At 58.5% G+C, this 113,525-nt stretch carries 107 protein-coding genes, 5 tRNA genes and 2 pseudogenes (2 of these 114 cut by a window edge); 64 read left to right on the top strand and 50 right to left on the bottom strand.

Annotated features, from left to right (window positions below; translation table 11 throughout):
- Positions 1-104: the 5' portion of an SDR family oxidoreductase gene (locus HCK03_RS05150; RefSeq protein ID WP_167691222.1), read on the bottom strand. It extends 1,006 nt beyond the left edge of the window; 104 of the gene's 1,110 nt are visible here — the first part of the coding sequence; its start codon is at positions 102-104; its stop codon lies off the left edge, out of view.
- Between the two features lie 481 nt (positions 105-585).
- Between HCK03_RS05150 and queE the strand changes: the two genes are divergently transcribed.
- Positions 586-1,257, top strand: a complete 672-nt coding sequence (gene queE / locus HCK03_RS05155) for a 7-carboxy-7-deazaguanine synthase QueE (protein ID WP_041147731.1) — start codon at positions 586-588, stop codon at positions 1,255-1,257.
- 79 nt (positions 1,258-1,336) lie between these two features.
- Here queE and queD read toward each other — a convergent pair whose 3' ends face one another.
- The gene (queD, locus tag HCK03_RS05160; RefSeq protein WP_041146961.1) at positions 1,337-1,699 is read right to left on the bottom strand and encodes a 6-carboxytetrahydropterin synthase QueD; all 363 of its coding nucleotides are present in this window, start codon (positions 1,697-1,699) and stop codon (positions 1,337-1,339) included.
- 319 nt (positions 1,700-2,018) lie between these two features.
- Here queD and cysJ point away from each other — a divergent pair, with 319 nt between their 5' ends.
- The 3 genes from cysJ to cysH all read left to right on the top strand — a co-directional run bounded on the left by cysJ (position 2,019) and on the right by cysH (position 6,343).
- Complete coding sequence (gene cysJ / locus HCK03_RS05165; RefSeq protein ID WP_148251017.1) at positions 2,019-3,818, top strand: NADPH-dependent assimilatory sulfite reductase flavoprotein subunit; 1,800 nt, start codon at positions 2,019-2,021, stop codon at positions 3,816-3,818.
- Positions 3,818-5,530: an assimilatory sulfite reductase (NADPH) hemoprotein subunit gene (gene cysI / locus HCK03_RS05170; RefSeq protein WP_115192022.1), complete on the top strand. Its 1,713-nt coding sequence runs from the start codon at positions 3,818-3,820 to the stop codon at positions 5,528-5,530. Before cysJ ends, cysI begins: the two co-directional genes overlap by 1 nt.
- A gap of 78 nt (positions 5,531-5,608) precedes the next feature.
- Complete coding sequence (gene cysH, locus HCK03_RS05175) at positions 5,609-6,343, top strand: phosphoadenosine phosphosulfate reductase (protein ID WP_041146958.1); 735 nt, start codon at positions 5,609-5,611, stop codon at positions 6,341-6,343.
- 117 nt (positions 6,344-6,460) lie between these two features.
- On the opposite strand, the gene HCK03_RS05180 is transcribed toward cysH, so the two are convergent.
- A complete protein-coding gene (locus tag HCK03_RS05180) occupies positions 6,461-7,504 on the bottom strand; it encodes an aminopeptidase (protein WP_167691223.1) in 1,044 nt (347 codons plus the stop codon).
- 247 nt (positions 7,505-7,751) lie between these two features.
- Between HCK03_RS05180 and cysG the strand changes: the two genes are divergently transcribed.
- The 13 genes from cysG (at position 7,752) to rpoS (ending at position 18,982) form a co-directional block, all read left to right on the top strand.
- Positions 7,752-9,158 carry a siroheme synthase CysG gene (gene cysG, locus HCK03_RS05185; RefSeq protein ID WP_167692393.1) on the top strand — a complete coding sequence of 469 codons (1,407 nt, stop codon included), beginning with the start codon at positions 7,752-7,754 and terminating at the stop codon, positions 9,156-9,158.
- Between the two features lie 32 nt (positions 9,159-9,190).
- Positions 9,191-10,099, top strand: a complete 909-nt coding sequence (gene cysD / locus HCK03_RS05190; RefSeq protein WP_041146949.1) for a sulfate adenylyltransferase subunit CysD — start codon at positions 9,191-9,193, stop codon at positions 10,097-10,099.
- Positions 10,100-10,108: 9 nt separating this feature from the next.
- On the top strand, positions 10,109-11,536 hold the full coding sequence (gene cysN, locus HCK03_RS05195) for a sulfate adenylyltransferase subunit CysN (RefSeq protein ID WP_167691224.1): 1,428 nt from the start codon (positions 10,109-10,111) through the stop codon (positions 11,534-11,536).
- Positions 11,536-12,141, top strand: a complete 606-nt coding sequence (gene cysC, locus HCK03_RS05200; RefSeq protein ID WP_041146947.1) for an adenylyl-sulfate kinase — start codon at positions 11,536-11,538, stop codon at positions 12,139-12,141. The genes cysN and cysC overlap by 1 nt, the downstream gene beginning before the upstream one ends.
- Positions 12,142-12,189: 48 nt before the next feature.
- On the top strand, positions 12,190-12,516 hold the full coding sequence (locus HCK03_RS05205; protein ID WP_041146946.1) for a DUF3561 family protein: 327 nt from the start codon (positions 12,190-12,192) through the stop codon (positions 12,514-12,516).
- A gap of 140 nt (positions 12,517-12,656) precedes the next feature.
- Positions 12,657-12,968 carry a cell division protein FtsB gene (gene ftsB, locus HCK03_RS05210; protein WP_045857570.1) on the top strand — a complete coding sequence of 104 codons (312 nt, stop codon included), beginning with the start codon at positions 12,657-12,659 and terminating at the stop codon, positions 12,966-12,968.
- A 19-nt stretch (positions 12,969-12,987) separates the two neighbouring features.
- Complete coding sequence (ispD, locus tag HCK03_RS05215; RefSeq protein WP_115192025.1) at positions 12,988-13,698, top strand: 2-C-methyl-D-erythritol 4-phosphate cytidylyltransferase; 711 nt, start codon at positions 12,988-12,990, stop codon at positions 13,696-13,698.
- Positions 13,698-14,177, top strand: a complete 480-nt coding sequence (gene ispF / locus HCK03_RS05220; protein WP_041146943.1) for a 2-C-methyl-D-erythritol 2,4-cyclodiphosphate synthase — start codon at positions 13,698-13,700, stop codon at positions 14,175-14,177. Before ispD ends, ispF begins: the two co-directional genes overlap by 1 nt.
- Positions 14,174-15,223, top strand: coding sequence for a tRNA pseudouridine(13) synthase TruD (gene truD / locus HCK03_RS05225; protein ID WP_041146942.1), 1,050 nt, complete (start codon positions 14,174-14,176; stop codon positions 15,221-15,223). Before ispF ends, truD begins: the two co-directional genes overlap by 4 nt.
- The gene (gene surE / locus HCK03_RS05230) at positions 15,204-15,965 is read left to right on the top strand and encodes a 5'/3'-nucleotidase SurE (RefSeq protein WP_041146941.1); all 762 of its coding nucleotides are present in this window, start codon (positions 15,204-15,206) and stop codon (positions 15,963-15,965) included. The genes truD and surE overlap by 20 nt, the downstream gene beginning before the upstream one ends.
- Positions 15,959-16,585, top strand: a complete 627-nt coding sequence (locus HCK03_RS05235) for a protein-L-isoaspartate(D-aspartate) O-methyltransferase (protein WP_041146940.1) — start codon at positions 15,959-15,961, stop codon at positions 16,583-16,585. Before surE ends, HCK03_RS05235 begins: the two co-directional genes overlap by 7 nt.
- A gap of 124 nt (positions 16,586-16,709) precedes the next feature.
- Complete coding sequence (gene nlpD / locus HCK03_RS05240) at positions 16,710-17,837, top strand: murein hydrolase activator NlpD (protein ID WP_041146939.1); 1,128 nt, start codon at positions 16,710-16,712, stop codon at positions 17,835-17,837.
- A 152-nt stretch (positions 17,838-17,989) separates the two neighbouring features.
- On the top strand, positions 17,990-18,982 hold the full coding sequence (gene rpoS, locus HCK03_RS05245) for an RNA polymerase sigma factor RpoS (RefSeq protein WP_004866938.1): 993 nt from the start codon (positions 17,990-17,992) through the stop codon (positions 18,980-18,982).
- A gap of 65 nt (positions 18,983-19,047) precedes the next feature.
- Here the strand turns inward: rpoS and HCK03_RS05250 are convergent, their stop codons facing one another.
- Both HCK03_RS05250 and HCK03_RS05255 read right to left on the bottom strand, forming a co-directional pair.
- Positions 19,048-19,425, bottom strand: a complete 378-nt coding sequence (locus HCK03_RS05250; RefSeq protein WP_123552074.1) for a DUF4440 domain-containing protein — start codon at positions 19,423-19,425, stop codon at positions 19,048-19,050.
- Positions 19,422-20,636: an MFS transporter gene (locus tag HCK03_RS05255; protein WP_167691225.1), complete on the bottom strand. Its 1,215-nt coding sequence runs from the start codon at positions 20,634-20,636 to the stop codon at positions 19,422-19,424. The genes HCK03_RS05250 and HCK03_RS05255 overlap by 4 nt, the downstream gene beginning before the upstream one ends.
- 109 nt (positions 20,637-20,745) lie before the next feature.
- Here HCK03_RS05255 and HCK03_RS05260 point away from each other — a divergent pair, with 109 nt between their 5' ends.
- Positions 20,746-21,633 (top strand): LysR family transcriptional regulator, encoded by an 888-nt coding sequence (locus HCK03_RS05260; RefSeq protein ID WP_167691226.1) that lies wholly within the window; start codon positions 20,746-20,748, stop codon positions 21,631-21,633.
- An 84-nt stretch (positions 21,634-21,717) separates the two neighbouring features.
- Here the strand turns inward: HCK03_RS05260 and mutS are convergent, their stop codons facing one another.
- Entirely contained in the window at positions 21,718-24,285 is a 2,568-nt protein-coding gene (gene mutS, locus HCK03_RS05265) for a DNA mismatch repair protein MutS (protein WP_167691227.1), read from the bottom strand.
- Positions 24,286-24,889: 604 nt separating this feature from the next.
- Here mutS and HCK03_RS05270 point away from each other — a divergent pair.
- Positions 24,890-25,060: a hypothetical protein gene (locus HCK03_RS05270; protein ID WP_162829812.1), complete on the top strand. Its 171-nt coding sequence runs from the start codon at positions 24,890-24,892 to the stop codon at positions 25,058-25,060.
- Here HCK03_RS05270 and HCK03_RS05275 read toward each other — a convergent pair.
- Positions 25,057-25,674 (bottom strand): Fic/DOC family protein, encoded by a 618-nt coding sequence (locus HCK03_RS05275; protein ID WP_123552078.1) that lies wholly within the window; start codon positions 25,672-25,674, stop codon positions 25,057-25,059. The two genes, HCK03_RS05270 and HCK03_RS05275, sit on opposite strands and share 4 nt — an antisense overlap.
- Before the next feature lie 400 nt (positions 25,675-26,074).
- Here HCK03_RS05275 and HCK03_RS05280 point away from each other — a divergent pair, with 400 nt between their 5' ends.
- The 3 genes from HCK03_RS05280 to HCK03_RS05290 all read left to right on the top strand — a co-directional run bounded on the left by HCK03_RS05280 (position 26,075) and on the right by HCK03_RS05290 (position 28,437).
- A complete protein-coding gene (locus tag HCK03_RS05280) occupies positions 26,075-26,236 on the top strand; it encodes a hypothetical protein (protein ID WP_167691228.1) in 162 nt (53 codons plus the stop codon).
- Between the two features lie 81 nt (positions 26,237-26,317).
- Positions 26,318-28,141: an ABC transporter ATP-binding protein gene (locus HCK03_RS05285; protein WP_167691229.1), complete on the top strand. Its 1,824-nt coding sequence runs from the start codon at positions 26,318-26,320 to the stop codon at positions 28,139-28,141.
- On the top strand, positions 28,138-28,437 hold the full coding sequence (locus HCK03_RS05290; protein WP_167691230.1) for a hypothetical protein: 300 nt from the start codon (positions 28,138-28,140) through the stop codon (positions 28,435-28,437). The genes HCK03_RS05285 and HCK03_RS05290 overlap by 4 nt, the downstream gene beginning before the upstream one ends.
- Before the next feature lie 75 nt (positions 28,438-28,512).
- Here the strand turns inward: HCK03_RS05290 and HCK03_RS05295 are convergent.
- Both HCK03_RS05295 and HCK03_RS05300 read right to left on the bottom strand, forming a co-directional pair.
- Positions 28,513-29,394: pseudogene (locus HCK03_RS05295) on the bottom strand (IS3 family transposase).
- Positions 29,395-29,672: 278 nt separating this feature from the next.
- Positions 29,673-31,931, bottom strand: a complete 2,259-nt coding sequence (locus HCK03_RS05300; RefSeq protein WP_167691231.1) for an FAD-dependent oxidoreductase — start codon at positions 31,929-31,931, stop codon at positions 29,673-29,675.
- Between the two features lie 63 nt (positions 31,932-31,994).
- On the opposite strand from HCK03_RS05300, the gene HCK03_RS05305 reads away from it, so the two are divergent.
- Entirely contained in the window at positions 31,995-32,690 is a 696-nt protein-coding gene (locus HCK03_RS05305; RefSeq protein ID WP_123552080.1) for an IclR family transcriptional regulator domain-containing protein, read from the top strand.
- Here the strand turns inward: HCK03_RS05305 and HCK03_RS05310 are convergent.
- The 6 genes from HCK03_RS05310 to HCK03_RS05335 form a co-directional block, all read right to left on the bottom strand.
- Positions 32,659-33,996 (bottom strand): MFS transporter, encoded by a 1,338-nt coding sequence (locus HCK03_RS05310; protein ID WP_167691232.1) that lies wholly within the window; start codon positions 33,994-33,996, stop codon positions 32,659-32,661. The genes HCK03_RS05305 and HCK03_RS05310 overlap by 32 nt on opposite strands.
- A gap of 431 nt (positions 33,997-34,427) precedes the next feature.
- Positions 34,428-35,207, bottom strand: coding sequence for a heme ABC transporter ATP-binding protein (locus HCK03_RS05315; RefSeq protein WP_143966552.1), 780 nt, complete (start codon positions 35,205-35,207; stop codon positions 34,428-34,430).
- Complete coding sequence (locus HCK03_RS05320; protein WP_041146927.1) at positions 35,200-36,195, bottom strand: FecCD family ABC transporter permease; 996 nt, start codon at positions 36,193-36,195, stop codon at positions 35,200-35,202. The genes HCK03_RS05315 and HCK03_RS05320 overlap by 8 nt, the downstream gene beginning before the upstream one ends.
- Complete coding sequence (locus HCK03_RS05325) at positions 36,195-37,013, bottom strand: heme/hemin ABC transporter substrate-binding protein (protein WP_115192035.1); 819 nt, start codon at positions 37,011-37,013, stop codon at positions 36,195-36,197. Before HCK03_RS05325 ends, HCK03_RS05320 begins: the two co-directional genes overlap by 1 nt.
- The gene (locus tag HCK03_RS05330) at positions 37,010-38,050 is read right to left on the bottom strand and encodes a hemin-degrading factor (protein ID WP_167691233.1); all 1,041 of its coding nucleotides are present in this window, start codon (positions 38,048-38,050) and stop codon (positions 37,010-37,012) included. The genes HCK03_RS05325 and HCK03_RS05330 overlap by 4 nt, the downstream gene beginning before the upstream one ends.
- A 72-nt stretch (positions 38,051-38,122) precedes the next feature.
- Positions 38,123-40,495 (bottom strand): TonB-dependent receptor domain-containing protein, encoded by a 2,373-nt coding sequence (locus HCK03_RS05335; RefSeq protein WP_123552086.1) that lies wholly within the window; start codon positions 40,493-40,495, stop codon positions 38,123-38,125.
- Positions 40,496-40,736: 241 nt separating this feature from the next.
- Between HCK03_RS05335 and HCK03_RS05340 the strand changes: the two genes are divergently transcribed.
- Both HCK03_RS05340 and HCK03_RS05345 read left to right on the top strand, forming a co-directional pair.
- Positions 40,737-41,018, top strand: coding sequence for an Rdx family protein (locus HCK03_RS05340; protein ID WP_041146923.1), 282 nt, complete (start codon positions 40,737-40,739; stop codon positions 41,016-41,018).
- A gap of 76 nt (positions 41,019-41,094) precedes the next feature.
- Positions 41,095-41,439, top strand: a complete 345-nt coding sequence (locus HCK03_RS05345; protein WP_123552087.1) for a nitrous oxide-stimulated promoter family protein — start codon at positions 41,095-41,097, stop codon at positions 41,437-41,439.
- An 18-nt stretch (positions 41,440-41,457) separates the two neighbouring features.
- Here HCK03_RS05345 and sitD read toward each other — a convergent pair whose 3' ends face one another.
- The 9 genes from sitD to HCK03_RS05390 form a co-directional block, all read right to left on the bottom strand.
- A complete protein-coding gene (sitD, locus tag HCK03_RS05350; protein WP_167691234.1) occupies positions 41,458-42,312 on the bottom strand; it encodes an iron/manganese ABC transporter permease subunit SitD in 855 nt (284 codons plus the stop codon).
- Positions 42,306-43,154 carry an iron/manganese ABC transporter permease subunit SitC gene (sitC, locus tag HCK03_RS05355; RefSeq protein WP_167691235.1) on the bottom strand — a complete coding sequence of 283 codons (849 nt, stop codon included), beginning with the start codon at positions 43,152-43,154 and terminating at the stop codon, positions 42,306-42,308. Before sitC ends, sitD begins: the two co-directional genes overlap by 7 nt.
- Positions 43,151-43,972: a manganese/iron ABC transporter ATP-binding protein gene (locus HCK03_RS05360; RefSeq protein WP_134527412.1), complete on the bottom strand. Its 822-nt coding sequence runs from the start codon at positions 43,970-43,972 to the stop codon at positions 43,151-43,153. Before HCK03_RS05360 ends, sitC begins: the two co-directional genes overlap by 4 nt.
- Positions 43,969-44,886: a metal ABC transporter substrate-binding protein gene (locus HCK03_RS05365; protein WP_135184066.1), complete on the bottom strand. Its 918-nt coding sequence runs from the start codon at positions 44,884-44,886 to the stop codon at positions 43,969-43,971. Before HCK03_RS05365 ends, HCK03_RS05360 begins: the two co-directional genes overlap by 4 nt.
- A 252-nt stretch (positions 44,887-45,138) precedes the next feature.
- Positions 45,139-46,101 carry a LacI family DNA-binding transcriptional regulator gene (locus HCK03_RS05370; protein WP_115192042.1) on the bottom strand — a complete coding sequence of 321 codons (963 nt, stop codon included), beginning with the start codon at positions 46,099-46,101 and terminating at the stop codon, positions 45,139-45,141.
- Positions 46,102-46,157: 56 nt separating this feature from the next.
- Complete coding sequence (locus tag HCK03_RS05375; RefSeq protein ID WP_115192043.1) at positions 46,158-47,072, bottom strand: ROK family protein; 915 nt, start codon at positions 47,070-47,072, stop codon at positions 46,158-46,160.
- An 88-nt stretch (positions 47,073-47,160) separates the two neighbouring features.
- Positions 47,161-47,475, bottom strand: a complete 315-nt coding sequence (locus HCK03_RS05380) for a PTS lactose/cellobiose transporter subunit IIA (protein WP_167691236.1) — start codon at positions 47,473-47,475, stop codon at positions 47,161-47,163.
- 23 nt (positions 47,476-47,498) lie between these two features.
- On the bottom strand, positions 47,499-48,821 hold the full coding sequence (locus HCK03_RS05385) for a PTS sugar transporter subunit IIC (protein WP_115192044.1): 1,323 nt from the start codon (positions 48,819-48,821) through the stop codon (positions 47,499-47,501).
- A gap of 10 nt (positions 48,822-48,831) precedes the next feature.
- On the bottom strand, positions 48,832-49,146 hold the full coding sequence (locus HCK03_RS05390) for a PTS sugar transporter subunit IIB (RefSeq protein ID WP_041146913.1): 315 nt from the start codon (positions 49,144-49,146) through the stop codon (positions 48,832-48,834).
- Between the two features lie 174 nt (positions 49,147-49,320).
- Between HCK03_RS05390 and HCK03_RS05395 the strand changes: the two genes are divergently transcribed.
- From HCK03_RS05395 to HCK03_RS05410, 4 genes are all read left to right on the top strand, one after another.
- Positions 49,321-50,592: a PTS sugar transporter subunit IIC gene (locus tag HCK03_RS05395; protein WP_041146912.1), complete on the top strand. Its 1,272-nt coding sequence runs from the start codon at positions 49,321-49,323 to the stop codon at positions 50,590-50,592.
- A gap of 228 nt (positions 50,593-50,820) precedes the next feature.
- A complete protein-coding gene (locus HCK03_RS05400; protein WP_041146911.1) occupies positions 50,821-52,158 on the top strand; it encodes a maltoporin in 1,338 nt (445 codons plus the stop codon).
- 11 nt (positions 52,159-52,169) lie between these two features.
- Positions 52,170-54,365, top strand: coding sequence for a CBM35 domain-containing protein (locus HCK03_RS05405; RefSeq protein ID WP_407692378.1), 2,196 nt, complete (start codon positions 52,170-52,172; stop codon positions 54,363-54,365).
- Positions 54,366-54,419: 54 nt separating this feature from the next.
- Positions 54,420-55,820 (top strand): glycoside hydrolase family 1 protein, encoded by a 1,401-nt coding sequence (locus HCK03_RS05410; protein WP_167691237.1) that lies wholly within the window; start codon positions 54,420-54,422, stop codon positions 55,818-55,820.
- 59 nt (positions 55,821-55,879) lie between these two features.
- On the opposite strand, the gene HCK03_RS05415 is transcribed toward HCK03_RS05410, so the two are convergent.
- From HCK03_RS05415 to hypA, 8 genes and pseudogenes are all read right to left on the bottom strand, one after another.
- Positions 55,880-56,827 (bottom strand): alpha/beta hydrolase, encoded by a 948-nt coding sequence (locus HCK03_RS05415; protein ID WP_123552096.1) that lies wholly within the window; start codon positions 56,825-56,827, stop codon positions 55,880-55,882.
- A 125-nt stretch (positions 56,828-56,952) separates the two neighbouring features.
- Positions 56,953-57,157: pseudogene (locus HCK03_RS05420) on the bottom strand (TOBE domain-containing protein); the annotation flags it as partial.
- A 37-nt stretch (positions 57,158-57,194) separates the two neighbouring features.
- The gene (gene flhA / locus HCK03_RS05425; RefSeq protein WP_115192047.1) at positions 57,195-59,267 is read right to left on the bottom strand and encodes a formate hydrogenlyase transcriptional activator FlhA; all 2,073 of its coding nucleotides are present in this window, start codon (positions 59,265-59,267) and stop codon (positions 57,195-57,197) included.
- Positions 59,268-59,498: 231 nt separating this feature from the next.
- A complete protein-coding gene (gene hypE / locus HCK03_RS05430) occupies positions 59,499-60,509 on the bottom strand; it encodes a hydrogenase expression/formation protein HypE (protein ID WP_167691238.1) in 1,011 nt (336 codons plus the stop codon).
- Positions 60,506-61,627: a hydrogenase formation protein HypD gene (gene hypD / locus HCK03_RS05435; RefSeq protein ID WP_167691239.1), complete on the bottom strand. Its 1,122-nt coding sequence runs from the start codon at positions 61,625-61,627 to the stop codon at positions 60,506-60,508. The genes hypE and hypD overlap by 4 nt, the downstream gene beginning before the upstream one ends.
- Positions 61,627-61,899 carry a HypC/HybG/HupF family hydrogenase formation chaperone gene (locus tag HCK03_RS05440; RefSeq protein ID WP_167691240.1) on the bottom strand — a complete coding sequence of 91 codons (273 nt, stop codon included), beginning with the start codon at positions 61,897-61,899 and terminating at the stop codon, positions 61,627-61,629. Before HCK03_RS05440 ends, hypD begins: the two co-directional genes overlap by 1 nt.
- Complete coding sequence (gene hypB / locus HCK03_RS05445; protein WP_167691241.1) at positions 61,890-62,762, bottom strand: hydrogenase nickel incorporation protein HypB; 873 nt, start codon at positions 62,760-62,762, stop codon at positions 61,890-61,892. Before hypB ends, HCK03_RS05440 begins: the two co-directional genes overlap by 10 nt.
- An 87-nt stretch (positions 62,763-62,849) precedes the next feature.
- Entirely contained in the window at positions 62,850-63,200 is a 351-nt protein-coding gene (hypA, locus tag HCK03_RS05450; RefSeq protein ID WP_041146902.1) for a hydrogenase maturation nickel metallochaperone HypA, read from the bottom strand.
- A gap of 214 nt (positions 63,201-63,414) precedes the next feature.
- Here hypA and hycA point away from each other — a divergent pair, with 214 nt between their 5' ends.
- The 9 genes from hycA to hycI all read left to right on the top strand — a co-directional run bounded on the left by hycA (position 63,415) and on the right by hycI (position 71,236).
- On the top strand, positions 63,415-63,864 hold the full coding sequence (gene hycA / locus HCK03_RS05455; RefSeq protein WP_041146901.1) for a formate hydrogenlyase regulator HycA: 450 nt from the start codon (positions 63,415-63,417) through the stop codon (positions 63,862-63,864).
- An 82-nt stretch (positions 63,865-63,946) separates the two neighbouring features.
- Positions 63,947-64,555 carry a 4Fe-4S dicluster domain-containing protein gene (locus HCK03_RS05460; protein ID WP_123552101.1) on the top strand — a complete coding sequence of 203 codons (609 nt, stop codon included), beginning with the start codon at positions 63,947-63,949 and terminating at the stop codon, positions 64,553-64,555.
- On the top strand, positions 64,552-66,378 hold the full coding sequence (gene hycC / locus HCK03_RS05465) for a formate hydrogenlyase subunit 3 (RefSeq protein WP_167691242.1): 1,827 nt from the start codon (positions 64,552-64,554) through the stop codon (positions 66,376-66,378). Before HCK03_RS05460 ends, hycC begins: the two co-directional genes overlap by 4 nt.
- Before the next feature lie 2 nt (positions 66,379-66,380).
- Positions 66,381-67,304: a respiratory chain complex I subunit 1 family protein gene (locus HCK03_RS05470; RefSeq protein WP_167691243.1), complete on the top strand. Its 924-nt coding sequence runs from the start codon at positions 66,381-66,383 to the stop codon at positions 67,302-67,304.
- An 18-nt stretch (positions 67,305-67,322) separates the two neighbouring features.
- A complete protein-coding gene (gene hycE, locus HCK03_RS05475) occupies positions 67,323-69,032 on the top strand; it encodes a formate hydrogenlyase subunit HycE (RefSeq protein ID WP_045857645.1) in 1,710 nt (569 codons plus the stop codon).
- Positions 69,033-69,041: 9 nt separating this feature from the next.
- The gene (locus HCK03_RS05480) at positions 69,042-69,584 is read left to right on the top strand and encodes a formate hydrogenlyase complex iron-sulfur subunit (protein WP_076946039.1); all 543 of its coding nucleotides are present in this window, start codon (positions 69,042-69,044) and stop codon (positions 69,582-69,584) included.
- A complete protein-coding gene (locus tag HCK03_RS05485; protein ID WP_041146895.1) occupies positions 69,584-70,351 on the top strand; it encodes an NADH-quinone oxidoreductase subunit B family protein in 768 nt (255 codons plus the stop codon). The genes HCK03_RS05480 and HCK03_RS05485 overlap by 1 nt, the downstream gene beginning before the upstream one ends.
- Positions 70,348-70,758 (top strand): formate hydrogenlyase maturation HycH family protein, encoded by a 411-nt coding sequence (locus HCK03_RS05490; protein ID WP_041146894.1) that lies wholly within the window; start codon positions 70,348-70,350, stop codon positions 70,756-70,758. The genes HCK03_RS05485 and HCK03_RS05490 overlap by 4 nt, the downstream gene beginning before the upstream one ends.
- Positions 70,751-71,236, top strand: coding sequence for a hydrogenase maturation peptidase HycI (hycI, locus tag HCK03_RS05495; protein ID WP_167691244.1), 486 nt, complete (start codon positions 70,751-70,753; stop codon positions 71,234-71,236). Before HCK03_RS05490 ends, hycI begins: the two co-directional genes overlap by 8 nt.
- Positions 71,237-71,498: 262 nt before the next feature.
- Here hycI and HCK03_RS05500 read toward each other — a convergent pair whose 3' ends face one another.
- Positions 71,499-72,923: a 6-phospho-beta-glucosidase gene (locus HCK03_RS05500; RefSeq protein WP_076946041.1), complete on the bottom strand. Its 1,425-nt coding sequence runs from the start codon at positions 72,921-72,923 to the stop codon at positions 71,499-71,501.
- A 27-nt stretch (positions 72,924-72,950) separates the two neighbouring features.
- On the bottom strand, positions 72,951-74,393 hold the full coding sequence (gene ascF, locus HCK03_RS05505; RefSeq protein ID WP_041146891.1) for a PTS cellobiose/arbutin/salicin transporter subunit IIBC: 1,443 nt from the start codon (positions 74,391-74,393) through the stop codon (positions 72,951-72,953).
- Positions 74,394-74,658: 265 nt separating this feature from the next.
- Here ascF and HCK03_RS05510 point away from each other — a divergent pair, with 265 nt between their 5' ends.
- From HCK03_RS05510 to HCK03_RS05525, 4 genes are all read left to right on the top strand, one after another.
- Positions 74,659-75,672, top strand: coding sequence for a LacI family DNA-binding transcriptional regulator (locus HCK03_RS05510; RefSeq protein WP_041146889.1), 1,014 nt, complete (start codon positions 74,659-74,661; stop codon positions 75,670-75,672).
- Positions 75,673-75,806: 134 nt separating this feature from the next.
- Entirely contained in the window at positions 75,807-76,334 is a 528-nt protein-coding gene (gene hydN, locus HCK03_RS05515; protein ID WP_041146888.1) for an electron transport protein HydN, read from the top strand.
- A 12-nt stretch (positions 76,335-76,346) separates the two neighbouring features.
- Positions 76,347-78,581: a carbamoyltransferase HypF gene (hypF, locus tag HCK03_RS05520; RefSeq protein ID WP_167691245.1), complete on the top strand. Its 2,235-nt coding sequence runs from the start codon at positions 76,347-76,349 to the stop codon at positions 78,579-78,581.
- A complete protein-coding gene (locus HCK03_RS05525; protein ID WP_167691246.1) occupies positions 78,578-79,591 on the top strand; it encodes a HoxN/HupN/NixA family nickel/cobalt transporter in 1,014 nt (337 codons plus the stop codon). Before hypF ends, HCK03_RS05525 begins: the two co-directional genes overlap by 4 nt.
- Before the next feature lie 49 nt (positions 79,592-79,640).
- Here HCK03_RS05525 and HCK03_RS05530 read toward each other — a convergent pair whose 3' ends face one another.
- From HCK03_RS05530 to norV, 6 genes are all read right to left on the bottom strand, one after another.
- Positions 79,641-80,102, bottom strand: a complete 462-nt coding sequence (locus HCK03_RS05530; protein WP_167691247.1) for a SymE family type I addiction module toxin — start codon at positions 80,100-80,102, stop codon at positions 79,641-79,643.
- Between the two features lie 560 nt (positions 80,103-80,662).
- The gene (locus HCK03_RS05535) at positions 80,663-81,529 is read right to left on the bottom strand and encodes a hypothetical protein (protein WP_167691248.1); all 867 of its coding nucleotides are present in this window, start codon (positions 81,527-81,529) and stop codon (positions 80,663-80,665) included.
- A gap of 216 nt (positions 81,530-81,745) precedes the next feature.
- A complete protein-coding gene (locus tag HCK03_RS05540; protein ID WP_167691249.1) occupies positions 81,746-82,705 on the bottom strand; it encodes a hypothetical protein in 960 nt (319 codons plus the stop codon).
- A 426-nt stretch (positions 82,706-83,131) separates the two neighbouring features.
- Complete coding sequence (locus tag HCK03_RS26255) at positions 83,132-83,356, bottom strand: hypothetical protein (protein WP_123552111.1); 225 nt, start codon at positions 83,354-83,356, stop codon at positions 83,132-83,134.
- A gap of 603 nt (positions 83,357-83,959) precedes the next feature.
- Positions 83,960-85,093: an NADH:flavorubredoxin reductase NorW gene (norW, locus tag HCK03_RS05545; RefSeq protein ID WP_076946050.1), complete on the bottom strand. Its 1,134-nt coding sequence runs from the start codon at positions 85,091-85,093 to the stop codon at positions 83,960-83,962.
- Positions 85,090-86,535, bottom strand: coding sequence for an anaerobic nitric oxide reductase flavorubredoxin (gene norV / locus HCK03_RS05550; RefSeq protein ID WP_167691250.1), 1,446 nt, complete (start codon positions 86,533-86,535; stop codon positions 85,090-85,092). Before norV ends, norW begins: the two co-directional genes overlap by 4 nt.
- 186 nt (positions 86,536-86,721) lie before the next feature.
- Here norV and norR point away from each other — a divergent pair, with 186 nt between their 5' ends.
- Positions 86,722-88,266 carry a nitric oxide reductase transcriptional regulator NorR gene (norR, locus tag HCK03_RS05555; protein ID WP_167691251.1) on the top strand — a complete coding sequence of 515 codons (1,545 nt, stop codon included), beginning with the start codon at positions 86,722-86,724 and terminating at the stop codon, positions 88,264-88,266.
- On the opposite strand, the gene gutQ is transcribed toward norR, so the two are convergent.
- The 7 genes from gutQ to srlA all read right to left on the bottom strand — a co-directional run bounded on the left by gutQ (position 88,229) and on the right by srlA (position 93,152).
- Positions 88,229-89,194 carry an arabinose-5-phosphate isomerase GutQ gene (gene gutQ / locus HCK03_RS05560; protein ID WP_041146878.1) on the bottom strand — a complete coding sequence of 322 codons (966 nt, stop codon included), beginning with the start codon at positions 89,192-89,194 and terminating at the stop codon, positions 88,229-88,231. The genes norR and gutQ overlap by 38 nt on opposite strands.
- The gene (gene srlR, locus HCK03_RS05565; protein ID WP_076946053.1) at positions 89,187-89,960 is read right to left on the bottom strand and encodes a glucitol operon DNA-binding transcriptional repressor SrlR; all 774 of its coding nucleotides are present in this window, start codon (positions 89,958-89,960) and stop codon (positions 89,187-89,189) included. Before srlR ends, gutQ begins: the two co-directional genes overlap by 8 nt.
- Before the next feature lie 68 nt (positions 89,961-90,028).
- On the bottom strand, positions 90,029-90,388 hold the full coding sequence (gutM, locus tag HCK03_RS05570; protein ID WP_115192060.1) for a transcriptional regulator GutM: 360 nt from the start codon (positions 90,386-90,388) through the stop codon (positions 90,029-90,031).
- 65 nt (positions 90,389-90,453) lie between these two features.
- Positions 90,454-91,233 carry a sorbitol-6-phosphate dehydrogenase gene (srlD, locus tag HCK03_RS05575; protein WP_041146875.1) on the bottom strand — a complete coding sequence of 260 codons (780 nt, stop codon included), beginning with the start codon at positions 91,231-91,233 and terminating at the stop codon, positions 90,454-90,456.
- Positions 91,234-91,250: 17 nt separating this feature from the next.
- On the bottom strand, positions 91,251-91,613 hold the full coding sequence (srlB, locus tag HCK03_RS05580; RefSeq protein WP_041146874.1) for a PTS glucitol/sorbitol transporter subunit IIA: 363 nt from the start codon (positions 91,611-91,613) through the stop codon (positions 91,251-91,253).
- A gap of 13 nt (positions 91,614-91,626) precedes the next feature.
- On the bottom strand, positions 91,627-92,592 hold the full coding sequence (srlE, locus tag HCK03_RS05585; protein WP_041146873.1) for a PTS glucitol/sorbitol transporter subunit IIB: 966 nt from the start codon (positions 92,590-92,592) through the stop codon (positions 91,627-91,629).
- The gene (gene srlA, locus HCK03_RS05590; RefSeq protein ID WP_041146872.1) at positions 92,589-93,152 is read right to left on the bottom strand and encodes a PTS glucitol/sorbitol transporter subunit IIC; all 564 of its coding nucleotides are present in this window, start codon (positions 93,150-93,152) and stop codon (positions 92,589-92,591) included. The genes srlE and srlA overlap by 4 nt, the downstream gene beginning before the upstream one ends.
- Positions 93,153-93,243: 91 nt before the next feature.
- On the opposite strand from srlA, the gene HCK03_RS26475 reads away from it, so the two are divergent.
- The 21 genes from HCK03_RS26475 to HCK03_RS05690 all read left to right on the top strand — a co-directional run bounded on the left by HCK03_RS26475 (position 93,244) and on the right by HCK03_RS05690 (position 109,024).
- Positions 93,244-93,375, top strand: coding sequence for a hypothetical protein (locus HCK03_RS26475; protein WP_266096257.1), 132 nt, complete (start codon positions 93,244-93,246; stop codon positions 93,373-93,375).
- 74 nt (positions 93,376-93,449) lie between these two features.
- Positions 93,450-94,526 carry a lytic murein transglycosylase B gene (gene mltB, locus HCK03_RS05595; RefSeq protein WP_041146871.1) on the top strand — a complete coding sequence of 359 codons (1,077 nt, stop codon included), beginning with the start codon at positions 93,450-93,452 and terminating at the stop codon, positions 94,524-94,526.
- Between the two features lie 203 nt (positions 94,527-94,729).
- On the top strand, positions 94,730-95,440 hold the full coding sequence (locus HCK03_RS05600) for a metal ABC transporter ATP-binding protein (protein ID WP_167691252.1): 711 nt from the start codon (positions 94,730-94,732) through the stop codon (positions 95,438-95,440).
- Complete coding sequence (locus HCK03_RS05605) at positions 95,437-96,300, top strand: metal ABC transporter permease (RefSeq protein WP_041146869.1); 864 nt, start codon at positions 95,437-95,439, stop codon at positions 96,298-96,300. Before HCK03_RS05600 ends, HCK03_RS05605 begins: the two co-directional genes overlap by 4 nt.
- A gap of 7 nt (positions 96,301-96,307) precedes the next feature.
- Complete coding sequence (locus tag HCK03_RS05610) at positions 96,308-97,189, top strand: metal ABC transporter substrate-binding protein (protein ID WP_167691253.1); 882 nt, start codon at positions 96,308-96,310, stop codon at positions 97,187-97,189.
- A gap of 136 nt (positions 97,190-97,325) precedes the next feature.
- On the top strand, positions 97,326-97,823 hold the full coding sequence (gene pncC, locus HCK03_RS05615) for a nicotinamide-nucleotide amidase (RefSeq protein WP_041146867.1): 498 nt from the start codon (positions 97,326-97,328) through the stop codon (positions 97,821-97,823).
- 80 nt (positions 97,824-97,903) lie between these two features.
- Complete coding sequence (gene recA / locus HCK03_RS05620) at positions 97,904-98,962, top strand: recombinase RecA (RefSeq protein WP_167691254.1); 1,059 nt, start codon at positions 97,904-97,906, stop codon at positions 98,960-98,962.
- A gap of 135 nt (positions 98,963-99,097) precedes the next feature.
- Positions 99,098-99,598 (top strand): recombination regulator RecX, encoded by a 501-nt coding sequence (gene recX, locus HCK03_RS05625; RefSeq protein WP_041147727.1) that lies wholly within the window; start codon positions 99,098-99,100, stop codon positions 99,596-99,598.
- Between the two features lie 253 nt (positions 99,599-99,851).
- The gene (gene alaS / locus HCK03_RS05630; RefSeq protein ID WP_167691255.1) at positions 99,852-102,479 is read left to right on the top strand and encodes an alanine--tRNA ligase; all 2,628 of its coding nucleotides are present in this window, start codon (positions 99,852-99,854) and stop codon (positions 102,477-102,479) included.
- Between the two features lie 238 nt (positions 102,480-102,717).
- Positions 102,718-102,903: a carbon storage regulator CsrA gene (csrA, locus tag HCK03_RS05635; RefSeq protein ID WP_000906486.1), complete on the top strand. Its 186-nt coding sequence runs from the start codon at positions 102,718-102,720 to the stop codon at positions 102,901-102,903.
- Between the two features lie 324 nt (positions 102,904-103,227).
- A tRNA-Ser gene (locus tag HCK03_RS05640) sits at positions 103,228-103,320 on the top strand.
- Between the two features lie 3 nt (positions 103,321-103,323).
- Positions 103,324-103,400 (top strand) — tRNA-Arg (locus HCK03_RS05645).
- 192 nt (positions 103,401-103,592) lie between these two features.
- A tRNA-Arg gene (locus HCK03_RS05650) sits at positions 103,593-103,669 on the top strand.
- A 95-nt stretch (positions 103,670-103,764) separates the two neighbouring features.
- Positions 103,765-103,841, top strand: a tRNA-Arg gene (locus HCK03_RS05655).
- Between the two features lie 225 nt (positions 103,842-104,066).
- Positions 104,067-104,143, top strand: a tRNA-Arg gene (locus tag HCK03_RS05660).
- Positions 104,144-104,421: 278 nt separating this feature from the next.
- Entirely contained in the window at positions 104,422-104,736 is a 315-nt protein-coding gene (locus HCK03_RS05665) for a BON domain-containing protein (RefSeq protein ID WP_041146864.1), read from the top strand.
- Positions 104,737-104,862: 126 nt separating this feature from the next.
- Positions 104,863-105,429: a fructose-1-phosphate/6-phosphogluconate phosphatase gene (gene yqaB, locus HCK03_RS05670; protein ID WP_076946062.1), complete on the top strand. Its 567-nt coding sequence runs from the start codon at positions 104,863-104,865 to the stop codon at positions 105,427-105,429.
- A complete protein-coding gene (locus HCK03_RS05675; RefSeq protein WP_041146862.1) occupies positions 105,426-105,854 on the top strand; it encodes a YqaA family protein in 429 nt (142 codons plus the stop codon). The genes yqaB and HCK03_RS05675 overlap by 4 nt, the downstream gene beginning before the upstream one ends.
- A gap of 115 nt (positions 105,855-105,969) precedes the next feature.
- On the top strand, positions 105,970-107,526 hold the full coding sequence (gshA, locus tag HCK03_RS05680) for a glutamate--cysteine ligase (protein WP_115192067.1): 1,557 nt from the start codon (positions 105,970-105,972) through the stop codon (positions 107,524-107,526).
- Positions 107,527-107,689: 163 nt separating this feature from the next.
- Positions 107,690-108,205, top strand: coding sequence for an S-ribosylhomocysteine lyase (gene luxS, locus HCK03_RS05685; protein ID WP_071844968.1), 516 nt, complete (start codon positions 107,690-107,692; stop codon positions 108,203-108,205).
- Positions 108,206-108,256: 51 nt separating this feature from the next.
- Complete coding sequence (locus HCK03_RS05690; protein WP_167691256.1) at positions 108,257-109,024, top strand: AraC family transcriptional regulator; 768 nt, start codon at positions 108,257-108,259, stop codon at positions 109,022-109,024.
- Here the strand turns inward: HCK03_RS05690 and leuA are convergent.
- The 3 genes from leuA to emrA all read right to left on the bottom strand — a co-directional run.
- Positions 109,003-110,679 carry a 2-isopropylmalate synthase gene (gene leuA, locus HCK03_RS05695; protein ID WP_167691257.1) on the bottom strand — a complete coding sequence of 559 codons (1,677 nt, stop codon included), beginning with the start codon at positions 110,677-110,679 and terminating at the stop codon, positions 109,003-109,005. The two genes, HCK03_RS05690 and leuA, sit on opposite strands and share 22 nt — an antisense overlap.
- A 147-nt stretch (positions 110,680-110,826) precedes the next feature.
- Complete coding sequence (gene emrB, locus HCK03_RS05700; RefSeq protein WP_143966572.1) at positions 110,827-112,365, bottom strand: multidrug efflux MFS transporter permease subunit EmrB; 1,539 nt, start codon at positions 112,363-112,365, stop codon at positions 110,827-110,829.
- A gap of 15 nt (positions 112,366-112,380) precedes the next feature.
- Positions 112,381-113,525, bottom strand: the 3' portion of a protein-coding gene (emrA, locus tag HCK03_RS05705; protein ID WP_167691258.1) for a multidrug efflux MFS transporter periplasmic adaptor subunit EmrA. Its footprint extends 28 nt past the window's final position; only the last 1,145 of its 1,173 coding nucleotides appear in the window; its start codon lies beyond the right edge, outside the window; the stop codon is at positions 112,381-112,383.

Below are 113,525 nucleotides of genomic sequence, written 5' to 3' on the forward strand. Positions count from 1 at the left end.
CGAACTAAAAGCAGCAGATTAACCCCATTTTTTTGATTCAGGATATTCTCTAGAACTGCTCCACCCAGAAATCCGGTAACGCCTGTTATTAATAATGTATTCATGGATACAGTCTCATCATGGTTAGTCGAGTGGATTCTAGGCGGGCTAAACTAAACGGCGGGTAAATGGCAAATGGGCCATTTAGGCCATTCCTTAAGACGGTATTAAGGTTATGAACGGGCGCGGATTGGATTCGACATCAGGCTATTTATAAAGATTCGATCTTTCATGTATCAGTTTGTACATGTATGATTTTAATGATTATTTTATTTAACGATCGGTTTTTTAAATTTTTATAAAATGTAATGCTTAAAACATTTGGTTACATCAAAGGCGTGAATCTAAAAAATAAAATGAATTATTACCCGGCGGCGGAAAGTTTATAAATCTGGCGGCGTGAAGAGGAACAATAACCGCAGTTTTATCTTCTGATGGTTGGCCTTAGGGCTGGGTGGAGTGAAGCGCACGCCATCGCAGCTGAGGACAAGACCTGGGCGTGCAAATCTGCGATAATGATCGTTTAGAACCTAAACAGAGATGATTATGCAGTACCCGATTAACGAGATGTTCCAGACCTTGCAAGGCGAGGGTTACTTTACCGGCGTGCCCGCCATTTTTATTCGCCTGCAGGGATGCCCGGTTGGTTGCGCCTGGTGCGATACCAAACATACCTGGGACAAACTTGCCGATCGGGAAGTGTCGCTGTTTAGCATTCTGGCGAAAACCAAAGAGAGCGACAAATGGGGCCCGGCCAGCGGCGAAGATCTGCTGGCGATCATTGGCCGCCAGGGGTGGACCGCTCGTCATGTGGTGATCACCGGCGGTGAGCCCTGCATCCACGATCTCACCCCGTTGACGACCCTGCTTGAGCATAACGGCTTCAGCTGCCAGATTGAAACCAGCGGCACCCATGAAGTGCGCTGCAGCCCGCGTGCCTGGGTGACGGTTTCCCCTAAGGTCAACATGCGCGGCGGTTACGACGTGCTGTCGCAGGCGCTGCTGCGCGCGGATGAAATCAAGCATCCGGTGGGTCGCGTGCGCGATATCGAAGCGCTGGATGAACTGCTGGAAACGCTGACCGACGACAAGCCGCGGATTATCGCTCTGCAGCCTATCAGCCAGAAAGAGGATGCGACGCGTCTCTGTATCGAGACCTGCATCGCCCGCAACTGGCGGCTGTCGATGCAAACGCATAAGTACCTGAATATTGCCTGATAAAAAGGCCCGGTAGCGCAATGCTGACCGGGCCTCTGCGTTCTGCTAGCCGGGAAATGAAGTTTAGCCCGGCAAACCCTCACTCGCCGCGATAGATGCAGCCCGCCGTGCAGGTCTCTTTAATCATCACCGCGCTCAGCAGCGGCACTACGGGCTTAACCTGTTGCCAAATCCAGCGCGACAGCACTTCGCTGGTCGGGTTTTCCAGCCCAGGAATATCGTTCAGATAGTAGTGATCCAGACGATCGTAGGTCGGCTTGAAGGCGGCCTTCAGCTCGGAAAAATCCATGATCCAACCCGTATGCGGATCGACTTCGCCGGTAATCTCCAGACGCACCATAAAAGAGTGACCGTGCAGGCGACCGCACTTATGACCTTCCGGTACGTGGGGCAGGTGGTGGGCGGCTTCGAAGATAAAATCTTTAAACAGGGTGGTGGACATCTTTTACTCTCAATAAGACAAAAAAACCGCCGTAGGGTACCGGAAAGTACATTTTTTAGCATTAACTAAAACGGCCCTGAGCGGAAAATCGCCACATTCACCGAACTGATGCATATTATCTCTTTATATTTCATGTGGTTATTTAATCGATTTTGTTGTTAATAACTATAGGTAAAACAGGTTAGTCCATTTGGTTATTTGTTATTTCCATCCCTTCTTTAATTGTTACTATCTGCGCCGTTAACCTTACATTCTCTTCTGTTTTTGCCGCGCTGACAGGGTGCGAATAACAGCTTTGCTTACTGGAACATAACGACGCATGACGACACAGGTCCCATCTTCCAATTTGCTCCCGCTCAACCCGGAGCAAATGGCGCGCCTGCAGGCGGCCACGACAGACTTCACACCGACCCAGCTTGCCTGGGTTTCCGGCTATTTTTGGGGCGTGCTGAATCAGCATTCCGGCGCGGTGGCTGCCGCTCCGGCCCAGGCTGCGGAAGTCCCAAGCATTACGCTGCTTTCCGCCTCGCAAACCGGCAACGCCCGCCGCGTGGCCGAAGCGCTGCGTGACGACCTTCAGGCAGCGCAGCTGAACGTCAAGCTGGTTAACGCAGGCGACTATAAATTCAAACAAATAGCCTCCGAAAAACTGCTGATCGTCGTGACCTCAACCCAGGGTGAAGGTGAGCCGCCGGAAGAGGCCGTTGCGCTGCATAAATTCCTGCTCTCGAAAAAAGCGCCGAAGCTCGAAGGCACCGCCTTTGCGGTCTTTGGTCTGGGCGATACCTCCTACGAATTCTTCTGCCAGTCGGGTAAAGACTTCGACAGCAGGCTGGCCGAGCTGGGCGGGGAGCGTCTGCTCGATCGCGTTGACTCCGACGTTGAATATCAGGGTGCTGCGGCCGAATGGCGCACCCGCGTGGTCGAGGTGCTGAAAGCCCGTGCGCCGGCGGCGACGCCGGCTCAGCTGGCGACAAGCGGCGCGGTCAATGACATTCATACCAGCCCCTATACCAAAGAAGCGCCGCTGACCGCGACGCTTTCGGTAAACCAAAAAATCACCGGCCGTGATTCAGAAAAAGACGTGCGCCACGTTGAAATCGATCTTGGCGACTCCGGCCTGCGCTATCAGCCCGGCGATGCGCTGGGCGTCTGGTATCAGAACGATCCGGCGCTGGTCAACGAGCTGGCCGAACTGCTGTGGCTGAAGGGCGACGAGCCGGTTAGCGTAGACGGTAAGACGCTGCCGCTGGCCGAAGCGCTGACGTGGCACTTTGAGCTGACGGTGAACACCGCCAACATCGTGGAGAACTATGCCACCCTAACGCGCAGCGAAACGCTGCTGCCGCTGGTGGGCGATAAAGCGCAGCTGCAGCACTACGCGGCCACCACGCCGATCGTCGATATGGTGCGCTTCTCTCCGGCACAGCTGGATGCCCAGGCGCTGATTGACCTGCTGCGCCCGCTAACGCCGCGCCTGTACTCGATTGCCTCGTCGCAGGCGGAAACGGAAAACGAAGTTCACGTGACCGTTGGCGTGGTGCGCTATGATATTGAAGGCCGCGCGCGCGCCGGTGGCGCTTCCAGCTTCCTCGCCGATCGCGTGGAAGAAGATGGCGAAGTCCGCGTCTTTATCGAACACAATGATAACTTCCGCCTGCCTGCGAACCCGCAGACGCCGGTCATCATGATTGGCCCGGGTACCGGCATTGCGCCATTCCGCGCATTTATGCAGCAGCGCGCGGCGGAAGGCGCCGAGGGCAAGAACTGGCTGTTCTTCGGCAACCCGCACTTTACGGAAGATTTCCTTTACCAGGTCGAATGGCAAAGCTACGTCAAAGAGGGCGTACTGAGCCGCATCGATCTGGCCTGGTCCCGCGATCAACAACAAAAAGTCTACGTTCAGGACAGACTGCGCGAGCAGGGGGCCGAACTGTGGCGCTGGATTAATGACGGTGCCCATATTTATGTCTGCGGCGACGCCAATCGCATGGCGAAAGACGTTGAGCGGACGCTGCTGGAAGTGATTGCCGAATTCGGCGCGATGGACGCCGAAGCGGCGGACGAATTTTTAAGTGAGCTGCGCGTTGAGCGCCGTTATCAGCGAGATGTCTACTAATGAGCGAAAAACATCCAGGACCGCTGGTGGTCGAAGGTAAACTGACCGACGCCGAGCGTATGAAGGTAGAGAGCAACTACCTGCGCGGCACCATCGCAGAAGACTTAAACGACCCCCTCACCGGCGGCTTTAGGGGCGATAACTTCCTGCTGATCCGCTTTCACGGCATGTATCAGCAGGATGACCGCGATATCCGCGCCGAACGCGCGGCGCAGAAGCTGGAGCCGCGTCACGCGATGCTGCTCCGCTGCCGCCTGCCGGGCGGAGTGATCACCACTAAACAGTGGCAGGCGATTGATAAGTTTGCCGCCGATAACACCATCTACGGCAGCATTCGTCTGACCAACCGTCAGACCTTCCAGTTCCACGGCATTCTGAAGAAGAACGTCAAACCGGTGCACCAGATGCTGCACTCGGTGGGGCTGGACGCGCTGGCGACGGCCAACGATATGAACCGTAACGTGCTGTGCACCTCTAACCCGAACGAGTCTCAGCTGCATGCTGAAGCCTACGAGTGGGCGAAAAAGATCTCCGAGCACCTGCTGCCGCGCACCCGCGCCTACGCGGAGATCTGGCTCGATCAGAAGAAGGTGGCCACCACCGACGAAGAGCCGATCCTTGGCCAGACCTATCTGCCGCGTAAGTTCAAAACCACCGTGGTTATCCCGCCGCAGAACGATATCGATCTGCACGCCAACGATATGAACTTCGTGGCGATTGCCGAAAACGGCAAGCTGGTGGGCTTTAACCTGCTGGTCGGCGGCGGTCTGTCCATTGAGCACGGCAACAAGAAAACCTATGCGCGCACCGCCAGCGAATTCGGCTACCTGCCGCTTGAGCACACTCTGGCCGTGGCGGAAGCGGTGGTCACGACCCAGCGCGATTGGGGTAACCGTACCGACCGCAAAAATGCGAAAACGAAATACACCCTGGAACGCGTTGGTGTTGAGACCTTTAAAGCCGAAGTTGAGCGCCGTGCCGGCATTAAGTTCGAGCCGATCCGCGCCTATGAGTTTACCGGTCGCGGCGATCGGATTGGCTGGGTAAAAGGTATCGATAATAACTGGTACCTGACGCTGTTTATTGAAAACGGTCGTATCCTTGATTATCCGGGGCGTCCGCTGAAAACGGGTCTGCTGAAGATTGCTAAGATCCATAAAGGCGAGTTCCGCATCACGGCCAACCAAAACCTGATCGTTGCCGGGGTGCCGGAAGATCAGAAGGCGAAGATCGAGAAGCTGGCTCGCGATCACGGGTTGATGAATAACGTCACCCCGCAGCGTGAAAACTCGATGGCCTGCGTCTCCTTCCCGACCTGCCCGCTGGCGATGGCCGAGGCGGAACGCTTCCTGCCGTCATTTATTGATAAGGTGGACGGCGTGATGAGCAAGCACGGGGTGGGCGAGGAGCATATCGTCACCCGCGTGACCGGCTGCCCGAACGGCTGCGGCCGCGCTCTGCTGGCGGAAGTTGGCCTGATCGGTAAAGCGCCGGGCCGCTATAACCTGCACCTTGGCGGCAACCGCAGCGGAACGCGTATTCCGCGCATGTATCGCGAAAATATTACCGAGTCGGAAATTCTCGACTCGATTGATGAACTGGTCGGGCGCTGGGCGAAAGAGCGCGAAGCGGGTGAAGGCTTCGGCGACTTTACGGTGCGTGCGGGTATCGTGCGCCCGGTGCTCGATCCAGCCCGTGATTTCTGGGAATAAAGGTCTTTATCCACGCCTGACGATCCCCTCTCCGTTGACGGGAAGGGGATAAGGTGAAGGGAAAATAACGAGGTAACTATGTCCGTACTCGATCTCAACGCGCTAAATGAACTGCCGAAAGTTGAACGCGTACTGCAGCTGGCAGAAACCAACGCTCAGCTGGAGAAGCTCAGCGCCGAAGAACGCGTGGCGTGGGCGCTGGAAAACCTGCCCGGCGACTACGCACTCTCTTCAAGCTTTGGTATTCAGGCGGCGGTTAGCCTGCATCTGGTTAACCAGATCCGTCCGGATATTCCGGTGATCCTCACCGATACTGGCTACCTGTTCCCGGAAACCTATCAGTTTATCGATGAGCTAACCGACAAGCTGCAGCTGAACCTGAAGGTTTACCGGGCGCAGACCAGCCCGGCCTGGCAGGAAGCCCGCTACGGCAAGCTGTGGGAGCAGGGCGTTGACGGCATTGAGAAATACAATGACATCAACAAGGTTGAGCCGATGAACCGCGCCCTGCAGGAGCTAAACACTCGTACCTGGTTTGCCGGCCTGCGCCGCGAGCAGTCAGGTAGCCGGGCAACGCTGCCGGTGCTGGCGATTCAGCGCGGGGTATTTAAGGTGCTGCCGATTATCGACTGGGATAACCGCACCGTTTATCAGTACCTGCAGAAGCACGGCCTGAAATACCATCCGCTGTGGGATCAGGGTTACCTTTCTGTGGGGGATACCCACACCACCCGCAAATGGGAGCCGGGGATGGCGGAAGAAGAGACGCGCTTCTTCGGCCTGAAGCGCGAGTGCGGGCTGCACGAGGGGTAGGTCTCTATCGCCTTTGTTTTAAAGACGTTTGCTTTAAACACATTGAGTTTTAAAAAAAGCCCTCGCGCTTAACGCTGAGGGCTTTTTCGTGCAACCGGCTGACCAGCAAAACACCGGCTAGCCGCGCTTATCGGCCTTCGCCAGCTCTTTCACCAGCGGCAGCATCACCTTGACGACGTCGCGGCTGCGGCGTTCGATGCGGCCGGGCAGCGCTTTGTCGATATGCTGCTGATTATCCAGCTGTACGCTGTGCCAGCTGGAGCCGTCAGGGAAGGCGGGTGATTTTGCCCGCTGCTGGAAACCATCTTTCTTACCAAGCGACCAGTTGGTGGCCTCCACCGACAGCACCGGGATCCCGGCGCTATCAAAAATACTGGCGTCGTTACAGCAGCCGGTGCCCTGCGGATAGTCGCGGTTCAGCCCCGGGTTGCTGAAGGCGGCAACGCCTTTGCTACGGGCGATGGCCAGCGCCCGGTCGCGGGTGAGCTTGCGAATCGATGCCGGCGTGCTGCGACCGCTATTAAAATAGAGCTTGTCGCCGACCACCAGATTATCGAGGTTGATCACCAGCAGGGTGTTTTTCTTCTCCGCGTCGCTCATCCGCTGCAGCAGATTCTGTGCTCCGAGGCGACCCTCCTCTTCACCGCTGGACGCGATAAAGCGAATGCCGTAGTGGGTAGGCACGTTCTTGAGGCGCTCGGCGAGCTCCAGCATCACGCCAATGCCAAGGGCGTTGTCGTCGATCCCCTGCAGGGTCAGGCCGCCGAGGTTCTTTTCCACGTCGCTATCGCTCATTGGGGCGTAGGTATCGAGGTGCGCCATGATGATTATCTGCTGGCGCGCCTTGCCCTCGTGGGCCGCAATTACCGTGCTGCCGGTAACGTTTTGCCAGTTCTGCCGCTGGTTTTTGGTGGTGTAGATATAGCGGGTATGAAAGCTGCGGATATCGCTCTGGTAGCCCATCTGCGCGAACTGCTGACGCAGGTAGTCCGCCGACAGCATCTCTGCTGGCGATCCGGTCATTCTTCCGGGGAAAACGGTGGCGATATGACGAGCCTGCGTATTAGCGGTTTCGCCCATAGCGCTAAAAGCCGGGGCGGAGAAGACAAAACCTGCGCCAAGCGCCAGTGGAAGCAGGCGGCGGCACAACGCGGAAAACATAAGAGGGTCCTTACGGGAACATAACAATTTGACCCGCTTAGTATGAAACTGTGACCGAGGTTAAACAATTTCATTTGCTCTTAAATAGCGGAAAAGTCGCATGTTAAGCACTTTTTGATCTTAGCTTTCCCAGGCCGTTATTCCTTTGAGTAACAACTCATTCCATTTCGTAATTTCATTTGCTCTAAGTGGCACCCTATAGTCGCACTATGACTGATTGTAAGTGAGCTGTTACATCGTGGACTATTTGCCCTTATTTGCCGAATTAAAAGCGCGGCCGGTGCTGGTTATCGGCGGCGGCGAGATTGCCGCGCGCAAGATAATGTTTCTGCGTCGGGCGGGGGCGAAGGTGCAGGTTGTGGCCGCTGAGCTGTCCGATGAGCTTGCTGAACAGGTCGAACGCCAGGAGATCGCGTGGCGCGCGCAGGAGTTTCAGGAACAGCAGATCGATGACGTTTTCCTGGTGATTGCCGCCACCGAAGACGACGCGCTGAACCAGCGGGTTTCTGCCGCGGCGAACGCCCGCTTTCGCCTGGTTAACGTGGTGGATAACCAGCCGCTTTGCTCGGTGGTCTTCCCCTCCATTGTCGATCGCTCGCCGCTGCTGGTGGCGATTTTTTCCGGCGGATCGGCGCCGGTACTGTCGCGGCTGATCCGCGAAAAAATTGAAGCCCTGCTGCCGACCAACCTCGGACGCGTTGCCGAAGCGGCAAGCTACTGGCGGCATCATATTAAAACGCATCTCACCACCACCGCGGCGCGACGTCGTTTCTGGGAGCGCGTTTTCAACGGCCGCTTTGCCAGCCTGATGATTGCCGGAAATAAAGCCGCTGCGGATAAGGCGCTGGAAGATGAGCTTCATCAGCCGGAAAAGCGGTCGGGTGAAATCATACTTGTTGGCGCCGGACCGGGTGATGCCGGACTCCTTACCCTGCGCGGCCTGCAGGCGGTGCAGCGGGCGGACGTGGTGTTTTACGACCATCTGGTGACGCCGGAGATCCGCGAGCTGGTACGCCGTGATGCGGAGATGATCTGCGTTGGTAAACGCGCCAGCGAGCATTCGGTGCCGCAGCATGAGACGAATCGGATGCTGGTCGAGGCGGCGAAAGAGGGCAAAACGGTGGTGCGCCTGAAGGGCGGCGATCCGTTTATTTTCGGCCGCGGCGGCGAGGAGCTGCAGGCGGCAGCGGCGGCGGGGATCTCCTTTCAGGTTGTCCCCGGCGTAACCGCAGCAGCGGGCGCGACAGCGTACGCCGGGATCCCGCTGACCCACCGCGATTACGCGCAGAGCGTGACCTTTGTTACCGGCCACTACAAGGCGGACAGCGCGGCGCTCGACTGGGCGCTACTGGCGCAGAGTCGGCAAACGCTGGCTATCTACATGGGCACGATGAAGGCGGCAGAGATTAGCGCGCAGCTGATGGCGCACGGGCGCGACAGAAACACGCCGGTGGCGGTTATCTCCCGCGGTACGCGCGCCGATCAGCAAACGACGATCGGCACGTTAGAACAACTGGAACACCTGGCGAAAGATGCCCCAATGCCGGCGCTGCTGGTGGTGGGTGAAGTGGTGCAGCTCCATCAGCAGCTCGCCTGGTTTCAACACACAACGAACGCAGAGGGCTTTGACTCTTCTGTGGTCAATCTGGCTTAGGCCCGGTGCAACAGGCCTTATAAGGAACGGTAATGGACCAAAAACGACTCACTCACCTGCGACAACTGGAGGCGGAAAGCATCCATATCATTCGCGAGGTGGCCGCCGAATTTTCAAATCCGGTGATGATGTACTCCATCGGCAAAGATTCCAGCGTGATGCTGCACCTGGCGCGTAAAGCGTTTTATCCGGGAACCCTGCCGTTCCCGCTGCTGCACGTTGATACCGGCTGGAAATTCCGTGAGATGTACGAGTTCCGTGACCGTACCGCGAAGGCCTACGGCTGCGAGCTGCTGGTGCACAAAAACCCGGAAGGGGTGGCGATGGGCATCAACCCGTTTGTCCACGGCAGCGCCAAGCATACCGATATCATGAAGACCGAAGGTCTCAAGCAGGCGCTGAACAAATACGGCTTCGACGCCGCGTTCGGCGGCGCCCGCCGCGATGAAGAAAAGTCTCGCGCCAAAGAGCGTATCTACTCGTTCCGCGACCGCTTCCACCGCTGGGATCCGAAAAACCAGCGCCCGGAGCTGTGGCACAACTACAACGGCCAGATTAACAAAGGTGAAAGCATCCGCGTCTTCCCGCTCTCTAACTGGACCGAGCTGGATATCTGGCAGTACATCTATCTGGAAAATATCGAAATCGTGCCGCTGTACCTGGCGGCAGAGCGCCCGGTTCTCGAGCGTGACGGCATGCTGATGATGATCGATGACGACCGCATCGACCTGCAGCCGGGCGAGGTTATCAAACAGCAGATGGTGCGTTTTCGTACCCTCGGCTGCTGGCCGCTGACCGGCGCGGTGGAGTCCAACGCGCAAACGCTGCCGGAAATTATTGAAGAGATGCTGGTTTCCACGACCAGCGAACGTCAGGGTCGCATGATTGACCGCGATCAGGCAGGCTCGATGGAGCTGAAGAAACGTCAGGGGTATTTCTAAGGAGCCGCCATGAATACGACAATTGCACAACAAATTGCTGATGAAGGCGGCGTTGAAGCCTACCTGCACGCGCAGCAGAACAAAAGCCTGCTGCGTTTCCTGACCTGCGGCAGCGTCGATGACGGCAAAAGCACGCTGATTGGCCGCCTGCTGCACGATACCCGCCAGATCTATGAAGATCAGCTCTCATCGCTGCATAACGATAGCAAGCGTCACGGAACCCAGGGCGAGAAGCTGGATCTGGCGCTGCTGGTGGATGGCCTGCAGGCGGAGCGCGAGCAGGGCATCACTATCGACGTGGCCTACCGCTATTTCTCTACCGAAAAGCGCAAGTTTATTATTGCCGATACGCCGGGGCACGAGCAGTACACCCGCAATATGGCGACCGGCGCCTCGACCTGCGATCTGGCGATCCTGCTGATTGACGCGCGCAAAGGCGTGCTGGATCAGACCCGTCGTCACAGCTTTATTTCGACGCTGCTGGGGATTAAAAACCTGGTGGTGGCGGTGAATAAGATGGACCTCGTGGCGTTCAGCGAAGAGCGCTTCAATCAGATTCGCGAAGAGTATCTGACCTTTGCCGGGCAGCTGCCTGGCGACCTCGATATTCGCTTCGTGCCGCTTTCCGCGCTGGAAGGGGACAACGTTGCCAGCCAGAGCGACAAGATGGGCTGGTACAGCGGTCCTACGCTGCTGGAAGTGCTGGAAACCGTAGAGATCCATCATCCGGTCGAAAGCCAGCCGCTGCGTTTCCCGGTGCAGTTTGTTAACCGTCCCAACCTCGATTTCCGCGGCTTCTCCGGTACCGTAGCCTCCGGCAAAGTAACGGTCGGCCAGCGTCTGAAGGTGCTGCCGTCGGGCGTGGAATCCAGCGTCGCGCGCATCGTGACCTTTGACGGTGACCTGCTGGAAGCCGGTGCCGGGGAAGCGATCACCATCGTGCTGAAGGATGAGATTGATATCAGCCGTGGCGACCTGCTGGTCGATGCGCAGGTATCCCTGCCGGCCGTGCAGAGCGCCAGCATTGACGTGGTGTGGATGGCTGAACAGGCGCTCTCTCCGGGCCAGAGCTTTGATATCAAAATTGCCGGCAAGAAAACCCGCTCCCGCGTGGACGGCATTCGCTACCAGGTTGATATTAACAATCTGACCCAGCGGGAGGTGGAATCGCTGCCGCTCAACGGCATCGGCCTCGTGGATTTGACCTTTGACGAGCCGCTGGTGCTGGACAAATACCAGAACAACCCGGTGACCGGGGGGCTTATTTTTATCGACCGCCTGTCGAACGTGACCGTCGGCGCCGGCATGGTGCGCGAACCGCAGGAGCACGCTCAGGCGTCCGCTTCGTCGTTCAGCGCGTTTGAGCTGGAGCTGAACCAGCTTATCCGTAAGCATTTCCCGCACTGGGACGCTCGCGATCTGCTGGGAGGCAAGTAATGGCGCAGCATGACGAAAACGTCGTCTGGCATGCCCATCCGGTCACTCAGCAGCAGCGCGAGCAGCGCCACGGCCATCGCGGCGTGGTGCTGTGGTTTACCGGGCTCTCCGGCTCCGGTAAATCGACCGTTGCCGGCGCGCTGGAGGAGGCGCTCCAGCAGGCCGGCGTCAGCACCTATCTGCTGGATGGCGACAACGTTCGCCACGGCCTGTGCAGCGATTTGGGCTTTAGCGACGACGATCGCAAAGAGAACATCCGCCGCGTGGGTGAAGTGGCTAAGCTGATGGTTGAGGCCGGGCTGGTTGTTCTGACGGCCTTTATCTCCCCGCACCGCGCCGAGCGGCAGATGGTGCGCGAGCGGCTGGGGGAAGGGCGCTTTATCGAAGTGTTCGTCGATACGCCGCTGGCCATCTGCGAGGCGCGAGATCCGAAAGGGCTGTACAAGAAGGCGCGCGCGGGCGAATTACGCAATTTCACCGGGATTGACTCCGTGTATGAAGCACCGGAAAAGGCGGAAATTCATCTGGATGGTGAACAATTGGTAACAAATTTGGTGCACCAACTATTAGACCTGCTCAGACAGCGAGATATTATCAGATCCTGAAACGGTGGCGGCACTGAGATGCTGGTCGCCCGGTGAACAGGATTCGATATGCGTAATACCCAGAACCTCAGTATGATTCGTTCAGAACCACCTCCGGTGGCGAATGACGAGACCACCTGGTCTTTGTCAGGCGCCGCCGTGGGATTTATCTCGTGGCTGCTGGCTCTGGGTATTCCCTTCCTCATCTATGGCAGCAACACGCTGTTTTTCCTTCTCTACACCTGGCCGTTCTTCCTCGCACTGATGCCGGTCGCCGTGGTGGTCGGTATTGCGCTGCATTCGCTGTTGAATGGTAAACTCCTCTATAGCTCTTGCGCGACGATTTTGACTATCGGACTGATGTTCGGCCTGCTGTTTCTCTGGCTGCTGGGATAGTCCTTTTGGTGTATGAATCAAGCCTGGGTATCGACGACAAAAATGTGGTACAGTCCCCGCGTTACGCGGCATCGTCCGCGCGTCGGAGTAAAACGCTCGGGCGAGTTATCGGATGATGATGCCGTTTTTCAGGGGGCAGGATGGGTAAATTAACGCTGCTATTATTGGCTTTGCTGGTCTGGCTACAGTACTCGCTGTGGTTCGGCAAAAATGGTCTGCATGACTATAGTCGGGTTAATGACGATGTCTCCGCTCAGCAGGACACTAACGGTAAATTAAAAGCGCGCAACGATCAGCTGTTTGCGGAAATCGACGACCTCAACGGCGGTCAGGAAGCTATCGAAGAACGCGCGCGCAACGAGCTAAGTATGACCCGCCCGGGTGAAACGTTTTATCGTCTGGTCCCGGATGCGTCTAAACGCAATCAGGGTTCGGCGCAGAATAATCGATAAATAAGCCCAGGATTACGACATGGCAGCCACTTTTCCGGGCGTTTGCGCCGTGGTGCCGGCGGCCGGTTTTGGCCGTCGTATGCAAACGGAATGCCCGAAACAATATCTCTCAATCGGTAACAAAACGATTCTCGAGCACGCGGTCGCCGCGCTGCTGACCAACGCCTGCGTCCAGCGCGTGGTGATTGCCGTCAGCCCCGGCGATGTCCGCTTTAGCCAGCTGCCGCTGGCTTCCCACCCGCAGATTACCGTCGTTGACGGCGGCAGCGAACGCGCCGACTCCGTTCTTGCTGGCCTGCAGGCGCTGCCCGATGCGCAGTGGGTGCTGGTGCATGACGCCGCGCGCCCGTGCCTGCATCAGGACGATCTCACCCGCCTGCTGGCGCTGCGCGAAACCAGCCGCGTTGGCGGCATCCTGGCGGCACCGGTTCGCGATACCATGAAGCGCGCTGAACCCGGCAAGGTCGCCATTGCCCATACCGTCGATCGCAACGACCTGTGGCATGCGCTGACGCCGCAGTTTTTCCCGCGTGAATTACTCTTTAACTGCCTGACGCGTGCGCTCAACGAAGGCGCAACCATCACCGACGAAGCGTCGGCGCTGGAGTACTGCGGCTTCCATCCCGAACTGGTAGCCGGACGCGCTGATAATATTAAAGTGACGCGCCCGGAAGACCTGGCGCTGGCAGAATTTTACCTTACCCGTTCCCGACACCAGGAGAAGGCTTAATGCGAATTGGACATGGTTTTGACGTACACGCTTTTGGCGGTGAAGGCCCAATCATTATTGGCGGGGTGCGCGTTCCTTACGAGAAAGGGCTGCTGGCCCACTCCGATGGTGACGTTGCGCTGCATGCGCTAACCGATGCCCTGCTGGGCGCGGCGGCGCTGGGGGACATCGGTAAGCTGTTCCCTGACACCGATCCGGCCTTCAAAGGCGCCGACAGCCGCGCGCTGCTGCGCGAAGCCTGGCGCCGGATTCAGGCGAAAGGCTATACCCTCGGCAACGTCGACGTCACCATCATTGCCCAGGCGCCGAAAATGCTGCCGCATATTCCGCAGATGCGCGTTTTCATCGCCGAAGATCTTGGCTGCCATATGGACGACGTCAACGTGAAGGCGACGACCACCGAAAAGCTCGGCTTTACCGGGCGCGGCGAAGGCATTGCCTGTGAAGCGGTGGCGCTGCTGCGTAAGGCGGCGCAATGATCGCCTTCAACGAACTCACCTGGCTGCACGGTAAACCGCAGGGGCAGGGGCTGCTGAAAGCCAGCCCGGAAGACTTTGTGGTGGTAGAAGACCTCGGCTTTGAGCCCGATGGCGAGGGCGAGCACGTGCTGGTGCGGATCCTCAAAAAGGAGTGCAACACGCGCTTTGTTGCGGACGCGCTGGCAAAATTCCTTAAAATCCATGCCCGGGAAGTCAGCTTTGCCGGGCAGAAGGACAAGCACGCGGTAACCGAACAGTGGCTCTGCGCCCGGGTGCCGGGTAAAGAGATGCCTGACCTCAGCAAGTTTCAGCTCGAAGGCTGCCAGGTGCTGGAGTACGCGCGCCATAAGCGCAAGCTGCGCCTTGGGGCGCTGAAGGGCAACCAGTTCACCCTGATCCTGCGCGAAGTCAGCCACCGCGATGATGTCGAGCAGCGCCTGCAGGCCATCGCTGCCGGCGGCGTGCCGAACTATTTTGGCGCGCAGCGCTTTGGGATTGGCGGCAGCAACCTGCTGGGCGCGCTGCGCTGGGCAGAGAGCGGAGCCCCGGTACGCGATCGAAATAAACGCAGTTTTTGGCTCTCGGCGGCGCGTAGCGGCTTGTTTAATCAGCAGGTCAGTATTAGATTAAAAAAAACAGAATTTAATCAGGTTGTTGATGGCGATGCGCTACAATTAGCGGGGCGCGGCAGCTGGTTTGTCGCTGCGCCTGAAGAGCTGGCGGAACTGCAGGGGCGGGTTGATAACCGCGAGCTGCTGATTACCGCTGCGCTGCCGGGTAGCGGCGACTGGGGCAGCCAACGTGATGCGCTGGCCGCCGAGCAGGCGGCGGTGGCCGAAGAGACGCAGCTCCAGGCGCTGCTGGTGCGTGAAAAAGTAGAGGCGGCACGCCGGGCGATGCTGCTCTATCCGCAGCAGATGCGCTGGAACTGGTGGGATGACGTCACCGTTGAACTGCGTTTCTGGCTGCCAGCGGGCAGCTTCGCCACCAGCGTGGTAAGGGAACTTATCAATACAACGGGTGACTATGCGAATATTGCTGAGTAACGATGACGGGATTCATGCGCCGGGCATTCAGACCCTGGCTAAGGCCTTACGGGAATTCGCTGAGGTCCAGGTTGTCGCACCCGATCGTAACCGCAGCGGCGCATCGAACTCCCTGACGCTGGAGTCTTCATTACGTACCTTCACCTTTGACAATGGCGATATCGCCGTCCAGATGGGCACGCCCACGGACTGCGTCTATCTCGGCGTTAACGCCCTGATGCGCCCTCGTCCGGATATCGTGGTCTCCGGTATCAACGCCGGGCCGAATCTTGGCGATGACGTTATCTACTCCGGTACCGTTGCTGCCGCGATGGAAGGCCGGCACCTTGGCTTTCCGGCGCTGGCCGTTTCGCTAAACGGCCATCAGCATTACGCCACCGCGGCGGCCATCACCTGCACCATTCTGCGCGCGCTCAGCCGCGAGCCGCTGCGCACCGGGCGCATTCTCAATATCAACGTCCCCGATCTGCCCCTTGAGCAGATTAAAGGCATCCGCGTGACCCGCTGCGGCAGCCGCCATCCGGCCGATCAGGTTATCCCGCAAAAAGATCCGCGCGGCAATACCCTGTACTGGATTGGCCCGCCGGGCGAGAAGCACGATGCCGGGCCCGATACCGACTTTGCGGCGGTAGATGAAGGCTACGTTTCGGTGACGCCGCTGCACGTTGATTTAACCGCCCACCAGGCCCATGAAGTGGTCACCGACTGGCTCGATCGCGTCGGAGTAGACAGCCAATGGTAAGCAAACGTGTTGAAAGCCTGCTGAATCAGCTCCGCACTCAGGGCATCGTTGACGAGCGCGTGCTCGAAGCGATTTCGCTGGTGCCGCGGGAAAAGTTTGTCGATGAGGCCTTCGAACATAAGGCGTGGGAAAACACCGCGCTGCCGATTGGTCAGGGGCAAACCATTTCGCAGCCCTATATGGTGGCGCGGATGACGGAGCTTCTGACGCTGACGCCGGAGTCACGGGTGCTGGAAATTGGCACCGGCTCGGGCTATCAGACGGCGATCCTGGCGCAGCTGGTGCATCACGTCTGTTCGGTCGAGCGTATTAAGAGCCTGCAGTGGCAGGCGAGGCGCCGCCTCAAACAACTTGATTTACATAATGTTTCAACCCGTCATGGCGATGGATGGCAGGGTTGGAAAGCGCGAGCACCTTTTGATGCGATTATCGTCACCGCCGCGCCGCCGGAAATTCCGCCGGCCCTGCTGGCGCAGCTGGATGAAGGTGGCGTGCTGGTTTTACCGGTAGGTGAAGAGCATCAGTTTCTGAAACGGATCCGTCGTCGCGGTAATGAGTTTGTTATTGATACCGTCGAAGCCGTTCGCTTCGTTCCCCTGGTACAAGGGGAGCTGGCGTGAGACCCGGATTATTCCAGGTTTTTTTTGCCTGATTTTAGGCGTAGGGTGGACACATTTTCAGTGTCCTGGCCGGGCGTTGCCCGGTAAGCAAGATATTGGTAGTTAACCTATTCCTGGGGGATAAATGAGCGCGGGAAGCCCAAAATTTACCTTAAGCCGTATTGCGGCACTATCGCTGGTTTCGCTGTGGCTGGCAGGCTGTACAAACACGAATAATCCGCCTGCACCGGTCAGTTCGGCGGGAGGAGCTTCCTCCTCCGGGACCAGCTCCGGGATGCTGATTACCCCGCCGGCTAAAACGGGATCCACCGCCGTGCCTCAGGCGCAGCCGGTTCAGACCCAGCCGACCCAAATTCAGCCGATGGCTCAGCAGCCGGTAGCCCAGCAGCCGGTGCAGACCATGAACGGCAAGATCGTTTATAACCGTAAATATGGCGATATTCCGAAAGGCAGCTATACCGGCGGCAGCAGCTACACCGTCAAACGCGGCGACACGCTGTTCTATATTGCCTGGGTGACAGGCAACGATTTCCGCGACCTTGCTGAGCGCAATAATATCCCGGCACCGTACGGCCTGAACGTCGGCCAGACGCTGCAGGTCGGCAACTCCGCGGGCCAGCCAATCACCGGCGATAACGCCGTTGCTCAGGCCAGCGCTCAGGCAAGCGGAGGTGCGACGGCGGCCGCACATCCTGCACAAAAATCAACCGCAGTGGTTGCGTCGCAACCAACTATTACGTATTCTGAATCCTCAGGTGAACAGAATGCTACTAAGATGTTGCCGAATAATAAGCCAGCAACGACAGTCGTTGCGCCGGTTACGGCTCCAGCTATCAGCAGCAACCAACCGACTGCAAGCAGCACGTCAACCAGTTCGCCGATCTCTTCATGGCGCTGGCCGACTGATGGCAAGGTTATCGAGAACTTTAGCGGCGCCGAGGGCGGTAATAAAGGCATCGACATTGCAGGCAGTAAAGGACAGGCTATCGTCGCGACCGCTGATGGACGCGTCGTCTATGCCGGTAACGCACTGCGCGGTTACGGTAATCTTATTATCATCAAACACAACGATGATTACCTGAGTGCCTACGCTCATAACGATACCATGCTGGTCCGGGAGCAACAGGAAATTAAAGCGGGGCAGAAAATCGCTACCATGGGTAGCACCGGAACCAGCTCGACAAGATTACATTTTGAAATTCGTTACAAGGGGAAATCCGTCAACCCGCTGCAGTATTTACCGCAGCGATAATTTGGCGAAGTACGCATAAGCATAACGTCAGTTAAAAGGCGCCGGGGCGGTGAATGCCGCTCTGCATTGGGGCTAAAAACCTGTCCTGGCGACGTTTGAATGATATTTAGCGAAGGTGCTTTGCTCAGGGATCACGGGTAGGAGCCATCTTTATGAGTCAGAATACGCTGAAAGTTCATGATTTAAATGAAGACGCGGAATTTGATGAGAACGGAGTTGAGGTTTTCGACGAGAAAGCCTTAGTAGAAGAGGAACCCAGTGATAGCGATCTGGCCGAGGAGGATCTCCTGTCGCAAGGCGCAACGCAACGCGTGCTTGATGCGACACAGCTCTATCTTGGTGAGATTGGTTATTCCCCGCTGCTGACGGCTGAAGAAGAGGTCTACTTCGCCCGACGCGCGTTGCGTGGTGATGTCGCTTCACGCCGTCGGATGATAGAAAGTAACCTGCGTCTGGTGGTAAAAATTGCCCGTCGTTACAGCAATCGTGGTCTGGCGCTGCTGGATCTGATTGAAGAGGGCAATTTGGGGCTGATCCGCGCGGTTGAAAAGTTTGACCCGGAACGTGGGTTCCGTTTTTCTACTTATGCAACCTGGTGGATTCGTCAAACGATTGAACGGGCGATTATGAACCAAACCCGTACCATTCGTTTACCTATCCATATTGTTAAAGAGCTGAACGTCTATCTGCGTACCGCGCGCGAGTTGTCCCATAAGCTGGACCACGAGCCGAGTGCGGAAGAGATTGCCGAACAGCTGGATAAGCCGGTTGATGACGTTAGCCGTATGCTGCGTCTGAACGAGCGCATCACCTCGGTGGATACGCCGCTGGGCGGTGATTCGGAAAAAGCGCTGCTGGATATTCTGGCCGATGAAAAAGATAACGGCCCGGAAGACACCACGCAGGACGATGATATGAAACAAAGCATCGTCAAATGGCTGTTCGAACTGAACGCCAAGCAGCGTGAAGTCCTGGCGCGTCGTTTTGGCCTGCTGGGCTACGAAGCCGCTACGCTTGAAGATGTAGGTCGTGAAATTGGCCTGACCCGCGAACGCGTGCGTCAGATCCAGGTTGAAGGCCTGCGCCGCCTGCGGGAAATCCTGCAGGGTCAGGGGCTGAACATCGAAGCGCTATTCCGCGAATAAGACATTTTTCTTAAAAAAGGCCCGATCCTTCGATTGGGCCTTTTCCTTTTTTAGCCAGCCTTACTCTACCCCTGCCAGGTCTCCTGCAGGTGGCGCCACAAAATCCGCTCATCTTCCTGCCTGAACACCACCGTTGACCAGCGCACCGTCGGCGTCTGTCCGGGAAGGGTCTGCGTTTCGCGATAGAGAACCGCCGCGCCGTCGTGCCAGCGGGCAAGCTCCGTGAGGCTATCAATGGCGATGGTCAGGCCCGCGCGGCTGCCGCCGGCCTGCTGGAAAAAGTGGCTGACCGTTGGATGGTCCATCCGGGCACCGCCGGTGGCGACCAGCGTAAAATCGGGGGTAAAGCGCGCCATTAACGCCTCCGCGCTCCCTTCCTTGCGGCCTAACCAGTTTTCAATGACCACGTGGGCATCAATAACTTCCTCAAAATATGCGCTCATTTCTTCTCCATTTTGCTATGCAGGCGCAGGACCAGCGCCCGGTTGTCGAATCGCAGGCAGCTCAGCAGGGGGATAAGTGTTACCCCGGCCGCGGTAATAAACACCCCGCGCCATGCCAGCACGGTGGGGTAGTGGTGCAACAGGATGCTGAGCAGCGTCGCCAGCAGCGCCGCGCCGGCTAAAAAGCTGAGCTGGCGGTTGATATTCCACAGCGCGCTGGCGTCCGGCAGGTGGTGATTGGCTATATTCAAAAAGGCGCTGCTTTGCGCCGTGCTGCTGCACAGGCTGCCGCCCGCACCCATCAGCGTGAAGGCGCTTATCAGGGCGATTGCCGGGGTCTGCGGGCCTACGCCGATCAGCAGCAGGATCCCCGCCGCCTGGAGCAGGCATCCGCTGATAATAAACGGCCGGGGGCCGAAGCGGTTGTAGTATCTGCCGGTCAGGGCGATCGCCACAAACGATGCCAGCGACCAAGGCAGCATCAGCGACCCGACGGCGGAGGGCGACATGCCGGTGAGGGTTTGCAGGTAAAACAGGCCGACGACGTTGATGCCAATAAACGTGCCGGGAACGCAGAGGTAAATCAGCATCGCGAAGCGCAGCAGCGGGTCGGCCAGCAGCGGCAGGTGTAAAAAGCGCCTCGGACGCGTCGCCTTCGCCTCTTTCTCAAGCCAGCAGGCGGCCAGGACAAGCGTCAGAAAAGCGACGGGCAGGCTGGCAAAGAAGACCCAGCGCCAGCTGAAGGTCTGCACCAGCAGCCCGCCAAGCGCCGGAGAGCAGGCGGGCGCCAGCAGCCCGACCAGCATCACCGCGGCGGAGAGCTTTGCCCGCTCGTGGCTCTGAAAGTACTGCCAGGTCATCGCCTGACCAACGGGAATTAATAGCCCGCCGCCCATCCCCTGCAGCGCGCGCCAGAAAATCAGCGCGCTTAGCGAATCCGCCATTCCGGCTCCCAGCGCCGCCGCGCTGAACAGCAGCAGCGACAGCAGAAAAACGCGGCGGGCGCCAAATCGCTGTGCAAGCCAGGCGCTGAAGGGGATCACCAGCGTGAGCCCGGCGATATAGCCGTTGCTGACCCAGGTCAGTTCGCCGACGGAAGCGTTAAGCGCCCGGCTCATGTCGGGAAAGGCAACGCTGGCGATGAACATATTGATTAAGTCGAGAAAAAAACTGAGCAGAAAAACGGTGGCAACCTTGCTGCGATACGTCATGGCGATCTCCGGTAAAGAAGGTCGCTACTCTAAACCCCGACGTCGCGGGGATAAACGCGGCGAAGCGGGATATACTGTCTGATAATTTTTGACAATAAGCTGAATTAGCATGCTGAATCTGCAACGTATGGCGATGTTTGTGGCGGTGGTGGACTGCGGAAGTTTTACCGCGGCGGCGGTCGCCCTGGCCCAGACCAAGGCGGTGGTGAGCTTTAACGTGCGGCAGCTGGAGAGCGAGCTTGGCGTGACGCTGCTTTTACGCTCCACGCGACGGCTGACCCTGACGGACGCGGGGAAGGTGTTCTATCAGCGCGGCGTCGGGCTGCTGAAGGCGGCGGAAAATCTCCAGGATGAGGTGCGGGCCAGCCACGCCGGGTTGAGCGGCGAGCTGCGCATCACCACCACCCCGGAGTACGGGACGCGGGCGATCGTTCCCGCTTTGGCCGAATTTAGCCAGCTGCATCCGGCGCTGCGCGTGCGCCACGTTTCATCTTCGCACCACGCCGATTTAATCTCCGAACGCTTTGATGTCGCCATTCGCCTCGGAACGCTGGCGGACTCGCGCTACCGTGCGGCGCTGATCTCGCGTTTCGCGATCCTGCCCGTTGCCGCACCCGCGTGGCTTGCGCAGCATCCGCTGGCAACCCTTGAAGAGCTGGCCCAGGCCGAGTGGATTATTCACGAGCGCCTGCAAACCCCGCTGCGCTGGCAGCTCAGCGGTCGGGATCGCAAGGCTATCGGCTTTGAAATTAAAAAGACCCCGCGCCTGTCGGCGGATAGCGCCAACGCGCTGATGGCCTTCGCCCTGGCCGGCAGCGGCGTGGCGCTGCTGCCTGAGTGGCTGGTGGCCTCCTCATTGGCTCAGGGGCGTTTGGTCCATCTGCTGCCGGAGCTAAGCTTTCCGCCGCAGGGGGTCTATGCGGTCTATCCGGATGCGCGGCACGTGCCGACCAGAGTGCGGGCGTTCATCGATTTTTTACGTCAGCGGGTGGGATAACATGCCGGTTTCTTCGGCCATTTCTGCGGTTCACTCCCGGGCGAAGCGCTGCCGCCCGGGAGTGACGTTCAGAGGATAAGAGGATTAGGCCAGGCTTTTCAGCCGATAGATCCACTCCAGCGCCTGGCGCGGCGTCAGCGTATCGGGGTCAAGATGCTCCAGCGCTTCGAGAGCCGGGGAGGTCTCCTCCGGCGCCGACAGCAGCGACATCTGCGTGCCGTCAACCTGGGTCGCCGCGGCGTTGGGCGAAATGCTCTCCAGCTCGCGCAGCTTCTGGCGCGCGCGCTTGATCACCTCTTTCGGTACCCCCGCCAGCGCCGCGACCGCCAGGCCGTAGCTTTTGCTCGCCGCGCCGTCCTGAACGCTGTGCATAAAGGCGATGGTATCGCCGTGCTCCAGCGCGTCCAGATGGACGTTAGCTACCCCTTCCATTTTCTCCGGCAACTGGGTGAGCTCGAAGTAGTGGGTGGCAAACAGAGTCAGCGCCTTTATCTTATTCGCCAGGCTCTCGGCGCAGGCCCACGCCAGCGACAGGCCGTCGTAGGTTGAGGTGCCGCGGCCAATTTCGTCCATCAGCACCAGGCTGTGCTCGGTGGCGTTATGCAGAATATTGGCGGTTTCGGTCATCTCGACCATAAAGGTTGAGCGCCCGCTTGCCAGATCGTCCGCCGCGCCGACGCGCGTAAAGATGCGGTCAATGGGTCCGATGTCGACCTTCTCCGCCGGAACGTAGCTGCCGATCCAGGCCAGCAGCGCAATCAGCGCGGTCTGGCGCATATAGGTACTTTTACCGCCCATATTCGGACCGGTAATAATCAGCATCCGCCGCTGCGGAGAGAGGGTGAGCGGGTTGGCGATAAACGGCTCTTTTAGCACCTGTTCGACCACCGGGTGGCGGCCTTCGACAATGCGGATGCCCGGCTTATCGCTAAAGGTCGGGCAGCAGTAGTTGAGGGTTTCGGCGCGCTCGGCGAGGTTAATCAGCACGTCCAGCTCCGCCAGCGCGCTCGCGCTCTGCAGCAGGTCGGCGAGATGCGGCAGCAGCATATCAAACAGGCGGTCGTAGAGCTGTTTCTCCAGCGCCAGCGCCTTGCCCTTCGAGGTCAGCACCTTGTCTTCATACTCCTTGAGCTCAGGAATAATGTAGCGCTCGGCGTTTTTTAGCGTCTGGCGACGGACGTAGTGAATCGGCGCGTGCTGGCTCTGGCCGCGGCTGATCTGGATGTAGTAGCCGTGAACCGCGTTGTAGCCCACTTTAAGCGTATCCAGCCCCAGCCGTTCGCGTTCGCGAATCTCGAGCTTATCGAGGTAGTCCGTGGCGCCATCGGCCAGCGCGCGCCACTCGTCGAGCTCTTCGTTATAGCCCGGGGCAATCACGCCGCCGTCGCGCACCAGCACCGGAGGCGCGTCGATAATGGCCTTTTCCAGCAGCTCGCGCAGCTCGGCGAACTCGCCCATTTTATCGCGCAGCTGCTGCACCGGAGCGCAGGGGACCTCGGCCAGCATGTCGCGCAGCGCCGGCAGCTGTTGGAAGGCATGGCGCATGCGGGCTAAATCGCGCGGCCGCGCGGTGCGCAGCGCCAGGCGCGCCAGAATACGTTCGAGATCGCCGACCTGACGCAGCACCGGCTGCAGTTCGCTATAGCGCTCCTGCAGGGCGCCGATGGTCTGCTGGCGCTCGATCAGCACCGCGCTGTTGCGGATTGGCATATGCAGCCAGCGCTTAAGCATCCGGCTTCCCATCGGGGTGACGGTGCAGTCGAGTACCGAGGCGAGGGTATTGTCGGTGCCGCCGGCCAGGTTCTGGGTGATCTCAAGGTTACGGCGGGTGGCGGCATCCATGATGATGCTGTCCTGCTCGCGCTCCATGGTAATCGAGCGGATATGCGGCAGGGAGGTGCGCTGGGTATCCTTGACGTACTGCAGCAGGCAGCCCGCCGCGCACAGGCCGCGCGGGGCGTTCTCAACCCCGAAGCCCACCAGGTCGCGGGTGCCGAACTGTAAATTCAGCTGCTGGCGCGCGGTGTCGATTTCAAACTCCCACAGCGGACGGCGGCGCAGGCCGCGGCGGCCTTCAATCAGCGCCGCTTCGGCAAAATCTTCGGCATATAGCAGCTCTGCCGGGTTAGTGCGCTGCAGCTCTGCCGCCATGGTTTCGCGATCGGCCGGCTCGCTGAGGCGAAAACGCCCGGAGCTGATATCCAGCGTCGCATAGCCAAAGCCTTTGCTGTCCTGCCAGATGGCGGCCAGCAGGTTATCCTGACGCTCCTGCAGCAGGGCTTCATCGCTGATGGTGCCGGGCGTGACGATGCGCACGACCTTCCGTTCGACCGGCCCCTTGGTGGTGGCCGGATCGCCAATCTGCTCGCAAATCGCCACCGACTCGCCCTGATTCACCAGCTTCGCGAGGTAGTTTTCCACCGCATGGTGGGGGATCCCGGCCATCGGGATCGGCTCGCCCGCCGAAGCGCCGCGTTTGGTCAACGAGATATCAAGCAGCTGCGAGGCGCGCTTAGCGTCGTCATAGAACAGCTCGTAAAAGTCGCCCATGCGGTAGAACAGCAGGATTTCCGGATGCTGCGCTTTCAGCTTCAGATACTGCTGCATCATCGGAGTGTGGTCTGATAGATCCTTGTCAATAGACTCTTTCATTTTGATTTTACTCGTTTTTTAAGTCTTTGAGTGCTCATGTGGCCCCAAGTGAAACCCACGTAAACTCATATAAATCTCAAAATTTGTATACCAGAAGTATTCTGACTACTATCTGGTATACACACTTAAACTGCTGGTATACATTTATGAAATAACACTAAATCAGTCGTTTATAATCAATAAGTTATCTATCGACGTGAAACCTGATCTCGACCAGCAAGGACGTGTTATCTACTTACCTAGTCCTGAACGAAAGCCGTATCTTATCACTGACAACCCTAGAGATTCACCCTGGGTTCTGGTGTCAAAATCAGTACAACAGCAAAACCAATCATTACGATAAAATGCGTTACCAATGCGGTAGGGCAGCCATTCAACATTACCTATAAAGATGTGGCAACCGGTAAACGTTGGCAGCCAGACGTGATGCGCCGAAAGCTGCTGTCACACATGCTACAGGCCTGGAAACTCAGGCTGTCTATATCCTTTATGCATTACTGAAAGGACTTAGTATTGGACGGGCTTGATGTGAATTCACATAGAAAATTTGGTATAATGTTTGTGCAATGATTTTCAGCCCAGATCCAGCTTTTCAGGAGTAACTATGAGCAACAACAAAAAAACTCAGGCAAGCTACGCTAAGCCATCTCGTGCTGACATCGTTCGCTCAGTGGCAACCTCTACGGCTGTTGAAACAGGGCAGTCCTCAGAGAAGATCGAAGCTTCCCTTGAAGCAACGCGCAAAAAATTCGCTCATTTACGTCTTGCGGTTTAGCCCCTTCTTAATGCTTCTCTGACCCAGTGTCTCATCGGCTCGTAGTCCATTGATACGCCTGCATGGATAGCCGAGATATACTGGGTTTTGTTCTGTTCCCAGCTTAGATAATCCAGCGGTTTGTACCCACCCTGAACGGCCATTACGTCGGCTAACAGTCGCGACAGGCGCCCGTTTCCCTCTCTGAAGGGATGGATAAGTATCAGCTCGACATGGGTAATGGCGATAGCGGTGATGAGTTGTTCTTCGTCCATGCCGCTACACGGCGTGTATTGAGCCAGATACCTGGTGTCGAATTCGTTCAGCAGTTTTGGCAACTGCGCTGAAGGGGCAAACATAAAGCCACCTTTGCTGATGTTTACTGCTCTTTCTTGTCCAGCCCACTCATAGATGTTACCTAACCAGCGGCGATGCCAGCTTTTTAACAAGGCTACGTTGAGTTGTCCTTCCGGGAAATGTTCTTCAAAAACCGCCTGGTAGAGTTGTTCTAGCAGGACAAGTTCAGCCCCATCTATCTCTTCAGAAGCAGCGATCCCCAGCTTATTAGCCAAAACTTGTTCGCCAGAGTCTTTCTCATACTGGCCTTCACTACCGGATACATGGTATCGGCTCATGGAGATGCCCTGTGTTATTAGAAGGATGGGAAAACAGAGGGAGTATAATGCTGGATGAGTACAACAAACAATATTCTTAAAATAAGATAGTTACAAAAGTATAGGTTAAAATGTAGTTTTTATTCCATTCGGTATCACATTCATAATCACCTGCTAAATAATATCACCCGGAATACCTGTATAGCACAGGACTATATATTTTTTATGGGAAAATTGTTCAGTGATATGAAGGCCGGATAAAACTCTTTGTATTAACATGATCTCGAACCATTTAAATCGATAATGAAAAAAAACAGCGCAATCATTTAATAAGATCCTAAAAGTTGATCGGGGTCATTTTTCGGTGATTGTTTTATGGCGTAGTGTATAAAAAAGACAATGGTATGTTCAACAATGAAAATTGGAAGACGTTAAAAAAGAAACTGCCAACGTAGAACAGCATGTTGAAATGGTTAAGTTTATATCAACAAGTGAAGATGAACAGGAAGGAAACTTTGAGTTTCTTTGCTGCCGTGGTGGATACGGTATGGGCGGCGGCGGCGGCATCGGTGGAAGATGGTAAGTAACACGGCCTATTAGTTATTGAGATTTAATTTGATGGCAACTCAGGTTGCCATCTTTATTTCTCTATTAAGGACAATTTATGCTTGGGTATTTTTTCGGTTTTTTTGAGGGGTTACTTAATCCATTCCAGGACAGAGACCTGGCCTTTCTACGCCAGAAGCAGAATCTGTGGTATTTCGTAAGTAAAATAAAATATATTGTATTGATAATTGCTTTAGTTGGTTTTATAAAGGCAGCTGTAGATGTTGGGATCATTTTTATTGTGGGACAAGTGATTGATTCCCTCAATGGTACATTATCATCCACTCTTGCTCATTTAGTAACACAAAACCAATTGCTTACTATTGCAGTCATCCTATTCTTAATTATTCGTCCGTTCACATCATTATGTCTTGGTTTATTATGTGATCAGTGTCTCCGAGCCCGCTTCAGCCCTATGGTTCGATGGATGTTTTATAATAAAGTTATCAATAATGATGTATCTTATTTTAACCGAAACCATGCAGGGAAAATTGCATCAGCAGTCTGGCAGTCCGGACAAGCAATGACGGAATTTTTGCTCAATGTACTCCAGATGATATGGTCGAATGTTGCATACGTCATTTTGACCCTCGGATTCATGAGTTTTATCAATATCTGGTTTACAGTAGTGATTCTTCTTTGGCTGATTGTTTATCTTTATCTTTCGATAAAGTATGCGCCAGAAATTAAAAGGCGTTCTCGTAAATCTGCAGATGCCTCTAATATAATAAATGGTCACCTCGTAGATATTTTTTCCAATATTATTAACGTGAAATCTCTATCACCAGAAGGAGATGACCGGGATTTTGTTAAAAATAAAATGAATGATTTTATTATAAAAAATGAACATTTCCTTCGGGCGATAACTTGTATCGAAACGCTTCTGCTGGTGATTAGCTCAACCGCAATGGTGGCAATCGGCTATATCTGTATTTCTTCGTGGCACACTGGCTTACTCTCAGTCGGTGAGATTTCAGCTGTCTTTGGGTTAGTTTTTCGCCTTGAGGGACAATTGGCCATTCTAATGAGTCAACTTACCGGTGCAATGCGGGCATTGGGGCTTTTCAATTCCTCCATTGAGGCAGTGCATAATCAGAATCAGGTTACAGAGCGAGATGACTTGGTTCGTTTGGATGGCATGTGCGGTGATATCCACTTTTGTGATCTGGTTTTTCAATATGAAGCAGGAAAACCGGTGATACGTGGACTTAATATGCGCATCAGACCAGGTGAGAAGGTCGCAATTGTGGGAGAATCTGGATCCGGGAAATCCACGCTTATTAGTTTGTTGATGCGGTTTTACGAGCCCTCTAGCGGACGAATCCTTCTTGGTGATACGAATATCCAACAGATCTCTCTGAGTGATCTTCGGCATCAGTTTAGTATTGTGACGCAAGATAATATACTGTTTAATAGAACTATTTACGAAAATATTACTTTCGGTTGCGACAACTTTAGTGAAGAGGATGTACTACTTGCAGCCCAAAAAGCCAAAGCTCTGGAGTTTATCCTTCAGGCAACGGACGGCATTAATACTGGGTTTGATACACTGATCGGCGATCGTGGTGTCAGACTATCCGGTGGGCAGCGTCAACGACTAAGCATCTGCCGCGCTATTCTGCGTAATTCGCCTATTCTGATTCTGGACGAGGCTACCTCAGCACTTGACTCTCTGACCGAAGTCGAAATCCGCGATGCGTTGAACGATGCTATGGCAGATAAAACGGTCATTGCTATTGCACACCGCCTGTCGTCGGTTATCGGAATGGACAGAATTGTAGTCCTGCAGGAAGGTCTCATCAAGGAAGAGGGGTCTCACGATGAATTGGTACGACATGAAGGAATCTATTATTCCCTGTGGAAACAGCAGGCACAGCTATGAGTACTACAGCCTTCTCCCTTCCTCCTCATTTGCTCGCATCTTCTGCATATCAATCGCAGTGGCATCTACATGGTCGCTTGCCAGGTGGGCAACAATGCCGTTCAGTTAATGCCGAAAAGGCATGGCTTTGCCTTAATGGATATGGAAGCCAGGAGGTCGTAATCTCGTTCGCTGATGATGGATGCCTCATAGATGCCGTTGCTTCAAATATCGATGATAAATTTGTGGCCGCTGCTTTTATGGAAAAAAGAAGACTGGTCTATGCTGCCCCCACTGACCTGCTCCCCGTTGATTAATACACCGCGATATTAGTAATGTCTTCATGTGATGAAAGTATGAGTTGATCCTACCCGCATAATGTGGACGCGGCTCTAAGCGAGAGCTTGGTTTTCAAACTGTTCCGGGCTGATACCGCCACATGCACTATGACGACGCCAGCGATTGTAATCACGCTCGATATAATTAAACACCGTCGTGCGCATTGTTTCACGGCTGGCAAAACGTTCCCCGTGGATACATTCCATTTTCAGTGAGTGGAAGAAGCTTTCTGCTCAGGCACTGTCATAACAATATCCCTTTGCACTCATGCTGCCGCGTAGATTATGTCGTTTCAGCAGTGCCTGATAATCCGTTGAACAGTACTGCCCGCCCCGGTCGGTGTGAACGACGACCTGCTCCGGTCGTTTACGCCGCCACAGTGCCATATGCAGCGCATCACACGCCAGCTGTGCCCTCATCCGTACGTAAGTACGTGGTGTCTCCACACCCTTTCTGGTTCGGCCCGCTGGCATAAAAGTCCTGCTTCAGCAGGTTTTCTGATACGGGAAGACAGTGTTCACGGTAGCTCACCGGGCTGAAATTCCGTGCAGCCTTCGCCCGCAGGCCCTGACGACGCAGGCTGGCGGCAACGATTTTCACATTGAAGGCTTTCCCCTGACTCCGCAGTTCATCAGTAAGGCGTGGTGCACCATAACGCTGTTTTGCATGCTTAAAAACGTCATAAACCAGGCTGTCGCATCGCTGCCGGAACTGCTGGAGGACACTTATCACATCAAGCCGGTTACGCCAGGCATACCAGCCGCTGCGGGCGACACGGAGCCCCCGGCACGTCGCCTTGATGCTGAACTCAGCCTGATGTTTTTCGATGAAGACATACTTCATTACCAACGCGCTCAGCCAGCTTCAGGGCTTCACTGCGGAACTCAGGCGTATGTTGTTTACGGGGGCTTTTTGGATACTGCTGGTTTTGTCATGTGAGTCACCTCTGGTTGAGAGTTTACTCACTTAGTCACGTGTCCACTATTGCTGGGAAAGATCAGTGACGAAGCAAGATGCAGCGATCCGCGTTCCAGTTGCTAAAGCGGGTAGCGCGGCTCACGATGGGATTAGAACGCTTACGATTGGCATCAACACCCTGAGCCAAATGGGAGTCCAAGTTCGCTGGCGAGAATCGATTTTATTAATTAACTGAATTTTATGATTTTTTTTGGTGAAGGTAAGCCGCCGCAGCTAAGACTGCGGTGGCTTTCGTTTATCGGACGTTCAAAGAGTAGAGCGCGGCAATGCTTCCGGCTGTTTTTACCATCTCCAGTTTGACCTGTTGGGCACTGATGTTTTCGGGCAAACGATGCTCGCAAACGGAATGGCGGTTGTCGAATACTTCCGCCAGTAAGGTGTTATCAACCCATAAACGGTAGTGGGTCACGCAATGCGGCGTCACCGCCAGCGCATGGCCCATCTGTACCGTTTCCATGGCGTTATCAAAATCGTTATCGAACACCAGCGTTAGCGCGCGTAATGTCTGCGGCCGTTCCCAACGCCAGGTCACAGTCGGCAAACTATCGTCAGCGGCAGGTACCCATGCATTGGTGTGCTGCTCCGGGCGCAAACGGCCGTTGACCAGGTTTTCTGGTGCGTAGCAACGCAGTGGTGAAGCCAGGCGAAGTGCCGGAAGAATTTGATTTGGCTGGCGGCGCGGCAACCAGAAATCGAACTCATCCACGCCATAGTTGCCATCAGCGACCTGACGTGTATGCTTCGCAACCCTGGCGTTCAGGCCATTAAACACCGTCATAATTCCCGGAAGCTGCACGTCGCTTAGCGCAATATCGATGTGTTCATTGCTCTCATATACGATGAACAAATATTCATCGCGTGCGCTTTGATAATGGAATTGCACGCTGTATTCACCCGCTTCAAAGACAGAAATTTCACACTCGTCCAGTGGCGTATCAGGGGTGAAATTACCCGCGCGTTCACTGCCTAACAGGCGGATTTTAAGCAGCTGCGGCGAACCTGCACGTAAGGTGAAATTCAACTCAGGCAAGATTTCACCCGCTTTGAGCGGCAGGAGTAATGCCATGCGCTCATTCAATGCCTTCCATGTACCGTTTGCCGGCAGCTCAGTTAATTGCCATTCGCTGCTGGTGCTCACATGTGCGCCAGACGCCGGGTCGCTCAACCATTGGCGAGGGATATAGCAGCCGGTTTGTTGTAGATGCCGTTGCAGTGAACCGATGCGGTTTTGTTCTGCCAGCTGTGGTGCAGTGATTTGCTGCTGGTGGCACAACGCCGCCGCCCGGCCAACCACTTCGCCTAATAAACCACAGGTACACATCACGCGAGCACTGCCAAAAGCGACATGTGAGGCGGAAATCAGACGCCCGGTCAGGAATAAGTTTTCCATAGAACGGCTGTATAAGCTGCGATAAGGAATGGTATAGGTGCCTTTGCTGTGGAACTGGCGGCAGCCGTCGTGCTTGCTGTAAACGCCATCAGCCGGATGAAGATCAATTGACCAACCGCCGTAACCCACCGCGTCGTAGTGGTCACGCTGCTCAATAATATCTTGCTGGCAAAGGATGTGGTCGCCAACAAAGCGGCGGCTTTCACGTTTACCTGGGATCGCGCCGACCCACTCGATGGTCATATTTTCAGCATCCGGGAATTGCCCTGAGTTTTTAATGTAATCCCAAACACCCCAGACGATTTTCCACAGTTCCCACTTAATTTCTTCGCTGTCATGGATGGTATCAAGGCGACCTCCCCATTCCAGCCACCATAAATCACAACCGTTAAGCGTTGATGTCAGGCGCGTGTAGCGGGGGATTTCTTCGATATCTTTCAGGGCAAAAGAGGGGGGAATGAAGTTAACCGGCGCGCTGCCTTTTTTGGTGTAGAAATAGATGGAGTGCCCAAGTTTGTGGCCGAAGCTATCGCCCGGCGCCATTTTTTCATCAAACTCTTCCGGGTCTTCTGCGCCTACGCGATATTCAGCCCCGGCTAGATGCCCCAGCACGCCATCGCCGGTCGCATCGCAAAACTGGCTGGCGGCAATGTCATAAAAGGTTTCGTTAATGGCGTTGAAGCCTTTGGCGCTGGTAATACGTTGCCTTTCGGTAGAAACCTCATATAACGCGGTGTTCAATAGCAGCGTCAGATTGGGTTCACTGCGGGCCATATCCAACAAAACGAGATCAAACATCACCGGATTGCCTTCTTTATTCCGGTAAACGTTCTCCTCCATGATTTCACCCATGATGCCGCCTTCGCGCGACCAGCGATTATTGTTCCCCATATGTGAAGTAGCCCCGTTGGCCCACAGACGGACTTCGCTCGATGCGTTGCCCCCCAGAACGGGCCTGTCCTGCACCAAAACCACGTTCAAACCATCGCGAGCGGCAGCAAGGGCTGCGCATAACCCGGCGAGACCGCCGCCGGCAACCAGCAAGTCTGTTTTTAATTGTTGAGAAGGGAATTCCCGGGCGTGGGTTTGCTGAAAAATTTGCATAAAGTTTGTTTCCTGTAAAACTGACGATAAAATCGTGGTTCTTAAATGAATTTGAAGCGCGCTATGTCATCACAACCGAATCAAAGTCTTATCGACGGTATCCGTTGTTTGCAGTATCTGGTCACCAGCGGCCGGGCAATTGGTTGCCGGGAGCTGGCGCGCCTGATGGGGATTAATGCCACCCGCGTTAATCGCCTGTTGATGACCATGGCGGCGATTGGTCTGACCCAGCAGGATGAACAACGCCGCTATTTGCCTGGGCCGGGTATTCACGCTTTGGCAGCACAGGCGATTCGCGGTTCTGCACTGTTTTCCCAGGCTTTGCCTTTGCTTGAACGCCATGCGCCGAAAGATATCGTGGTGGCGCTCGGCGTGCTGTGGGAAGACCAGGTTATCTACATCTATCACTCTGAACCGGGCAGCCAGGTTAGCCAGGCTCTGGCTGGTTTCCACACGCTTCCGGCGTGGCAATCGGTTATCGGAATGGCATTGCTTGCCAGCGAAACCGATGAGGCATTGCAAGCGCGTTTCTCGCCTGAACACTGGCGGGAAATGGCCCCCAAACTTGCCCAGCAGCGAGAGTCTGGCCACGTTGTCTGGCGCCATGAAGATGGCGAGCTTTCGATGGCTCAGCCTCTGGGGGCGCACAACGCAGCCATCGCTTTTGCCGGAATGTGGGACGCCGATAAACAACAGGTTGCCCCGCGCCTTGCTCAGCTCAATCAACTCACCGCCCAACTCGTGACTCCTGCGGCTTAACCTCTGGTGGCGTGTCCAGGTCGATGCGCCCAACCACAAACAGGTAAGAGCAAATCCCAAGCCCTGCCAGAATGGCGATGAATGCCAGCGCAGGGGCAAAGTTATGCCCGTCGATTAGCGCGCCAATTGCAATGGGCACCACAATGGACGACAGCGCGCCGGTAAAGTTAAACACCCCACCTGCCAGACCAATTAAATGACGCGGCGCGAGTGCCGTCACAAACACCCAGGTGATGGTGGCAAGGCCGTTACCAAAGAAGGCAATCGACATGAAAAGAATGATGAGCGTCGGGCTGTCGGTGTAATTGGCACCCAGGATAAACAGCGTTAAAGACATGCCGAGAATTACCGGGGCTTTACGCGCAAAGCTTGCACTGACCCCACGTTTGATTAAACGGTCTGAGACAAACCCCGCCAGCAATACCCCGAAGAAGGCCGCCAGATAAGGGACGGAGGCGATATAGCCAGACTTAATAAAATCCATATGGCGATATTGCACCAGATAGGTCGGGAACCAGGTCAGGAAAAACCAGAAGGTGGCGGAGATAGTGAACTGACCAAAGTAAATGCCAATCAGTTTGCGGCTGCGGAACATCAGTGCCAGGTCGCTCCATGCAAACTTGCGTTTGGCTGCTTCCTGACGGCTTTCCAGAATTGCGCCGCCCTGGCGGATATGCTCAAGCTCTGCCTTTGAAACGCCTTTATGTTCCAGCGGCTCGCGGTACAGGTAATACCACACCACTGCCCAGACCATCCCGACGGCGCCGGTAATCAGGAATAAACCGCGCCAGCCATACAGCTCCTGAATATGGAACAGCAGCGGTGTCATGCAGGCCAGGCCAACAAATTGCGCAGAAGAGTAAATACCGATGGCGCTGGCGCGTTCGTTTTCCGGGAACCAGCTGGAAATCACGCGATTATTGGAAGGCATGACTGGCGCTTCAAATGCGCCGACGCCCAGGCGTAAGCCAACCAGGCCGCCAAAGCTGTTGGCAATCGCGTGCAGGGCGGTAATCAACGACCAAATAAACAACCCTACGCCGTAAACAATGCGCGCCCCGAAGCGGTCGATAACAAATCCGCCGGGTATTTGTAGCGCGGCATAAATCCAACCAAAAGCTGAAAACACCAGGCCCATCTGCAACGGCGTGAACTGCAAATCTCCAGCCATTTGCGTGGCGGCAACGGAAAGGTTGGTGCGATCCATGTAGTTAATGATGATGTTGATAAACACGAGCCCGAGCACCAGAAATCGGACGCGCCCGGTATTTTTTACCTTGGCTGTAGAAAGCGGTTGTTCTGCCATATCAATGTTCTCTTTATTTTTGTTCTCACGGCCTGTTTTAACAACAGAGTGGTTTTTCTATCCTTGTGTGTTTCTTTTATAGAAACAAAAGACGGTGAGCAAAGAGAAATCGTTTGAAATGTGATCAGAGTAAAACTTATGAGCTAAATGAGTTTGAGCAAGAAGAGGCGATAATGCAGCGGGGCAATCTTTTCCTCGCCTTGTGCGCGTGGGGAAAAATAGAGGCAGGGCGGCAGGCGATTATCCTAAAGCTAACATAGCGAAACTTGCTCACAAGTGCCCGCTGCTGTAATGGCTGTATTCCGGTTGCGGGTTATTGCTTATTGCTATGCCGGTTGCTCAGCAGGTAATACCGTGAATTGTACGGACAACGCCAGAACGTTATGTCATTGCAGCGAAGCGCGCGGACGGCCGCGCGCTTCGTGGAGGGATTAGGGCGCCAGATAGACCTGCGGAATGGCGTGGTCGGGGTGCTGGCCCGTGCGCACGTCGGCGCCGTACCAGCGGTTAATGATCGGTTGGCGTATCACCTCATGCGGCGTGCCTTCCGCCACCAGCTTTCCCTGATGCATCAGCAGGATATGGTCGGCCCACAGCGCGGCGAGGTTAAGATCGTGCAGCACGATGCAGACGTGCAGCAGGCCGCTGCGGGTCAGCCGTTTTAGCAGGCGCAGCAGGTGCTGCTGATAGTAAAGGTCCAGCGCCGAGGTTGGCTCATCAAGAAACAGCCAGCCCTGCGGCGCGTCGTCGCGCCACAGCTGTGCGAGACAGCGGGCCAGCTGCACCCGCTGCTGCTCGCCGCCGGAGAGTGAAGGGTAGCGTCTGCCGGCGAGATGGTCGCAGCCGGTCTCCGCCATTACCCTGCGCAGGGTCTGCAGGTCCGGGGTTTTGCCCCACGGCGAGCGCCCCATGGCGATCACCGTCTCAACGGGCCAGTCGGCGTGCAGCTGAGTGCGCTGCAGCATCACCGCCCGGCGGCGGGAGAGCGCCTCTGGCGTCCAGCTTTCCAGCGGCCGGCCCTCCACGCGCCGTTCGCCGCTGTCCGGGGTTAAAAAGCCGGTCAGCAGGCGGAGCAAGGTTGATTTGCCCGCGCCGTTTGGGCCAATCAGCGCGGTCATTCCGGCCGCGCTCAGCTGCAGGGAGATATCGTCAATCAGCAGGCGTCGGCCGACGCGCAGCGACAGCGAGCGGGCGGTATAGTGGTTATCCATCGTTCGTCCTCTGCTGGCGGAAAATGAGCCATAAAAACCACGGCGCGCCGAGCATGCTGGTCAGCAGGCCGACCGGCATTTCGGCGGGCGCGGCGACGGTGCGGGCGAGGGTATCGGCGAGGAGCAGTAAAATCGCGCCGGCGAGCAGCGAGCCGGGGACCAGGCCGCGATGGTCCGGGCCCAGCCACATCCGCATCAGATGCGGAACCACCAGGCCAATAAAGCCGATCACCCCGCTGATGGCGACCGATGCCGCCACCAGCAGGGCGCTGCACAGCAGCAGCAGCCGCTGCAGCGCCCGGACGTTGACCCCGAGATAGTGCGCTTCCTCATCGCCAAGCTGCAGCAGGTTGAGGCGCGAGGCCATCAGCCATACTGCTGCTGAGGCCGGGACCATCAGCGTGGCCGCCACCAGCAGCGTAGACCACTCAGCCTGGCCGAGGCTGCCCATTCCCCACAGGGAAAGCTGGCGCAGCTGGGTATCGTTGCTTATCCACGCCAGCGCCCCCACCAGCGCGCCGCACAGCGCGTTGATGGCAATCCCGACCAGCAGCAGGCGCGACAGCGAACCGTCGCCGGCCCGGCTAAGGATAAAAATCACCACCATCACCGCCAGGCTGCCGATAAAGGCCGCCAGCATCGGGGCATACAGCGCCACCAGTACCGGCACCGACAGCGGCAGCACCAGCCAGCAGGCCACCGCCAGCGCCGCGCCGCTGCTGATCCCCAGCAGGCCGGGGTCGGCGAGCGGGTTGCGAAACAGCCCCTGCATCACGCAGCCGGAGAGCGCCAGCGCGGCGCCGACCAGCAGCGCCAGCAGCACGCGGGGCAGGCGGATCGTCAGCCAGATATGGCGCAGCATCTCATCTCCGGATGGCCACAGGCTGGCGAGCGGCAGACGCATCGCCCCAAGCGTGGTGGCGAACAGCGTCAGCCCCGCCAGCAGCAGCAGCATCAGCCACAGAGTACGGGCGGGAGCGGCACGCATCAGGGCAGCTGCTCCGCTTTCTGCCGCAGCGTGATGACCGCCTGCGGGGTGCGCGGACCAAACCCGAGCAGCGCCATATCGTCAATCACCAGCACCTGCTTATGGCGGCCCGCCGGGGTTTGCGCGAGGCCGGGAAGCTTCCACAGTCCCGCTTCGCCCCCCATGCCCTTGAGCCCGTCGGCGGAAATCACCACCAGGTCCGGCAGGCTGGCGACCACGCCCTCCTGGGACATGCTGCGATAGTGGTCGAAGCCCTGCATTGCGTTCTGCAGGCCTGCGGCGCGGATCGCCCCGTCGGCCGCGGTCTGCTTCCCGGCGACCAGGGTGTTCATCCCGCCGTGGCTGAGAATAAACAGCACCCGCTTGTTAAGCGGTTGAGTGGGGATCTGCGCGATCTGCTGGTGCACCTTCTGCAGCAGCGCATCGCCCTGCGCCTGTTTACCTAAGGCTGCGGCAATCGTGGCGACCTTGCTATCGATTGACGCCAGGCTGTAGCCGCCCGGCACGTCAACGACCTTCACGCCGCTTTCCTGTACCTTTTTTAGCACCAGCGAAGGCTGGGCCTGGGCGCTGGCCAGCACGAGGGTCGGGCGCAGCGAGAGGATCCCTTCGGCGTTGAGCTGGCGCAGATAGCCGACGTCCGGCAGCGCCTGCGCCTCGGCGGGCCAGGTGCTGGTGCTGTCTTTGGCAACCAGCTGCTGCCGGGCATCGAGGGCGTAAACCACTTCGGTGACGTCGCCGCCGAGAGAGACGATGCGCTCGGCGGCGGCGCTGGCAAACAGCGGCAAGGCCGTCAGCAGTACGAGCCAGCGGTTCATGCGAGCTGTCCTTCCGTCGTCAGACGGTCAACCTGGCTGCGCCACTGCTCCTGCTCCGGGTGGCCTTCGCTGCGCTGGCCGAAGAGCTGGGCTATCTGAGTGCCGTCTTTGGCGAACAGCTCGACGCTGGTGACGTGGCCGTCAGAGGTCGGTTTGCGGGTCACCCAAACCTCATCAACGCTCTCTTCGCGCAGGTGCAGCGTAAAGGTGCTGTTGAAAATATTGAGCCAGCCGCGCATCGGCAGCAGCTTTTCGAGCGCGCCGGTGAAGATTTGCACGCAGCCGCGGTTGCCGACGAAAATCATAATTTCATTGCCCTCTTCGCGGATGGTGCCGAGCAGGCGCGGCAGGGCATCGTTTTCGATGCGGCAGGCGAGGTCGTCGCTCACCGCCCGGAAAGCCTGCTGGCGCGCCAGGTTATGCTTTCTCAGCAGGCCGAAGAACTGGTGCACGTCGGTCATCGCGCGCCACTCGCTCTCCAGCGCGGCGCCGTCGACGGCGTCAGCATATTTTGCTGCCTCGACCGGACGGATCGCCAGCGGCGTCGGCTCACTCTGGGTGTGCCCGGCAATCAGCGCATCCCAGGCGGCGATATCGGTTTGTTCGGTGGCGTAGACCTTCAGCAGCGCGTCGCCGTGATGATCGAAAAACTGAATGCTCTGGCGATCGCCGTCGGTCAGGTGGAACGCGCTGGCCCACTGGCTGAGAAACAGGCGCAGGTCGAGGGCCCGCGGGTTGAGCACCAGCCCGGCGTGGCCGTTGAGGTGCTGGTGGGTAAATTCGCCAACCTGCTCGTGGACCGCATATTCGTTGCGGCAAATACACTTCGTTTCGCCGACCGCTTCCAGCGCGGCCAGGATCGCGCGGGCGTCGTCCTGCAGGCGCACGGCATCGTAGCCGAGGCGGGCTTCGGTCAGCTCGGCTTCGCTGATCCCCATTTCGGCGGCGATATCGCGGGCGTATTTGGCGGAGGATTGCGCTTTAGTGGTCAGATAGCGCTGCCACAGCGGGGCATGTTGATGTTGAGCGTCTCGCATAATTCACATCCTTCTCTACGATGAGTATCCCCGGCATCGCGGCCGGGGGCAGGTTTCTTATTATTGGGTCTATCAAAAATCGACGTTCACGCCCAGCTGCCAGGTACGGCCAGGCATCGTCGCCAGCGCTTTATCGTTGGCATCCTGGTTGGTCGATGTCTCGATATTGCGGCTGCTCAGGTAATCCCAGTATTTACGATCGGTAATGTTGTAAACCCCGCCGTTCAGGCGCACGTTCTTCGCCACCTGCCAGTAAGCGGTCCAGTCGAGCATACCGTAGCCGGGCACGCGCATATATTCGCTGGTGGAGTCGGTGATTGCCGAGCCGGTGTTGGTATAGCTTTCGCGGTTGGTGGTGCTGGCGCGTTTGCCCTTCACAAAGGTCGCGGTCAGCGCGGTACCGTAGACTTTTGCCGGGTCGTCCCAGGCGACGCCGACGATCGCCTTCATTGGCGCGACGCTATCGAGGTCGACGTACTTGTCGCCGTTATAGCTGGACTTCGATTTCCCTTCGCTGTAGCCGTAGGCGAGGGTGGCGCTCAGGCCGTTAACCTCTTCAAACCAGGTGCCAAAGTTAAATTTGGCGCTGATTTCGCCGCCGTAGATATAGGCCTTATCGCGGTTTTCCGCCTGATAAATGGTATAGATATTCGACGGTACGTTGGTGAAGCGATCCGGGTTGCCGGAGCGCGTGTAGCGGCTGTAGGCGATAAAGTTTTTATAGCTGTTGTAGAACAGGGCGGTGCGCATGGTGATGCCTTCCGTCACTTCGCCCTTCATCCCCCACTCGAAGTTATCGCTGGTTTCAGTTTTCAGATCGGTATTACCGATCAGCGCGTACTGCGCCCGTCCGGCATAGCTGGAACCGAGGTTCCACGAGCCGTACAGCTGGCTGGCGTTCGGGAACTGCGCCCCGCGCTGGTACTGCAGGTAGGTCATCAGGCGCGGAGTCATATCGTACTGCAGGGCCAGCGACGGCAGCGCCTGGGTGTCGGAGTTTTTACCGTACAGCGTCGAGACGGCGGAGCCGGTCAGCACGCTGCTGTTGGTGGTCAGGTCCGAGAGGTTCTCCGGCTTGGTCGACTGATGCACGACGCGAATGCCCGGGATCACGGCGAAGTTATGGCTGTCGAGATCGAAGTTAATCTTATCCTGCACGAAGCCGGCGATGATGTAGCCGCGGCTATCCGCTTCCGGCTGCATGATCGCGGTGTAGACGCTCGGCACCGGCGACTGGCTGAACGGGCGCTGGGTTTTGGTGGTGCTGGCGTTGAGGCCGCCGCTCAGATCGTGACGGCCCACGGATTTGGCCAGCGCGGTCTGGAACCCCCAGGTGTCGGTGTCAAAGTTCGAGTTCACGGTCTCCATAGAGAGGGCGGTGCTATCCGGCATATAGGTCCAGTCGTGGGCCTCGGTATGCTGGTAATAGACCTTAGTCGACACGCTATCGATATAGTCGTTCATCGGCGTCCAGTCATCTTTTAGGCTCAGCCCCCAGCGGCGCGTCTGGCTGGTCTGGTTGGCGGTGCCGATAACGCTGTTGCCGCTGGAGTCCCAGGCGTCGTAGTGCGTATGGTTGGTTTTATGGTAGTAATCGAAGGTGCCGGTCAGCTTATGCTCGTCATTGGGCTGCCAGATCCCGGAGGTCATAAAGGCGTCTGAGTGCCAGTTGGCCGGATACGAATCGACGGTTCCGCTATTATTTTCCGTTTCCTGGCCGTCGCGGCGGCTGTAGACGAAGATCCCGCGCAGGGTCTCGTCGCCGCCGGCGATGGTGACGCCGTTGTGCCAGCTGCGGTCGGCAGAGTCGTAGCCGCTGCGGTAGCCGAAGGCGCTGGTTTTACCCGGATGCAGATAGTCGTCGGCAGATTTCGGGCGGAAAGAGACGTTACCGCCGATGGAGCTGTTGGCCGTTTCGCTGGAGGTGGCGCCGGACTGAATATTGATGCTGCCGTACATATACGGGTCAATGTAGTCGCGGCCAATACCGAAGGTGTTGAGGCCCGATCGGCTGACGTAGCTGCGTCCGGTGGCGTTTGGCTGAGCGATGCCGTCAACGTCGATCCCGACGCGGTTGCTCTCCATGCCGCGAATGTTGTAGCCGGTGTAGCCGCCGCGGTCGAAGCCGCTTTTACCGTTGCCCGAACCGCCGCTGGCACCGGTGGCGCCAATCAGCGGCTCATAGCGCATGATGGAGCCAAAATCTTTGGCACCTTTGTCCTGCAGATCCTGAGCGCTAATGGTGTGTTCGCTGCCGGCTTTCAGCACGGGGGCGGGTGCAGTCACGGTCATCAGCTCCGAGCTATCGTCGGATAATGCATCGCTGGTGAGGTTTTTATTGGTGCTGTCAGCCGCCCCGGCGGAGGTCTGATAAATTGCTGCGAGCAAAGAAGTCACCAGCAGGCTTTTCTTAAACCATGCCGTTGATTGAGTGGATTTGTACATAGTAGCCACGCCTTGATAATTATTAGTATCGGCTCACGCGTTACTTCCAGATTTGTCGATTCACCCCGTTCTTTCCCTGCGCTGGCGAATGCATTCCCTGTGCTTTTGCGAATACTAATGATAATTATTACCATTTGCAACTAATTCATTATATCTCCACATTTTATTCATAAAGTTGATTACAATTCGGCTTAACGATTAACGAACCTGATCATTCAGGTGGAAATTATTGAGGATAAAAATGACTAAGCGCGCCATTACCATCACCTACTGCTCCCAGTGTAACTGGATGCTGCGCGCCAGCTGGATGGCGCAGGAGCTGCTGCACACCTTCAGCACCGACATCGGCTCGGTCACGCTGGTGCCGGGAACCGGGGGAATATTCACCATCACCGTCGACGATGTGCAAATCTGGGATCGCAAGCAGGATGAGGGTTTCCCCGACGCGGCGGAGCTCAAGCGTCGGGTACGCGACGTCTGCTTCCCGGAAAAACCGCTCGGACACCTGGATAAACCGGCCTAATCCTCAGGGAGTAACCGGCTGCGCCGCGCCGCCTGAAGGTGTATTATACGTGCATCTTTATTGCCGGGGAGTGGCTATGGCGGGTAAACGTATCGATCGCGAAAAAGAGACCATCAGCAGGATGATTTCGCTCTATCAGCGCCGCTGCCCCGATGCCACGGCCGACGCGGGGCACTATCAGGCGCTCAACGGCTATGCCGATAAGCGGCTGGATAAATGCGTGTTCGGTGAAGAGAAGCCGGCCTGCAAGCAGTGCCCGGTGCACTGCTACCAGCCGGCGAAACGCGAAGAGATGAAGCAGATTATGCGCTGGGCGGGGCCGCGAATGCTCTGGCGCCACCCGATATTAACCATCCGTCATCTGATTGATGACCGCCGCCCGGTCCCCGAGCTGCCGGAAAAATACCGGCCTAAAAAATAGCCGGCACCTTTCCGGGCGCTAGCCGCGGCCCGACGCCTCTGCGGAATCGGCCTGCGTCCGGCTGTCGCGGATCGACGTATAAACGAACGTCACGATGAACAGCACGGTGAACAGCACCACGATGGTCGGCGCCAGGGCGCTATCGAGATAGAACGACAGCCAGACGCCCCCCAGCGAACAGCTCACCGCAAGCGCCACCGCCAGCAGCAGCGCGCTGATAAAGCGCCGCGTCAGCAGCAGCGCGATGGCGCCCGGGGCGATCAGCAGCGAAATCGACAGAATAATCCCCACCGCTTTTAGCGTCGCGACGATCGTCAGCGCAATCATGCACAGCAGCCCGTAGTGCAGCAGCCCGCAGCGTAAACCGCTGGCCTTAGCCTGATGCGGGTCGAAGGCGTGCAGCAGAAAATCGCGCCACTTCAGCCCAATAATCAGCGCAATAGCCAGGGCGATCGTCGACGTTTGCGCGATATCGCTGGCGGAGATGCCCAGCATATCGCCGAACAGAATATGGTCGAGATGCACCTCGGACTGAATAGCGACGTACAGCACCAGCCCGGCGCCAAACATGCCGGAAAAGACGATCCCCATAATCGTATCGCGCTTGATGCGGCTATTGTCATCAAGATAGCCGGTGGCGATAGCGCAGAACAGCCCGGCAATAAAGGCGCCGATGGCGAAGGGAATGCCGACGATATACGCCACCACCACCCCGGGAAATACCGCGTGGCTCATGGCGTCGCCCATCAGCGCCCAGCCTTTCAGCACCAAAAACACCGACAGCAGGGCGCAGGGAACGGCAACGATCGCCGCCACCAGCATGGCGTTGATCATAAAAGAGAACTGGAAGGGTTCGAGCAGAGCGGTCAGCATGAGGCCTCCCTGGCGCGACGACGGCTGGCAAGCAGGCCGTGCTTTGGCGCGAAGACGAATGCCACCAAAAACAGCAGCGTTTGGGCCACCACGATGATGCCGCCGGTGGCGCCGTCCAGATAGTAGCTCAGCCAGGCGCCGAAAAAGCTGGTCAGGCTGCCGATGGCGACGGCGATCGCCAGCAGGCGCGGAAAGCGGTCGGTGAGCAGCCAGGCGGTGGCGCCGGGGGTGACCACCAGGCAAATCACCAGAAACGCGCCCACGGTCTGCAGCGCCGCTACGGTACAGGCCGCCAGCAGAGTGAAGAAGAGCAGCTTGAGTCCGGTGGTGTTGAGGCCGATGGAGCGGGCGTGGCTTTCATCGAAAAAGGTGACCATCAGATCTTTCCACTTCAGCAGCAGGATGATTATCGAAATAAAGCCAATCGCCGCCAGCTGGATAATATCCTCCGGGGCAATCGCCAGAATATTGCCCAGGATGATGGTCTGAATATTGACCGAGGTCGGGTTGAACGACACCATAAACAGCCCGATACCGAAGAAGGAGGAGAAAATCAGCCCGATAATCGCATCCTCCTTGAGCTTTGAGCGCTGGTTGAGAAACAGCATGCTGCCCGCCGCCAGCCCGCCGGAGAGAAAGGCGCCCAGCGCAAAGGGCAGGCCGAGCATATAGGCGCCTGCTACGCCTGGGACGATCGAGTGGGAGAGGGCATCGCCAATCAGCGACCAGCCTTTAAGCATCAGGTAGCACGAGAGAAATGCGCACACGCCGCCGACCAGGGCGGAGACCCACATCGCGTTCAGCATATACTGATAGCCAAACGGCTCCATCAGCCAGCTCATCCTTCGCCTCCCGTCGCCCGACGGCTGATAAACGGCCGCTCATCGTCGGTAATGATGCGATCCTCGCCGCCTTTGAGCACCACGTGGCGCAGCACGCCGCTAAAGGCAAGCTCCAGATTCTCGGCGGTAAAGGTGGTTTCGGTTGGGCCGCTCGCGAGGACGGTGCCTTTGACCATCACGGTGTAGTCGCAAAACTCGCTGACCGATCCGAGGTTGTGAGTTGAGACCAGCATGGTGCAGCCCTCATCGCGCAGCTCCCGCAGCAGGGCGATGATCCGCGCTTCGGTCTGCACGTCAACGCCGGTAAAGGGTTCATCCAGCAGGATCACTTTGCCCTGCTGGGCGATGGCTCTGGCAAGGAACACGCGCTTCTTCTGCCCGCCGGAGAGTTCGCCGATCTGCCGATGGCGGTATTCGCTCATGCCTACGCGCGCCAGCGCCGCGTCAACGATCTCGTGGTCGCGAGGCTTTGCCCGCCGCAGCCAGCCCATATGGCCGTAGCGGCCCATCATCACCACGTCTTCCACCAGCACCGGGAACGACCAGTCGACCTCCTCGGACTGCGGGACGTAGGCCACAAGGTTTTGCCGCAGCGCCTGGTTGACCGGCCGGCCGAGGATCGCAATCTCGCCGCGCGCCAGGCGCACAAAGCCCATCAGCGCCTTAAACAGGGTCGATTTCCCCGAGCCGTTGACGCCGACCAGCGCGGCAATTGAACCCTGCGGGACGCTGAAGGAGGCATCCCGCAGCGCGGTATGGCCGTTGCGGTAGGTGACGCTGACCCTGTCGATGACCAGCCCGGCCGTCGCTGTACTCATGACTGTTTCCTCAGGCCGTCGTTGATGCCCTGGACGATGGTTTGCGTGGTCACCCGCAGCAGATCGAGATAGGTCGGCACCGGGCCATCGGCGGTGCTCAGGGAGTCAACGTAGAGCACGCCGCCGTAGTGGGCGCCCGCTTCACGTGCGACCTGGCGCGCCGGCTTATCGGAGATGGTGCTTTCGCTGAAGATGGTCGGGATATGCTCTTTTTTCATGGTGTCGATGGTTTTACGCACCTGCTGCGGCGTGCCCTGCTGGTCGGCGTTAATCGGCCAGAGGTAGCGCTCCTGCAGGCCGTTATCGCGGGCGAGGTAGGAGAATGCGCCTTCGCTGGTGACCAGCCAGCGCTTATCCTCCGGCAGCTTCGCCAGCTGCGCTTTCAGCGGCGCCATGGTCTGGCGGATTTTTTCCTTGTAGGTCTCGGCGTTGCGGCGATAGACGTCGGCGTTATCCGGATCGTATTTCGCCAGCGCGTCGCGGATGTTATCGACGTAGATTAGGGCGTTGTCCGCCGACATCCACGCGTGCGGGTTGGGCTTGCCGTTATAGGGGCCATCGCTGATGCCCATCGGCTCAATCCCGTTGCTGACCACCACTTCCGGCACGCCGTTTAAATGCTGGTAGAAGCGGGCGAACCACAGCTCGAGGTTCAGACCGTTGGCGAGAATAAGCTGCGCCCCCTGGGCGCGCTTGATATCGCCCGGCGTCGGCTGATACTCATGGATCTCGGCCCCCGGTTTGGTAATTGAGCTCACCTCGGCGGCATCGCCAGCCACGTTCTGCGCCATATCGGCGATCACCGTAAAGGTGGTGATGACCTTAAATTTCTCTTTCGCCTGCGCGGGGGCGACGGCGAGGATCGCCAAAGTGGCGGCAAACATCAGGTGTTTCAGCGGTGGCAGGTGCAGCATAGGATCCCTCACAACGTTGCGGTCAATTAATCATCATTTATAGCCTATGCTATGTTGTATAGCACAGGCTATTGATAAATGAAAATGATTATTATTTAGGTGGCGGGCGAATAATGAGCGTGGGAACGATAGCGCGGCGGAGCAGATGAGGGGCGCAGGGGAAAAAGAGAAACAACAAGAGAAAGAAAAAGAAAAGAGAAGCAGGGAAAGCCGGGAGCGAGTCCGGCCACCGTGAGCGGCCGGGGGAGAACGTCAGGAGATATCGGCTACCGACTGGCGCGGGATCAGGCGGCCCGCCAGCGTGCGGCCCTCGGCGCTAAACGCCGGGCGTTCGTCAATCAGGCTGCGGATCCGCTGAATACAGCTCTCCATCAGCTGCTCAAGCGGCCATGAGATACAGGTCAGCGGCGGATTGAGCAGCGAAGCGAGCGGGGAGTCCTCGAGGCTGAGCAGCGACACCTCCTGCGGCACGGCGACGTTAAACTCGCGCAGCAGGCGCATGGCTTCCGCCGCGTAGCGATCGCGCTTGACGATAATGACCGAATACTTGCTGAAGCTGTTAATCAGCGTCAGCAGCGCCTGCTCAACGTCATCGTTAGCCGCCAGCATCAGCTGACGGTTAAAGGGAATGGAGTAGTTTTGCAGCACGTTCCGGTAGCCTTCGAGCATTTGGCGGCTGGCGTCATCGTCGGCGTTATCGGTCAACAGCGCGATATTGCGATGGCCCTTGCCGATGACGTAGCGGCAGGCGCTTTCGGTGGCAAAGGCGTAGTCGTAGCCTTGGTTGTTGATCCCCGCCACGCTGAAGCGGTCGAAGGAGATAACGTTGCGCGGGGCGTCCGGCGAGACCGCGCCGAGCACCACCACCGCCACGCACTGGCGCTGAAGGTCGTCCACCGCAGCGGCCTGTTCCACCCCGTCGGTGACGTACTGCACCAGCAGATTTTTGTTTAATCCCTTGAGGGCCTGCGACAGCTGGGGAAGCAGGCGCGCTCCGCTGCTCTCGTCGCGCGTCGGGATAACCAGGCCAACGTGATTTGATGTCTGACTGGCGAGGTTTTGCGCGGCAAAGCTCGGGCGATAGTTGAGCTCTTCAACGGCTCGCAGCACGGCTTCCCGGCTCTCCTCGCGAACGCCACGGGTGCCGGTCAGCACGCGAGAAACCGTCGCTCTGGAGACATTCGCTAATCTTGAAACATCATCAATGGTTGGCATGGTCTTTTCTGTCTGGATATTTTCGCCTAGCTTAGCATACCTGCTGAAAAAAGTGTCTATCGCCACCGGCCTTCAGCGCCCGCCAGAACAGGGAGCCAGGCCGCGCCGCGCACGCCGCTGGCGTCGCCGAAGCGGGCCTGTTTGATCGCGGTATGGCAGCTATCGGAGAACAGATAGGGCACGATGGCGGGGGGCAGATCGCGGTAAATTTGCCCGACGTTGGACAGGCCACCGCCCAGCACGATCGTCTGCGGATCGAGGATGTTAATCACCGAGGCCAGGCTGCGGGCAAAGGCGTCGATAAAGTGCCGCCAGTGGGCGAGCGCCTGCGGATCGCCATTTTGCGCGGCCTCAACTATCGCTTCCGCCTGCGCCTGCTCGCCGTATCGCCGGGCAAATCCGCTGCCGGAGATAAAGCTCTCAATGCAGTTTTGCTTCCCGCAGTAGCAGGCCTGAGCGGGGCCATCCCGCTGCGGCGTATAGCCCGGAAGCGGGTTGTGCCCCCACTCGCCGGCGATCGCGTTGGGCCCGCTTAGCAGCTGCTGATTGACGGCAATGCCGCCTCCGCAGCCGGTACCGATAATCACCCCAAAGACCGTCGTTGCGCCTGCGCCCGCGCCGTCTACCGCTTCGGAAAGAGTGAAGCAGTCGGCGTCGTTGGCGATCCACACCGGCTGGCCGAGCCGCTGCATCAGATCGCTGCGCAGATCGTGGCCGTTCAGCACCAGGCAGTTGCAGTTTTTGATCAAGCCGCTTTGCGGGTCGATAGCGCCGGGCAGGCCGACCCCAATCGAAAACGGGCGCTCGCTCCAGTCGCGCACGGTCTCGATCAGGCCGAGCAGCTGGTGGATGAACGCCTCGTAGCTCTCTTTATGCGTTGGGCGGCGCTGGCGATAGACGCACTCGCCCTGGGGGGTGAGCAGAACGGCTTCCATTTTGGTGCCGCCGATATCTAAACCAAGATGTAGCATAGTTGCCTCAATACGGGATGGCGCGTAGGTTGCCCGCAGCCCCGGCGCAGTGCGACCGGGGCTTCAGGCTAATGGCGCCGGGTAAACGCTACGCCTGCAGCGGCCGCGAGCGATAAACGGCGATCAGTTCGGCGATCAGCTCTTTCGCCAGAATTGAGGTCATCAGATGGTCCTGGGCGTGAACCATGACCAGCGTCATTTTGGTTTTGCCTTCGCCCTCGTCGGCCTCAATCAGCTGGGTCTGAACCAGATGCGCTTCGCGGGAAAAATGGGTCGCTTCTTTCATCTTTGCATCGGCAGCGTCAAAATAACCCTCTTTGGCGCAGCTCAGCGCTTCGTAGCACAGGCTGCGCGACTGGCCGGCATTGATAATAATGCCCATGACCTGTTCTTCTAATTCCATGACTTACCTCTGAATAATCTAAATTATGCGGATTGCGTCGCGGCCTGCGACCCGGTTTCGGCGTTATGGCTTTCCTGGCTCAGCAGCTGCTTTTCATAAGCGCGCAGGAACGGCAGGTACATCACCATCGCGGTTCCCATACAGATCAGGCACATGATCACCGGGCTAAAGCTCCAGTTTGCCGCCCAGGAGGCGCCAATAGGGGCCGGAGTGGTCCACGGCGTCATTGAAACCACGCGGCTCACCAGATCCAGCTTCAGCGCAAACCAGGCGAGGGTGGCGTTAATCATCGGAACCAGCACGAACGGCAGGAAGAACAGCGGGTTCATGATGATCGGCGCGCCGAACAGAATCGGTTCGTTGATGTTAAATACGCCCGGCACCACGCCCATTCGGCCAATGGTTCGCAGATGAACGGCCTTGCTGCGCAGCAGCATCAGCGCCAGCGGCAGGGTCGATCCCACACCGCCGATCAGCAGATAGTGATCCCAGAAGCCCTGCACGTAGATATGCGGAATGGCGGTGCCTGCGGCCATTGCCGCCTGGTTGATCGACAGGTTAGCCATCCAGAACGGGTTCATAATTCCGGTGACGATCAGCGCGCCGTGGATCCCGGCGAACCACAGGACCTGGCATACCAGCACCGAGATCAGGATCGCCGGCAGAGTATCGGAGGCCGCGACCAGCGGTTTCACCAGCGACATGATCGCTTCCGGAATGATCATCCCCAGCTGCGCTTCGATAAACAGGTTGAGCGGGTGGAGGGTCAGCACCACTGCCAGCACCGGGATAAGGATTTCAAACGAACGCGCAACGCCCGCTGGCACCTCCGGCGGCAGGCGAATGGTCACGTTGTGGCGCTTGAGGAAGGCGTACAGCTCGGTAGAGTAAATGGCCACCAGAATAGCGGTGAAGATCCCCTGGCCGGAGAAATAGGCGGTGGAGATCTGCCCGTCTTTCAGCGGCGCGGCGACCAGCAGGAATGACATCAGCGACAGCATGCCGGCGGTCAACGAGTCCAGATTATGGTGCTTCGCCAGGCTTGCCGCGATGCCGACGGCAATAAACAGCGTCATGACCCCCATGCTGAAGTTAAACGGCAGCATCAGCGCTTCACGATGATCGAGGGAGAACTGCAGCCAGGCGCGGGCAAAGCCCCAGCTGGTGTCCGGGGAAAACGGCGGAAAGATAAAGACCAGCAGGAAGGAGCCGACGATCATAAAGGGCAGGGCGGTAATAAAGCCGTCGCGAATCGAGGTGACGTACTTTTGCTGGCCGATGGCGCCGGCCATCGGGGTAATTTTTTGCTCGATCACGGCGATCAGTTTGGCGTACAGAGAGCTCATCTTCTTTCCCTTAATGCTTGTTATCGATCAGAGCGAGCGCGAAATCGAGCACCGCACCGCCTTTCTGCATGCCGTAATCCATCATGTTGATGGGCTCCACGAGGATCCCGTAGCGGTCGGCCTGTTTTTGCAGATCTTTTTGCATGTATTTGACCTGCGGGCCGAGCAGCACGACTTGGTAGTGCGCAACCTGCTCGGCGAACTCCGCCACGCCGAAGGCCCTGATCTCAACCGCCAGGCCTCGCTTCTCCGCTTCGTCGATCATTTTCTTCATCAGCAGGCTGGTGGACATCCCCGCAGAACAACACAACATTATCTTTTTCATATACGGCTCCCGATGGGTTAGATGTCCGGACTATAGTCATCGGGATATAAAACGGAAAGCGCTTTCCGTTCGTGGATTTATTAATTGTGACAACGATCACCTATGGCAGGCTTTTACTTTATGTGGTTGTGCGCCATCATCGCGGCGTAAATACAAATCTCAAAAGGTAGCACTATGAACTTTCAGTTGATGAATGTTGCCGTCGACATCATCGAGCAGCGGCTGGCGCCGCTGGCCAACGTTCTGACGCGCAATAACCACATTACGGCGATGCGCGATAGCTTCGCGCTGGCCATGCCGTTTGTGATTGTTGGTAGTTTGCTGGTACCCATTTTGTTTCCGCCCGTTTCCATTAACGGCGCATCGGCGTTTGGCCAGTTTTACCTGCAGCTGCGGCCGATCTTGCTGCCGACGTTTGAGCTGACCATTGGCCTGGTGGCGCTGATCGTGGCCTTCGGCGCCAGCGCCAGCCTTGCCAAGCAGTATCGCCTGCCGGAGCGGCTGTGCGGCCTGACCGGCTGCCTGGCCTTCCTGCTGTTTATCGGCTTTCGCGATAACGGCGCGACCAATATCTTTCTCGGCGGCATGGGGATATTCACTGCGCTTATTTCAAGCGTATATTCAATTGAAATAATTCGTTTTTTCTACAGGAAGGGCTGGTGCATCCGGCTGCCGGAAGAGGTCCCGCTGATGACCCGCAACGGTTTTCAGCTGCTGATACCGCTGCTGGTGGTGATGCTCTCCATTAGCGTCATCAACGCCGTCCTGCTGCAGACCAGCGGGAGAATATTACCGGAGCTTATCAGCGAAGCGGTGCGGCCGCTGGTTATCGCATCCGATACCCTGACGGCGGTACTTATCTCTTTATTTATCTGTAACTTGCTTTGGTTTGTCGGCATTCACGGCGCCCTGATTATTACCGGCATCATGAATCCCTTCTGGATGACCTATCTCTTTGAAAACCAGCAGGCCCTGGCCTCAGGCGCCGCGACGCTGCCGCATATCTATCTCCAGGGATTCTGGGATTTCTACCTGCTGATTGGCGGCATAGGTTCCACCCTGCCGCTGGTCTTTATGGCGATGCGCAGCCGCTCCCGGCAGCTGAAAAGCGTGGGAAAAATCGGCCTACTGCCGTCCCTGTTTAACATCAATGAGCCGATACTGTTCGGCTTTCCGATCATTATGAACCCGGTATTCCTGCTGCCGTTTATTTTCGTGCCGCTGATAAATGCCTGTATCGCATGGTATTTAACGCACCTTGGCATCCTAGATCGCGCGGTGGCGATGCTGCCTTGGTCGATGCCGTCGCCGCTCGGCGCGGCGTGGTCGGCGAACGGCAGCTGGAAAAATCTGTGCATGAGCCTGTTCGCCATTTTCAACTCGTGGATGCTGTACCGCCCCTTCTTCAAGGTCTACGAGCGCCAGCTCGCCGACGCCGAACGCTAGCCTGTTCCCGCAATGAAACCAGCCCGCGAATGCGGGCTTTTTTATGTCGAAGCTGTTTATGTGACGAAAGTCACGAATTCTTACTGGTTATAATCAATTTTGTGAACTAATCCGGCAATTACGGAAAGCGCTTTCCGTTTGTGGATGTACATTTCCTTTTTTGATCCGTAAATTTCCTGACGTTCCAGACCCTGTTAATAAAAAAATAACGAACGAAGGAAAAAAATAATGATAAGGCTTAACTCATCAATACCTCTGTCTTTGCTCGCTTTGGCGGTAATGAGCGACTGCGCCAGCGCCGATCCGCAATATGATTTTGCGCTGCACGGCTATATCCGATCCGGCATTCTTGCCAACTCTGACGGCAACCGCGCCGACTCCGTCGGCCTGATGCCGGACGGGAAATGGCGCCTCGGCAACGAAGAGGACACCAAGATCGAGCTGATCCCCACCGTAACGCTGAAGTCTGACTCCGGCGCGGTGGCGCGGATCCAGGCCAATATTACCCACCAGTCGAAATGCACCTCTGACTGGAACTGTCAGGATGACGACGGCCACGATGTGCAGTTCCGTGAAGGCTTTGCCGAGCTGTCGAATCTCGATTTCGCGCCGGAGATGACCTTCTGGGGCGGTAAGCGCTACAGCAGCTCCAACACCTCCAGCCACCAGTTCGACTGGGAGTACATTCAGTACAACGGCACCGGCGGCGGCTTCGATAACATGGATCTGGGCTTCGCCCGCTTCGATGCCGGGGTCTATGCCTTCTCCCCAACCGATGAAACCAAAGCCTACCCGGTCGATAAGGGCGATCAGGGCTACCCGGACGACTACTCCCTCAACCTGTGGTTTAAAAAGATTGCCGGCACCGGCCTCGACCTGGAGCTTATCGGCCACCATATGAACCGCAATGAGAACCACCCGACGGCGGCCGAAAAAGGCTACGGCATTACCGGCGTCTATAACTTCGATGGTTTCTACGGCCTGACCGGCGGCTACTCGCGGGTGGTCTTCCAGTACGGACGCGGCCTGGCAGCGGGCGATTCGCTGGGGAAAAACGGCTGGGGATGGGCCAACCTTGAAGATACCCAGTCCTGGCGCGTGGTGCTGGATAACCTTGCCTCGATGGGGGACTGGGAGGTTTCTACCTTTGCCTACTACCAGAAGGATAAGAACTACCGGTGGTGGACTGACGATGCGAACGGCTGGGGCCGCTCAAGCTGGGTCGCCGGGATCCGCCCGTATCAGCAAATTACCAAAAACTTCGCCATGCAGTACGAGCTGGGCTACGAATATCTCGATGATAGCAACTACAAAGGGGTTGATGGCAAAGGAAAAGGCGGCCTGACCAAAGTCACTATCGCCCCGACGTTAACCTTTGATTCCGGCTACTGGACCCGACCGCAGCTGCGCTTTTTTGTCACCTACGCGAAGTGGGATAAAGGCGTCTCCGACGCCCTCGACGGTAACTATGACTGGAGCACCAATACCATTTCTGCCGGTGGCTATTCGCGCAGCGGTGACACCGATACGCTGAATTTTGGCGTCCAGGCCGAAGTGTGGTTCTAAGGAGCGAAACGATGATTTATCCCGTGAAAAAGATCGTGCTGATAGCGCTGCTTTCGGCCCTGGGAAGCGCCGGGGCCATGGCGGCCGAACGCTCACACTTCGAGAACTTTATTACCCGCGATGGCGCGATGCTGAAGGATGGCGACAAGGTTTTCCGCTTTGCCGGAATTCATGCGCCGGAGCTGCACCGCATTGAGGACGATGCGCGCGGCCCGTGCCGGGCCGATACCCGCGGCTGGGGGCAGTATTTCAGATGGCCGACCGCCGACGAGCAGGAGAACTGGATCAGGGCGATGGTGCAGACCGGCGCGAAAGCGCAGCGCGTGTACGTCCTCTCCGTTCAGCAGGCGTTTGATAAGGCCTGCGGGCGCGAAACGCATATCCTGGCGCCGGCAACCGCGGACGGCATGCCGCGCCTGAACGAAAAGGCGATGCGGGTTTACGACAATATGATTGCCGAAGCGGACAAGCAGGGGCTGCGCCTGATCCTGCCTTTTATCGATCACTGGTGGTGGTGGGGCGGCCGCGAGCAGCTGGCGGCGTTTTATCATGAAAAGCCAGCAGACTTTTATCGCACCGACAGTCAAACCTACCGGGCCTATCTCGACGTGATCCGTCAGGTGATCACGCGGACCAACAGCGTGACCGGCCGCGCCTACTACGACGAAAAGGCCATTATGGCATGGGAAACCGGTAACGAACTGGAGGATACCAACGCGGCGTTCCTGCAGCAGACCGCCGCGTGGATCAAAAAGTGGGCGCCGCATCAGCTGGTCGTTGACGGCACCTATAAGAAAATCAACGACTTTGCTCTAAACGATCCCAACGTCGATATCGTCAGCAACCATTACTACACCAACGCCGAGAACAACCATCCTGAGCAGGTGAAGAAGGACCTGCGGTCGGCCGGCGGCAAAAAAGCGTACATGGTCGGCGAGTTCGGCCTGCTGGATGCGCAGCAGCTCAACGCCATTATGCAGTCGATCGTCCACAGCGAGGTCGACGGCGCGCGGGCGGCGGGTGGGCTGATCTGGGGCTTCCGCGGCCATCGTCACGACGGCGGCTTCTACTGGCACAAAGAGTCAACCGGCCACTACAGCTACCATCTGCCTGGCTTCCCGGTGGAAGGAAAATCCAACCAGGAGATGGAGGTGGTGAACCTGGTGCGTACCGCCTCGGCGCAGATGGCCGGGCAGGAGAGCGCGCCGCCGCTGCCGAAGCCGGACGCGCCGAAGCTGCGGGAGACGGACTCGCCCTTTGCCATCAACTGGATGGGGGCGGCGGTGGGACGCGCCTATGACGTGGAGCGCGCCGGGTCGGCACAAGGACCCTGGAAAGTGGTGGAGAGCGATATTTCCGACGGCGTGAACGAGTGGGATCCGTTAACCATGAATCTGTTCCGCGATAGCTATCGCACTTTGCAGCTGGGTCATACCTACTTTTATCGGGTGGTGGCTAAAAATGAGAGCGGGACCTCGGCCCCCTCCAACGTGATTAGCGTTAAGCACACTCAGGAGAATCAGCCGCCGGTGGTGGATCTGCCCGAGGCCTTAACCACCACCCAGGACCGGGGGCTGCTGCTTGCCGCCAGCTGGCGCGATGACGCCCTTCCGGACGATAGCGTCAAGGTCAGCTGGAGCAGCGGCGGCAACGAGCAGGCCCATTTCTGCGCCAGCGATAGAGCGGAAACCCGCGTCTGGTTCAGCGGCCCCGGCGAGTACGCCCTGACCCTGACCGCCGACGACGGCCTGCTTAAAAGCCGTAAAACCGTCAGGGTAACGGTAGCGCAAGCCGCGGGCAAAGCGCCCGCCGACTACTGCCGTTTTACGGGCGAAATCTTTGACGTCAGCCGGGGCAAGATTGCGGCGGCCAACAGCGAGAAAGATGCGCTGACGACCGGCGCCGACGGCTTCCTCGGGCCCTTTGCCAACGATGGCGACAGGGTGAGCTGGCAGGTGCCGGCGCCGTGGAGCGGCAAGTATCAGCTGCGGGTGACCTTTAACGGCAAATGGGGCGGTAAGAAAAACTCGTTTATCGTTAACGGCGGCACGCCGATAGCGGTCGAATTCCCGGCAACCGATGAGCAGGGCCAGCAGCTGCAGGTGCCGGTGGAGCTGAAAGCCGGCGACAACCGCATCGACTTTGGCAAATTTGCCGGCGACTGGGGATATATGTTTATCAAATCGATCGAAGTGATTGCAGAGTAGTACCTATTGGCTGCGCCTGTTGCGCGCAGCCTTTTTTAACTTACAGGAGGCGTTATGACCCGGTATCAGTTTCCGGACGGTTTTTTTTGGGGCGCGGCGGCATCCGGCCCGCAAACGGAAGGCGTAACCGACAAGCCGCATCGTTCCATCTGGGACAGCTGGTTTGCCGCTCAGCCGGAGCGTTTTTATCAGCAGGTGGGCCCGCAGGTCGTCTGCGATACCTACCGCCAGTATCCGCAGGACGTGGCGTTGATGAAGCAGACCGGCTTCAACTCCTTTCGCACCTCGATTCAGTGGTCGCGGCTGATCGCCGATTTTGAAACCGGTGCCCCCGACGCAGCGGCGGTGCGTTTCTATAACGACTATCTTGATGAGATGATCGAGAGCGGTATCGAACCGATGATCAACCTCTACCACTTCGATATGCCGGAAGCGCTACAGGAGCAGTACGGCGGTTTTGAATCGGCCCACGTCGCCGAGCTTTTCGCCCGCTTTGCCCGCACCGCGTTCGAGCTGTTCGGCCATAAGGTGAAGTACTGGATAACCTTCAACGAGCCGATTGTCCCGGTGGAGGGCGGCTATCTGTACGATTTCCACTATCCGTGTAAAAAGGACGGCAGGCTGGCGGCGCAGGTGGCGTTTAACGTCATGCTGGCCCACGCGAAGGCGGTGGGCGCGTTCCGCGAGCTGGCGCTTGAGAGTCAGATCGGCGTGGTGCTGAACCTGACCCCCTCCTATCCCCGCAGCGATAGCGCGGAGGATAAAAAAGCCGCCTGGTATGCGGATCTGTTCTTTAACCGCAGCTTCCTCGATCCGCTGGTTAAGCACCAGTTTCCGAAGGAGCTGTGCGAAATTCTTGCCGTACACGGCTGCCTGCCTGAAATCGCAAAAGGGGATGCCGAGCTGATAACCTCCTCGCGTATCGATTTCCTCGGCGTCAACTATTACGTCCCTCGCCGGGTCAAGGCGCGTGAGAGCGACTACACGCTGGACTATTTTACCCCCGAGTTTTACTTCGAAAACTACGTTAATCCGCAGGGGCGCTTTAATCCCTACCGCGACAATAACGAAATTCTGCCGCAGGCGATTTACGATATTGCCCTTAATATCCGCGACAACTACCGCAATATCCCGTGGTATCTCGCTGAAATCGGCATTGCTATGGATCTGCAGTCCGAAGGGGAGCCGGGGGAGGACGGGGTGATTGATGACGCGTTTCGTATCAACCTGATGGAGGAGCATCTGGTTGAGCTGCATCGGGCTATCGCCGACGGCGCCAGCTGCTTTGGCGTGCATCAATGGACCTTTATCGATAACTGGTCGTGGATTAACGCCTTCAAGCGGCGCTACGGTTTCTGGCGGCTCAATCTGCAAACCGGCGAGCGGCAGATCAAGCGCAACGCGCTGTGGTTTGCCGAGCTGGCCGCCGGTAACGGATTTACGGTCGAAAAATAGCCCTGCGCACGGGCCCCGGATTGCGGCAACGCCCTCTCCGGGGTGTGCTCAGAAAAGGGTTACTTTTTTACCGCCGGCAGCGAGGCTATCCAGTTCATCGCCAGCTGCGGCCATTCGGCGGCGGGCAGTCCCCGGGCCCCGCGAATCCCGAAGCCGTGCTTGCCTTCGGCAAACAGATGCAGCTCCGTCGGCACCCGCTGGGCGCGCAGCGCGTTAAACATCACCAGCGAGTTATCTACCGGCACCGACGGGTCGTCCACCGCGTGCAGGATAAAGGTCGGCGGCGTCTCCGGGGTGACGTTCTGCTCCGGCGAATAGCGGCGCAGCCGTTCTGCCGTCGGTTCCTCGCCAATCAGCGCCCGGCGCGAGCCGGGATGGGCAATTGCGGGATCCATGGCGATCACCGGATAGCCGAGCACCACGAAGTCCGGGCGCGCGCTCTGCCCGTCGATAGCATCCACGGCGGTATATACCTGCTCGTTATAGCGGGTCTCCAGGCTGGCCGCGACGTGACCGCCGGCGGAAAAGCCCATGACGCCAATTTTGTGCGGGTCGATATGCCAGTCGGCTGCGCGCGCCCTCAGGAGACGCAGCGCGCGCTGGGCGTCGGCCAGCGGCGCGTCGCTGCCCTCCGCGTGGCCATCTGCCGGCATCCGATAGGTCATCACAAACAGGGTGTAGCCCTCGGCGTTGAAAACGGGGGCGAGGTCGCTGCCCTCTTTATCCAGCACCACCCGCTGATAGGAGCCGCCGGGGGTGACCAGCAGCGCAATGCCGTTGGGTTTTTCCGCAGCATAGACGGTAATTTCCGGCGCCCGAATGCCCGTGACGGCGCGGTCGGGCAGCGCCGGGTCCTTGCTGCGATCGACGAGGGCGTAGCGGGCAGGGCTGTTTTTGGCGCCGGGGGCTTCGCCATCGGGCCAAACCGTCAGCGTCGGCAGCGCGGCCAGCGCCGCCTGAGAAGATAAAAGCAGCGCGACGGCCGCCGTCAGGGGTAAACGCGTCATGAGCATCTCCGTTATGGAAAATGCTTATTTATCATTGATTAGCGGCGGTTAACGCGAGTTGCTTCACAGAACGCCGTTTCATTTAAAGTGAAATGAAACGGCGTTTCTGGTCTGACTCAGGCGCGGGTGGCGATCGGAAGCGCCGAGGCCTTGATCAGCGCAATGGCCTCTTTGCCTGCGACCAGCCCCAGCGCCTCCCTGCTGCCGTGGGTGACAATAGCCACCAGCTTTGCGCCGCCCGCGAGGGTTAACTCAACCTCATCGTTCACTTGCGCCCGTGGCTACCGCGCTCACCGTGGCGGTGAGCTGATTACGTGCTGATACCGCCATAGAATCTCCTGGGCAGCGGGTTGCGTGCCTGTCGAACCTATACCAGTTCATCTTTGGTGATGCCCAATCTTTTCATCCGCGACAGCAGGGTGGTGCGCTTTAAGCCCAGCCGCTGGGCGGCGCCTTTGGGGCCGGCAACCACGCCGTTGCTCTCTTTCAGCACTCGAACGATGAGCTGATACTCGTCCTCGCCCTCCTGCGGCAGAATTTCTGCCGCCATCGGCTCCGGCTCGATGTTCAGCTCGGGCATCGACAGCTGCAGCACGCTGCCGCGGGTCAGCAGCACCGCGCGCTCAATGACGTTTTCCAGCTCGCGGACGTTGCCCGGCCACTCCATGCGGCTCAGGGTGCGCAGGGTTTCCGCCGGAATGCTGTCGATATTGCGCCCCAGACGGCGGGCAATTTTAAAGGTGAAGGCTTTGACCAGCAGCGGGATATCGTCCGGACGCTCGCGCAGCGGCGGGAGGTGGATCGGGAAAACGTTGAGCCGGTAGTAGAGATCGCTGCGGAACTCGCGATCGGCGACCATCTGCTTGAGATCGCGGTTGGTCGCGGCGATCAGCCGCACGTCGGTGCGGATCAGCTTATTGCTGCCGAGGCGCTCAAACTCCTGCTCCTGCAGCACGCGCAGCAGCTTCGGCTGCAGCTCGACCGGCATATCGCCGACCTCATCGAGAAACAGCGAGCTTTTGTCCGCCAGCTCAAAACGACCGATGCGCTGGGCGCTGGCGCCGGTAAAGGCCCCGCGCTCGTGGCCAAACAGGTCGCTCTCCAGCAGCCCGGCGGGCATCGCCGCGCAGTTCATTTTCACCATCCGCCGGGCGTTGCGGCCGCTGAGGTTATGGATCGCGCGGGCAATCAGCTCCTTACCGGTGCCGGTTTCGCCGAGGATCAGCACGGTGCTGTCGCTGTGCGCCACCATTTCGACCTGCTTGAGCACGCTGTGCATCGCTTCGCTGCGGCCGATTATCTCGCCGAACTCGCTCTCGACGTTGTTGAGCTGCTCGGTCAGCGCGAGGTTCTCATCCACCAGCCGCTCTTTCAGGCGCTGGATCTCGCGGTACGCCAGCGCGTTATCGACGGCGATCGACACGCGCTCGGCGATCTGGCGCAGCAGCTTCAGGTTGGTGGTGGTGAAGACCTTCTCATCGCACTGCGCCAGCTTCAGCACCCCAAGCAGGGTATTGCCGGACATCAGCGGCAGCAGGCACAGGGTCTGAATCTGGTTATCCCACATCTCGAAGAGCATTTTTTCGTACGGCGCCAGGGAGTCGTGCTCGTGCAGATTGAGCAGCAGCATCTCTTTGCTTTTGAACACCCGCTCGGTCAGCGTCCCGGCTTCGTTGACCTCGCTTTGGTCGTGCACCGGATGGCTGGCGTCGAGGTAGTGGGTCGAGTAGATGTTCAGCTTGCCTTTGCGGCCGCTGCGCAGTACCACGCTGATGGCGTCGATGCGGAAATAGCGGTGGATCTCTTTGGCGACCTCGCTGACCAGCTCGTCGATATCCAGCCGGGAGAGCACGGCGTTGGTGATGGCAACCAGAATGCGGAAGTTATCGCGCTCGTGGCACAGCAGATCGTAATCAACGTTATTGCTGACCCGGCTCTGGATCTGCTCGGTGACCACGGCGACGATCTGCGTGAAGGTGTGCAGGCGCTGATACTCTTTTTCCGTCCACGGACGGGCATCGTTGCGGATAAATTCGCAGCCGCCGAAGATGCGGCCCTCTGCCGCCAGCGGCAGCAGGCAGTAATAGCCGAACGACGGGTAGAGGCCGCTATCGGCCAGCTGCGGCCAGGCTTCGACAAAGGTGGCGCGGTCGCAGTGCAGCGCGTCGGGGCGCGAGAGCAGGCGCCGTACCGGCCCGTGGGCCAGCACGGTCTCATCTTCGTAGCTCACCGGCAGGCCTGCTTCGTCGCAGGCGTATCTGGCCGCCCGGTGATTGCCGGCGTTCCACAGAAGAATAGCGGCGCGATCCGCCAGCGCAGATTGCCGGACCAGACGCGTCAGCGTTTCGCTCAGCGCGGCCAGATCGGGCTGCTGTAATAAAACTCGGGTGATGTCGAACAGACCCTGCTGTCCAAAATCGCCCAACGGTGTATACGACATTGCTTAAGTCCAAAAGCGCCGCAAAGCGGCGCAGAAGAAAGTGATGACACAAATAATAGTCTGTTAATAAAGCGGTTGTGACCGCCATTAACCCATCCGTGGGTGCCCGCTGGTTTGGGCTGGATAATCATGCTGGCTTTTCCCGGCTCGCGCTGCGCTTAGCCGGGCTACAGGTGGGCGCAGTGTTGTAGCCCGGATAAGGCGTTAGCCGCAATCCGGGGGCCCGCACCGTTAACAAATTCTCGGCAGCGGCTCGGCGTGAGGAAGATCCAGCGTGCGCTTAACGCCGTACAGGCCGACGGACCGCACGCCGCTGCGTGCAACCACTTCGCCAACTATCGCCGCGTGGCGGCCAAGCGGGTGGGCCCGCAGCCGGGCCAGCGCCGCTTCCGCCGCATCGCGAGCGACGGCGATAACCAGCTTGCCTTCATTGGCAAAGTTAAGGGCATCGAGCCCCAGCAGTTCGCAAACGCCGCGAACGGTATCGTTGACCGGCAGCTCGCGTTCATTCAGCTCAATCCCGCAGCCGCTGGTGGCGGCAAACTCATGGGCCACCGCGTTAACGCCGCCGCGGGTGGCATCGCGCAGCGCTTTCACTCCGGGAAGGTCGCGCAGCGACTGAATCAGCGGGGTGAGTACCGCACAGTCGCTGGCGAGCGCCCCGTCCAGCCCGAGCCCTTCGCGTAAATTGAGAATGGTGGCCCCGTGATCCCCCAGCGTGCCGCTGACCAGCAGCACGTCGCCGGGCGCAATCTGCCGCGCTCCCCAGCTGATCGCCGAGGGGATTGCGCCAATCCCGGCGGTATTGATAAACAGCTTGTCCGCCGCCCCGCGCGGCACGACTTTGGTATCGCCGGTGACGATGGCGATGCCCGCCGCCTGCGCGGTCTGCGCCATGCTGTTAACCACCTTCTCGAGGGTGGCGATTTCCAGCCCCTCTTCGAGAATAAATCCGCAGGAGAGGTAGCGCGGCAGGGCGCCGCTCACCGCCACGTCGTTAGCGGTGCCGCAGACCGCCAGCTTGCCGATATCGCCGCCGGGAAAGAACAGCGGATCGATAACGTAGCCGTCGGTGGAGAAGGCGAGGCGATCGCCCTGGGCGGCAAGCTGCGCCAGATCAAGCCGCGCCTGATCCTCCTGCTCCGCCAGCCACGGGTTGGCGAAGGCCTCCATAAACAGGGAGGCGATCAGCTGCTGCATCGCCTGACCGCCGCTGCCGTGCGCTAACTGGATGCTTTTCATACTTCGTTTTCCTGACTGCGATATTGATACCAGGCGGCGCAGGCGCCTTCTGATGAGACCATCAGCGCGCCAAACGCGCTTTGCGGATTACAGACCTGGCCGAATAGCGGACACTGATGCGGTTTGCAGCGCCCGGTCAGCACCTCGCCGCAGCGGGCTCGCGGGTCGTCGCAGACGCGCTGCGGCGTCGGGCGAAAATGGGCTTCGGCGTCGAAACGCTGATACTCAGGCGTCAGCCGAACGCCGGAATCGCTGATAACCCCAAGCCCGCGCCATTCGCTGTCGCCGGAGAGGCAGAACACCTCGGCAATCGCCCGCTGCGCCAGGGGGTTACCTTCATCAGGGACCACGCGACGATACTGGTTCTCGACCTGACTGCACCGCGCTATTGTCTGCTCAACCAGCATCACCGCGCCTTGCAGTAGATCAAGAGGTTCGAATCCAGCGACCACTAACGGTCGGCGGTAGTCGCTGGCGATAAACCCGTAGGCTTCGGTACCAATGACCATGCTGACGTGGCCGGGGGCGAGGAAGGCGTCGATATCGTTGTCCGCAGTATCGAGCAGGCTGCGCAGGGTCGGGAGCAGGGTGATGTGCTGGCAGAAAAAGAAGAAGTTCTCGACGCCGCGTTCGCGTGCCTGGCGCAGGGTCAGCGCGGTGGCGGGCATGGTCGTTTCAAAGCCCAGTCCGAAGAATACCACCTCGCGGTCGGGGTTTTGCTGCGCCAGCCTGAGGGCATCAACCGGCGAATAGACGATGCGCACGTCGGCGCCGCGCGATTTTGCCTGCAGCAGGGAGCCATTTTTTCCCGGGACGCGCATCGCGTCGCCGAAGGTGCAGAAAATAACCCCCGGACGGCCGGCAATCTCAATGCAGGCGTCAATGCGGCCCATCGGCAGGACGCAGACCGGACACCCGGGGCCGTGGATAAATTCGATATTTTCCGGCAGCAGCTGGTCGAGACCGAACTTAAAGATGGCGTGGGTATGGCCGCCGCAGACCTCCATAATCCGCAGCGGGCGGGCGGCGGTATGCGGCAGCAGGCGAGCGCGCTCCTGCAGGTGTTCCACCAGCTGCAGCACCTGCTCCGGCGCGCGGTATTCATCAACGAAACGCATTATCGCTCCTCGCCGAACAGCAGGGCGCCGACGTCCGGCTCGACCTCAAACATATTTTGCAGCGCCGCGAGGGTATCGCGGGCCTCGGCTTCATTAATGATGCTCATGGCGAAGCCGACGTGCACCAGCACCCACTGACCGAGCCGCGGCTGGCCCTGCTCATCGACGGCGCCCACCAGGGTTAGGTCGACCTCGCGCTGGATGCCGCAGACTTCAACCCTGGCCTGGTTGCCCTCAATGGCGCAAATTTGTCCCGGAACGCCTATGCACATTGCTGCGCCTCCAGCCAGCTGAGCCACTGCTCCATGCCCTCGCCGCTGGTGGCGGAAAGCAGGATTATCTCAATCTCGGGGTTCACCTCCCGCGCGCAGGTGAGGCACTGCTCAACGTCAAAGTTGAGGTACGGCAGGAGATCGATTTTGTTCAGCAGCATCAGGCTGGCGGCGGCGAACATATGCGGGTACTTCAGCGGCTTGTCCTCACCTTCGGTTACCGACAGGACCGCGACCTTGTGCCGCTCGCCGAGATCGAAGCTCGCCGGGCACACCAGGTTACCGACGTTTTCAATAAACAGGATGCCGCCATCGGCAAGCTCAAGGCGCGGAGCGGCCTCGGCGATCATCTGCGCGTCGAGGTGGCAGCCCTTGCCGGTGTTGACCTGAATGGCCGGCGTGCCGGTGGCGCGGATGCGCGCCGCGTCGTTGACCGTCTGCTGGTCGCCTTCAATCACCGCGCAGGCGCTTTTCGCCTTCAGGCGCAGCAGGGTTTCGCTCAGCAGGGTGGTTTTACCGGAGCCGGGGCTGGAGACCAGGTTCAGCACCAGCTGGTCTTTGGCCGCAAAGCGGGCGCGGTTGCGGGCGGCCAGGCGGTTGTTTTTATCCAGCACGTCAATTTCAACCTCCAGCATTTTACGCTGGCTCATTCCCGGCGCATGGGTACCCGCCTCGCCGTGGCCGTAGTGCAGGTCGCCCTCGGCAGAGCGGCTGGGGGTAAAGCCGTCGGTTTTGATGCCGGTAATGGTCATCGGCTGGCGCGTGGCCGGCGCGAAGGGGGCGCTGCGAAACGCCGAGTGGGGGTTGCGTTCATCACCTTCTATATAAAGGTTGCCTTCCCCACAGCCGCAGGTGGTACACATAGTTTTACTCCTGGTCTATCCCGTCATACTGCACGTTGTTTCTGTGCTGGCCGCGCTCGCGCGTCGGCCGCCGCGATCCCGGCCGAATCAGGCGGGGATCACTTCTATTCTCTGAATCTGTAAGCCATCGTCCGCCACTATCTGCAGCCCGTCGCTCTGACACTGCGGGCAGCGCCGCACGTGCTGAGAGATCAGCTGCACGTACTGCTGGCAGGACTCACACCAGCATTCGGCCTGCTGCTCGGCGATATGCAGCTCGCAGCCTTCCGCCAGCGTGCCGCGGCACACCAGCTCAAAGCAGAAGGTCAGCGCGCTGGCCTCGACGCAGGAAAAGGCCCCAACCTTGAGCCACACGCCGCTGACCCGCCGCGCGCCGGCCTGCTGCGCCTGCTGTTCAATAATTTCCAGCGCCCGCTGGCTAAGAGTGATTTCGTGCATGGTGGCCTCCACATCGCCGTAATTGACCGTATATGCAATAACGATGCCAGGGCATCGGTACGGTCGGAGAAACTGTCGATGACGATGGCCTGGTGACGTCATCGACATGTCGCCGAAGACCCCTGTTTTTATTAATTTCTTTAAATATCAAATATATAAAAACTGGCATGGAAAATGCTTGTGCAGTGCATCTCATGCAACCGGGGGATCCGAGATGACTATTTGGGAAATAAGTGAAAAGGCGGACTACATCGCCGATCGTCACCGCCAGCATCAGGAGCAGTGGCACACCTACTGCAACTCGTTGGTTCAGGGCATCACCCTGTCGAAAGCGCGCCTGCATCATGCGATGAGCTGCGCGCCGGACAAAGAGCTGTGCTTCGTGCTGTTCGGCCACTTTCAGGTGTTTGTCGCGCTGGCGGAAGGCTTTAACAGCCACACCATCGAATACTACGTAGAAAGCAAAAATGGCGAAGATAAGCGCCTGATTGCGCAGGCGACGCTGGCCTCCGACGGCACCGTCGACGGGCGCATCAGCAACCGCTCCCGCGAGCAGGTGCTGGAGCACTATCTGGCGATCGTGGCGACCGTGTACGACCGCCTGTATGAGGCCATGGAACAGGACCAGCCGGTGGATTTAAGCCATCTGCAGCGGGCCCACTAAGCGCAAGGTGTCGACGAGTGTCGAAAATGACATCTGCACCACCTGATTTCGTCAAAAATGACTTTCACCCGAGGAAGACCCGGTGAACCGTTTTGTAATTGCTGACTCCACCGTCTGTATCGGCTGCCGCACCTGCGAAGCCGCATGCGCTGAGACGCATCGCCAGCAGGGCCTGCAGGCGATGCCGCGACTGCAGGTCATGCGTAATGAAAAAGAATCTGCGCCGCAGATGTGCCACCACTGCGAAGACGCCCCCTGCGCCGCGGTGTGTCCGGTTAACGCGATTAACCGCATCGACGGCGCGGTCCAGCTAAACGAAAGCCTGTGCGTAAGCTGCAAGCTTTGCGGCATCGCCTGTCCGTTTGGCGCGATCGAATTTTCCGGCAGCCGGCCGTTGGATATTCCGGCAAACGCCAATACGCCGCTGGCGCCCGCCGCGCCGCCCGCGCCCGCCCGCGTCAGTTCGCTGCTCGACTGGGTACCCGGCGTGCGCGCCATCGCGGTGAAATGCGATCTGTGCCATTTCGATGAGCAGGGGCCCGCCTGCGTGCGTACCTGCCCGACAAAGGCGCTGCTGCTGGTGGATATCCGCGATATCGCCCTGGCCAGCAGGCGCAAGCGCGAGCTGACTTTTAATGCCGACCTCGGCGATTTGTCGCTGTTTCAGGCGCAACAGGGGGGCGTGAAGTGAACATCATCTCTTTAGTCAATCAGGCGGTGGTTTGGTACGCCGTCAGCGCCGTGCTGGCGCTGCTCTTTAGCCTGAAAAAGCCGCTCAGCGGCGCGATTGCCGGGATCGGCGGGGCGGTAGCCAGCGCGATGCTGATCGTCGTCGGAATGGGGACGCTGCTGATGCCGGGCCGGGTGAGCGCCGGGATGCTGCAGATGCTCTCCCTGCCGATTCGGATTAGCGGGATTAACGCCCTGTGGCTGCTGGCCATCGGCCTCTCGGCGCTGCCGATTTCGCTGTTTAATATCTCCTGGCACCGTCATCCAGAGGTGAAAGCGAACGGCCTGCTGGTCAACCTGCTGCTGGCGGCCGCCACCTGCGCCCTGGTGACGACCAGCTTCGGCAGCCTGGTGGTGATGGCGGAAATTATGGCCCTGTGCGGCGCCTTCCTCACCGGCTGCGCGCAGTCCGGCAAGCTGTGGTTTGCGCTGGGCCGCTTCGGCACGCTGCTGCTGGCGTGGAGCTGCTGGCTGGTGTGGTCGTTTTACGGCACGCTCGATCTGGCGCAGATTAGCCTGCTGGCCGCCGGCGCTCCGCAGCAGATGCTGCTGTGGCTCCCGGCGCTGGCGGGCTTTTCGCTGCTGGCGGGGGTTATTCCGCTGCACGGCTGGGCGCCGCAGGCCCATGCCGACGCCAGCGCGCCGGCCGCCGCGCTGTTCTCCACGGTAGTGATGAAGGTGGGGCTGTTCGGCATCCTGACGGTCTCCCTGGCCGGCGGCGTGCCGCCGCTGTGGTGGGGCGTGCTACTGCTGGTGCTGGGGATGATCACCGCCTTTATCGGCGGGCTCTACGCGCTGATGGAGCACAACATCCAGCGCCTGCTGGCGTACCACAGCCTGGAAAATATCGGCATCATCCTGCTGGGGCTCGGCGCGTTTGTCACCGGCGTGGCCCTCAATAACGCCAGCCTGATGGTGCTGGGCTTTATCGGCGGGATGTATCACCTGATCAACCACGGTCTGTTCAAAACCACGCTGTTCCTTGGCGCCGGGGCGGTGTGGTTCCGCACCGGCCACCGCGATATCGAAAAGCTCGGCGGCATCGGTAAAAGAATGCCGCTGATTTCGCTCTCTATGCTGGTGGGCCTGATGGCGATGGCGGCGCTGCCGCCGCTGAACGGCTTTGCCGGCGAGTGGGTTATCTATCAGTCGTTCTTTAAGCTCAGCACCGGCGGGGCGTTTATCGGCCGCCTGCTGGGGCCAATGCTGGCGGTGGGCCTGGCGATGACCGGCGCTCTGGCGGTGATTTGCATGGCCAAAGTCTACGGCGTCACCTTCCTAGGCGCGCCGCGGAGCCCGCAGGCGGAAAACGCCACCTGCGCCCCGTGGCTGATGACCTTCAGCGTGGTGCTTTCCGCGCTCTGCTGCGTGATTGGCGGGGTGGCCGCGCCGTGGCTTCTGCCGCTGGTGGGCGGCGTGGTGCCGGCTCAGGCTCAGGTCGCGAGCGTGGTGTCGCAGCCGCCGATCGCCATTCTGCTGATCGCCTGCCCGCTGCTGCCGCTGCTGCTGATGATTTTCTTCAAAGGCGACCGTCTGCCGTCGCGCTCCCGCGGCGCGGCCTGGGTCTGCGGCTACGACCATGAGAAATCGATGGTGGTGACCGCTCACGGCTTCGCGATGCCGGTCAAAGAGGCCTTTGCCCCGCTGCTCAAGCTGCGCCACTGGCTAAACCCGGTACGCCTGATCCCCGGCTGGCACAGCGGCTCCGCACCCGCGCTGCTGCGCGGCGTTGCGCTGATTGAGCTGGCGGTGCTGGTGGTTATTGTCATTTCACGAGGAGCCTGAGAATGAGCGTATTCGTTGCATTGTTGCAGGCGCTGGTGCTGTTTGCCGCCGCGCCGCTGCTGTCCGGCATCACCCGCGTTGCCCGCGCCCGCCTGCATAACCGCCGCGGGCCGGGCGTGCTGCAGGAGTATCGGGACATTATCAAGCTGCTGGGGCGCCAGAGTATCGGCCCCGACGCCTCCGGCTGGGTATTCCGCCTGATGCCCTACGTGATGGTCGGCGTGATGCTGACTATCGCCACCGCGCTGCCGGTGGTCACCGTAGAATCGCCGATGGCGGGGCTGGGCGACCTGATTACGCTGATCTATCTGTTTGCCATCGCCCGCTTCTTCTTTGCGATCGCCGGGCTCGACACCGGCAGCCCGTTTACCGCTATCGGCGCCAGCCGTGAAGCGATGCTCGGCGTGCTGGTGGAGCCGATTCTGCTGCTGGGACTGTGGGTGGCGGCGCAGGTTGCCGGCTCAACCCATATCAGCAGCATCACCGACACCGTCTACCACTGGCCCGCCGCGCGCAGCATTCCGCTGCTCCTCGCGCTGGCCGCCTGCGCTTTTGCCACCTTTATCGAAATGGGCAAGCTGCCGTTCGACCTTGCCGAGGCGGAGCAGGAGCTGCAGGAAGGGCCGCTGACCGAATACAGCGGCAGCGGCTTCGCGGTGCTGAAATGGGGGATTAGCCTCAAGCAGCTGGTGGTCCTGCAGATGTTTGTCGGCGTGTTTATTCCGTGGGGGCAGATGACCCACTTTAGCGTCGGCGGGCTGCTGCTGGCGCTGGTCGTCGCGGTCGTCAAGCTGGTGGCCGGCGTCCTGATTATTGCCCTGTTTGAAAATAGCATGGCGCGCCTGCGCTTTTGTGCCACGTCCCGCGTGACCTGGGCCGGTTTTGGCTTTGCCTTTTTAGCCTTCGTCTCCTTGCTGGTGGCGTGATTTAAGAGAGTTTTATATATGAACGAAGAAAAACCGGGTCAACGCTATCTCGCCGCGCTGCATCAGGCCTTCCCGGGCGTGGTGCTGGACGAGGCCTGGCAGACCAACGATCAGCTCACCGTCACGGTGAAGATTAACTATCTCCCGGAAGTGGTGGAGTTTCTCTACTACCGGCAGGGCGGCTGGCTGTCGGTACTGTTCGGCAACGACGAGCGCAAGCTCAACGGCCACTATGCCGTTTACTACGTGCTGTCGATGGAGCAGGGGACCAAATGCTGGATAACCGTGCGCGTGGAAGTGGACGCCAATAAGCCGGAATATCCGTCGGTGACGCCGCGGGTGCCCGCGGCGGTATGGGGCGAGCGCGAAGTGCGCGACATGTACGGCCTGCTGCCGGTTGGCCTGCCGGACGAGCGCCGTCTGGTGCTGCCGGACGACTGGCCGGATGAACTCTACCCGCTGCGCAAAGACAGCATGGATTACCGTCAGCGCCCGGCGCCGACCACCGATGCGGAAACCTACGAGTTTATTAACGAGCTGGGCAGTAAGAAGAATAACGTGGTGCCGATTGGCCCGCTGCACGTCACCTCCGATGAGCCGGGCCACTTCCGCCTGTTCGTTGACGGCGAAAATATTATCGACGCCGACTACCGCCTGTTCTACGTCCATCGCGGGATGGAGAAGCTGGCGGAAACCCGGATGGGCTACAACGAAGTGACCTTCCTCTCCGACCGGGTGTGCGGCATCTGCGGCTTTGCCCACAGCACCGCCTATACCACTTCGGTTGAGAACGCGATGGGCATCGTGGTGCCGGAACGCGCGCAGATGATCCGCGCCATTCTGCTGGAGGTGGAGCGTCTGCATTCGCACCTGCTCAACCTCGGCCTCGCCTGCCACTTCACCGGCTTCGACTCCGGCTTTATGCAGTTCTTCCGCGTGCGCGAGACGTCGATGAAAATGGCGGAGATCCTCACCGGGGCGCGTAAAACCTACGGCCTGAACCTGATTGGCGGCATCCGTCGCGACCTGCTGAAAGAGGATATGATCCAGACCCGCCAGCTGGCGCAGCAGATGCGCCGCGACGTGCAGGAGCTGGTGGAGATGCTGCTCAGCACGCCGAACATGGCGCAGCGCACCGTCGGCATCGGCCGCCTCGACCCGCAAATCGCCCGCGACTTCAGCAACGTTGGCCCGATGGTGCGCGCCAGCGGCCACGCGCGCGATACCCGCGCCGACCATCCGTTCGTCGGCTACGGCCTGCTGCCGATGGAAGTGCACAGCGAGCAGGGCTGCGACGTGATTTCGCGCCTCAAGGTGCGCATCAATGAGGTCTACACCGCGCTGAATATGATCGACTTTGGCCTCGACAATCTGCCGGGCGGCCCGCTGATGGTGGACGGCTTCACCTATATCCCACACCGTTTTGCGCTGGGCTTCTCGGAAGCGCCGCGCGGGGATGATATCCACTGGAGCATGACCGGCGACAACCAGAAGCTCTACCGCTGGCGCTGCCGGGCGGCGACCTACGCCAACTGGCCGACCCTGCGCTATATGCTGCGCGGCAACACCGTTTCCGATGCGCCGCTGATTATCGGCAGCCTCGATCCCTGCTACTCCTGTACCGACCGAATGACCGTGGTCGACGTGCGGAAGAAGAAAAGCAAAGTGGTGCCGTACAAAGAGCTGGAGCGCTACAGCATCGAGCGTAAAAACTCGCCGCTGAAATAAGGAGCCGCCATGTTTACCTTTATCAAAAAAGTCATTAAGACCGGCGCCGCGACGCACGCTTACCCGCTGGAGCCGATGCCGGTAGATAAAAACTTCCGCGGCAAGCCGGAGCACAGCCCCCAGCAGTGCATCGGCTGCGCGGCCTGCGTTAACGCCTGCCCGTCGAATGCCCTGACGGTGGAAACCGACCTCGTCACTCACCAACTGGCGTGGCAGTTCAACCTCGGGCGCTGCATCTTTTGCGGCCGCTGCGAGGAGGTGTGCCCGACGGCGGCGATTAAGCTCTCGCAGGAGTACGAGCTGGCGGTGTGGAAGAAAGAGGATTTCCTCCAGCAGTCGCGCTTTGATATTTGCCGCTGCCGGGCGTGCGCGCGTCCGTTCGCCGTGCAAAAAGAGATCGATTACGCCATCGCGCTGCTGGAGCACAACGGCGATACCCGCGCCGAGCTGCACCGAGAAAGCTTCGAGACCTGCCCGGAGTGCAAGCGCCAGAAGTGCCTGGTGCCGTCCGATCGTATTGAACTGACTCGCCATATGAGAGAGGCCAGCTGATGAGCAATTTACTGGGCCCGCGCGATGAGAACGGCATTCCTGTGCCGATGACGGTAGATGAGTCTATCGCCAGCATGAAGGCATCGCTGCTGAAGAGTATTAAGCGTTCCGCCTACGTGTACCGCGTGGACTGCGGCGGCTGCAACGGCTGCGAGATTGAGATTTTTGCCACCCTTTCGCCGCTGTTTGATGCCGAACGCTTCGGAATAAAGGTCGTTCCGTCGCCGCGTCACGCCGATATCCTGCTGTTCACCGGGGCGGTGACCCGCGCCATGCGCTCACCGGCGCTGCGCGCCTGGCAGTCCGCGCCGGACCCGAAAATCTGTATCTCCTACGGCGCCTGCGGCAACAGCGGCGGCATCTTCCATGACCTGTACTGCGTCTGGGGCGGCACCGACAAAATTGTGCCGGTTGACGTCTATATTCCCGGCTGCCCGCCGACGCCGGCGGCGACGCTGTACGGCTTTGCCATGGCGCTGGGCCTGCTGGAGCAGAAAATTCACGCCCGGCTGCCGGGCGAGCAGGATGAGAAGGCGGCGGAAATTCTGCATCCGAATATGGTCCAGCCGCTGCGGGTGCGCATCGATCGCGAAGCGCGCCGCCTGGCGGGCTATCGCTACGGTCGGCAGATTGCCGATGACTATATGCGCCTGCTCGGCCAGGGCGACAGCCAGGTTGTGCGCTGGCTGGAGGCGGAAAAAGATCCGCGTCTGACCGAGATAGTCACCCATCTCAATCAGGTGGTTGAGGAGGCGCGCATCCGATGAGCGAAACGGTGGTGTTCAGCCAGCTGAGCCGTAAATTTATCGATGAGAACGACGCCACGCCTGACCAGGCGCAGCAGGTTGTCTATTACAGCCTGGCGATTGGTCACCATCTCGGGGTTATCGACTGCCTGGAAACGGCGCTGAGCTGCCCGTGGGATGAGTACCTGGCGTGGATCGCCACCCTTGAGGCGGGCAGCACCGCCCGGCGTAAAATGGAAGGCGTGCCGAAGTATGGCGAAATCGTTATCGACAGCAATCACGTCACCATGCTGGCCAACGCCTTTGATAAGGCGCAGGCCGGGCAGACGCCGGCGCAGCAGGCGTGGAGCAGGCTGATGCTCAGCATGCTTCACGATATTCACCAGGAAAGCGCCATCTATCTGATGGTGAGGAGACTCCGTGACTGACGTTTTACTCTGCGTGGGCAACAGTATGATGGGCGACGACGGCGCGGGTCCGCTGCTGGCGGAAACGTGCGCGGCAAACCCGACGGGCGGCTGGGTAGTGATTGACGGCGGCAGCGCCCCGGAAAATGACGTTGTCGCGATCCGCGAGCTGCGCCCCGACCGCCTGCTGATCGTCGACGCCACCGATATGGGGCTTAACCCCGGCGAGATCCGCATCGTCGATCCCGACGACATCGCCGAGATGTTTATGATGACCACCCACAATATGCCGCTCAACTATCTGATCGATCAGCTGAAAGAGGACGTTGGCGAGGTGATTTTCTTAGGCATTCAGCCGGATATCGTCGGCTTCTACTATCCGATGACCCAGCCGATTAAGGACGCGGTCGAGGTGGTGTACGCGCGACTTGATGGCTGGCAGGGGAATGGCGGTTTTGCGGCACTTGAAGCCGCAGAGGAGCCGGCGTTCCCCGGCTAAGCGCAGCGCGAGCCGGAAGTTCGGCCTGGGGGAGCAAGCGTACTTTTTTCCCGGGTCGCGGCGTAAACGCCTTACCCGGGCTACGACGACTTTTGTCACCCGTAGCGTTTGCCAGTCCCGGAGGCGATGCTGCGCATCTGTCCGGGCTACCGGTCCGCGGGCGTTGATGAACCTGTAGCCCGGCTAAGCGTAGCGCAAGCCGGGAAAATTTCCGTGTTGCAGGTGTTTGTTAAGCTGAGGCTCCCTCAGTCCGCGGGGCACACTACGCCAAATCTTCCCCATTGCTGGCAATGACCTTTTTATACCACCAGAACGACTTCTTGCGCTTACGGTCGAGGGTACCGTTGCCGGCGTCATCGCGGTCAACGTAGACGAAGCCGTAGCGTTTGCTCATCTCGCCGGTGGAGGCGGCCACCAGGTCAATACAGCCCCAGCTGGTGTAGCCCATTACCGGGATACCGTCTTCGATAGCGTCGCCCATCGCTTTGATGTGCTCGCGCAGATAGCTGATGCGGTAGTCGTCGTTAATCTCGCCGTTGGCGTCGATTTCATCCCGCGCGCCGAGGCCATTTTCCACGAGGAATAGCGGCTTCTGGTAGCGGTCATACATCATATTCATGGTGATGCGCAGGCCGAGGGGGTCGATTCCCCAGCCCCATTCGCTGGCCTGAATATAGGGGTTTTTTAACGACTTCACGATATTGGCCGCGTTGGTATTGCTGGCGTTCATCTCCGCCGAGGCGCAGCGCGAGGCGTAGTAGCTGAAGGAGACAAAATCGACGGTGTTGCGCAGGATCTCGTCGTCGCCCGGCTCTTTGACAATCGTCACGCCCTTCTCGCGGAGCATCCGCGCCGCCCATACCGGCCAGGCGCCGCGCGCCTGCACGTCGATAAAGAGCAGGTTTTCGCGATCTTTTTCCAGCGCCATCCACACATCTTCCGGCTTGCAGGACCAGGGGTAGAAATTGCCGCCCGCCAGCATGCAGCCCACCTGATTTTGCGCGTTCACCTCGTGGGCGATTTTGGTCACCTGGGCGCTGGCAATCAGCTCGTGGTGCGCGGCCTGGTACTTCACCTGATCCTGATTCTCCCCCTCTTCGAACGCCAGGCCGGCGCCGGAGTAGGGGCTATGGAGCATGATGTTGATTTCGTTGAAGGTCAGCCAGTACTTCACCAGCCCGTCGAAGGCTTCAAAGCAGGTGCGGGCGTAGTGGGTAAAGAACCCGACCATTTTGCGATTGCGCCACGAGCCGTACTCGGTCACCAGGTGCATCGGCACGTCGAAGTGGCACAGGGTCACCAGCGGCTCGATATTGTGCTTTTTACACTCCTCAAACAGCGAGCGGTAGAAGGCGATCCCCTGCGCATTCGGCTCCTGCTCGTCGCCGTTGGGGAACAGGCGGCTCCAGGCGATGGAGGTGCGAAATACGCTAAAGCCCATCTCCGCCATCAGGGCGATGTCCTCTTTATAGCGATGATAAAAATCGATCGCCGTATGGCTGGGGTAGAACTCATCGTCACGCAGCTGAAAGCGCTTTTCCAGCCCCAGCTTGACCGGCAGGCGCCTGGCGCCGTGGGGAAGGGTATCGACGGTGGTCAGCCCTTTGCCGCCCTCCAGATATGCCCCTTCAGCCTGGTTGGCGGCCAGTGCGCCGCCCCATAAAAATCCGTTTGGAAAAGTCGCCATGCGTTACCTCTGTGTCAAAAATTATGTTCAGGCGTGCGATGCTTCGGCCGTCGCCTGGCGCTGTCGGGCATCGGCGGCGGCATCTTCCACCGGGATATCCTCAAAGCCGAGCAGCAGGGTCAGCACAAACGACAGCACCACCGCCAGCGCCATCACGCCGAAGACCCAGACGAGGGTCATCGGATTCGCCGGATCGAAGAACTGGACGCTGGTAAACAGCCCCGGTGCCGCCATTGAGTGGCTGGCAAGGCCGGCGATACCGGCTACCGCGCCGCAGATAAAGCCGCTGATCAGGCTGGCGATCAGCGGGCGTTTAAGCCGTATTGCGACCCCGTACAGCGCCGGCTCGGAGATCCCGGCCAGAATAGCCGAGGCTGCCGCCGCCAGCGCCGTCTGGCGCAGCTCCGGGTTTTTCGTTTTCCACGCCACCGCCAGCGACGAGCCGCCCAGCGACAGGTTGGCGCCGATTTCTGACGGCATCACCATCCCCTCTTTGCCGGTTTCGGCAATGGTCTGAATGATAGTCGGCGTAAAGACGCGGTGCATCCCGGTCATCACCAGCAGCGGCCACAGGGCGCCCATAATCGCCACCGACAGCCAGCCGAGGTAGTGGTGTACGGTGTAAACCAGCGCCGAGATGGCGCTGCCGATCCAGATCCCGAGCGGGCCGATCAGCAGAATGGCCAGCGGCGCGGCGATCAGCACGATCAGCATCGGCTTAAGGAAGTTTTTCGTCACCGCCGGGGTGATCCTGTCGACCCAGCGCTCGATATAGGAGAGGCACCAGGTCATCACCAGCGCCGGGATCACGGTGTAGGTATATTTCACCGCGGTGACCGGAATAAAGGCGAACTCGACGTGTTCGCCCTGAGCGGCCTTAGCCATCAGCTCGATAAAGCTCGGGTGCACCAGCACCCCGGCAATGGCAATTGCCAGCGACATATTGGTTTTGAATTTGACCGCCGCGGAGGCGGCCACCATCAGCGGCAGGAAGAAGAAGGCGCCGTCGCCAATCACCGTCAGGATGGTGAGCGTCGGCGCGCCTTTCGGCAGGACGCCGCTCATCTCGAGGATCATCGCCAGCAGCTTGACCATCGATCCGCCGATAATCGCCGGGATCAGCGGCGACATGGTGCCGATCAGCGCATCGAGGATCCCGGCACCGACCCGCCTGAAGGTCAGCGGCGGCTTGCCCACGGGCTCCGCCGGGCGCATCTCACCCGGCAGCAGGCTCACGACTTCGCGGTAGGCCTGGGAGACGGTGTTGCCGACGATCACCTGGCACTGGTTATCGCTGCGCACGACGCCCAGTACGCCTTTCAGCCCTTTTAGGGTCGCGCTATCCACCCGCTCGTTGTCTTTGACCACGAAACGAAGGCGGGTCATGCAGTGGGTGACGGCGGTGACGTTATCAACGCCGCCAATCGCCGAGACGATCTGCTGTGCCAGGGCTGCATAATTTTTAGACATCGGATTTTATCCTGTTTATCAATGGGGTACTGGCTTTTCACCGCGCCGCAAAGCGGCAGGGCAGCGTGCATAGGTAGGAAACCGGTTCCACAAAATCATGATGAGTTTCACCTTCGCAAACAAGATCTAAAAAAATCATATTTCCGTTTTGTGATTTTGATCGGCTTATACCGCAGAAAAGAATCTGCCCGGCGCGCGCGTCAAGGCTGTAAAACGGCAGGGCGTGCAGTACACTGCGGGCATCTTTTGCAACAGGAAGAACAACATGGCAACGATGCTGGAGGTCGCTAAGCGCGCAGGGGTGTCGAAGGCGACGGTTTCGCGGGTGCTATCGGGCAACGGCTACGTCAGCCAGGAGACGAAAGATCGCGTGTTCCAGGCCGTTGCCGAAAGCGGCTACCGGCCGAACCTGCTGGCGCGCAATCTGGCTACCAAAAAGAGCCAGACCCTGGGGCTGGTGGTCACCAATACCCTCTATCACGGGGTTTACTTCAGCGAGCTGCTGTTTCAGGTCGCGCGGATGACCGAAGACAAGGGGCGTCAGCTGATCCTCGCCGACGGCAAGCACAGCGCCGACGAGGAGCGGGAGGCGATTCAGTACCTCCTCGACCTGCGCTGCGACGCGATTATTATCTACCCGCGCTTTCTGAGCGTCGATGAAATGGACGCCATCGTTGAGCAGCACGAAAGGCCGATCATGGTGCTTAACCGCCGCCTGCGGCGCAACGCCAGCCACTGCGTCTGGTCCGATCAAAAAGCCTCGGCCCTGGCCGCGGTACGCCAGCTCATCGCCCGCGGCCACCGCGAAATTGCCTTTATCACCGGCTCGCTGGATTCGCCGACCGGCATCGAGCGTCTCGCCGGCTACAAAGAGGCGCTGGCCCAGCACGATATCGCGCTCAACGACGCGCTGATCGTGAAGGGCAAATGGACGCCGGAAACCGGTGCGGCCGGGGTTGAGACGCTGCGTCAGCGCGGCGTTAGCTACAGCGCGCTGGTGGCGAGCAACGACGATATGGCGATTGGTGCGATGAAGCAGCTGCATCTGCACGGCGTGAAGGTGCCGGAGCAGGTCTCGGTGATTGGCTTCGATGACATCGTGCTGGCGCCCTATATGATCCCGGCGCTGTCCAGCGTCAAAATTCCGGTGACGGAGATGATCAAAGAGAGCATTAACCGGCTGATTTTTATGCTCGACGGCGGCGATCTAAAATTCCAGCAAACCTTCCCCGGCGAGCTGATTGAGCGCGATTCTCTTACCGCTGGCCCCGGCGTCTGAGATCGTCATCTGTCATCGTCACATCTGACGATGACAGAGACCAGCTAATTAATTCCTTTTACTATCAATGCGATAAAAACTGGAACGTATTATGCATACTCCGGCGCGTAACCTTCTTACTGCTGGAGAAATGGATGAACCGTTTCATTATTGCCGACGCGAGCAAATGCATCGGCTGTCGCACCTGCGAAGTCGCCTGCGTGGTCTCTCATCAGGCCAATCAGGACTGCGCCGCGCTGACGCCAAAATCTTTTTTACCGCGTATCCATGTGATCAAGGGCGTCAACGTGTCGACGGCCACCGCCTGTCGTCAGTGTGAAGACGCGCCCTGCGCTAACGTCTGCCCGAACGGGGCCATCAGCCGCGATAAGGGCTTTGTCCACGTGATGCAGGAGCGCTGCATTGGCTGCAAAACCTGCGTCGTGGCCTGCCCGTACGGGGCGATGGAAGTGGTGGTGCGTCCGGTGATCCGCAATAGCGGCGCGGGCCTGAACGTGACGGCGGAAAAAGCCGAAGCCAATAAGTGCGACCTTTGTCATCATCGCGAAGAGGGGCCGGCCTGTATGGACGTCTGCCCGACGCACGCGCTTATCTGCGTTGACCGCAACAAGCTCGAGCAGATGAATATTGAAAAACGTCGTCGTACGGCGCTGGCCTGGTAGGACGATAGCGGCATGAACGGGGTGGAAATCCGCATCCGCGGCAAGGTGCAGGGGGTGGGATTTCGCCCCTTCGTCTGGCAGCTGGCGCAGCGCTTAGGGCGCCTCGGCGACGTGTGCAACGACGGCGACGGCGTGCTGGTGCGCCTGCTGGGCGACGAGGCGGAGTTTATCCCCGCGCTGGCTCGCCACTGTCCGCCGCTGGCGCGAATCGACAGCGCGCGGGCCGCGCCGTTTGTCTGGCAGGCCCTGCCGGAGGCGTTCACCATCCGCCGGAGCGCAGGCGAAACCATGCGCACGCAGATCGTTCCCGATGCCGCCACCTGTCCGGCGTGCCTGGCGGAGATGAACGATCCCGAGGAGCGCCGCTACCGCTACCCGTTTATCAACTGCACCCACTGCGGACCGCGCTTTACCATTATCCGCGCCATGCCCTACGACCGCCCGTTTACCGCGATGGCGCCGTTCCCGCTGTGCCCGTCCTGCGAAGCCGAATACCGCAATCCGGCCGACAGGCGCTTTCATGCCCAGCCGGTGGCCTGCGAATCGTGCGGGCCGCGGCTTGAGTGGCGCAGCGGGGAGGAGAGCTGCTACGGCGAGGCGGCGCTGCGGGCGGCAGCGGAGCGGATTGCTGCCGGACAGATTGTGGCAATTAAAGGGCTTGGCGGCTTCCATCTCGCCTGCGACGCCGGAAACGCGGGCGCCGTGGCGACTCTGCGCCAGCGTAAGCATCGCCCGGCTAAGCCGCTGGCGGTGATGCTGCCGACGGCGGAGGGATTGCCGGCCGAGGCGCTGGCGCTGCTGTCGTCGCCCGCCGCGCCGGTGGTGCTGGTGGATAAAACGCGGATCGACGGCCTGTGCGACGATATCGCGCCGGGGCTGGCGGAGGCGGGCGTTATGCTGGCGTCGAACCCGCTCCAGCACCTGGTGCTACAGGCGCTGGCGCGCCCGGTGGTGATGACCTCCGGCAATCTCAGCGGGCGCCCTCCGGCGCTGACTAACGAGCGGGCGCTGGCGGATTTAGCCGGGATTGCCGACGGATTTTTGCTGCATAACCGCGATATCGTGCAGCGGATGGATGATTCCGTGGTGCGGCAAAGCGGGGAGATGCTGCGCCGTTCGCGCGGCTACGTGCCGGACGCGCTGCCGCTGCCACCGGGGTTTCACGACCTCCCGCCGCTGCTGTGCCTCGGCGCGGATATGAAAAATACCTTCTGCCTGGTGCGCGGCGGTGAAGCGGTGCTGAGCCAGCATTTTGGCGACCTCGGCGATGAGGGCGTGGAGGCGCAGTGGCGCGAAGCGCTGCGCCTGATGCAGGAGATTTACGCCTTTACCCCGCAGGGGATCGTGGCCGATGCGCATCCGGGCTACCGTTCGGCGAAGTGGGCGGCGTCGATGCCGCTGCCGACCGAGCGGGTGCTGCACCACCACGCCCACGCCGCCGCCTGCCTGGCGGAGCACGGCTGGCCGCTGGCGGCCGGGGACGTCATCGCCCTGGTGCTGGACGGTATCGGCATGGGGGAGGACGGCGCGCTGTGGGGCGGCGAATGCCTGCGGGTGAACTACCTCAAGTGCGAGCATCTGGCGGGTCTGCCGGCGGTGGCGCTCCCCGGCGGCGATCTGGCGGCGCGTCAGCCGTGGCGCAACCTGCTGGCCCACTGCCTGGCCTTTGTGCCGGAGTGGCAAAACTATCCTGAAACCGAGCCTCTGCTCCGGCAGGCGTGGCCGCTGGTCGCCCGCGCCGTCGAGCGGGGAATTAATGCGCCTAAGGCTTCTTCCTGCGGGCGGCTGTTTGATGCCGTGGCCTGCGCGCTGGGCTGCGCGCCGACCACGCTGAGCTACGAAGGGGAAGCGGCCTGCCGGCTGGAGGCGCTGGCGGCGACCTGCGAGGGTGTCGACCATCCGGTTAGCCTGCCGTGGCGCGACGGCCAGCTGGATCTCGCCACCTTCTGGCGCTTGTGGCTAGGCTGGCAGGCGCAGCCGGCGCACAAGGCCTGGGCCTTTCACGATGCGCTGGCTCGCGGGCTGGCGGCAATGGTGCGCGACCACGCCGCCAGGCGCGGCATCTCTACGCTGGTGTTTAGCGGCGGGGTGTTGCACAACCGGCTGCTGGTTTGCCGATTGACGTTTTATCTGGCGGATTTTACTCTGCTGTTTCCGCATCAGCTGCCTGCCGGTGATGGAGCCATCGCGTTTGGTCAGGCGGCGGTCGCCGCCGCCCGCTGGCAGGCTCACAGGACACCCTCATGATAGTGACGATTTTACGCCAGCAGCCGCGCGCCGCAGCGCTGGTGCTGGGGCTTATTGTGGCCAACCTGGTCGCCTGGGTCTGGGCGTGGCAGGCCTTTGGCGACAGCGGCGCGCTGATGGCCGCCAGCCTGCTGGCCTGGGGATACGGCCTGCGTCATGCGGTCGATGCCGATCATATTGCGGCGATTGATAGCGTGACGCGCAAGATGATGCAGCAGGGGCAGCGTCCGTTCGGCGTGGGCGCCTGGTTCTCGCTGGGGCACTCGTCGATTGTGGTGCTGGCCTCCGCCGCCATTGCCGCCACCGCGACGGCGTTCGGCCAGCAGATGAGCTGGTTCCACGATACCGGCAGCGCGATCGGCACCGCCGTTTCGGCGCTGTTTCTGCTGCTGATGGCCTTTATCAATCTGTTTATTCTGCGCAGCGTCTGGCGTAGCTTTCAGGCGTGGAAGCGTGGGGAGAAGGTGAGCGATGAGGTGGCGGCGGGCGGCGGCATGATGAGCTGGCTGTTCGGCAAAACCTTCCGCCTGATTAGCCGCAGCTGGCAGATGTACCTGGTCGGCTTTCTGTTCGGCCTCGGGTTTGATACCGCGACCGAGATTGGCGTGCTGGGGATCTCCGCCGCCACCGCCTCGAGCGGCATCTCTATCTGGTCGATTATGGTCTTCCCGGCGCTGTTTGCCAGCGGCATGGCGCTGGTGGATACCCTCGATAACGTGCTGATGGTCGGCGCCTACGGCTGGGCGTTCAGCAAGCCACAGCGCAAGCTCTATTACAATATGACCATTACCGGGACTTCGGTGGTGGTGGCGCTGTTTATCGGCGGCATGGAGGCGCTGGGCCTGCTGATGGATAAGTTTGCGCTCAGCGGCGGGCCGTGGCGCTGGGTGGCGGCGCTGAACGATAATCTTGGCAACGCCGGCTTCGTAGTCATCGGGCTGTTTGTCGCCTGCTGGGTGCTGTCGGTGATTAACTATCGCTGGCGCGGATACGATAATCTGGCGCAGTAGGTCGGGGGATATCGTCCCGGCCGCCTGAGCCGGGATTTTACCTTAAGGGTCAGTCACGGCTTCGCTTCAGGCAATCATAGCGGGGATTCTCCCGCCGGATGACCGGCAGGTCACCGGTATCGTTAAGCGCACCGGGAAACGTCTTGATCCACAAGTCCATTTTCTTCTTGCTGAAATGAGCCGCGCTTAACCCTTCGGCACAACCGAACAGCTCCCGGCTGTTCTGGGCGGTGATCACAATGCAATCTGGCATCACTCTGATTCTTACCGGCATACCCGACGTAAATCCGGCCTGCGACAGCCAGTCACCCTGGAGCGGGATATAGTCATGCCGCATACGGTCATAAAACTCCGTGCGGTCAAGCGGTAGTGGTGACTCCGTTGTGGATTTATTCTGCAAGTGCTTAACGGATTTTTTACGTTCCAGCTCGCAATTTTTACCACTCGTTTCTGATTCATCAGAATCTATTTTGGCAATAGCACTTTCTGGCTTAAAATTCTGCTCAGCCATATTCAACTCCTGTTTAGTTGTCTGTGGTTAGCGGTGTGGAAGTGCTGGTTACACTTTCATACCGCGCTCTTTAAAAATCTTCCTGCTTATTCCATCCTGCCATCCTTCCGTTATGACAGGTGAGGGTTTTATCTGAGTTTATTTATTATACTGCACTGAATAAAAACACAGTGTATATATCATGGACAACATTGATTAATGCGAAGGGGATTCAGGAAAGAATATAAAATCATGCAACGTTGCATTATTAATAAGAGTACACGGGGGTTTTGTCATGGGGAGCGGGATTGAGGGTATCTATCCAATGCCTTTCGCAAGAACGGCGGGCTGCCGAATGCTTCCTTCCATGCCGTGGACACTGGGGCGAGCCAGAGTACAGGCAACAAGGTGAACGGTAACGCTAAAGGGCTGGTATGAGCGAGGAGCGGAAGCTTGCCCATGGTTGTAACACTCACATTATCATGCAGGAATCAACTGGGAGCAGATCACAATCACCGCCACTTACCCCGAAAAATTTCCATTATTTAGCATGTCCACTGTTCTACAGGATAAATGTATGCTTATAGGACTAGCCATCTCAACTTCGCAACATTGCAAAATAAATTAAAAGAAACATAGTGTAGTGTTTCCTTGAGTTCATATATTTCCCCCAAACGCATAATTCGGCCTTGAAGCCGTAGATAATATCTTGCTATTGGATTGTGGTCCTGAATATCTTTGCATGCTTCAATTGTCCTTTCATGAAGGAAACTAAGATTTTCAGAAACATTTCCATCTTCATTATTAAGCTCAACTGCTTGTCTAAGCATTAAATTGAATGGAACATCGTCTATGAACTCAGGTGTCGAATGCGCAACACCCCTTGTGCCTGGTTGATAGTAGTTCCACTGTTTATGATTATGTAATCGTTCAACCTTGACAAAATTAGTATTTTCCATTACCAACTGACTCTCAGTAAACTCATAAAGTTCATCTAGAGAATGAAATGCAGGTGAAGCGTATACAACAAGAGCCTTTCTGCGCAAATTTCGTGATACTTTTTCAAGAATTTCTTGCTGATGTACTGTTATATCAAATCGCCAAAACTTGGTAGAAAAACCATGGCCTTTAAGGAGAGGTGATGGTCTATTCATTGGGGTCGGACGCTTTGCTTGGATCAATAAATTTGTGCTGAAAGTGGGTAATTTACGTTTTCTTCTAAGCTGACGCCACATGAATCCCCATCTAAGATCTTCAAGTATTACACCCTTTGGAACATCATGAAAACCAAACAAATCCCAAAATAAAGGATGTTCAGCCTCTAGTGCTGCATCAATTCCAAATTTTCCTTCAAATACTTGTCCGGGAGTAGCAATTCGATGACTTCCAAACCTTAACTCGTTGTATAAAGGAGCCTCAAAATCTTTCTCTTCAAATTCTGTTTTCATAAATTTCTATAGATCCATCATGCTAGATTCATACTTCCTCATTATCTGTCGCTTTATCCGCAACTCAGATACCAATGACTTGAAGTTGAGTTTTTCCTATTTTTACACATGTGAAAATCCATAATTAGAATATACACATACCATAAGTAAATAGTGAATACATTTCAGCTCAGCGAAGTTAGAAGCGTATACTCTCGATACTAACTTCGCATTGCGCTACCAATTGATAAAATCAGTGATGTTATCCAACCTTGTTACAGTAACTGCCCGTCCCAACAAATTTCGCCAGTGTATCTCACGGGCGTTTTGTTCACCTGCACCGCTCCACTCAATTACTCTTAAAGGCTTAGAGGTTAGGTAAGGTCGAATAAGCATGTTTAGGTGAATATCGAGACCAGAATAACCAAACAGTATTATTTCTTCTGATTCAAATAATGCAAACTGCAAATAATCCCAGTACGTAGAAAGAACATTAGATGCTGCTATAACTGACGGTTTTCTTTTTATATGAGTTAACACTATATGTTCGCTAGGTTCATCTCTGTCAACCGTAAGTTGAGAGCGTGAAAGTTTAAAAACATTTTCACCCTGATTAATAAATAGTGGTGAGCCATGCAAATGCAAATAATAACCAAACCTACGATCATATTTCCGTTCGAGCGCTGCAGAGGAAAATCCGTGACCTAACATCCCATCAACTAAATACCCATCATACCCGCTGAATATATCATTATCTATGAATGAGTTGTATAATAATTTGTCATAGTTTAATGTCGCAATATGAGTGCGTGTGGTTTTTACAAATTCCACAAGCGCATTTTTGAATCTTTGCGGCAAATCTTCATCGTAATTATGCAACCTAGTTGCAACTTTGTGGATATAAGTGGCGGTGATTTCGGGGAAATTTAGTCCATCTTCAGTAAGCCAATGCACGTTTCCTTCTCCAATTTGAGCAAGAGCTTTGCAATATGTGATAGCTTGGTGAAGGGTATCCAACTCATGTTCCCCTGCTGGTGGACCTTGCCGCTGAAGACAACGCTCCACAAGTTGCTTGTGAGTATCGGTTAAAAAATTGGGGCGATGCCAAATTTCTGCCAACGCCCTGTCTAAGGAGAAGTGAGCAGGATCTAAAGCCATGCCGAGACCGTTGCCGAATATTATTAATTTTCGTGCCATATAGGGGGACTCATGTTGGAATAACCTTGGATAGCGTAACGCGATACGCTGCAGTTTGGGAGCAATATACATTCCGTTTGATTACACTCGATATTACAGACTTGCATGCAAAGAAATCCAAGCTGTTAGGTAAACAGAGGCCGCAGCGGCAAAATAATCTAGATATAGCCTATAAAAACCAACAAGTAGCGGCATGTCACCTATGACTTCCACTTTACCAAAATAGTGCTTATCTAGTAATAATTCAATGATGTATTGCACAGTATTTAATGTGGATTGATATAGATAAGTATTTGTCTCAATTGATTAACAAATCTTGAACCTCAAAATGTCTGCTTCTGGCACTCAGGGGACCTACACAACGGTACCCACCACGGCCCACCTGGGCAGTAAATGTGTCTGTCCAGCTTAACCTTCTTGTGGCATCTATCTCAGCAATACCTGAATTAGCTGAACGACGATATACACCGTCGCTGCCGCTTGTATGGCCCGGAACCCCCATCTGAGATAGCGCCATTGATGTCGTTCCCTGGCATCAGCGGCTTCAATAGCGGGGTCAGACGTTTTTCTTTTCCTGGTCCGGAATTCATCGATTACCCACAGGATGAGAATAACGATAATGAGGGTTTTCTGAAGAATGGGATTATCCACAAAGAGTGACTCCGGCCTGCTCGCTGATAAAAGCAGAATAGATAAAACCCTTTCACTTAACCACCACTAAATGTAGGGGTAAAGCTAATTTTCATCCTGAAGGATTTTGCGGTGATTCTGTCCGTGGCAGGGCTGGCATCCAGGCGAGCGTAAGCCTGCAGGGCACTTTTAACCTTTCACACACGTCTTTTGGCGTTAGCCCATTCACTTTGCGAAACCAGGGTGCAATGGACGCAATTGGTTGAGCATTGTTACCAGATAAACATGTCTCATAATAAGCGGGCCGCAGTCGTCGTTGGTTCTGACACATCCTTCGGGCTGTTAAACCAGGATTACAGTGATGAGAAAACAGCTTTTAAGCTGTTAAAGGAGGCTCGGATAATAAGCTGGCCTGGCTAAAGGCGCTCTGACAAACAAGCCCGATAGCCCGAAGGGAAGCAAGGGCGCAGATAGCATCCTGGCCGTATACGGTGGTGATGGTGTTGAGAGAGGGGCCGGATATACGAACGCAATATACCCCCGTTACACAACTCAAGAGAGGGGTTGTATAACGGGGGTAGCTATACACGGGCAAGGCGCTGACGTCGCGACCCGGGAAAGCGCTTAGCTCACCAGTTGCTTCAGCAGCGCAAAGGCCTCTTTCATCCGGTCTTCGCTGACCACAAAGGCGCGCAGCTGGTTTTCCGCATCCACGCCTTTAGCCACCAGGCCGTCGTTGGCGGCCACGATATTCCACGTTAGGTCTTCGCGCCGCGTATCCCCGGCCAGATGTAGCGGCAGATCCGGGGTTTTCACCTTCACCAGCATCGGCGGCAGCTTCAGCTCGCCCGGCTGTTCGAGCAGATTTTTGCTCAGGCACATGGCGCTGAGCAAAATAGGCTGCAGGAACGGCAGCACCATACCGTTAATTTCGGCGCAGTCGCCGAGGGCAAAAATTGCCGGATGGCTGCTGCGCAGGCGGCTATCGACCACCACGCCGCGGTTAATCTCAAGGCCTGCCCGACGCGCCAGGGCGGTTTCCGGGCGCAGGCCGGCGGCGGCAACCACCGCGTCCACGGTCACGCTGCGCTGGCGATCGACGGTTACGCGGATGCCGTCGGCGGTTTGCTCCAGCCCTTCGAGCTGGGTTTTCAGCATCAGGTGCACGCCCATATCGGTTAACCGATGCTGCAGGCGGCTGCTGGCCTCCGGCGGCATCAGCGCCGACAGCACGCTGGCGGAGTTATCGACCACCGTCACCGCTTTACCGGCGCGGCAGAAATCCATCGCCAGCTCGCAGCCGATCAGCCCACCGCCGACGATCAGCACGCGCCGCGCGTCGTGGAGCCGGGTTTGGGCGGCACCGTATTCCCGCTGGCTGTTGAGGGTGAGCATCAGCTCGCGGCCCGGTACCGGCGGAATAAAGGGCGCGGCGCCGGTGGCCAGCACCAGCTTGTCGTAGCGCCACTCGCGATCCTGGCTTTTGACCACTTTGCCCTCGGCGTCGATATCGCTCACCCAGGTATGCGGGAACAGGCGCAGATTATACTGTTCGGCAAACTCCCCGGCGGTTTGCAGGGTCAGATCGTCGGCGCTCTGACCGCGGCTGATGACGTGGCTGAGATCCGGTTTGTTGTACTCATCCATGCTGTCGGCGGCGATCAGCGTCAGCGGGATCTGCGGGTCCTGCTTACGAATATTTTTTACCAGCTGGCGGGCCGCGAAGCCCGAGCCGATGATGACGATGCCATCACTCATTTTGCCTCCGTTGCCAGAACGTCAAAGACATCTTTGCCGAGAGAGCACTCAGGGCACAGGAAGTTATCCGGCACGTCGCTCCACGGGGTGCCGGGCTGGACGTCCTGGTTCGGTTCGCCTTTCGCCGGATCGTAGATCCACTGGCACACGCTGCACTGCATTGACGGGCCGAGGTCGGCCGCCGCTGCCGCGGCGCAGTCGCTCTGTTCAGCCGACGCTTTTTTATCAGCGCTGGCCGGCAGCGGGGAGAGGGCCCACTGGCGGGCGATTTCGCGGCCGTGCTCGCGGCAAATTTCCAGCGCATCCAGGTCCGGGCGCCACTTCGCCTTCAGGCTCAGGGACATTTCAAAGCCGGCATCCTGCAGGCGGGTAGAGAGGCGGTCAACCGCGCCGCCGCTCCAGCCGTGGGAGCCAAAGGCGCTGGCGCGCTTGTTGCGAAAACGCAGGCCGGTCATCTCCTCCACCAGGCCGGCGATTTTCGGCATCATGACGTTGTTCATGGTCGAGGTGCCCACCAGCACGCCTTTTGAGCGGAAGACGTTGGTCAGTATTTCGTTTTTGTCGCTGCGGGCGACGTTAAAGATTTTCACCGCCACGCGCGGGTCGATGTCGGTGATGCCCTGGGCGATCGCGTCGGCCATCATGCGGGTGTTGTTGGACATGGTGTCGTAGAAAATGGTGATGCGGTCTTCCTGATAATCCGCCGCCCATTTCAGATACATTTCGACGATTTGCGTTGGGTTATCGCGCCATACCACGCCGTGGGAGGTGGCGATCATATCCACTGGCAGGTTGAATCCGAGGATTTCGGTAATTTTCGGCGTCACCAGGCGGCTGAACGGCGTCAGGATGTTGGCGTAGTAGCGCTGGCACTGCTCGAACAGTTCGGTCTGATCCACTTCGTCGTTGAACAGGTGCTCGTCGCAGTAGTGCTGGCCGAAGGCGTCGTTGCTGAACAGCACCGCGTCGCCGGTCATATAGGTCATCATGCTGTCCGGCCAGTGCAGCATCGGGGTTTCAACGAAGATCAGCTGCTTACCGTTGCCGAGGTCGAGGCTGTCGCCGGTTTTCACCACCTTAAAGTTCCACTCAGGGTGATGGTGGTGGCCGGTAATGGAGTCGATGGCGTTGGCGGTGCAGTAAATCGGGGTGTCCGGGATGCAGTTCATCAGCTCGGTCAGCGCCCCGGCGTGGTCCTCTTCCGCATGGTTAATCACGATGTAGTCGATATCGGCGAGGTCGATTTCGCTGCGCAGGTTCTGCACGAACTCGCGGCTGAATTTGTGATCCACGGTATCGATCAGGACGTTCTTTTCTTCGCGGATGAGATAGCTGTTGTAGCTGCTGCCGCGCAGCGTTTTATATTCGGTTCCGTGGAAATCGCGCACTTCCCAGTCGCGTTGGCCAACCCAATGAATGTTATTTTTAACCAGAATAGACATAGCAACCTCAATTAATTCAGCGTTTTCAAAATAGATGTTTTGCTTATATCAAGTTGCGTGCCAACTTTTTAATTGTTTGATTTTGTTCTGTTTATTATTTTTCGTTAAAAACATTGATGTCAAAATGACAATGGTTAAAATAGTCGTTATGACTATTGTGATTGTCAAAATGACAGTGAGGCAGCGATGAGCTTTTCCGTAGAGGCGCTGGCGAAAATCGCCATTGATTTGCAAAGCGATATCGGCCACGCCGACCGCTTCCCGCGCCTGATTGCCACCCTGCGGCAGATCCTCGGCTGCGATGCCTCGGCGCTGCTGCGCTATGAGGCGCACCAGTTTGTGCCGCTGGCGATCGATGGCCTCGCCCAGGACGTGCTCGGGCGGCGCTTTTCCCTCGAGGGGCATCCGCGTTTAGAGGCTATCGCCCGTGCCGGCGACGTGGTGCGCTTCCCGGCGGATAGCGACCTGCCGGACCCGTATGACGGGCTGATCCCCGGCCAGGAAAGCCTCAAGGTTCACGCCTGCGTTGGGCTGCCGCTGTTTGCCGGACAGACGCTGATCGGCGCGCTGACCCTCGACGGCATGGACGCCGACCGCTTTGACAGCTTCAGCGATGAGGAGCTGCGGCTGATTGCCGCGCTGGTGGCGGGGGCGCTCAACAATGCGCTGCTGATCGCCCGCCTGGAGAATCAGAACGTGCTGCCGGAGCCGAGCGCGAGCTACCCGGCCGCCGATCGTCAGGAGATTATTGGCCTTTCGGCGCCGATGCTGCAGCTGAAAAAGGAGATTGATATCGTCGCGGCATCGGATCTCAACGTGCTGATTGACGGTGAAACCGGCACCGGCAAGGAGCTGGTGGCGAAAGCCGTGCATCAGGGCTCGCCGCGCGCTGCCAATCCGCTGGTCTACCTCAACTGCGCGGCGCTGCCGGAAAGCGTGGCCGAGAGCGAGCTGTTCGGCCACGTCAAAGGGGCGTTTACCGGGGCTATCAGCAACCGCAGCGGCAAGTTTGAAATGGCCGATAACGGCACGCTGTTCCTCGATGAAATTGGCGAGCTGTCGCTGGCGCTGCAGGCGAAGCTGCTGCGCGTGCTGCAGTACGGCGACATTCAGCGCGTCGGGGACGATCGCAGCCTGCGGGTGGACGTGCGGGTGCTGGCGGCCACCAACCGCGACCTGCGCCAGGAGGTAGTAGAAGGGCGCTTTCGCGCCGATCTCTATCACCGGCTGAGCGTCTTTCCGCTGTCGGTGCCGGCGCTGCGCGAGCGGGACCAGGACGTGGTGCTGCTGGCGGGCTATTTCTGCGAGCAGTGCCGCCTGCGGATGGGGCTGGGGCAGGTGGTGTTAAGCAGCGCCGCGCGGGCAAGGCTGGGCGCCTGGCCGTGGCCGGGCAACGTCCGCGAGCTGGAGCATGCGATTCATCGCGCGGTGGTGCTGGCGCGGGCGACCCAGGCGGATGATGACATTGTGCTGGAGCCGCAGCACTTTCAGTTTGCCGGCGAAGCGCCAAACCTGCCGAGCGCCGCGCCGCTGGCGCCGACGCAGGCGATAAACCTGCGCGAGGCGACGGAGGCCTTCCAGCGCGAGGCGATTGCCCGGGCGCTGGCGGAGAATAACCGCAGCTGGGCGGCGGCTGCCCGGGCGCTGGCGCTGGACGTCGCCAACCTGCATCGGCTGGCGAAGCGTCTGGGGCTTAAAGAATCCCGGCCTGATAAAAGTTCTGCAGGTTAATCGCGCCGACCAGCTGGCCGCGCTCATCCACTACCGGAGCGGCGCTGATCTTGTGCTTCATCAGGCGCTCTTTGGCATCAACCGCGCGGCTTTGATCCTGCAGCGTCACGCCGTTGCGGGTCATCGCGCGGCTGACGGTATCCTCAAGGGTGCCGCCGCCCACCAGCCAGCGGCGCAGGTCGCCGTCGGTGAATACGCCCTCGACGCGGTTTTGCGCATCGCATACCGCCACCAGCCCCAGCCCGGTGCGGCTGAGTTCAAGCATGGCGCTCATTACGCTGGCGGTGACGTCAACGCGCGGCACGTCTTCGTCGCGACGCATCAGATGATGCACTTTATTCAGCAGCCGCGCGCCGAGCGCGCCGGCCGGATGCGAGCGGGCAAAATCTTCTTCATTGAAGCCGCGGGCCTGCATTACCGCCATCGCCAGGGCGTCGCCGAGCATCAGGGTGTTGACGGTGCTGGAGGTCGGGGCGAGGTGCATCGGGCAGGCCTCGCGCTCTACGGCAATGTCCAGCACCGCCCTGGCCGCCAGCGCCAGCGGGGATTTCGATTTGCCTGTCATCGCCAGCAGAGGAATCGATTTTTCTTCCAGCCGGGGCACGATCAGGTCGAGCTCCTTCGCCCCGCCGGAGTAGGAGATAAAGAGCATCACGTCGCGGCCGTCGAGCATCCCCAGATCGCCGTGCAGCGCCTCCGCCGGGTGGACAAAAAACGCCGGCGTGCCGGTGCTGGCAAAGGTCGCCGCCAGCTTTTTGCCGATATGGCCCGATTTGCCGATACCGGAAACAATCAGTTTGCCTTCGCAGTGGATGATGGTTTCCGCCGCGCGGATGAAGTCGTCGCCCAGGCGTTCAGGCAGGCGGCTCGCCTCCTGGAGCTCCAGCTGCAGGGTCTGGCGTCCGGCTTCTAACAGAAAGTTACTCATGATCTTCTCCAGTTATAATCACTTTGATGCCTTTTTCTTCCAGCGCCCGCTGGAAGGTCGGGTCGATACCGGCATCGGTAATCAGCATATCCACGCTTTCAAGGCCGCAGACGATGTTTGGGCTTTTGCGGCCAAACTTCGACGAGTCGGCCATCAGGATCACCTCCCTGGCGGCGTTGCACATCGCTTTGCTGACGGTATAAACCTCGTTGAAGGTGGTGACCCCGGCGTTCAGATCGATGCCGTCGGTCCCCATAAACAGCTTGTCGAAGCTGAACTGCTCGAAGGCATTCTCCGCCAGCTGTCCGTGAAAGGAGGCTGATTTTTTGCGAAAGGTGCCGCCGGGCATCAGGATCGTTTGTTCGTTATCGAGCTCAGAGAGGGCGTTGACGATATGCAGGCTGTTGGTCATGACGGTGATGTTATTAAAGCGGCTGAGCAGGGGGACCATCTGCAGCACCGTACTGCCGGCATCGAGGATAATCGAGTCGCCGTCGTGAATAAAACGCACGGCGGCTTCGGCGATACGCGCCTTCTTGGCGGTATTGATCAGCGTTTTATGATCGATAGGCGGGTCGCTTTCGTCTTTATTCAACACCACTCCGCCGTAGGTGCGAATGACGGTGCCGGCGTGTTCGAGGGTCACCAGATCCTTGCGGATCGTCGTGCCGGTAGTATCGAAGTGTTGCGCCAGCTCCTCGACCGAGCACTTACCCTGCGACTGCAGATGCTCAAGAATAGCTGCCTGTCGCTGACGTGGTTTCATAGCGGTTACATCCTGCGTTTAAAGTTTCGATGTGATAATTTCGCAAGATATTTACTTTTACAACGAAATTATACCTGTTTCGGTTTAAGCGCTAATGATAGTGCATTCCGACAGAGCGGATCATGGGGAAAGATCATATCCGGCCGCAATTCTTGCAAAAGTTTGCCCTCAAGCGCCGGGATTTTTTGTGGACGGGCGAAGATGGTCAGGCCCTTCATCAGCAGGGTGCCGCTGACGCGGTCGTGTTCATCAACCGCGATGGCGACGATGGCCCTCGGCTTGAAGCGGCCTGCCGAGCGCCCGACGCCGACGCGACCCTGCTGACAGAGCGTATCAAACGCGCGGTTAAAGCGGCGGATCTGCCAGCCGCCGAAGGCGAGCTGGGCTATCCAGGCGATGGCGGCGACGGTAATCAATGCGCTAACCATAAATATCTCCTTAAGTCGTGGTATCGGGAAGAGCCCGGACCGCAGCGCGATCCGGGAACCGGCGGTTAAAACATCACCTGCCCGCCGGTGACGTTGATGGACTGCCCTGTGCAGTAAGAGGCCTGCGGGCTGGCGTAGAACATCAGCACGTTGAGTACGTCCTGATAATCACAGCCGCGCTTGAGCGGAACCTTGTCGACGTAGTACTGCTCGACCTCATCTTCGGCAATGCCCAGCTTGTGGGCGTACTGCGGCAGCAGCGACTGGAACATCGGCGACTTCAGCAGGTTGCCGAGCATCAGCGCGTGCACGGTAATGCCGTACTCCGCCAGATCCAGCGCCAGCGACTGGGTCAGCCCCACGCCGCCAAACTTCGCCGCGCTGTAGCCGGAATTATGCTTGCTACCCACCTTGCCGGATTTGGAGTTGATCTGAATGATGCGTCCCTGAATGCCGTCGCGGATCATCAGCCGTGAAAACTCGCGGGCGCAGAGGAAGTAGCCCACCAGGTTGACCTGCAGCGAGCGGTCGAAGTCGCCCAGCGCAAAGTCGCTGATAAAGGCCGCTTTGGCGATCCCGGCGCTGTAGACCAGCAGATCCACGCGGGTGAATATCTCGTCGACGCCGCGGGCGAGCGCGACGACGCTGGCCTCGCTGGTCGCATCGGCGCCAAAACCGTACGCCGTCCCTTCGCCATACTCGGCGTTAATCGCCTGCGCCACGCGGGTGGCTTTATCGCTTTGAATATCCACCACCGCCACGCGATAACCCTGCGCGGCGAGGCCACGACACAGAAACTCACCTAAGGTTTGTCCTCCGCCGATGACAACAGCAACCTGACTCATAGTTCTCTCCTTACAGCCTAAGCAAAAAATTTCAGTACACAGCCGGGGGCGATCGCCTCCGGTACCGGGCCGGCCACGTGAACCGTCCCCGGAAACTCCGCCACGCGGTGGCCGTCGAAGCGCAGCGTGATATGGCCCAGCTCGCGCAGATTCTGTTCCGCCACCTCGCCGACCGCGGTGACCGGGTAGCAGCGATCCCCCAGCTGCAGTTCTGCTCCCGGTGCCAGCGCGCCGACAAGCTCGCCGTGGTTGTGAATAAAGCAGTACTCTTCGATATCCGCCGGCGCGCCCTCGCGGAAGGTAATCAGCATCTGCTCCTCCAGCGCCATCGTCGCGCTGGCGCCGATGTGCGTAATGGTGGTCTGGTAAATCACGGTCATCTTCAGGAACCTCTTATTGGTAAATAAATCCGGAAACGAACCAGGCGATCAGCACCGTTGGCGCACCGGTCAGGAAGCGGCTGACCAGCACCGAAGGCACCCCGACGCGCACCGTCTCCTGCCGGGCTTCGGCGAGCGACAGGCCGACCGGAATAAAGTCGCAGGCCGCCTGGGCGTTAATCGCAAACAGGGCGGGGAGGGCGAGATGCGGCGGAATATTGCCGAGGCCAATCTGCACGCCGATCAGCACGCCGATAACCTGGGCGATAACCGCGCCGGGGCCGAGGAACGGCGACAGCAGCGGGAAGGAGCAGATCAGCGCCAGCGTCACCAGCCCCAGCGGATGGCTGGCGAGCGGCGCCAGGCCGTGGGCAATCCAGTCGCCAATGCCCGAGGCCATGATGATGCCGATCAGCGCCGAGACGAAGGCCATAAACGGCAGGATCGTTTTCAGCACCGTGTCGATGGTGTCGCGCCCGGCCTGGAACAGCACCGCCACCACGGAGCCCATGCCCATGCCGACCTTGGCCAGCAGGCCGTCGCTCTGCTCGGTGATTTTTTTGCTGGCGTCGTAATCGCGACCCGCGGGCTGACGCGGGGCCGGTTCGCCGGCGCCGTCGACGGGGTGGATATTCTCTTCCTTAACGCCTGAGACGTAGATGTCCTCAAGGATATATTGCGCCAGCGGCCCGGACTTGCCGGTGGCGTGGATATTGATGGTCGGAATACGCCGCTTCGGGTAGATACCGCAGCGCAGGGTGCCGCCGCAGTCAATGATCGCCACGCCGATCTCATCTTCCGGTGGTTCCCCCTCTTTAAAGCCGTCCACGGCCTGCCAGCCGGTGAGGCGGGCGAGCTTGTCGACGATCGCCGGGCGGGTTCCGGCGGTGATATAGACAATTTTTTTGCCTTCTACGGCGTCCAGCTCAAGCGGGCCGCCCCAGCCGCTGGCCCCTTTTTCAATACGAATACGCGTCATGATGCAGCTCCGGACAGATGTACTTTTTGTGCAAGCTGGATGGCCATTTTTCTCTCAAAAATGGAGGTAGTCAGATCGGTCACCCAGCCGCGGAAGAAGTTGGTCACCAGGCCGACCAGCAGATAGCTCACCGCCAGCGGCCCCAGCGGCAGGCCGAGGGTGGTTAAGCCGTTGGCGATCCCGAGATAGACGAACAGCTCGCCGGGGTTGATATGGGGAAACAGGCCGTTCATGGAGTGGCAGCTGTAGGAGGCCGCCGCGTAGTAGCTGGGCTTGTACTTCTCAGGCATAAAGCGCCCGAGGCTCAGGGTCATTGGGTTACAGAAAACGAAGGTCCCGATGCAGGGCAGCAGCAGGTAGCGGGAGACCGGATTGCCGGCGCAGCGCTGCGCCAGCTTTTCGATCCGCTGCTGGCCGATAAAGTTGATCAGCGCGTTCATGATAACCAGCAGACTGATCAGCAGAGGCAGGATCCCGGTCACCATCCCGGTAAAGACCTCGCCCCCCTTCTGAAACAGGCCGATAAACCATTCGGCGCCGTGGGTAATAACTTCGATCATTATTCTCTCCTTTGTAGCGTTATTTTTCTTGCTAACTGGCAGCTGATTTTAATCACTTTGAAAGGTTTAAAAGTGTTAAATTGATCGCAAAATGAAAGATAAATATTTTAATTTGAAAGTTTATTGCCGATGGGATGAAAATTTTGCCCTAAAAATTGGCCGGGAAGAGGATCTTTGGACGGGGAGCGAGGGGGGCGGGCAGGACTATTTTGTCCGCGAATAGATTGCCGCTTCCTTGTTGACGGCCGCATGCTTTACCATAATTACCCTTTGCCGAATTTGTTAAATGGAAGCCCCATGTTGAAGCGTCGCTATCTGGCATTACTCCCGCTGTGCGTACTCCTCGCTGCCTGTAGCAGCAAACCTAAAGCCACCGCAGTAACGGAGACCACGGGAGGATCCGGTGGTTTCCTGCTGGAGCCGCAGCATAACGTTATGAATATGGGGGGAGATTTCGCCAACAATCCTGCTGCGGAGCAGTTCATCGACAAAATGGTGAGCAAGCACGGATTTGACCGGCAGCAGCTGCACGAAATTCTCTCCCAGGCTAAGCGTCTGGACTACGTCCTGCGCCTGATGGACCGCCAGGCCCCGAGCGGACTGCCGCCGTCCGGGCCGAACGGCGCGTGGCTACGCTACAAAAAACAGTTCATTACCCCGGATAACGTGCAAAATGGCGTGGCGTTCTGGAATCAGTATCAGGACGCGTTGAACCGCGCCTGGCAGGTCTACGGCGTACCGCCGGAAATCATCGTCGGTATTATCGGCGTGGAGACCCGCTGGGGCCGCGTGATGGGTAAAACCCGTATTCTCGACGCGCTGGCGACGCTCTCCTTCAGCTATCCGCGTCGCGCCGAGTACTTCTCCGGCGAGCTGGAAACCTTCCTGCTGATGGCGCGTAGCGAAAGCGACGATCCGCTGAACCTCAAAGGCTCTTTCGCCGGCGCAATGGGCTACGGCCAGTTTATGCCCTCCTCGTACCGCCAGTACGCGGTGGATTTCAACGGCGACGGGCATATCAACCTGTGGGACCCGGTGGATGCGATCGGCAGCGTGGCCAACTACTTCAAGCAGCACGGCTGGGTGAGCGGCGATCTGGTTGCGGTTCCGGCCATGGGCCAGGCGCCGGGGCTGGAGAACGGCTTTAAGACCAATTACAGCGTATCGCAGCTGACGGCGGCCGGCCTGACGCCAACGCAGCCGCTGGGTAACCATCAGCAGGCGAGCCTGCTGCGCCTCGATATTGGCACCGGCTACCAGTACTGGTACGGGCTGCCGAACTTCTACACCATCACCCGCTATAACCACAGCACCCACTACGCGATGGCCGTCTGGCAGCTCGGCCTGGCCGTTTCTCAGGCCCGCGGGCAGTAGGCCTTCCCCGAGACTTCCCTCTGCCCGGAGGGGAGTCTGTTACATTTTGCAGCATTTCCCTTCGTTGACGCTGATTTACATTATTCCGCCGATCCAATAATGTTATGTTATAACATATTGAATGAGGCAATGATGTTCACTTCTCTTTTTTCAAGCTCCGCCGCGCTGCGCACAGGCTTCGCCTGCATCCTGCTGGCGCTGCTGTGGCTGGCGACCTGGTGGGCGGTAACCCTGCCATGATCGAACTGGAAAACCTCGTTGCCGGGTATGAAGAGCTGGCGATTACCCCCGCGCTAAGCGGCGTTATCGCCGCGGGCAGCCTGACGGCCATCGTCGGCCTCAACGGCTGCGGTAAATCGACGTTGCTAAAAACGCTGGCCGGGTTTATTCCCCCGGTGAGCGGCCGCGTGCACTGGCGCGCGTCGCGACCGGTTATCGGCTGGCTGGCACAGCGGCATTCGCTGGAATCACAGTTTCCTCTCGTGGTTCGGGACGTGGTGAGCCAGGGCGCCTGGCCGCAGGTCTCGCTCCTGCGCGGCATTGGCGGCGAGTTCCGCCGGCGCATTGACGCGGCGCTGGAGCGCGTTGGCCTGGCGTCAATGGCGAAAACGCCGATTGAAGCGCTGTCCGGGGGACAGTTCCAACGCATGCTGTTTGCCAGGGTGATGGTCCAGCAGGCGCCGCTGGTGATGCTCGATGAGCCCTTTACCGGGATCGATGAGTCGACCAGCCGCGAGCTGATGACGCTGATCCTCGAGATGCACCGGCAGGGGCAGACCGTGCTGGCGGTGCTGCACGATAGCCAGCGCGTCGCCGACTATTTCCCGGAAACCCTGCTGCTCGAGTCCCGGCACGCCCGCTGGGGCGAGACCGGCGAGGTGCTTCCCGCCTTCGACTCCGCGAGGCTGGCATGATCTGGCACACCTTCTTTCAGCCCTTTATCGAATTCGGCTTTATGCGCCGCGCGCTGGTGGTATGCCTGGCGCTTTCGCTGAGCACCACCGTGCTTGGGGTTTTCCTGCTGCTGCGGCGCATGAGCCTGATGGGCGATGCCCTGTCGCACGCGATTTTGCCCGGCGTCGCGGTGGGCTATCTGCTTAACGGCATGTCGCTGCTGGCGATGTCGGTGGGCGGTTTTATCGCCGGCATTGCGGTGGCGCTGGTGGCGGGGTGGGTCAGTCGCCGCACGCCGCTCAAAGAGGATGCCAGCTTCGCCGGGTTTTATCTCGGCTCGCTGGCGCTGGGGGTGACGCTGGTGTCGCTGCGCGGCTCCAGCGTCGATCTGCTGCATTTGCTGTTTGGTTCGATTCTGGCGGTGGATAACGACGCGGCGCTGTTCGTCGCCGGAGTCGCCAGCCTGACGCTGATTTGCATCGCGCTGCTCTATCGCGGGCTGGTGAGCGAGGCCTTTGACAGCGCGTGGCTGCAGGTCAATAACCGCCGGCTGCCTGCGCTACTGCACGGCCTGTTTCTGGCCCTGCTGGTGCTGAACCTGGTGGCGGGTTTCCAGGTGCTGGGCACCCTGATGGCGGTGGGGGTGATGATGCTCCCGGCGGTGGCCGCCTGCTGCTGGGCGCGAACGCTGCCCGGCATTCTGCTGCTGGCGGCGCTGATCGGCAGCGCCTGCGCCTGGATGGGGCTCAGCCTGTCGTGGGCGGCGAATTTGCCCGCCGGCCCGGCCATCGTGCTGACCGCCAGCGGGATCTTTTTTATTTCGGTGTTTTTTGGCGCGCGCAGCCGGCTGGTGGTCGGCTGGCGCAAATTAATGGGGTAAGGAAAATATGAAGAAACGTACCGGGGTAGTTTTAGCGCTGGCGCTGGGCCTGGCGGCGCAGGGGGCGATGGCGAAAACGCTCAACGTGGTCAGCAGCTTTTCGGTGCTGGGCGATATGGTGCAGCAGGTTGGCGGCGAGCACGTTCACGTCGATACGCTGGTCGGTCCCGACGGCGACCCGCACACCTTTGAGCCGTCGCCGCAGGACAGCGCCTTGCTCAGCAAGGCCGACGTGGTGGTGGTCAACGGCCTGGGGCTGGAAGGGTGGGTCGACCGGCTGATCAAGGCATCGGGATTCAAAGGCGAGCTGGTGGTGGCGTCGACGGGCGTAAAAACCCATACCCTTGATGAGGACGGGAAAACGGTGACCGATCCGCACGCCTGGAACAGCGCCGCCAACGGCGCGCTGTACGCGCAGAATATCCTTAGCGGGCTGGTCAAAGCCGACCCTGAGGATAAAGCAGCGCTTGAGGTCTCCGGCAAGCGCTATATCGGCCAGCTCAACGAGATTCACGGCTGGGCGAAGAACCAGTTCAGCACCATTCCGCTGGCTAAGCGTAAGGTTCTAACCAGCCATGATGCGTTCGGCTACTTTGGCCGCGCCTACGGCGTGACCTTCCTTGCGCCGCAGGGGCTGTCGTCGGAGAGCGAAGCCAGCGCCGCGCAGGTTGCGGCACTGATTAAACAGATTAAAGCCGATAACGTGCACACCTGGTTTATGGAGAACCAGCTCGATCCGCGGCTGGTGAAGCAGATAGCCAACGCGACGGGCGCGCAGCCGGGCGGCGAGCTCTATCCGGAAGCGCTGTCGAAACCGGGCGGCGTGGCGGACAGCTACGTGAAAATGATGCGCCATAACGTCGAGCTGATTGCCGGCAGCATGAAGTAACGCGCTATTCCACGGTCCCGGACCTCGGGACCGTTCATTTTCGCAAGCCCCCTCGTAAATTCATCTCCTCATCCCCACATCTGTGCTGAAAGTGCTATCTTTGATGGCCTCTTTATCTGGCTTAAACGGGGCGACGATGACAGATTCCGAATTAATGCAGCTGAGTGAGCAGGTTGGGCGGGCGCTGAAGGCGCAGGGCGCGACGGTGAGCACGGCTGAATCCTGTACCGGCGGCTGGATTGCTAAAGTACTGACCGATATCGCCGGCAGCTCGGCGTGGTTTGAGCGCGGTTTTGTCACCTATAGCAACGAAGCTAAATCGCAGATGATTGGCGTCAGCGAAGCGACGCTGGCCGAGCACGGCGCGGTGAGCGAACCGGTGGTGGTAGAGATGGCGATTGGCGCGCTGCGCGCCGCCCGCGCCACCTACGCGATCTCGGTGAGCGGCGTGGCCGGGCCGGACGGCGGCAGCGCAGAAAAGCCCGTCGGAACGGTGTGGTTTGGCGTAGCCTGCGCCAACGGGCAGGGGGTCACCCAGCGGGAATGTTTCGCCGGAGACCGCGAGTCGGTGCGCCGTCAGGCCACGGCCTACGCCCTGCAGCTCCTCTGGCAACAATTTCTACAAAACACTTGATACTGTATGAGCATACAGTATAATTGCTTCAACAGAACAGAATTCACTACCCGGTTCCACCCGGCATGACAGGAGTAATAATGGCTATCGACGAAAACAGACAGAAAGCGTTGGCGGCAGCACTGGGCCAGATCGAAAAACAGTTCGGTAAAGGCTCCATCATGCGCCTGGGTGAAGACCGTTCCATGGACGTGGAAACTATCTCCACCGGTTCGCTTTCCCTGGATATCGCCCTCGGCGCTGGCGGTCTGCCAATGGGCCGTATCGTCGAAATCTACGGGCCAGAATCTTCCGGTAAAACGACGCTGACCCTGCAGGTTATCGCCGCCGCGCAGCGTGAAGGTAAAACCTGTGCCTTTATCGATGCAGAGCACGCGCTGGATCCGGTATATGCCCGCAAGCTGGGCGTCGATATCGACAACCTGCTGTGTTCTCAGCCGGACACCGGCGAACAGGCACTTGAGATCTGTGACGCGCTGGCGCGCTCCGGTGCGGTAGACGTGCTGGTGGTCGACTCCGTTGCGGCGCTGACGCCGAAAGCGGAAATCGAAGGCGAGATCGGCGACTCTCACATGGGCCTCGCGGCGCGTATGATGAGCCAGGCGATGCGTAAGCTGGCCGGTAACCTGAAGCAGTCCAACACGCTGCTGATCTTCATCAACCAGATCCGTATGAAAATTGGCGTGATGTTCGGTAACCCGGAAACCACCACCGGCGGTAACGCGCTGAAATTCTACGCTTCCGTGCGTCTGGATATCCGCCGTATCGGTGCGGTAAAAGATGGCGATAACGTCATTGGTAGCGAAACCCGCGTGAAGGTCGTGAAGAACAAAATCGCCGCGCCGTTCAAGCAGGCTGAGTTCCAGATCCTCTACGGCGAAGGCATCAACTTCTTCGGCGAGCTGGTCGATCTGGGCGTGAAAGAGAAGCTGATTGAAAAAGCGGGCGCCTGGTACAGCTATAACGGCGACAAAATTGGCCAGGGTAAAGCGAACGCTATCTCCTGGCTGAAAGAGAACCCGGCTGCGGCGAAAGAGATCGAGAAGAAAGTTCGTGAACTGCTGCTGAACAACCAGGACGCCACGCCGGACTTCGTGGTTGATGGTAAAAGCGAAGAAGCAAGCGAACAGGATTTCTGATACCGTCAGGTAATTATCTCCTGAAGCGTTCAGGTGGCAGGGCAGGCAAACGCCAGCGCTCGTGCGATGTGAACAAGACGGGAAAACAAGGGGCTGCTTATGCGGCCCTTTTGCTTTTTGATTATCGAGGTGCCCGTGACTGAATCTTCATCCCGCCGTTCCGGCTACGCACGTCTGCTGGATCGCGCGATTCGTATACTGGCAATGCGCGACCATAGCGAACAGGAGCTGCGGCGCAAGCTGGCCGCGCCGGTTATGGGGAAAAATGGCCCCGAGGCGCTGGACGTTACGCCGGAAGAGGTCGATCGCGTTGTGGCCTGGTGCATCGAAAACCGCTACCTCGATGACCAGCGCTTTGTCCGCCAGTTTATTGCCAGCCGGAGCCGCAAAGGCTACGGCCCGGCGCGCATCCGCCAGGAGCTGAACCAGAAAGGCATTGCCCGGGAAGAGGGCGAGCGCGCAATGCGCGAGTGCGAAATCGACTGGGCGCTGCTGGCGAAAGAGCAGGCGCAGAGGAAGTATGGCGATCCGCTCCCCACCGTATTTGCCGAAAAAGTCAAAATACAGCGCTTTTTGCTGTACCGCGGCTACTTAATGGAAGATATCCAGGAAATCTGGCGAAATTTTGCAGATTGACCCATCGGGGATTTTACTTCCCCGTAAAGAAAACTTATCTTATTCCCACTTTATTCCGTCCGGCCGCTGGCTGTTTAAAAGGCAATCAGCGCCCAGGGCGATTATTCCTTATACACAAAATCATTCACGCCGCATCAAGGCAGCAACGAAGTGAGTCCCTGAGGCGTACAAAGGTACGTAGCTGAGGTGAACGGGCGCAGCCAGCATCGAGGCGGCGTGAAGGATGAGTGTATAGCTTGATTTCAGGATAATTATGAGCAAGAGCACTGCTGAGATCCGTCAGGCGTTTCTCGATTTTTTCCATAGTAAGGGACATCAGGTAGTTGCCAGCAGCTCCCTGGTGCCGCACAACGACCCGACCCTGCTGTTTACTAACGCCGGGATGAACCAGTTCAAGGATGTGTTCCTTGGCCTCGACAAGCGTAATTATTCCCGTGCGACCACCTCGCAGCGCTGCGTTCGTGCGGGTGGTAAACACAACGATCTGGAAAACGTCGGCTATACCGCGCGTCACCACACCTTCTTTGAAATGCTGGGCAACTTTAGCTTCGGCGACTACTTCAAGCAGGATGCCATCAAGTACGCATGGGAGCTGTTAACAGGTGAAAACTGGTTCGCTCTGCCGAAAGAAAAGCTGTGGGTAACCGTTTACGAAACCGATGACGAAGCTTTCGACATCTGGGCCAACGAGGTTGGCGTTCCGCGTGAGCGCATTATTCGCATTGGCGACAATAAAGGCGGCGCGTTTGCCTCCGATAACTTCTGGCAGATGGGCGATACCGGCCCCTGCGGCCCGTGCACCGAAATCTTCTTTGACCACGGCGACCACATCTGGGGCGGCCCTCCGGGAAGCCCGGAAGAGGACGGCGATCGCTACATTGAGATCTGGAACATCGTCTTCATGCAGTTTAACCGTCAGGCTGACGGTACTATGGAGCCGCTGCCGAAACCGTCCGTTGATACCGGTATGGGCCTTGAGCGTATCGCTGCCGTTCTGCAGCACGTGAACTCCAACTACGACATCGACCTGTTCCGTCAGCTGATCGAGAACGTCGCCAAAGTGACCGGCGCCACCGATCTGACCAACAAGTCGCTGCGCGTGATTGCCGATCATATTCGCTCCTGTGCGTTCCTGATCGCTGATGGCGTGATCCCGTCGAATGAAAACCGCGGCTACGTGCTGCGTCGTATCATTCGCCGTGCCGTCCGCCACGGCAATATGGTCGGTGCGAAGGATGCCTTCTTCTGGAAACTGGTTGCGCCGCTGATTGAGGTCATGGGCGCCGCCGGCGAAGAGCTGAAGCAGCAGCAGGCTCAGGTTGAGCAGGTTCTGAAAACGGAAGAAGAGCAGTTTGCCCGTACTCTGGAACGCGGCCTGGCGCTGCTCGACGAAGAGCTGGCTAAGCTGAAGAGCGACACCCTGGACGGTGAAACCGCCTTCCGCCTGTACGATACCTACGGCTTCCCGGTCGACCTGACCGCGGACGTGTGCCGCGAGCGTAATATCAAAGTTGACGAAGCAGGCTTCGAAGCGGCAATGGAAGAGCAGCGCCGTCGCGCGCGCGAGTCCAGCGGCTTCGGCGCCGACTACAATGCGATGATCCGCGTTGAGGGGGCTTCTGAGTTTAAAGGCTACGATAGCCTCGAGCTGAACGGCAAGATCACCGCGCTGTTCATCGACGGCAAAGCGGTTGATAGCGTCAGCGCCGGCCAGGAAGCGGTTGTTATTCTGGATCAGACGCCGTTCTATGCAGAGTCCGGCGGTCAGGTCGGCGATAAGGGCGAGCTGAAAGGCGCGGGCTTCTCGTTTATCGTCAGCGATGCGCAGAAGTACGGCCAGGCCATTGGTCATATCGGTAAAGTGGCCGGCGGTACCCTGAAAGTGGGTGACGCGGTGCAGGCCGATGTCGATCGCGCTCGCCGCCAGCGTATCCGTCTGAACCACTCCGCGACCCACCTGATGCATGCAGCGCTGCGCCAGGTTCTCGGTACGCACGTGGCTCAGAAAGGCTCTCTGGTCAATGACAAAGCGCTGCGCTTTGACTTCTCGCATTTTGAAGCGATGAAACCGGAAGAGATCCGCGCGGTTGAAGATTTGGTCAATGCGCAAATTCGTCGCAACCTGGCTATCGAAACCAACATCATGGATATCGATGCGGCTCGTGAATCTGGCGCAATGGCGCTGTTCGGCGAGAAGTATGATGACCGCGTTCGCGTCCTGAAAATGGGTGATTTCTCCACCGAGCTGTGCGGCGGTACTCACGCTTCACGGACCGGCGATATCGGCCTGTTCCGCATCACCTCCGAATCCGGGACCGCCGCGGGCGTGCGCCGTATTGAAGCGGTGACCGGTGAAGGCGCGATTGCGAGCCTGCATTCCCAAAGCGATTTGCTGGGCGACATCGCACAGCTGCTGAAGGGCGATAGCCATAACCTCGGCGACAAGGTACGCTCCGCGCTGGAACGTACTCGCCAGCTGGAAAAAGAGCTGCAGCAGCTGAAAGAGCAGGCGGCAGCGCAGGAGAGCGCAAACCTCTCCAGCAAAGCGGAAGAGATTAACGGCGTTAAGCTGCTGGTCAGCGAGCTGGTCGGCGTTGAGCCAAAAATGCTGCGCACCATGGTTGACGATCTGAAGAACCAGCTGGGTTCAACGGTTGTAGTGTTAGCCACGGTGGCGGATGGTAAGGTTTCTCTGATTGCCGGTGTGTCTAAGGATGTGACAGATCGCGTGAAGGCAGGGGAGCTGGTTGGTATGGTCGCTCAGCAGGTGGGCGGTAAAGGGGGCGGTCGTCCGGATATGGCTCAGGCCGGTGGTACCGATGCGTCTGCACTCCCTGCTGCGTTAGCCAGTGTGAAAGGCTGGGTAAGCGCAAAACTGTAATAACTATAAACGCATAGGTGCCGTAATCTTCGGATTACGGTATCTTGCAAGAGAAGCACTGATAACGATAAAGTCGGGTTGAAGTTGTGTATATCGGCTAAACTTAGGTTTAACAGAATGTGATGCCATGACTGCTTACGCCGTGAGGCGTTTGTCATCGCTTACTTTTTGGCGTTATATGATGGATAATGCCGGGATACGAGAGACCCGACTCTTTTAATCTTTCAAGGAGCAAAGAATGCTGATTCTGACTCGTCGAGTTGGTGAGACCCTCATGATTGGAGATGAGGTCACTGTGACAGTTTTAGGGGTTAAGGGTAACCAGGTACGTATTGGCGTTAATGCCCCTAAAGAAGTCTCCGTGCATCGTGAAGAGATCTACCAGCGTATCCAGGCTGAAAAATCCCAGCAGTCCAGTTACTAAGGCTTTCGCGCCTCGCGATTTCGTGAGGCGCATCCCACCGCCAGCCGATTTCTCTCTCTTTTCTACTCCCGACGCCTCTCTTTTCCGTTACTTGTCCATCGTCCGTCGCGTTTATTTTTTGCTTTTAGCTGGCTCTAACCCCTGAATTTCTGTTGATTAAACGCTCTTTTTGCCGTTTTTGCAGGCTGATTGCGCGGTAAGTGTGCAAACAGAAAAAAGGTCTCGAAAAATTGTTTGACTTATAAGTACCAGAAAGTAATATGTGCGCCATCGCAGCGACGAAGAGCAGAAACAAGTTCTTCGAAGCACTCGAAAGAGGCGTGTGGTGAGGTGGCCGAGAGGCTGAAGGCGCTCCCCTGCTAAGGGAGTATGCGGTCAAAAGCTGCATCCGGGGTTCGAATCCCCGCCTCACCGCCATTTGCATCCGTAGCTCAGCTGGATAGAGTACTCGGCTACGAACCGAGCGGTCGGAGGTTCGAATCCTCCCGGATGCACCATCTTCTCCGAGATAACAGCAATCCTGTTGTTTCATGGTCTGCGAGATAGCCGCACACCAGGAAAGATAGCGCTGCGTAAGCAGCGGCCCGTAGGGCCAGCACAGTGAGTCATCCTTGCGGATGCACCATCTTGTGAAGTGTAGCAATGGTTAATTTGCCACACTTGCTTGTAGTAAAGAAGTTCCCCCTGATGCATCCGTAGCTCAGCTGGATAGAGTACTCGGCTACGAACCGAGCGGTCGGAGGTTCGAATCCTCCCGGATGCACCATCTTCTTCGAGATAACAGCAATACTGTTGTTTCATGGTCTGCGAGATAATCGCCAGCGCCAGGGAAGATAGCGTAGTAAAGAAGTTCCCCCTGATGCATCCGTAGCTCAGCTGGATAGAGTACTCGGCTACGAACCGAGCGGTCGGAGGTTCGAATCCTCCCGGATGCACCATCTTCTCCGAGATAACAGCAATACTGTTGTTTCACGGTCTGCGAAATTATCGCCAGCACCAGGGAGGATAACGTCGTGTAAGCGACGGCCCGCAGGGCGAGCAGAGTGAGTCATCCTCCCGGATGCACCATCTTCTTCGAGATAACAGCGATACTGTTGTTTCACGGTCTGCGAGATAATCGCCAGCGCCAGAGAAGTTAATGTAGTAAACAAGTTCCCCCTGATGCATCCGTAGCTCAGCTGGATAGAGTACTCGGCTACGAACCGAGCGGTCGGAGGTTCGAATCCTCCCGGATGCACCATCTTCTCCAAAGTAACCCCAACACGATTGCTTCATGGTCTGCGAAATCATCGCCAGCACCATCTTCTCCCAAAATAACAGCGATACAGTAACTTCACGGTCTGTGAAATAGCCCCGCGTTCGCAAACCTTGTCGCCAAATTTCCCCGTCAGGCACCGTTGTTTTGCTATTTCCGCACGCCCTTCTGTACTTTTTATATTGGCAAGTTGCTCTTTCCACTATAATTTACCCCTGTATATCGACCTGATTCGGGTGAGATGAGTGCAAGGAGAGAAATCCATGAAATGGTTCAAAGCAATACCTGCCTTTTGCGCGACGCTTCTGGTAGCCGTATCTCTGGCTGGCTGTGCCGGATCGTCCACTAAGGAAAGTACCGGTGGCTATATCGACGACACCGTCGTGACCACCAAAGTCAAAACCGCGCTGTTTAACGAAAAAGAGATTAAATCCTCTGAAATTAGCGTGCAGACCTTCAAAGGACGCGTTCAGCTGAGCGGCTTCGTTTCGTCGCAGACCGATGCGAATCGCGCCGTAGAGGTGACCCGCAGAGTGCAGGGCGTTCGTTTGGTTGAGAATGATTTGAAAATCAAATAAGCCGGTGCACCGCTATGATAAAGGCGCCCTGTGGCGCCTTTGCTGCTTCTGCCCCCGCCTCCGCCCGCGACAATATGCGCCTTTTGCGATAAAGTAATCGTTCCTTAACCGGTTTGTGAGAACACGATGTACGAACGTTACGCAGGACTTATCTTTGATATGGATGGCACAATCCTTGATACCGAGCCGACGCATCGTAAGGCCTGGCACGAGGTTCTGGGTCGTTACGGAATGCGTTTCGACGAGCAGGCGATGGTCGCACTCAACGGTTCTCCGACCTGGCGTATTGCCCAGGTCATTATCGAGCTGAACAAGGCGGATGTCGATCCCCATCGTCTGGCTTTGGAAAAAACCAACGCCGTCAAGGCGATGCTGCTGGATAGCGTGCGTCCCTTACCGCTGATTGAGGTGGTCAAAGAGTGGCACGGCCGCCGCCCGATGTCGGTTGGCACCGGCAGCGAAAGCGCCGTTGCGGAGGCTCTGCTGGCCCATCTCGGCCTGCGTCACTACTTCTCAGCGGTGATTGCCGCCGATCACGTCACCAACCACAAGCCTGCTCCTGATACCTTCCTGCTGTGCGCCGAGCGCATGGGCGTTGCGCCGGAAAAATGCGTGGTGTTTGAAGACGCGGACTTTGGTCTGCAGGCCGCACGGCGCGCGGGGATGGATGCTGTCGACGTTCGGCTGCTGTGAGCGACGCGCTATCGCTGATATCGCTGTTTGCCAGTAGCTTTCTCAGCGCCACGCTGCTTCCCGGTAACTCGGAGGTTGTGCTGGTTGCTATGCTACTAACGGGAGCGAGTCAACCGTGGGCGCTGGTATTAATAGCAACAATCGGCAATAGCCTTGGAGGGGTAACTAACGTTATTCTGGGGCGCCTGTTTCCGCTGCGCAAAACGTCGCGCTGGCAGGAGAGGGCATCCGGCTGGCTAAAGCGCTACGGCGCGGTCACATTATTATTAAGCTGGACGCCGGTGATCGGCGATTTGCTGTGTTTACTGGCGGGATGGATGCGCATTTCCTGGGGACCAGTGCTCTTTTTTTTATGCCTTGGTAAAGCGCTACGCTATATCGTCATTGCGCTGGTCACGCTTCAGGGCATGACATGGTGGCACTAATTGTGGAGCTGAGGCACTCCCGGCAGGCGGTAACAATAACCTTTGCTGGAATAACCTGGATGGTCACCATTACAATTATGCTTATTCAAATGATTTCGACAGGCGGGAGGTCAAATTGATCCCGGACGTATCACAGGCGCTGGCCTGGCTGGAAAAAAATCCGCAGGCGCTAAAAGGCATTCATCGCGGCCTTGAGCGCGAAACGCTGCGCGTTAACGCCGACGGCTCGCTGGCCACTACCGGCCATCCTCAGGCATTGGGTTCGGCGCTGACCCACAAATGGATTACCACCGATTTTGCCGAAGCTTTGCTGGAGTTTATTACGCCGGTTGATGGCGATATTCAGCACATGCTCACCTTTATGCGCGATGTTCATCGCTATACCGCCCGCCATCTCGGCGATGAGCGGATGTGGCCGCTGAGCATGCCTTGCTATATTGCCCCGGGCCAGGATATCGAGCTGGCGCAGTACGGCACCTCGAACATCGGCCGTCTGAAAACGCTGTATCGCGAAGGGCTGAAAAACCGCTACGGCGCCCTGATGCAAACCATCTCCGGCGTGCACTACAACTTCTCCCTGCCGATGGCGTTCTGGCAGGCGAAGTGCGGCGTTGAGGATGAAGAGAGCGGGAAAGAGGCGATTTCGGCGGGCTATTTCCGCTCGATCCGCAACTATTACCGCTTTGGCTGGGTGATCCCGTACCTGTTCGGCGCATCTCCGGCAATCTGCTCCTCTTTCCTGCAGGGGAAACCGACCACGCTGCCGTTTGAGAAAGCGGAAAACGGCATGTACTACCTGCCGTACGCGACCTCCCTGCGTCTGAGCGACCTCGGCTATACCAATAAGTCGCAAAGCAATCTCGGAATTACGTTTAACGATCTGCAGGAGTATGTGGCAGGATTGAAGCGGGCGATTAAAACGCCGTCGCAAGAGTATGCGGAAATTGGCCTCGAGAAAGACGGTAAGCACCTGCAAATTAACAGCAACATCCTGCAGATTGAAAACGAACTCTATGCGCCCATTCGCCCGAAACGCGTGACCCGCAGCGGCGAGACGCCGTCTGACGCGCTGCTGCGCGGCGGTATCGAATATATCGAGGTGCGTTCACTGGATATCAACCCGTTCTCGCCGATTGGCGTTGACGAGCAACAGGTGCGCTTCCTCGATCTGTTTATGGTCTGGTGCGTGCTGGCCGATGCGCCGGAAATGAGCAGCGACGAGCTGCTGTGTACGCGCACAAACTGGAACCGGGTGATCCTTGAAGGGCGTAAGCCGGGCCTGACGCTGGGAATTGGCTGCGAAAGCGCGCAGTTCCCGCTGGCTAAGGTGGGGAAAGACCTGTTCCGCGATTTGCGCCGCGTTGCGCAGATTCTGGACGGCATTCACGGCGGCGACGCCTATCAGCAGGTGTGCGACGAGCTGGTTGCCAGCTTCGACAATCCGGAATTAACTTTCTCAGCGCGCATTCTGCGTTCTATGCTTGAAGAAGGGATTGGCGGCACCGGTAGGGAGCTGGCCGATCGATATCGTACGATGCTGCGCGAAGAGCCGCTGGAGATTTTACGCGAAGAGGATTTCATTACCGAGCGTGAAGCGTCAGTCGTGCGTCAGCAGAAGATAGAAGCGGAAGATAGCGAACCGTTTGCCGCTCTGTTAGCGAGACACGCGTAGCTAAAAGCGGTACAAAAGAAAAAGGCCACATCAATGTGGCCAAACTTTCATCTCTGATTCAGGGATGATGATGATAATAAATGCGCGTCTTTCACATACTCAGACTAGCGGGTGTAAAAAGAGTTCATTTTATTTTAAAAAAAATCACTATCGGAGGTGAAGAATGCCGTTGTTAGATAGTTTCACAGTCGACCATACCCGAATGGAAGCCCCTGCGGTGCGCGTCGCGAAGAAAATGAACACGCCGCACGGCGACGAAATTACCGTTTTCGATCTGCGTTTTTGCATACCGAATCAGGAAGTGATGCCGGAAAGAGGTATTCACACGCTTGAGCACCTGTTCGCCGGATTTATGCGCGACCACCTCAACGGTAAGGGTGTGGAAATTATCGACATCTCTCCGATGGGCTGCCGTACGGGTTTCTATATGAGCCTGATCGGTACGCCGGACGAGCAGCGCGTAGCGGATGCCTGGAAAGCGGCGATGGCCGACGTGCTGAAGGTCAAAGAGCAGAACCAGATCCCCGAGCTCAACGTTTACCAGTGCGGCACCTACACCATGCACTCGCTGGAAGAAGCTCAGGACATCGCGCGTCATATCCTTGAGCGCGACGTGCGCATCAACAGCAATGACGAGCTGGCGCTGCCGAAAGAAACGCTGCAAGAACTGCACATCTAGTGCTTCTGCCACGGCCCGGCGCTTGCGTCGGGCCGATATCCTCACGCCGCGATGACGACGACCTCCCGCTTCTCCTTTCAGCATCGTTCCTTGGTGCCCTTTGCCCATGATTACGCCCATGGCGATAGCGAGCCGTGGCATCAGCACGACTGCGTCCAGCTGCTGCATATCCTGAGCGGCGTGGTGCGGGTAGAGACGCCGGTGGGCTACTGGGTGGTCCCGCCGGGGCGCGGGGTGTGGCTGCCGGCGGGGACGCCCCACGCGCTGCGAATCACCGGCAAAGTCGCGGCGCGCACGCTGTTTATCGATCCTCTTGCCCGCGCCGATCTGCCGTCATCGTGCCAGATCGTGCAGATCTCCCCGCTGCTGCGCGAACTGATCGTCACCTCGCTGACGCTGGCGGAACGCTACGATCCCGGCAGCCGCGACGAGCGCGTCTATGAATTAATTCTTGATGAGATCCGCGGCATGACCGTACTGCCGTTTGGCCTGATCGAACCGCAAAGCGAGGCGCTGCGCCGGCTGTGCCAAAAGGTTCGCGAAACGCCGGGCGACGCCTGGAGCAGCCTCCAGGCGGCAAAAGAGAGCAATATGAGCGAGCGGACGCTCAGCCGCCACTTCCAGCAGCAAACCACGCTGACCTGGAGCGAATGGGTGCGCCGGGCGAAGCTGATGGAAGCGCTGGTGCGCCTGGCGCAGGGACAGTCGGTCCTGCGGGTGGCGCTGGACCTTGGCTACGGCAGCCACGGCGCCTTCAGCGCCATGTTCCGCCGGGTGATGGGGATGGCTCCCAGCGATTACTTCCGCTCGCCGGAGTGATGGCCGCCGCTGAGCGCATTGCACAGCGCCTGCAGCGAGGCGCGGGCGACATCGTTATCGATCCCGACTCCCCAGCGGCTGTCGCCATTCGGGAAAACGCAGCGGATATAGGCCACCGAACGGCTGTCGCTGCGCTCGCCGAGGGTATGCTCGTGATAATCCTTAATCACAAACTGTTGCTTAAGCAGCGCGCTCAGCCCGTTTGCCGCGGCAGAGAGCAGCCCGTTGCCGTGCCCCTGCAGCCTGCGGGTCTCACCGTAGGCCCTGAGCGTCGCCTGCAGCGAGAGCTGGCCGTCCTGCTGGCTGTCGCTTTTATAATCCAGCAGCGTCAGCGGCGGTACCGTCACCAGGCCGTAGCGCTCGCGGAACAGCTGCCACAGGGCGTTTTGCGTCATCTCCTTGCCGTGGCTATCGGTTTCGCGCTGCACGTGCAGGCTGAAATCCTGCTGCAGCATGCGCGGCAGCTTTAAGCCGTGATTCTGTTCAATCAACCACGCGCTGCCGCTCTTACCCGACTGGCTGTTGACGCGGATAACCGCCTCATAGCTGCAGCCGATATCCTGCGGGTCGACGGGCAGGTAGGGCATCTGCCAAACTTCGCCGGGCCGACGCGCGTCGAAGCCTTTCTTAATCGCATCCTGATGCGAGCCGGAAAAGGCGGTGTAGGCGAGGCTTCCGGCCCACGGATGACGCGGGTGAACCGGCAGCTGGTTGCAGTTCTCGACGATCTCAACGACCCGCTTCATCTCCGGGAAGGTGAGCTGAGGGTCGACGCCCTGGCTGTAGAGATTCATGGTGAGGGTGACCAGACAGACGTTGCCGGTGCGTTCGCCGTTACCAAACAGGCAGCCTTCAACGCGGTCGGCGCCGGCCATCACCGCCAGCTCGGCGCTGGCAACGCCGGTTCCGCGGTCATTATGCGGGTGGACGCTGATGCAGACGTCGGCGCGTCGTGAGAAGTGACGGCAAAAATACTCGATTTGATCGGCATAGACGTTGGGGGTATTGACCTCCACGGTAGCGGGCAGGTTGATGATCATCGGGCGTTCGGCGCAGGGCTGCCAGATTTCCGCCACCGCTTCGCAGATCTCCAGCGCAAACTCCGGTTCGGTAAAGCAGAAGGTTTCCGGCGAGTACTCGTACTGCCAGCGCGTTTGCGGCTGCCGTTCGCACTGCTCGCGGATCAGCCGGGTGGCGCGGGTCGCCAGCTCAACCACCTGCGCTTTTTCCATGCCGAAGACCAGCCGGCGGAAAAGCGGCGCGGTGGCGTTATACAGGTGTACGGTGGCGCTGTGGGCGTCGCGCAGCGCTTCGAAGGTGCGCAGGATTAAATCCTCCCGCGCCTGGGTCAGCACCTGAATGGTGACGTCCTCGGGGATACGCTGCTCCTCAATCAGCTGGCGAACGAAGTTGAAATCGGTCTGCGATGCGGACGGAAACGCGACTTCAATCTCTTTGAATCCGCACTCCAGCAGCAGGTTCCAGAACTGCAGCTTGCGCGCGCCGTCCATCGGCTCCGCCAGCGCCTGGTTGCCGTCGCGCAGGTCGGTAGAGAGCCAGCGCGGCGCGTGGGCGATCTGCCGGTCCGGCCAGCGGCGGTCGGGCAGGGATATGACCGGCGAGGGGCGATACTTTTGGTGAGGATTTTTCAGCATGATGAGCTCCTTGGGTTGGAGCTTTATCCTGCACGACAAGGGGAGCGGGGCGCTTTAGCGAAGTGGACAGAAACTAGCGCAAAGTGGACAGGCGGGCGTATTTCTCCGCCAATAAAAAAGGGATCCGCAGATCCCTTAGTATTAACGCTAGTGAGCCCCACCGCCGCCGCCGCCCGCGCTGAACGGAGGCTTGGCAAACCACACCAGGCTTAGCAGAAGGATAAAGATACCCGCCGAGACCCAGAATATTTCGTTGGCGGAAATAATCAGCCCCTGGTTGGTTATCTGCTGGGCTATCCAGCCGGACGCCTGCTGCTGGGTCATCCCCAGGCCCTGCAGCTGGTCATACATCTGCTGAGCGTTAGGGTTGTAGGGCGTGACCGACTCGGTGAGCTGCGCATGGTGCAGCGCCTCGCGGTTGGTCCACATGGTGGTGGTTATCGAGGTACCGATAGAGCCCGCCAGCGTACGGGTAAAGTTCGACAGGCTCGAAGCCGCCGCCAGCCTGTCCGGGGTCAGGCCGGAAAGGGTGATGGTGGTCAGCGGCATAAAGAAGCAGGCCACCGCGAAGCCCTGGATAAACTGCGGCCAGGCCGAGGCGCCGAAGTCCATCCCCGGTTCGAAGGTCCATGCGCGCCAGTAGAAGCACACCGCATACATAATAAAGCTGAAGGTCACCAGCCGACGCATATCGAGCTTATGGGCAAAGCGGCCGATAATCGGCGAGAGGATAACCGGGATCACCCCCACCGGCGCCGACGCCAGACCCGCCCAGGTCGCGGTGTAGCCGTAGACCTCCTGCAGCAGCTGCGGCAGCAGAACGATGGCGCCGAAGTAGAGCATATAGGCGAGGCTGATGCACAGACAGCCGATGGTGAAGTTTCGCGACTTAAATAGCGAAAGGTCGACTATCGGGTTGTCATCGGTAAGCTCCCAGACGATAAGGAAGCTGATGGCCACCACCGCCACCACCGTCAGGACGACAATCTCCGTGGAGGCGAACCAGTCCAGCTCCTTGCCGCGATCGAGCATCACCTGCAGGCTGCCGATACCAATCACCAGCAGCGCCAGCCCGACGCCGTCAATGCGCCGCTGCTCGGTGCGGGTTTCCCGACTGCGCAGGGTTTGCAGCGTCATGACCACCACGGCGATACCGATCGGGACGTTGATAAAGAATATCCAGCCCCAGTGGTAGTTGTCGCTGATATAGCCGCCGAGGATCGGCCCGCAGATTGGCGCCACGATAACCGTCATCGACCACAGCGCCAGGGCGATGGAGCGTTTTGCCGGCGGGTAGTTGCTGAGCAGCAGGCTCTGCGATAGCGGGATCAGCGGACCGGCGACGATCCCCTGAATCACGCGGAAGAAAATCAGCATCGTCAGGCTGTTGGACATGCCGCAGGCCCAGGAGGCGATGGCAAACGCCACCGTCGACCACAGGAACAGCTTCACTTCCCCCACGCGTTTTGCCAGCCAACCGGTTATCGGAATGGAGATGGCGTTGGCCACCCCAAACGAGGTAATCACCCAGGTGCCCTGGCTCAGGGATGAGCCAAGGTTACCGGCGATGGTTGGGATAGCCACGTTGGCGATAGTGGAGTCCAGCACCTGCATGAAGGTCGCAAGCGACAGCGCGATGGTCATGATGACCAGCTGCGCGCCCTCCAGCGGTTTTTGCTGTTGCATTACGCTCACCCCGAATTATCCGGCGTTAGCCTGGATGATGCCGTTGATCAGTTTGTTTACCGGGTCGAGCGCGATTTCACGGGCATTGCTTTCATACACCGGAGACTTGCGCGTCTCGTTCGCCAGCATCTCACCGTCGCGGTTGGTGGTATCCACCTCAACCAGCGTAGAGAGGCCAATACGCAGCGGGTGCGCCGCCAGCTGCTTCTCATTGAGCTCGATACGTACCGGCAGACGCTGGACGACTTTAATCCAGTTCCCGGTGGCGTTCTGCGCCGGCAGCAGGGAGAAGGCGCTGCCGGTCCCCATATCCAGCCCCACGACCTTACCGGTGTATTTCACCTCGTCGCCGTAGATATCGCTGATGACGGTAGCCGGCTGGCCGATGCGCATATGCGCCAGCTGGGTCTCTTTAAAGTTGGCGTCGACCCACAGATTAGTTGCCGGCACGACCGCCATCAGCGGAGTGGTCTGGCTTATCTGCGCGCCGGGCTGCACCGAACGGCGGGAAACGTAGCCGCTAATCGGGCTGACGATCTGCGTACGCTGCAGGGCCAGCCAGGCGTTACGGACGTCGGTGGCTGCCTGCAGAACGGCAGGCTGCTGCTCGAGAGGCGTCCCCAGAACGATGGCCTGGTTAGCGTTAAACTGCTGCACCGCCACGTCGAGCTCGGCCTGGGCGCTGGCGACGGTATCGCGAGCGTGCTGGAGCTCCTCGCGGCCAATCAGGTTAGCGGCGCCCAGAGGGATACGGCGGTTGAGGTCGGTTTGCGCCTGCGAGAGCGCGGTTTTTTTGACGTCGATGTTGGCCTGCAGCTGCTTACTGTTGATCATCGACTGGCGGGTTTGCCGCACGCTGGCGGCCAGCTGGGTTTGCGCTTTTTCAAACGCCTGCTGGGCATCGGTCTGATCGAGGGTGACCAGCGTATCGCCTTGCTGCACAAAATCGGTGTTGTCGGCCCAGACTTTCGTCACGCTGCCGGACACCTGGGCCATAATCTGCACCTGATTCCCTGCCACATACGCGTCATCGGTCTCTTCATAATGACGCAGTACCAAAAACCAATAAATCCCATATGCCACGGCAACAATAATAAAGAGCAATGTCAGCAGCAGAAGGGCGCCCTTGCGCTTCCCTTTCTTGCTGCCCGGTTGCTGCG

This window comes from Klebsiella terrigena (assembly GCF_012029655.1).
Taxonomy (GTDB): domain Bacteria; phylum Pseudomonadota; class Gammaproteobacteria; order Enterobacterales; family Enterobacteriaceae; genus Klebsiella; species Klebsiella terrigena.

Bases quoted from the DNA above. Each gene is read 5' to 3' on its own strand.
- HCK03_RS05330 (WP_167691233.1), bottom strand. From the start codon at position 38,050: ATGCGAGACGCTCAACATCAACATGCCCCGCTGTGGCAGCGCTATCTG.
- HCK03_RS05325 (WP_115192035.1), bottom strand. From the start codon at position 37,013: ATGAACCGCTGGCTCGTACTGCTGACGGCCTTGCCGCTGTTTGCCAGC.
- ftsB (WP_045857570.1), top strand. From the start codon at position 12,657: ATGGGTAAATTAACGCTGCTATTATTGGCTTTGCTGGTCTGGCTACAG.
- recA (WP_167691254.1), top strand. From the start codon at position 97,904: ATGGCTATCGACGAAAACAGACAGAAAGCGTTGGCGGCAGCACTGGGC.
- srlE (WP_041146873.1), bottom strand. From the start codon at position 92,592: ATGACGCGTATTCGTATTGAAAAAGGGGCCAGCGGCTGGGGCGGCCCG.
- HCK03_RS05540 (WP_167691249.1), bottom strand. From the start codon at position 82,705: ATGGCACGAAAATTAATAATATTCGGCAACGGTCTCGGCATGGCTTTA.
- gutM (WP_115192060.1), bottom strand. From the start codon at position 90,388: ATGGTTAGCGCATTGATTACCGTCGCCGCCATCGCCTGGATAGCCCAG.
- HCK03_RS05500 (WP_076946041.1), bottom strand. From the start codon at position 72,923: ATGGCGACTTTTCCAAACGGATTTTTATGGGGCGGCGCACTGGCCGCC.
- ascF (WP_041146891.1), bottom strand. From the start codon at position 74,393: ATGTCTAAAAATTATGCAGCCCTGGCACAGCAGATCGTCTCGGCGATT.
- hypE (WP_167691238.1), bottom strand. From the start codon at position 60,509: ATGAAAAGCATCCAGTTAGCGCACGGCAGCGGCGGTCAGGCGATGCAG.
- leuA (WP_167691257.1), bottom strand. From the start codon at position 110,679: ATGCTGAAAAATCCTCACCAAAAGTATCGCCCCTCGCCGGTCATATCC.
- HCK03_RS05305 (WP_123552080.1), top strand. From the start codon at position 31,995: ATGTCATCACAACCGAATCAAAGTCTTATCGACGGTATCCGTTGTTTG.
- HCK03_RS05365 (WP_135184066.1), bottom strand. From the start codon at position 44,886: ATGCTGCACCTGCCACCGCTGAAACACCTGATGTTTGCCGCCACTTTG.
- luxS (WP_071844968.1), top strand. From the start codon at position 107,690: ATGCCGTTGTTAGATAGTTTCACAGTCGACCATACCCGAATGGAAGCC.
- HCK03_RS05390 (WP_041146913.1), bottom strand. From the start codon at position 49,146: ATGAAAAAGATAATGTTGTGTTGTTCTGCGGGGATGTCCACCAGCCTG.
- srlA (WP_041146872.1), bottom strand. From the start codon at position 93,152: ATGATCGAAGTTATTACCCACGGCGCCGAATGGTTTATCGGCCTGTTT.
- surE (WP_041146941.1), top strand. From the start codon at position 15,204: ATGCGAATATTGCTGAGTAACGATGACGGGATTCATGCGCCGGGCATT.
- cysH (WP_041146958.1), top strand. From the start codon at position 5,609: ATGTCCGTACTCGATCTCAACGCGCTAAATGAACTGCCGAAAGTTGAA.
- HCK03_RS05335 (WP_123552086.1), bottom strand. From the start codon at position 40,495: ATGTACAAATCCACTCAATCAACGGCATGGTTTAAGAAAAGCCTGCTG.
- HCK03_RS05320 (WP_041146927.1), bottom strand. From the start codon at position 36,195: ATGCGTGCCGCTCCCGCCCGTACTCTGTGGCTGATGCTGCTGCTGCTG.
- HCK03_RS05535 (WP_167691248.1), bottom strand. From the start codon at position 81,529: ATGAAAACAGAATTTGAAGAGAAAGATTTTGAGGCTCCTTTATACAAC.
- hypF (WP_167691245.1), top strand. From the start codon at position 76,347: ATGAACGGGGTGGAAATCCGCATCCGCGGCAAGGTGCAGGGGGTGGGA.
- HCK03_RS05235 (WP_041146940.1), top strand. From the start codon at position 15,959: ATGGTAAGCAAACGTGTTGAAAGCCTGCTGAATCAGCTCCGCACTCAG.
- HCK03_RS05395 (WP_041146912.1), top strand. From the start codon at position 49,321: ATGAACTTTCAGTTGATGAATGTTGCCGTCGACATCATCGAGCAGCGG.
- HCK03_RS05275 (WP_123552078.1), bottom strand. From the start codon at position 25,674: ATGAGCCGATACCATGTATCCGGTAGTGAAGGCCAGTATGAGAAAGAC.
- pncC (WP_041146867.1), top strand. From the start codon at position 97,326: ATGACAGATTCCGAATTAATGCAGCTGAGTGAGCAGGTTGGGCGGGCG.
- cysN (WP_167691224.1), top strand. From the start codon at position 10,109: ATGAATACGACAATTGCACAACAAATTGCTGATGAAGGCGGCGTTGAA.
- srlB (WP_041146874.1), bottom strand. From the start codon at position 91,613: ATGACCGTGATTTACCAGACCACCATTACGCACATCGGCGCCAGCGCG.
- srlD (WP_041146875.1), bottom strand. From the start codon at position 91,233: ATGAGTCAGGTTGCTGTTGTCATCGGCGGAGGACAAACCTTAGGTGAG.
- HCK03_RS05310 (WP_167691232.1), bottom strand. From the start codon at position 33,996: ATGGCAGAACAACCGCTTTCTACAGCCAAGGTAAAAAATACCGGGCGC.
- norW (WP_076946050.1), bottom strand. From the start codon at position 85,093: ATGAGTGATGGCATCGTCATCATCGGCTCGGGCTTCGCGGCCCGCCAG.
- hycE (WP_045857645.1), top strand. From the start codon at position 67,323: ATGAACGAAGAAAAACCGGGTCAACGCTATCTCGCCGCGCTGCATCAG.
- HCK03_RS05180 (WP_167691223.1), bottom strand. From the start codon at position 7,504: ATGTTTTCCGCGTTGTGCCGCCGCCTGCTTCCACTGGCGCTTGGCGCA.
- norR (WP_167691251.1), top strand. From the start codon at position 86,722: ATGAGCTTTTCCGTAGAGGCGCTGGCGAAAATCGCCATTGATTTGCAA.
- csrA (WP_000906486.1), top strand. From the start codon at position 102,718: ATGCTGATTCTGACTCGTCGAGTTGGTGAGACCCTCATGATTGGAGAT.
- truD (WP_041146942.1), top strand. From the start codon at position 14,174: ATGATCGCCTTCAACGAACTCACCTGGCTGCACGGTAAACCGCAGGGG.
- HCK03_RS05345 (WP_123552087.1), top strand. From the start codon at position 41,095: ATGGCGGGTAAACGTATCGATCGCGAAAAAGAGACCATCAGCAGGATG.
- HCK03_RS05525 (WP_167691246.1), top strand. From the start codon at position 78,578: ATGATAGTGACGATTTTACGCCAGCAGCCGCGCGCCGCAGCGCTGGTG.
- sitD (WP_167691234.1), bottom strand. From the start codon at position 42,312: ATGCTGACCGCTCTGCTCGAACCCTTCCAGTTCTCTTTTATGATCAAC.
- HCK03_RS05380 (WP_167691236.1), bottom strand. From the start codon at position 47,475: ATGGAATTAGAAGAACAGGTCATGGGCATTATTATCAATGCCGGCCAG.
- HCK03_RS05665 (WP_041146864.1), top strand. From the start codon at position 104,422: ATGAAATGGTTCAAAGCAATACCTGCCTTTTGCGCGACGCTTCTGGTA.
- sitC (WP_167691235.1), bottom strand. From the start codon at position 43,154: ATGAGCTGGCTGATGGAGCCGTTTGGCTATCAGTATATGCTGAACGCG.
- HCK03_RS05315 (WP_143966552.1), bottom strand. From the start codon at position 35,207: ATGGATAACCACTATACCGCCCGCTCGCTGTCGCTGCGCGTCGGCCGA.
- hypD (WP_167691239.1), bottom strand. From the start codon at position 61,627: ATGCGTTTCGTTGATGAATACCGCGCGCCGGAGCAGGTGCTGCAGCTG.
- HCK03_RS26475 (WP_266096257.1), top strand. From the start codon at position 93,244: ATGAAAGATAAATATTTTAATTTGAAAGTTTATTGCCGATGGGATGAA.
- cysD (WP_041146949.1), top strand. From the start codon at position 9,191: ATGGACCAAAAACGACTCACTCACCTGCGACAACTGGAGGCGGAAAGC.
- hypA (WP_041146902.1), bottom strand. From the start codon at position 63,200: ATGCACGAAATCACTCTTAGCCAGCGGGCGCTGGAAATTATTGAACAG.
- cysI (WP_115192022.1), top strand. From the start codon at position 3,818: ATGAGCGAAAAACATCCAGGACCGCTGGTGGTCGAAGGTAAACTGACC.
- gutQ (WP_041146878.1), bottom strand. From the start codon at position 89,194: ATGAGTAACTTTCTGTTAGAAGCCGGACGCCAGACCCTGCAGCTGGAG.
- HCK03_RS05405 (WP_407692378.1), top strand. From the start codon at position 52,170: ATGATTTATCCCGTGAAAAAGATCGTGCTGATAGCGCTGCTTTCGGCC.
- hycA (WP_041146901.1), top strand. From the start codon at position 63,415: ATGACTATTTGGGAAATAAGTGAAAAGGCGGACTACATCGCCGATCGT.
- srlR (WP_076946053.1), bottom strand. From the start codon at position 89,960: ATGAAACCACGTCAGCGACAGGCAGCTATTCTTGAGCATCTGCAGTCG.
- HCK03_RS05255 (WP_167691225.1), bottom strand. From the start codon at position 20,636: ATGACGTATCGCAGCAAGGTTGCCACCGTTTTTCTGCTCAGTTTTTTT.
- HCK03_RS05530 (WP_167691247.1), bottom strand. From the start codon at position 80,102: ATGGCTGAGCAGAATTTTAAGCCAGAAAGTGCTATTGCCAAAATAGAT.
- emrB (WP_143966572.1), bottom strand. From the start codon at position 112,365: ATGCAACAGCAAAAACCGCTGGAGGGCGCGCAGCTGGTCATCATGACC.
- HCK03_RS05490 (WP_041146894.1), top strand. From the start codon at position 70,348: ATGAGCGAAACGGTGGTGTTCAGCCAGCTGAGCCGTAAATTTATCGAT.
- mutS (WP_167691227.1), bottom strand. From the start codon at position 24,285: ATGAAAGAGTCTATTGACAAGGATCTATCAGACCACACTCCGATGATG.
- HCK03_RS05285 (WP_167691229.1), top strand. From the start codon at position 26,318: ATGCTTGGGTATTTTTTCGGTTTTTTTGAGGGGTTACTTAATCCATTC.
- HCK03_RS05260 (WP_167691226.1), top strand. From the start codon at position 20,746: ATGCTGAATCTGCAACGTATGGCGATGTTTGTGGCGGTGGTGGACTGC.
- HCK03_RS05400 (WP_041146911.1), top strand. From the start codon at position 50,821: ATGATAAGGCTTAACTCATCAATACCTCTGTCTTTGCTCGCTTTGGCG.
- nlpD (WP_041146939.1), top strand. From the start codon at position 16,710: ATGAGCGCGGGAAGCCCAAAATTTACCTTAAGCCGTATTGCGGCACTA.
- cysC (WP_041146947.1), top strand. From the start codon at position 11,536: ATGGCGCAGCATGACGAAAACGTCGTCTGGCATGCCCATCCGGTCACT.
- HCK03_RS05340 (WP_041146923.1), top strand. From the start codon at position 40,737: ATGACTAAGCGCGCCATTACCATCACCTACTGCTCCCAGTGTAACTGG.
- HCK03_RS05385 (WP_115192044.1), bottom strand. From the start codon at position 48,821: ATGAGCTCTCTGTACGCCAAACTGATCGCCGTGATCGAGCAAAAAATT.
- HCK03_RS05410 (WP_167691237.1), top strand. From the start codon at position 54,420: ATGACCCGGTATCAGTTTCCGGACGGTTTTTTTTGGGGCGCGGCGGCA.
- cysJ (WP_148251017.1), top strand. From the start codon at position 2,019: ATGACGACACAGGTCCCATCTTCCAATTTGCTCCCGCTCAACCCGGAG.
- HCK03_RS05690 (WP_167691256.1), top strand. From the start codon at position 108,257: ATGACGACGACCTCCCGCTTCTCCTTTCAGCATCGTTCCTTGGTGCCC.
- ispF (WP_041146943.1), top strand. From the start codon at position 13,698: ATGCGAATTGGACATGGTTTTGACGTACACGCTTTTGGCGGTGAAGGC.
- ispD (WP_115192025.1), top strand. From the start codon at position 12,988: ATGGCAGCCACTTTTCCGGGCGTTTGCGCCGTGGTGCCGGCGGCCGGT.
- mltB (WP_041146871.1), top strand. From the start codon at position 93,450: ATGTTGAAGCGTCGCTATCTGGCATTACTCCCGCTGTGCGTACTCCTC.
- HCK03_RS05470 (WP_167691243.1), top strand. From the start codon at position 66,381: ATGAGCGTATTCGTTGCATTGTTGCAGGCGCTGGTGCTGTTTGCCGCC.
- HCK03_RS05375 (WP_115192043.1), bottom strand. From the start codon at position 47,072: ATGCTACATCTTGGTTTAGATATCGGCGGCACCAAAATGGAAGCCGTT.
- HCK03_RS05370 (WP_115192042.1), bottom strand. From the start codon at position 46,101: ATGCCAACCATTGATGATGTTTCAAGATTAGCGAATGTCTCCAGAGCG.
- HCK03_RS05610 (WP_167691253.1), top strand. From the start codon at position 96,308: ATGAAGAAACGTACCGGGGTAGTTTTAGCGCTGGCGCTGGGCCTGGCG.
- HCK03_RS05440 (WP_167691240.1), bottom strand. From the start codon at position 61,899: ATGTGCATAGGCGTTCCGGGACAAATTTGCGCCATTGAGGGCAACCAG.
- HCK03_RS05300 (WP_167691231.1), bottom strand. From the start codon at position 31,931: ATGCAAATTTTTCAGCAAACCCACGCCCGGGAATTCCCTTCTCAACAA.
- flhA (WP_115192047.1), bottom strand. From the start codon at position 59,267: ATGTCGTATACACCGTTGGGCGATTTTGGACAGCAGGGTCTGTTCGAC.
- HCK03_RS05290 (WP_167691230.1), top strand. From the start codon at position 28,138: ATGAGTACTACAGCCTTCTCCCTTCCTCCTCATTTGCTCGCATCTTCT.
- HCK03_RS05480 (WP_076946039.1), top strand. From the start codon at position 69,042: ATGTTTACCTTTATCAAAAAAGTCATTAAGACCGGCGCCGCGACGCAC.
- queD (WP_041146961.1), bottom strand. From the start codon at position 1,699: ATGTCCACCACCCTGTTTAAAGATTTTATCTTCGAAGCCGCCCACCAC.
- norV (WP_167691250.1), bottom strand. From the start codon at position 86,535: ATGTCTATTCTGGTTAAAAATAACATTCATTGGGTTGGCCAACGCGAC.
- queE (WP_041147731.1), top strand. From the start codon at position 586: ATGCAGTACCCGATTAACGAGATGTTCCAGACCTTGCAAGGCGAGGGT.
- HCK03_RS05270 (WP_162829812.1), top strand. From the start codon at position 24,890: ATGAGCAACAACAAAAAAACTCAGGCAAGCTACGCTAAGCCATCTCGT.
- hypB (WP_167691241.1), bottom strand. From the start codon at position 62,762: ATGTGTACCACCTGCGGCTGTGGGGAAGGCAACCTTTATATAGAAGGT.
- HCK03_RS05605 (WP_041146869.1), top strand. From the start codon at position 95,437: ATGATCTGGCACACCTTCTTTCAGCCCTTTATCGAATTCGGCTTTATG.
- alaS (WP_167691255.1), top strand. From the start codon at position 99,852: ATGAGCAAGAGCACTGCTGAGATCCGTCAGGCGTTTCTCGATTTTTTC.
- HCK03_RS05205 (WP_041146946.1), top strand. From the start codon at position 12,190: ATGCGTAATACCCAGAACCTCAGTATGATTCGTTCAGAACCACCTCCG.
- hydN (WP_041146888.1), top strand. From the start codon at position 75,807: ATGAACCGTTTCATTATTGCCGACGCGAGCAAATGCATCGGCTGTCGC.
- HCK03_RS05415 (WP_123552096.1), bottom strand. From the start codon at position 56,827: ATGACGCGTTTACCCCTGACGGCGGCCGTCGCGCTGCTTTTATCTTCT.
- HCK03_RS05250 (WP_123552074.1), bottom strand. From the start codon at position 19,425: ATGAGCGCATATTTTGAGGAAGTTATTGATGCCCACGTGGTCATTGAA.
- HCK03_RS05510 (WP_041146889.1), top strand. From the start codon at position 74,659: ATGGCAACGATGCTGGAGGTCGCTAAGCGCGCAGGGGTGTCGAAGGCG.
- HCK03_RS05485 (WP_041146895.1), top strand. From the start codon at position 69,584: ATGAGCAATTTACTGGGCCCGCGCGATGAGAACGGCATTCCTGTGCCG.
- rpoS (WP_004866938.1), top strand. From the start codon at position 17,990: ATGAGTCAGAATACGCTGAAAGTTCATGATTTAAATGAAGACGCGGAA.
- yqaB (WP_076946062.1), top strand. From the start codon at position 104,863: ATGTACGAACGTTACGCAGGACTTATCTTTGATATGGATGGCACAATC.
- HCK03_RS05360 (WP_134527412.1), bottom strand. From the start codon at position 43,972: ATGAGTACAGCGACGGCCGGGCTGGTCATCGACAGGGTCAGCGTCACC.